Below are 115,343 nucleotides of genomic sequence, written 5' to 3' on the forward strand. Positions count from 1 at the left end.
CATAGCCATGCCCTAGAGTTCGGGACGTGCTCGAGGAGATTCGGCTGCGTGGCCTCGGGGTCATCGATGATGCCGTCCTCGACCTCGCGGCGGGCCTCACGGTCGTGACAGGTGAGACCGGCGCCGGCAAGACGATGATCGTTCAAGGCCTCGGTCTGCTGACCGGCGGCCGGGCCGACTACGGCCTGATCCGCCCCGGCTACGACCGCGCCTTCGTCGAGGGCCGGCTGGTGATCTCGCCCGACTCGCCGACCGCGGCCCGGGTCCGTGAGGCCGGCGGCGAGCTCGACGAGGGCGGCGTGCTGGTCATCGGCCGCACGCTGATCTCCGATGGCCGCTCCCGGGTCCAGGTCGGCGGCCGGGCGGTCCCCGCGAGCCTGCTCGCCCAGCTCTCCGAGGACCTCGTCGCCGTGCACGGCCAGTCCGAGGCGCAGCGGCTGCTGAAGACGTCGACCCAGCGGGCCGCCCTCGACCGGTTCGCCGGCGAGGCCGTCGCCAAGCCACTGACCCGCTACGGCGAGCGGTACACCCGGCTCGCCGCCGTGCGGGCGAAGCTCGCGGACATCACCGAGCGTTCCCGCGAGCGGGCCGCCGAGGCGGAGTCGCTGCGTTCCCGGCTCGCCGACATCGAGCGGATCGGGCCGAGCGCCGGCGAGGACGTCGCCCTCGACACCGAGCTACGTCGTCTCGAGCACGCCGAGACGTTGGTCCGGGCCGCCGAGACGGCCCACGCGGCCCTGGTCGCCGACCCGGCGGCCGGCGACGGCTCGCCCGGCGCCGTCGACATGGTCTCGGCCGCCCGCCGCGTCATCTCGGCCGAGGGCGACCTCGACCCCGAGCTCGCCGATCTCGGCACCCGGATCCGAGAGGCCGGCGTCCTGCTCGCCGACGTAGCCGCCGACCTCGCCTCCTACGCCGCCGGGATCGACGCCGACCCGGTCCGCCTCGCCGCCGCGCAGGAGCGCCGCGCCGACCTCGCCGCGCTCACCCGCGCACACGGGACCGACGTCGACGGTGTGCTCGCCTGGGCCGAGGAGGCCGGGAACCGGCTGCTGGAGCTCGACGGCGGCGCCGACTCGGCCGAGGCGCTGGTCGCCGAGCGGGACGCGTTGCTCGACGACCTGGCCGATCTCGCCGGCCAGGTCTCCTCGGCCCGGTCGCGGGCCGCGCACGAGTTCGGCGAGCGGGTCGCCGCCGAGCTCGCCGGTCTCGCCATGCCCCGGGCCCGCGTCGTCGCGGTCGTCTCCCAGCGGGACGACCCGGCCGGCCTGGCGATGTTCGGCCGGAAGGTCGCGTTCGGCCCGGGCGGCGTCGACGACGTCGAGCTGCGGCTCGTCCCGCATCCCGGCGCACCGGCCCGGCCGGTGCACAAGGGCGCGTCCGGCGGTGAGCTGTCCCGGGTCATGCTCGCGATCGAGGTCGTGCTGGCCGCGGACGACGCCGGCGTGACGATGGTGTTCGACGAGGTCGACGCCGGGGTCGGCGGCCGGGCCGCGGTCGAGATCGGCCGGCGGCTGGCGAAGCTCGCGCGGACCCACCAGGTCATCTGCATCACCCACCTGCCGCAGGTGGCGGCGTTCGCCGACCGGCACCTGGTCGTCTCGAAGGCCTCCGACGGCTCGGTCACCCGCAGCGGCGTCACCGCGCTCGACGACGCGGGCCGGGTCCGTGAGCTGTCCCGCATGCTGGCCGGCCAGGAGGACTCGACGCTCGCCCGCGGCCACGCCGAGGAGCTGCTCGCCGCGGCCGCGGCCGACAAGGCCGGCCGGTAGGTCCGTCCCCTGGCGGGGATGACTCCACCCAAGCGGGACGGAGGCCACGTCCGGGGACGCGGAGGATAGCGCGGCGACATGTTACTGTGAAGTCCCGTGGGCCAGGCGGAGGCTTGGGCACCCTAACCGGCGAACCCAGGCCGGCCCCCCAGTCCGGCACCCAGGACCGGCACCCAGGACCACGGGAGTGTGTGTGGCGCAGGCACGCAGCAGTAAGCACATCTTTGTCACCGGTGGGGTGGCGTCCAGCCTGGGCAAGGGGCTGACGGCTTCCAGCCTCGGCCGGTTGCTCAAGGCCCGGGGCCTGCGGGTGACCATGCAGAAGCTGGACCCGTACCTCAACGTTGACCCCGGCACGATGGACCCGTTCCAGCACGGCGAGGTCTACGTGACCGGCGACGGTGCCGAGACCGACCTCGACGTCGGCCACTACGAGCGCTTCCTGGACGTCGAGCTCGACGGCAGCGCGAACGTCACCACCGGCCAGGTGTACTCGGCCGTCATCGCCCGTGAGCGGCGCGGCGACTACCAGGGCCAGACGGTGCAGGTCGTCCCGCACATCACCGACGAGATCAAGGACCGGATCCGCCGGCTGGCGAGCCCCGACGTCGACGTCGTCATCACCGAGGTCGGCGGGACCGTCGGCGACATCGAGTCGCTGCCGTACCTGGAGGCGATCCGCCAGGTACGCCACGAGGTCGGCCGGGAGAACGCGCTGACCGTCCACGTCAGCCTGGTGCCCTACCTCGCCCCGTCCGGCGAGCTGAAGACCAAGCCGACCCAGCACTCCGTCGCCGCGCTGCGCAGCATCGGCCTGCAGCCCGACGCGCTGGTCTGCCGGTCAGACCGGCCGCTGTCGGAGGCGCTCAAGCGCAAGATCGCGCTGATGTGCGACGTGGACGACGAGGCCGTCGTCGGCGCGCCGGACGCCTCGTCCATCTACATGATCCCGAAGGTGCTGCACCAGGAGGGGCTGGACGCGTACGTCGTGCGCCGGCTCGGCCTGTCGTTCCGGGACGTCGACTGGACCGAGTGGGACACCCTGCTGCGCCGGGTCACCCGACCGAGGCACCGGATCACCGTCGCGATGGTCGGCAAGTACATCGACCTGCCCGACGCCTACCTCTCGGTCACGGAAGCCGTGCGGGCCGGCGGGTTCGCCGTGGACGCCGGCGTGGACGTCCGCTGGGTCGCCTCCGACGACTGCTCCTCGCCCGAGGTCACCGCCGCACTGCTCGACGGCATCGACGCGATGATCATCCCGGGCGGCTTCGGCGTCCGCGGCATCGAAGGAAAGATCAACGCGCTGCGGCACAGCCGCGAGCACGGCATCCCGACGCTGGGGATCTGCCTCGGCCTGCAGTGCATGGTGATCGAGGCCGCCCGCGGGCTCGGCGGCCTGGCCAAGGCCAACTCGACCGAGTTCGACGCGGACACCCCGCACCCGGTGATCTCCACGATGGCCGACCAGCGCGACGTCGTCGCCGGCAAGCGCGACCTGGGCGGCACGATGCGGCTCGGGCTCTACCCCTGCAAGCTCGGACCGGGCACGATAGCCCGCCGCGAGTACGGCGCGCCGGAGGTCCCCGAACGCCACCGCCACCGCTACGAGGTCAACAACGACTACCGCGACCGGCTGACCGCCGCCGGCCTGGTCTTCTCCGGCACGTCGCCGGACGGCCGGCTGGTCGAGGTCGTCGAGCTGCGCCCGGACGTGCACCCGTTCTACGTCGGCACCCAGGCGCACCCCGAGTTCCGGTCCCGGCCGACCCGGGCGCATCCGCTGTTCCGCGGCCTCGCCTCGGCCGCGGTCGCCTACGCGGACCGCCGCCGGGGCGTGCTGCCGGTGGATCTCGACGCCGCCCCGGCGACGCCGGCCGCCGGCGCGCTCGGCGACGACGCGGCGCTGGTGACCTCGTGACCCGTACGCCCCAGCAGACCTCCGCGGCCGCGACCCCGGGCTCCGCCGACCAGGCCGGGACCCCTGCCGGTGGCGGGCCCGGCTCCCGGACCAGCCACACCTACGAGGTCGCCGAGAGCACGACGCCGTACCAGGGGCGGATCATCGCGATCCGTCGTGACCTGGTCCGGATGCCGGACGGCGACGTGGCGCAGCGCGACGTCGTCGTCCACCCGGGTGCCGTCGGCGTCGTGGCCCTCGACGACGCCGAGCGGGTCGTCATGGTCTTCCAGTACCGGCACCCGGTCCGCCGGCCGCTGTGGGAGCTGCCGGCCGGCATCCTCGACGAGCCCGGCGAGCCGGCGTCCGTCGCGGCAGCCCGGGAGCTGGCCGAGGAGACCGCGCTGCGCGCCGAGCGGTGGTCGGTGCTCGCCGACGTCTGGGCGTCGCCGGGGATGACCGACGAGGCGTTCCGGGTGTTCCTCGCCCGTGGCCTGTCCGAGATCCCGGTCGGCGAACGGTACGTCCCGGTGCACGAGGAGGCGGAGATGACCGTCGCCCGGGTGCCGCTGGACGAGGCCGTCACCCGGGTGCTCGACGGTGACATCTCGAACGCGATGGCCGTCGTCGGCATCCTCGCCGCCGCGCGGGCCCGGGACATCGGCTTCGCCACCCTGCGCCCGGCCGACGCCCCCTGGGCCGCGCGACCGACCAACCAGGGCTGAGCCGCGCTAGCCGTTTCCGGTCAGGACCCCGGTCGCCTCGTCGACGACGACCGGGGCCGTCGCCACCAGCGTCACCGCGTTCAGCGCGAACGCCTGCGCGACCCCGGGGACGGTGAACGTGCCGTCCCAGACGACCGTCAGGGTGACCTGGTAGGTGCCCGGCTGCTTGTACTCGTGGTCGACGTAGGCGTCCGGGAAGTCGCGGGGTGAGATCGCCGCGTCGTACGGCCGCCCGGGGGAGTTCGGGCCGGTGGCGCCGTCGCCGAAGTCCCAGTGGTAGGTCGGTACGGCGCTGATCGTGGCGAGCACCGGCTGGTCGACGTTGAACGCGAACGCCGGCGGGATCTGGGTGTACACAATCGTCTGCAGCCCGGTGAAGCTGTGGGCGCCGGGCTGGATCGTCAGCGTCGGTTTCGGGAGCAGCTGGTTTCTCAGGTAGTCGGCCAGCTGCGCCCGGACGGTCGCCAGCGGGATGCCGTTCGTCGGGTCGGCGAGCCAGGCCTGGCAGCCGGCGACCGCCTGGTTGTAGTCGGCCAGCTCCTGCGCCGTCATGGTCGGGCTCGGGCCGACCGCCAGCAGCAGGTCACAGACCGCCGCCGGATCCGGCGGGCAGGTCGCGCCGCAGCCCGTGCCGCCGGCGACCGGGCCACTCCCGAGCGGGACCCGGATGAGCTCGCCGCCCTGGTAGCGGTACTGGTAGCCGTTGTCGGTCGCCCTGGTGTCGCAGGTGGCCCACAGGACGCTGCCGCACGGCACCGTCGCCGCGGACGCGGCGCCTGTCGGCCCGGCCGTCGCGAGCAGGGTGCCGAGCACGGCGACGAGCAGGATCTTGACCGACAGCGCTGTCCCGATCCGGCTCCCGGCCTGGCGCGGGACGCGCGGTCGCCGGGGCCGCGCGCCGGGGGCCGGCCTGCTCGACGCTGTCACGGCTGCCTCCGGGAGTAGCGGATCGTCTGGATGCGCCAGCCGGCCCCGGTGAGGGCGAGCTCCGCGGTGCCGGCGCGGACCGGGACGCCGGGCGCCGCGTCGACCCGGCGGCCGGCCGGGTCGACGAGCCCGACGGTGTTGGTCGTGGCGAGGAAGGTCACCGCGCACGCGAGGCCGGCCCGAGGCCGGGCGTCGACGGCCGTGACGGCGTAGGGGTCGGCGTCGGTGCGCAGGCCGCGCTGCGCCAGGTCGCGGGTGACGCCGATGTCGAGAGCGCACGCCTGGCAGCCGGGCAACGTCAAGGCCGCCACGTCGGCGACGCGGCCGGCCCGGCTCGCGGCGTCGATCTCGGTGAAATACGCGGTGACGATCCCCGCCGCCGCGCCCGGCGAGTCGCTGGCCCCCGCGGTGGTGCCCGCCCCCGCCGTGGTGCCGGCCCCGGGAGAGGTGCTGGGGGCGCCGGCCGGTTCGCCTGCGGTGCTCCCGGCCGGGGCGGAGCCAGCGCCCGCCGGCGCGGCAGCCCCCGCTGGATCGCCGCCCCCGCAGGCGGTCAGCGCGAGTACCAGCGCGATCCTGAGACCCGTCACCAGTGTCCCGGCCGGGGGCGCGGTGCGCCGAGGCCGGCGGGCGGCCGGTTCAGCTGGCCGGTTGACGATCATGTCGAACCGCCTCGTCGGGCGCGGCCCGCGTCGGGGCGATGCGGAGGGATCTCGAACCGGATAGACGCCGTGGTCCGCCCGCGGGTTGCCCGCGCGGACAGGACTGTCCAGGTCGCGGCGTCCGTAGCGGATCGGACGTATGCGGCGTAACGTGACGAGGCGGCTCCGTTCCGCACAAGCTGTCAGAATAGCGTCGCGATGCGGGTGGGTGGACGGCGCTTCACGAAGAACTGTCGGCGGTAGGTCCTACTATTCGGGTTGATGATGAACGCGCCGAGGCACGCGCCCAGCCACGCGTCAGGGTGCAGCGGGACCCGGCGGTCGACGTGACCGCCGCGCCCGACCCTGACCCGGCGCGGGAGCCCGCGGGCGCGGTGGACCCCGGCGAACTGGTGGCGCGGTATCTCGGCCATCTGGCGGGGGAGCGGGGCCTCGCGCACAACTCGGTCCTGGCCTACGGGCGGGACCTGCGCCGGTATCACGAGTACCTGACGGCCCGCGGGCTGACCTCGCTGGCCGACGTCGACGAGGCGACCCTGGGCGAGTTCGCCACCGCGCTGCGCGGCGGCGACGGCGAGCACCCGCCGCTGGCCGCCGCGTCGGTCGCCCGGATGCTCGTCGCCGTCCGCTCGCTGCACCGGTTCGCCCAGCGGGAGGGCTCCCTCGTCGAGGACGTCTCGCAGCCGGTCCGCCCACCGGCGCCGCCGCGGCGGCTGCCCAAGGCGCTGACCGTCGACCAGGTGCTGGCCGTCCTCGTCGCCGCCGGTGGCGCCGCCCCGGACGCCGAACGCGCCACGTCCGATGCCGACCGCGTCGCGTCGGACGCCGGACGGGCCGCGCCGGACGCCGAACGCTCCGCCGCCCAGCCGGCTGAGGAGGCCGAGCCGACCGTGGAGAGCGACGAGGCCGGTGGGCCGGAGCCGGACGCCGAGAGTCTGGCCGACCGGGCCGAGGCCGTCCGCCGGCTACGGTCCGCGGCGCTGCTGGAGCTGCTCTACGGCACCGGGGCGCGGATCTCGGAGGCGGTCGGCCTGGACCTCGACGACCTCGACCTGGACCAGGCCACCGCGTCGGTGCGGCTGCGCGGCGGCAACGGGCGTGACCGGGTGGTGCCGCTCGGCCGGTGCGCGGTGGCGGCGCTGTCGCTCTACCTCAGCCGGGGCCGGCCCGTGCTGGAGTCAGCGGGATCCGGCACGGCCGTGTTCCTGTCCCGGCGGGGCGGCCGGCTGTCCCGGCAGAGTGCCTGGTCGGCGTTGCGGGCCGCGGCCGAGGCGGCCGGGATCGAGGGGGTGTCGCCGCATGTGCTGCGCCACTCGTTCGCCCTGCACCTGCTCGATGGCGGCGCGGACGTCCGGGTGGTGCAGGAGCTGCTCGGGCACGCGTCGGTGCGCACGACCCAGATCTACACACTGGTTCCGGCGGACCAGCTCCGCGAGGTCTACGCGGCGGCCCACCCGCGGGAGCTGGAGCCGGCCGGTAACCGGGCGACGGGCCGGGCACCCGACGCCGCCCGTCCCGCGCTGCCGCCGCAGCCAGGCCCGGACCGGCTCGGAACGGGCCAACTGGTCTAGCCCCGCCTCCTGACCCGCGAGGTCAGCGGCTGTCTGTTCAGGCGGGGGAGTACGGGCCGAGGCTCGGCATGCCGTTGGCCCCCTGCGGCGCGGGCACCCCAGGGGGGCCGCTGCGCTCAGCCAGCGTCTCGCCGACCTTGCGCGCAATCGCTTCCATCAGTCGCAGCGCCTGCGGCAGCGACAGGTTGAGCACTACTTCGCTGTCGTTCGTCATCGCGAAGCGAACCGACACGTCCGCCATTGCCCGACCTCTCCCACCTGCTGCCGAAGACCAAGCTGCTGAAGATCTTGCCGCCGAAGATCCTGTGGATGCTAGTTGACCCGAACGGTACGGCCCATCCTCACCCGCGGTGTACGGGGGGTTGGGTGCGATACGCGGCACGTTACGCATCGTCACCCCTGTGCTGCCGACGGTCGTTCGCGTCGACGGATATCCGATCGTCACGGACTGTCACTCCTTTGCGCGACGGCGCCGGGCTGCCGATGGCTGCTGAACGCGCCCGAGACGCGCGGGAGACGGTTGGTCAACGGCCTGGATGGATCAGATCAGGCCTTGATCAAATTCTGAGCTTGATCAAATGAGTAGCTGTCGTGTTGATGCTCTTATGTTCCCTCATGTGACTTTGTCACAGGCAGCCGGGTCGGGGCGCGCCGCACGCCGGTGACCGGTCGGCCGCGTGGTGGCGCGGGCGTTCGACGGAGGCCCGGTCACGCAACGCACGCGCAATCGGCTACCCGCCAGCCGATGTGGCCCTCGTCGGCGGTCCGCGCGTCGACCTCGCGGTTCGGGCACGATGGGTGGGTGAGCGCTTCCGAAGACGTGTCCTCTCTGTCCATCGGCATCCTGGGCGGCTCCGGGCCGCAGGGTGGCGGGCTGGCGATCCGGTTCGCCGCGGCCGGCCACAAGGTGGTCATCGGCTCCCGGTCCGCCGAGCGTGGCGCGGAGGCGGCCGCCAAGCTGTCCGCCCCGAGCCGGACGGTCGAAGGCACCGACAACGCGGGCGCCGCCGAGCAGGCCGACATCGTGATCATCGCGGTGCCGTGGGAGGGCCACGGCGAGCTGCTCGCGAGCCTGCGCAAGGAGCTCGCCGGCAAGATCGTGATCGACTGCGTGAACCCGCTCGGCTTCGACAAGGGCGGCGCCTACCCGCTGCCCGTCGAGGAGGGCAGCGCCGCGCAGCAGGCCGCGGCCCTGCTGCCCGACAGCACGGTGACGGCCGCGTTCCACCACGTCTCGGCCGTACTGCTCGCCGACGAGTCGATCGCCGAGGTCGACACCGACATCCTCGTGCTCGGCGACGACCGGGCCGCCACCGACGTCGTCCAGGCGCTGGCCGAGCGCATCCCGGGCATGCGGGGCATCTACGCGGGCAAGCTGCGCAACGCCGGTCAGGTCGAGGCGTTCACGGCCAACCTCATCTCCATGAACCGCCGCTACAAGGCCCATGCGGGCATCCGCATCACGGACGTCCCGCACGTCGAGCCGGCCTGACACGAGCGGGTGAGCGCGTCAGACGGCCCGGCCGGCGACGGCCTGGCCGGCGACGACTCGGTCCGTGACGACCTGGGGCTCGCGGTGCGCGTGCCGCGGCGGGTCGAGCGGGTGGTCTCGCTGGTCCCCAGCCTGACCGAGTCGATCGCGGTCAGCGCGCCCGGGCTGCTCGTCGCCGCGACGGACTGGTGCACCCAGCCGGGCGACCTCGACGTCACCCGGATTCGCGGCACCAAGAACCCGGACGTCGAGACGATCGTGCGGCTCGGGCCCGACCTGGTGGTCGCCAACGCGGAGGAGAACCGGGAGCCGGACCTGGCCGCCCTGCGCGCCGCCGGCCTCGCCGTCTGGGTCACCGCGCCGACGACGGTCCCGGCGGCGCTGGAGAGCCTCGACCGGATGCTGGTGGCCGCCTGCCGGCTGCCCAGGCCCGGCTGGCTGGACGAGGCCGTCGCGGTGTGGCGGGAGCCGCCCGCGGGGCCGCGCCGCCGGGCCGTCATCCCGATCTGGCGCCGGCCGTGGATGGCCGTCGGCCGGGACACGTTCACCGGCGACGTCCTCACCCGCCTGGGCGTCGACAACGTGCTCGCCGGCCACGCCGAGCGCTACCCGCGGATCACGATCGCCGAGCTGCCGGAGCACGACCTCGTCGTGCTCCCCGACGAGCCCTACGCCTTCAGCCCGACCGACGGCCCGGAGGCGTTCACCGCCCCGTCGGTGTGCGTGCCCGGACGCCACCTCACCTGGTACGGCCCGTCGCTCGCCGAGGCCCGCTCGGTCCTGCGAAGCCGGCTCGACGCCGCGCTCTGACGGGACCGCCCGGGCCAGGGCTCCTGGGTGGGCACCTCGGACCGGCTACTGCGTCTGGGTGGCCACCGGGAGCGGAACCGGCCGGGCCCAGCAGTCGGTCGTCGCTGGCGGGTCGCCGGCCAGCACGAGGCAGGTGCTGGCGGCGTCGGCATACGGGTCCGTGTCGTTGAGGTTCGCGGTCAGGATCGCCAGCTGGCGTGAGTCGGCGACCTGGGAGGCGTGGAAGTCGACGGATCCGGTCGTCCCGGCGCGTGGGTCGACCAGACCGCCGTCGTCGGGCCGCAGGTCGAGGTTTCCCGGCTTCGTGGGCGTGGGCGCCTGCCGGATCCAGTTGACCAGCACGTTGATGTTGAACGGGCTGTCCTGCGCGGTGTGGTCGACGGCCTCCAGCACGAGCTTGGCCGCGTCGTAGGCGATCGCGGTCCGCTCGTCGGTCCAGTGCGGTCCGGACGGGACCGGCGGTTCGGTGTACTCGTACATCGCCCGCAGCCGGGCGCAGAACTGCGGCAGCTCGGGCGCGAGCAGCGTCGTCATCGCGCCGAGGTCGCCGTCCGCGCAGGAGGTGCCGGACAGGGCCGGCCCGGGGCCCTTCGAGACCACCGGGAAGACCGAGCTCTCCTGGCCGGTGTACTCGGTGACGTACTCGGTGATGGCGTCGTCGGCGAGCAGGAGCGGGCCGCCCCGGCGGGTGCCCAGGCAGCCCGCCCTCGTGAGCGAGCCGAAGTCCTCGGCACGGCCGGCGTAGAAGACGAGGTCGTCGGTGCCCACCCCGGTTCCGGTGGCGCTGCCCCCCGGTGGGCATTCGGCCCGCATCCAGTCGTCGACCGACGGCGCCCCGGGGCAGCCTTCCGGCTGCCAGCCGTGCCGCGTCGTCTGCAGGCCCGAGTGCGCCGCCTGATTGACCATGTCGCGGACCAGCGTGAAGACGTACCGGTCCGCTTCGTCGGGCATGGCCTGCTCGCCGCCGCCGCAGCCGCCCTTCGGGTAGAGGATGTCGATCTGGCGCCGATGGTTGAGCAACGCGTAGTCGGTGACCAGCAGCGCCTCCCGCAGGTTCTGTGGCTCCATCTGGAAATAGGTCCAGCTGGAGTCCGGGAGGCCGTCGCCGGACAGCGTCGTGCCGAGCGTGAGAATTCCGTGGTCGCCGAAGTCGGTGATCGCCTGGACGGTGGTGGTCAGCGAGCGGTCCAGGCCGACGATCGCGGCGACGGCCTGGTCCGGGTCCTGCGCGAACGGGATCAGCTGGTCTTCGGCCACCCGGTCGGCCTGGTCCATGTACATGCCGCCGCTGGCGATGATGACCCGCAGGATGGGGCCGTCCTGCTCCTGGTCCTGACCCAGATGAAGGGGCGAGGAGGCCGGGACGGTGGCCGGGTCGGAGGATGACGGCCGGCACGGCGAGCCGTCCGGGCTGTCCGCGACGACGTTCTCCTGGCGCTGCCAGGTCAGCAGGCCGAGCAACTCGGCGACCTGCGCCCCGGCCCACGGCAGCCGACTGGCCGTCGCCCCGGTCCTCGGCGCGCCGAGGCCGGCGAAGTACACCAGTGTCAGGAACGTCCGCGAGGGATGGCGGGCGCGCAGCACGTCGGCGCACCTGTTCTGCGCCAGGATGTCCTTCTGGACGCCGACCAGCTCGGTCCCGGACTGGTCCGCTCCGGTGACGCCGCGGCCGAACTGGAACGATCCGTCGCTGTAGCCGACGCATTCGCCGTGCACCCACGCCAGCGACGAGACGCTGTGCTTGGGCGCCGTGCAGCCGTGGTCGCCTGGAACGACGTAGACAACGACCAGGACGCTCAATACGGCGAGCACCGCCAGGATTCCGGCGGATGGCAACAATGCCGACCGCCTGACAAACGGATTCCAGCGAGGCCGGTCATCCGGCTCCGGCTCTGGATCAGGTTCCGGATCAGGTTCTGGCTCAGGTTCTGGGTCGGGTTCCGGTTCTGGCTTTGGTTCTCGGTCCGGTCCGGTCAGGTGCCGCGCCAGTTCTCGGAACACTCTGTTTCTCGGCCAGCGAGCCAGCAGCCATTCCAGCAGGCCCCGAAAGGGCTGCTCGTGCGTGCAGGCGATGCCGTGCTCCAGCTTCTCCAGGATGTCACCCCAGAGCGCGTCTGGGTCCATGTTCCCCTGCGGCAGCCGTGCCGGAGCCAGGCCAATCGAGTCCTGCAGCACCTGGGCAATCTCGCCGCGGCCCTGGTAAAGATGCGCGAGCATGGTGCGCAGTCGAGCGAGCTCGGATTTGCTGAACTCGATGTCGCCGGCGCCCACGCCGAAGGCGGGGCCGTTCGGAAACTCGGTCAAGGTCACCCCGTCGTCAGGACCGCGCCGCCCGATAGCCAATTGGTGGCGATCAGCGTAACGGGTCGGTTGGCCGGTTCCGGCCACGACGTGCCGGAACGCCCTGACGCGCCGCCGACACGGCGCCCCCGGTTCGGGCCCCAGGTTCGGGCCGCCCGTACCGGAACCAAAAGCCGCGATGTCGCTTAATAGGCGCACCTGAAGAGGGGAAAACAAAGCGGGCGCCCCGCCGGATACCGCCGGCGGGGCGCCCGTCAGTGCGCGAGCGAGGACAGGCTCAGCCGCGCGGCGGCCAGCCCTGGCCCCGGTCAGTCGTAGGAGTACTCCACGGTCGGGTAATGGCCGTCCCGGACGTCGGCGACATAGGCCCGAGCGGCGTCCCGCAGCGGCGTGCGCAGCTCGGCGAAGCGGCGGACGAACCGGGGCGCGCGACCGGAGGTCAGGCCCGCCATGTCCTGCCAGACGAGCACCTGGGCGTCGCAGTCGGAACCGGCGCCGATGCCGACGGTCGGGATCGTGAGCGCCTTGCTGATGCGGGCGGCGACGTCCGACGGGACGACCTCCAGCACCACCGCGAACGCTCCGGCGGCCTCGATCGCCTGGGCGTCGGCCAGCAGCGCGGCTCCCGCGTCGTCACGGCCCTGCACCCGGTAGCCGCCGAGGGTGTTGATGCTCTGCGGCGTCAGCCCCAGGTGGCCCATCACGGGGATGCCGGCGGACACCAGCAGGTCGACCTGCGGCGCGACCCGGGCGCCGCCCTCCAGCTTGACCGCCTGCGCGCCGCCCTCCTTGAGGAACCGGGTCGCGGTCTCCAGCGCCTGCGCCGGGCTCGCCTGGTAGGAGCCGAACGGCAGGTCGGCGACGACCATCGCGTGCGGCGCGCCGCGGACCACCCCGCGCACCAGCGGCAGCAGCTCGTCGACACTCACCGGGACGGTCGTGTCGTAGCCGTAGACGACGTTGGCGGCGGAGTCACCGACCAGCAGCACCGGGACCTCGGCCTCGTCGAAGATCGACGCGGTCGTGTAGTCGTAGGCGGTCAGCATCGCCCACTTCTCGTGCCGGTCCTTCCAGGTCGCCAGGTCGCGCACGGTGGGGCGGCGGCGTGGCTTCGAGGGCTCGGCGGGCCGGTCGGTCGCCTGCCGGTCGGTGGTCGGAGTCGACGCGCCGTAAAGCGTCGCCATCTCGTGGTCGGTCGCGGAGTTGGGGTGACCCTGAGTAACGGAGCTGCTCATGGAGACTCCTTGATGTCCGTCCGGGCGCGAGGCGCGTCCCGGCGTCGGTCACATGCTGCCACCGCGCCCGCGTCCGCCGAAAGTGGTTCCTGGCTCACACCGGAGCCCGACGGCGGTTGCCAGCTCGGCATGCCCCCTTCGCTGACCTGCGCTTATTCCCGGCTGGCCGCCGTGTCAACCAGATGCACCTCACGAGTCGGCCGCCTACGCTTCGATCTTGAAACAATGGTGGCTCGGGCGGCCGGCGCCAGCACGTCGGCCAGGGAGGAGATACCGGTGCCTGTGGGGGCGAGCCGGGGCATCGCCCGGCCACGAGCAGCAGGCGCACGCCAGTGACGACGGCCGAACTGGGGCGCCACGGCCCGCCCAACCGCCCGGACCGCCCACCGTCGGGGGTGCGCCCGCCGGGGCGGCCGCGGGACGCGCGCGCCGACGGCGCGATCATCGAGGCGACGCTGCAGACGCTCGCGACGACCGGGTTCACCGGCCTGTCGATGGAGGCCGTCGCGGCCCGGGCCAAGGTGGGGAAGGCCACGCTCTACCGGCGCTGGTCCACCAAGGACACGCTGGTCGCCGACGCGCTGGCCACGCTGGTCGAGACGGCCGAACCGGTCGACACCGGCTCGCTGCGCGACGACCTGGTCGCCTGGCTGAACACCGTCCGCCGGCACACCTTCCAGACCCTGTCGGGGCGGATCATGCCCCGGCTGCTCGCCGAGAAGGACTCCCACCCCGAGCTGTTCGAGACCTACCGCCACCAGGTGATCGAGCCGTTCCGGCAGCAGGCCCAGAAGGTGCTCCTGCGCGGCATGGCCTCCGGCGAGCTGCTCCCCGACCTGGACGTGGACCTGATCACCGACATGCTCGTCGGGCCGGTCTCCTACCGGCAGTCGATCAGCGGGCCCAACGAGGTCAGCGGCACCCGGATCAGCCAGGTGGTCGACATCGTCCTCGAGGGCATCCTCGCCCGCCCCGCCGAGCCGGCCGACGACGTGCGGCCAGCCTCCGGGGTGGCCGCCGAGGTGGTGGCCGCCGAGGTGGTGGTCGTGGCCGCCGACCTGGGGGAGAAGGCCGCTACTGGCGAGGCCCCGGAGGCGCTCGCGCTGGACGACGCGGGCTGAAACGTCCCACCGACGGCGCTGGTGTCACCCTGTGTAGCGGTGGCGTCGGCTGAGGCCACCGTGTCCGGAGTAGCATCGGCGAGCGGGGCGAAACCGCCGTGACAGGCACCCGTGACCCCACCGATGTTCGGGTGGGCACGGACGCTCGTTCCCGACCTTTCGACGTATCTCTCTCACGCCGACCCGGGCATGGCCCCGGGCGCCAGACCAGGAGAAACCGGTGTCCGACCTCCGTGTGACCGTCCAGCATGCCGAGCAGCGGGATGATCGGGTGGTCACCACGGGGACGACGGCGGCGGACCTGTTCGCGGCGGACCGGTCGGTCATCGCGGCCCGTGTCGGCGGCCAGCAGCGCGACCTCGCCCACGTGCTGGCCGACGGCGACGTCGTCGAGCCGATCACCGTGGACTCGCCGGACGGCCGGGCGATCGTCCGGCACTCGACCGCGCACGTCGTCGCCCAGGCCGTCCAGGACCTGTTCCCGAAGGCGCGGCTCGGGATCGGGCCGCCGATCCAGAACGGCTTCTACTACGACTTCGACGTCGAGAAGCCCTTCTCCGCCGAGGACCTCAAGGCCATCGAGAAGCGGGCCCGCGAGATCGTCAAGGCCGGCCAGCGGTTCTCCCGCCGGGCCGTCACCGACGACGCCGCGCGCGCGGAGCTGGCCGACGAGCCGTACAAGCTGGAGCTCATCGGCCTGAAGTCGTCGGCCGGCGAGGTGGACGCCAACGACGCGGACGCGGCGGTCGAGGTCGGCGCGGGCGAGCTGACCATCTACGACAACCTCGACGCCAAGACCGGCGAGCTGTGCTGGAAGGACCTCTGCCGCGGCCCACACGTGCCGACCACCCGGCACATCCCGGCGTTCGCGATCCAGCGCTCGGCGGCGGCCTACTGGCGCGGCAGCGAGAAGAACCCGCAGCTGCAGCGCATCTACGGCACCGCCTGGGAGTCGAAGGACGCGCTGGCCGGGCACCTGGCGATGCTGGCCGAGGCGGAGAAGCGCGACCACCGCCGGCTCGGCGCCGAGCTCGACCTGTTCTCGTTCCCGACCGAGCTCGGCCCCGGCCTCGCGGTCTTCCACCCCAAGGGCGGCGCGATCCGCACCGTGATGGAGGACTACTCGCGCCGGCGGCACATCGAGGCCGGCTACGAGTTCGTCAACACCCCGCACATCACCAAGTCGACGCTGTACGAGATCTCCGGGCACCTCGACTGGTTCGCCGACGGTATGTACCCGCCCATGTCGCTCGACGGCGGCACGGACTACTACCTCAAGCCGATGAACTGCCCGATGCACATCCTGATCTTCAAGTCGCGCGGCCGGTCCTACCGGGAGCTGCCGCTGCGGCTGTTCGAGTTCGGGACGGTCTACCGGTACGAGAAGTCCGGCGTCGTGCACGGCCTCACCCGGGTGCGTGGCCTCACCCAGGACGACGCGCATCTTTTCTGCGCCCGCGACCAGCTGCCCGAGGAGCTCGACAGCACCCTGAAGTTCGTGCTCGGCCTGCTGCGCGACTACGGCCTGACCGACTTCTACCTGGAACTGTCGACCCGCCCCGAGGGCAAGGCGATCGGCACCGACGAGGAATGGGAGCAGGCCACCAGCCTGCTGCGCGAGGCCGCCGAGAAGCAGGACCTCGAGCTCGTCATGGACCCGGGTGGCGGCGCCTTCTACGGGCCGAAGATCTCGGTGCAGGCCAAGGACGCGATCGGGCGTACCTGGCAGCTCTCCACGATCCAGGTCGACTTCCAGCTGCCGCAGCGGTTCGACATGGAATACCAGGCCGCGGACGGCACCCGCCAGCGTCCCTTCATGATTCACCGCGCACTGTTCGGCACCATCGAACGGTTCTTCGCGATTCTCCTGGAGCACTACGCCGGTGCCATGCCGCCCTGGCTCGCCCCGGTCCAGGTCGTCGGCATTCCCATCACCGACGAGCACGTCCCGTACCTGAAGGACGTGGCCGCGAAGCTGACGGCGAAGGGAATCCGGGTCGAGGTCGACGCGTCCGACAACCGGATGCAGAAGAAGATCCGCGACGCCCAGAAGCAGAAGGTGCCGTACATGCTCATCGCGGGCGCCGACGACGTCGCCAAGGACGCCGTCTCCTTCCGCTACCGCGACGGCACCCAGCGCAACGCGGTCCCGGTCGACGAGGCCGTCGCCGAGATCCTCGACGCGGTCGAGCGCCGCATCCAGGTCTGAGTTTCGGCTAGCCCCTCGACGGCCCCGGTGTCCACGGACGCCGGGGCCGTTCGTCCGTGATCGGTACGCCCGCCTGGGCTGCGTCAGCTGCGGAAATCCTGGCAACCGTGCGAGATCGGGCGTGACTCGAAACCTGGCGACCGCCCCGGGCTGGCAGTGGTACGAACGCCACCATGCTGGCCATTCGCCCGATGGGGCCTGATGATGTCGGCGCTGCCGAGGCGCTCTCGGCGATCGAGTTCGGCAAGGCGCGCTCATCGGCCCACCAACGGTCGTGGTGCACCCGCACCGAGCATCTCCTGGCCACGGACCCGGGCGGCTGCTGGGTGGCCGACGACGGTGCCGGGCTGGCCGGCTTCGCGGTGTCGTTCCGCCGGGAGTCGAACTGGCTGCTCGCCACCTTCGTCGTCCGCGGCGACCTGCAGGGCGCCGGCCTGGGCCGCCGGCTGCTGGACGCCGCGCTCGCCCACGGCGCTGGCTGCGAGCGAGGGATGCTCTCCGCGTCGGCCGACGTCAAGGCATTCCGGCGGTACCGGGCGGCCGGGTTTTCCCTGCACCCGCAACTGTCCTTCACCGGCCGGGTCGACCGCGCCGCCCTGCCCGCCGGCCTGCCCCCTGTGCGCGAGGGCACAGCCGCCGACCTGGACCTGCTCGATGACCTCGACCGGCGCCGGCGCGGCGCCGCCCACGGCCCGGACCACGCGGTGCTGGCGTCCCACTGCCGGCTGATCGTGCTCGACCGTGCCGCCGGCACCGGGTACGCCTATCTCAACGACGTGGGCGAAGTGGTGCTTCTGTGCGCCACCGATGAAGGCACGGCGACCGCGCTTCTCTGGGAAGCGGCCGCGTCGTCGGAGCCGGACGCCGACTATGAGATCGCGCATGTCACCACCGCCAACGAATGGGCGATCGACGTGGGGCTCGCGGTCCGGCTGGCCCCGGCCACCGAGGGCTACCTCGCGCTGCGCGGCCTCGCGCCGCCCGTTCCCTACCTGCACAACGGCGCGTTGCTGTAGCCAACTGGGCTAAGGGGCGGCGAGCACGCCAGGAAACGGCGAGCACGCCGGTCGCTCAACCTTGGTCGGTGATGCAGTAGGCCAGCCCGACAGGATCACGCATGGCCGTCCAACGGGACCGGTGGGCAACGACCGTGGCGCCGAGGTCGACGTGGCGGCGGGTCTCGGCGGCACGGTCGGTCGTCTCCAGGTCGAGGTGGGCGCGCACCTCACCCGTCGGCTCATCGAGCCGCTGGAGCAGCAGCCGCAGCGGAATGCCGGAAGGCCGGTCAAGGTAGCGGAACTCCGGCCGGATTCCATTGCGCTTCTCCCAGCCGGTCAGGTCGGCCCAGAACGCGCATTCCTCGTCGTACCGGTCCGCCGGGATATCAAGGCAGATCTGGTCGACGAGGGAGGTGTGCCCGCCGGGCCACACCACCGGCTCCGGCCGGATCGATTCGCCTTCGGAGACCTCGCAGAACGTGAAGCCACCCGGTGAGGTCCGTATCCGGAACTCCTGGCCGGCGCGGTGCACGTCGAGGTGTATCCGTGCTGATCCGTCGGCCAGCCGCTGCACCCGTAGAAACGCGTCGCCAGCGCCGGGAACCAGCGTCGCGAACTCCCCGTCGGCTCCGCGCGCCGGTGACAACGTCGTCGCGGTGACCGCCTGCCAGAACGCGACCCCATGCTCGAAGTCGGCGGCGGGAAAGTCGAGGAAGGCCGTCAGCCACACGGGGGTCATTCGCCTCACGATAGCCAGCGCCTGCCTACGCATCGGCCCGGATCTGACCAGTGGACGCCTAGCCGCAGCCGTCGGCGACCGGTGTGGCCTGCCAGGCCCCGCTCGTCCGCTCCAAACACGATCCCGTTCGGCCGTAACCACCTGAGCGGGCGGCGAGCCACCCGCGGGAGGGCGCTCCGGCGCCCGAGCGCGTTCCGCGGTGCGCTGTGGATCTCCGCGTTCCGGTGGCTCCGTAACGGCTTCGATACCAGACCGGCGATCATCGACGGTCGGCGGCGCGGTCACCCGTCATGATCGCCAGCCTGGTATTCAAAGTGTCACCTCACGCCCGAGATACGCCTTTTATCCATACCAGGTTCGCGATCTTGAAGGTCGTGCCCGCCGGAGGCCGCCGAAGATCCGCGACTGGGTATGGGAATCGGCCTCACCCCCGAGCTGGCGACCGGCCGGAGGTGCGGCCCGCCCCCAGCCACCCGGCCCCGTCCGGTGGAAGCTCCGGAGTTCTGCCTGACGGCGGGCAGACTCGGCGCCGAAGTGGCCAGTGGGGTCTCCGGTGACCCAGCCGGCCAGATGGGGGCTTGGCGCTGCGCGGGTCCTGCATGGTGCTGAGTCTCGTCGTGGTCGGGCGGAGGCAGGAGTGGAGTCTGATCCGGCCCGCTCCAGACCTCCGACGATCCAGAGCCAACATGCGGCGCCCAGCCCCTCGATCCCGGGTCACCAGACCGGCCATGATCGCCGCTTTGGCCCTGGGAGGCTTGTAGAAACACGCTCGACCCGACCATCCCAGGGCCGAAACCGCGATCAAGGCCACGCGTAGCCAGGCAGCAGGCTCCGCCGACGCCGAATAGGCCAGCACGACCACCCGAGGGTCGAAACGGCGATCACGGCGCCGGGCCGGCCGTCACGCCGGGCCGGCCTGATTACTGGGTGGGCTTCTCGCGCCAGCGGGAGGTGATGGGCAGGCGGCGGTCGCGGCCGAAGGCCTTGGAGGTGACCTTGGGGCCGGGCGGGTTCTGGCGGCGCTTGTACTCGGCGAGGTCGACGAGCCGGATGACCCGGTCGACGACGGCCGGGTCGTGGCCGGCGGCGACGAGCTCGGCGCGGCCCATGTCCTGGCTGACGTAGTCGTCGAGGACGGGGTCGAGGATGCCGTAGTCGGGGAGCCGGTCGGAGTCGAGCTGGCCGGGCGCCAGCTCCGCCGACGGCGGCTTGGTGATGATGATCTCGGGGATCGGCGGCGTGGCGCCGCGCCGCTCGGCCTCGGCGTTGCGCCAGCGGGACAGCGCCCAGACGTTCGTCTTCGAGACGTCCTTGATCGGGGCGTAGCCGCCGGCCGAGTCGCCGTACAGCGTCGAGAAGCCGGTGGCCAGCTCGCTCTTGTTGCCGGTCGTGAGCACCAGGTGGCCGTGCTCGTTCGACAGTGCCATCAGCAGCGTGCCGCGTACTCGTGCCTGCAGGTTCTCCGCCGCGAGGCCGTGCAGCCCTCCGGTTCCCTCCAACGCGCCGTGGAACGCGTCGACGGTCGGTTGGATCGCGATCACCTCGTGGCGGGTGCCCTGCCGGTGGGCCAGATCAGCGGCGTCCTGGACGGAGCCCGCCGACGAGTGCACCGACGGCATCGCGACCGTGTGCACGGCCTCGGCGCCGAGGGCGTCGACGGCGATCGTCGCGACCAGCGCCGAGTCGATCCCACCGGACAGCCCGAGGACGACCGAGCGGAAGCCGTTCTTGCGCACGTAGTCGCGGGTCCCGGTGACGAGTGCCTCGTACAGCTCGGCCGCCGGGTCGGGCCTGGCCGCGAGGGCCGGCGGCCGGGCCGGGAACGCGGGCAGCGGCTCGGTCGTCAGCTCGCGGCGGGTGACCGTCATCGACGTGCCGTCCAGCGCGTCGACCGGGCCGGTGACCAGCCCGTCCGGGCCCGCCTCGGCGCCCGAAGGCAGGTCGAGATCGACGACCATGAGCGTCTCGGTGAACACCTCGGCGCGAGCGATCACCTGGCCGGCCGCGTCGGCGACCAGCGAGTCTCCGTCGAAGATCAGCTCGTCCTGGCCGCCGACCAGGTTGACGTAGGCGATCGGGGCGCCGGCCTCGACGGCGCGCCGGGCACACAGCTCGTCGCGGTGGTGGGACTTGCCCTGCTCGTAGGGCGAGCCGTTGATGCACAACAGCAGGCCCACGCCCGCGGCGCGGGCGACCGCGACCGGCCCGCCGGCCTGCCAGAGGTCCTCGCAGATCGTCAGCGCTACGTCGACGCCGTGCAGCCGCAGCACCGGGAAGTCGTTGCCCGGCACGAAGTAGCGGAACTCGTCGAAGACGCCGTAGTTCGGCAGGTGGTGCTTCGCGTAGCGGGCGACGACCTCGCCGCGCCAGAGCACGGCCGCGGTGTTCTGCGGCTCCCCGGCCGGGCGCCCGACGGCCGGCGCCGGCGTGGGGGAGGCGTCCAGGTAGCCGACGACGACGGCGATCTCGCCGGCCCCCTCGTCCTCCAGCCGCCGGGCCAGTCGGTGTAGCGCGGCCCGGGAGGCGGCGACGTAGGACCGCCGCAGCACCAGGTCCTCGGGCGGGTAGCCGGTGAGCGTCAGCTCGCCGAAGGCGACGAGGTGCGCTCCTTCGGCCAGTGCCCGCTTCGTCCACGCGCTGACCAGGTCCGCGTTGCCGTCGAGGTCGCCGACGGTCGTGTCCACCTGGGCGAGCGCGATCCGCAGCTGGGGCATGAACCCAGATTACGGCCGACCCCGCCCGCGGAAATGCGCATTCCACCCAGGTGGGGCGGGCTTCACCCCGCCCGGGGAAGCCCGGGGAAGCCCGGGGGAACGACAGCCCGCGGCGGCCCGCCCGCTAACGGCGGGTTCCGGGTTGGTTGCGGCCTGGCAACGACTCGCACATCTGGGCCGTCCAGTCGTTAGTGTCTGAGAACCCCGACGGACGGGCACGCGCACTCTGGGGTCGCCGCCGAGCCGGCCGGCCCGGCGAGGGACGGGCGTGCACGTCTCATCGGCCGGACATGACCGTGGCACGGAGATCGCGACGCCGTAACCTGAGGTCGAGTCCACACCTCGACGTGGAGGGGCCCCCAAATCGGAGGGACGATGGACAAGCAGCAGGAGTTCGTGCTCAGAACGCTGGAGGAGCGGGACATTCGTTTTGTCCGGCTCTGGTTCACCGACGTGCTGGGCGTGCTGAAGTCCGTGGAGATCGCGCCCGCGGAGGTGGAGGGCGCACTGCTGGAGGGGATCGGGTTCGACGGCTCGGCGATCGAGGGGTTCGCCCGGCTGCACGAGGCCGACATGCTCGCCCGGCCCGACCCGTCCACCTTCCAGCTGCTGCCCTGGCGCGGCGAGAAGGCGATGACGGCCAGGATGTTCTGCGACGTCGTCACCCCGGACGGGCTGCCCGCGGTCGCCGACTCGCGGTGGGTGCTGCGCCGGGCGCTGGCGGCCGCCGCCGAGGCCGGGTTCACCTTCTATACCCACCCCGAGATCGAGTTCTTCCTGCTCAAGGAGCCGCCGAAGCGCGGCCAGCCGGTGCCGGGGCCGGTCGACGACTCGGGGTACTTCGACCTCACCCCGAACGACATCAGCCACGACTTCCGCCAGCAGGTCATCGGCATGCTGGAGCGGCTCGGCATCTCGGTCGAGTTCAGCCACCACGAGGTCGCGCCCGGCCAGCAGGAGATCGACCTGCGCTACGCCGACGCGCTCACCATCGCCGACAACGTCATGACGCTGCGCCAGGTCGTCAAGGAGGTGGCGCTGCGGCAGGGCATCTACGCGACCTTCATGCCGAAGCCGTTCACCGAGCACGCAGGCTCCGGGATGCACACCCACATGAGCCTGTTCGAGGGCGACCGCAACGCCTTCTACGACCCGACGGACGACTACCTGCTCTCCAAGGTCGCCAAGGCGTTCATCGCCGGGCTGCTCACGCACGCGGCCGAGATCACCGCGGTCACCAACCAGTGGGTCAACTCGTACAAGCGGCTGATCGGGGACGCCGCCGTCGGCGAGGCCGGCGAGCTGATGGAGGCCCCGGCCTACGCGCTGTGGGGGCACAACATCCGCTCGGGGCTGGTCCGGGTGCCGCTGTACAAGCGGGGCAAGGCGAACACCGCCCGGGTGGAGTTCCGGCTCCCGGACAGCGCCTGCAACCCGTACCTGACGTTCGCGCTGATGCTCGCGGCCGGCCTGCGCGGCATCCAGGGCGGCTACGAGCTGCCGCCGCCGGCCGGCGACGACATCTGGACGCTGACCGACTCGCAGCGTCGCGAGCGGGGGATCCGCCCGCTTCCCGGCTCGCTGGCCGAGGCGACCGCCGTGATGGAGTCCTCGACGCTCGTCCGGGACACCCTCGGCGACGACCTGTTCGAGTTCTTCCTGCGCAACAAGCGGGCCGAATGGGATGGCTACCGGCGTCAGGTCACCCAGTTCGAGATCAACCGGTATCTCCCGCTGCTGTGATCGCCGCGCCTGGTCCCGGCTGACTCGGCCGTAACATAATGGAAACATGATGGTGGGTGTCGAGCGGGGGCACCCGGCGTCGCCCGCTGACGCGGCGTCGGGGCGCGCCGGCCATCCGCGCGGCAGCTCGGCGCCGGCCCAGCTCGCCCGGCTCGGCTTCACCGACGTCGACCGCGTCGCCACCGCGCTGCGCCGGCTCGGCTTCCTCCCGCCGGACGGGCTGCCGCTCGCCGACAACCCCGTCGTCGCCGAGCTGGCCCACGCCGCCGATCCGGACCGGGCCCTCATCGGCCTGGACCGGCTGATCGCGGCCCTGGACTCCGCCGCGGGCCCGGCCGGCCCCGCGGGTCCCGGCCGATCGTCGGCACCGCTGCGCGAGGTGCTCGCCGGCCGGTCCGGGGCGCGCCGGCGCCTGATCGCCGTCCTCGGGGCGAGCCTGGCGCTGGCCGACCATCTCGCGTCGCACCCGGCCGACTGGCGAATCCTGGCCGACGACGAGATCACCAGCGTCGCGCCGGACGCGGCTACCCACCGGGCCCGCCTGCTGACCGCGGTCGGCGCCGATCCGGCGGCGCCGCAGCCGCGGGCGGTCGGCGACGGCCCCGAGGTGCTGGACGAGCTGCGCGTCGCCTACCGCCGGGCCCTGCTGGTACTGGCCGCCCGTGACCTGACCGGAACGGTCAGCGTGGACGACGCGACCGCCGAGCTGGCGGATCTCGCCGCCGCCGCGCTCGACGCGGGTCTCGCCGTCGCCAGGGCGGCCCTGGCACCGACGGCGCCGCCGGTGCGGCTGGCCGTCGTCGCGATGGGCAAGTGCGGCGGCCGGGAGCTGAACTACGTCAGCGACGTCGACGTGCTCTTCATCGCCGAGCCGGCCGCCGGCGGGAACGCCGCCGATCCCGGCGACGACCCCGGCGAGGCCGCGCTGCGGACCGCGACGCGGCTGGCCGAGGGGCTGATGCGTGCCTGCGGCGCGACCACCAGCGAAGGCTCGCTCTTCCAGGTCGACGTCGGGCTGCGGCCCGAAGGCCGCGACGGGGCGCTCGTCCGTACCTTCGCCAGCCACCGGGCCTACTACCGGCGCTGGGCGCGAACCTGGGAGTTCCAGGCGCTCCTGAAGGCCAGACCCATCGCGGGCGACCTCGAACTGGGCGCCGAGTTCTGCGCGATGGTCGAGCCACTGGTCTGGTCGGCCGCCTCCCGGCCCAACTTCGTCACCGACATCCGGGCGATGCGCAAGCGCGTGGAGGCGTCGGTCGCCGGTCGTGGCGGCGAGCGGAACATCAAGCTCGGCCCCGGCGGCCTGCGCGACGTCGAGTTCGCCGTCCAGCTGCTCCAGCTGGTGCACGGCCGTACCGACAAGAAGCTGCACGTCCGGGCCACGCTCGACGCGATCGACGGGCTCGCCCGCGGCGGCTACGTCGGTCGCCGCGACGCCACCAGCCTGGCGGCCGCCTACCGGTTCCTGCGCGCCGTCGAGCACCGGCTGCAGCTGCGGCGGCTGCGGCGCACCCACGTGTTGCCGCGCGACGCCGACGAGCTGCGCTGGCTCGGCCGGTCGCTCGGGATGCTCGATGCCGACGAGTTCGCCGCCGAGCACGCGCATACCGCCACCTCGGTGCGCCAGCTGCACGAGAAGCTCTTCTTCCAGCCGCTGCTGGAGGCGGTCGCCCGGCTGTCCGAGGAGGAGGTGCGGCTGACCCCGGGCGAGGCCGCCGACCGTCTCGCCGCGCTCGGCTTCGCCTACCCGTACCGGTCCCTGAAGCACATCGAGGCGCTCACCGCCGGGGTCAGCCGGACGGCGGTCATCCAGCGGCATCTGCTGCCGACGATGCTGCCGGCGTTCGCGGACGCCGCCGACCCCGATGCCGGCCTGCTCGCGTACCGGCAGGTCAGCGAGGCGCTCGGCCAGGTGCCCTGGTACCTGCGGCTGCTGCGCGACTCGGCCGGCGCCGCCGACCGGCTCGCCCGCGTGCTCGCCGCCAGCGGCTACGTCGCCGCGCTGATGCGGGCCGCGCCCGAGTCGGTGCGGCTGCTGCGCACCGAGGACGACCTGCGCCCGGTCGGCCGCGACGAGCTGGCCCGCACCCTGCTCGCCGTCGCCCGGCGCAACCAGAACCCCGCCGACGCGGTCACCCGGGCCCGGGCGATCCGCCGCGTCGAGCTGGTCCGGGTCGCCTGCGCCGATCTGCTGGGCCTGCTGGACGTCACCGCCGTCGGGACGGCGCTGACCGCGGCGGCGGCCGCGACGATCGAGGCCTCCCTGCTGGTCGCCCGCCGCACCGTCACCCGTCGGGTGGCGGCCGGCCGGCCCCCGGCGGACCGCTTCGCCGATCTCCACGAACCCCCCGGTGGGACCGGCGCCGGCGAACCAGATGATCTTCACGGGCCTCGGCGTGCGCCGTCGGCGGGCAGCCCGCTCGCCGGGGAGCCGGCGCGGATCGCGGTGATCGCCATGGGCCGGCTCGGCGGCGGCGAGATGTCCTACGGCAGCGACGCGGACGTGGTGTTCGTCCATGCTCCGGCGACGGGTGTCGACCCGGCCCAGGCGGGGGCGTACGCGACGGCGGTCATCGAGGAGCTGGTCCGGCTGCTGGCCCAGCCGGGGTCGGACCCCGCGCTTCGCCTCGATCTCGGCCTGCGGCCGGAGGGCCGCAATGGCCCGGTCACCCGCGACCTCGACGGCTACGCCGCCTACTACCGCCGCTGGGCGCTGGGCTGGGAGAAGCAGGCGCTGCTGCGCACCCGCGGGCTCGCCGGTGACCCGGAGCTGGCGGCCCGGTTCGTCGAGCTGGTGGACGAGGTCCGCTACCCGGCCGAGCTGCCGGTGGGCGCGATCGCCGAGGTGGCCCGGCTTCGTGACCGGATGGCGGTCGAACGGGTGCCCCGGGGCATCGACCGGTCCCTGCACGTCAAGTTCGGCCCCGGCGGGCTGATGGACGTCGAATGGGCCGTCCAGATCCTGCAGCTGCGGCACGCCCACGACCGCCCGGACCTCAGGGTGACCGGCACGATGGGTGCGCTGCGCGCGCTCGTCACCGCCGGTCTGCTCGACGGTGCCGAGGCCGAGGTCCTGCGCGCCGCCTGGCTGTCCGCGTCTCGGGTCCGCAACGCCGTGATGCTCGCCCGTGGCGCCCCCGGCGACCAGATCCCGCGCACGACCCCGGCTCTCGACCGCGTCGCCGGCGTCCTCGGCTATCCGTTGGACCGCGCTACCAATCTCCCGACCGACCACCGCCAGATCGCGTCGAGGGCCCGCCGCATCGTCGACGACATCTTCTCCCGCGAACAGCCCTGATCCCCGCGGACCTGCCAGCGCACGGGGTGTTCCGGCCCGGACCGTGATGCCCGCGGCCGGTCGGGCGGCTCAGCCGCGGTAACCGGGCGGGGCAGTGGTGGTGGCCGCGGCGGCCTTCAACGGGACGGGCAGGGCGCCGGCGGCGAGGATCGCGGCCAGCCGGTGGGAGTCGGCCTCGGTGAGGTCGCCGGAGACCACGGCGTCACCCTGGATGGTCTCGTTGACCGTGGGCGCGGACTGGACCACGCCGTCGACGACCATGGCCAGCTGCTGGCCGACGCTGCGGGCGGTCAGCGCGGTGAAGCGCTGCTGGCCGGAGGGGGTGAAGGCGACCTCGACGGCCCAGTCGCCGCCGTTGGCCGCGCTGGTCACCTGGCGCACGTCGCCGCGCTCGATCTCCGCCGGCTGGACCAGGTACTTGACCGTCCCGGTCCGGTCGCACGCGGCGGCCGGCAGGGTGGGAGCGACCGAGGTCGCCGCCGGGGCCGTGGAATATCGGGCGGATCTCGAGAGTGCCGGTGGCCCCCACCGCGCCGACGAGGTTCGCGGACCCGGCCGGCACCGCGAGCAGCACCGACTGGCCGTTGTCCGCTGGCTCGACCCGCGCGCCGGTGATACCGAGATCGGCGGCCCGCGCCCGCAGGATCGTCACGGTCTGGTCCAGCTCGGTGCCCGTCAGCGCTCGGTCCGGGGTCAGCACGACGTACCGCACGGTGGCGCCGGTGTCCGACCCGTCCATCTTGTGCTCTCGGTGGCCGGCCCGCCACTGTCGCGCATCACCTGGTCCAGGGCTGGCGCCAGCCGGTGGCCGGCCGCCAACGACAGCGCCGCCGGTTCCCGCGGGGAACCGGCGGCGCCGGGTGGAGCTGGTGTCCTACCTGAGGATCAGGTCAGACACTGACGGGCTGGACGGCCGCGGCCTGCTCCGGGACGAACAGGACTGGCTTCTCGCCGGCCAGCGCGCTGCAGGTGGTGTCGATCATCAGCGCGGAGACGATGTACGGGTCCATGTTCGCGTTCGGGCGCCGGTCCTCGAGCCACCCCTTGCGGGCCTTGGAGACGGCCCACGGGATACGGATCGACGCGCCGCGGTCCGAGTCGCCCCAGGAGAACTTGTTCCACGGAGCGGTCTCGTGCTTGCCGGTGAGGCGGTCCTGGATGCCGTAGCCGTAGTTGGTGACGTGCTCCATGACGCGCGTGCCGAGCGCCTCGCAGCAGGTGACGATCGCGTCCCAGCTCTCCATGGTCTGCTTCGTGGAGAAGTTGGTGTGCGCGCCCGCGCCGTTCCAGTCGCCGGGCATCGGCTTGGCGGCGAAGCTCACCGACGCGCCGAAGTCCTCGGCGATGCGGTGCAGCAGCCAGCGGCCGACCCAGATCTGGTCACCGATCGCCGGCGCCGGCAGCACGCCGATCTGGAACTCCCACTGGCCCATCATGACCTCGGCGTTGGTGCCCTCGATCGCGAGGCCGGCGTCGAGGCACGCCTGGGTGTGCTTCTCGACGATGTCCCGCCCGGGCATCTTCTCGCCGCCGACGCCGCAGTAGTACGGCCCCTGCGCCTCCGGGAAGCCGGTGGCCGGCCAGCCCAGCGGGCGGCCGTTCTGGAAGAAGGTGTACTCCTGCTCGATGCCGAAGTGCGGCGCGAAGTCCGCGTACTTCTCGGCGAGCAGACGGGCCTTGGCCCGGGTGTTGGTCGGGTGGGGGGTGAAGTCGGTCAGCTCCACCTCGCACAGGACCAGGATGTTGTCACCGCCGCGCAGCGGGTCCGGGCAGACGAACACCGGGCGCAGGACGCAGTCCGAGTTCGAACCCGGGGCCTGGTTGGTGCTGGAGCCGTCGAAGCCCCAGATCTCCGGCTCCTTGCCGTCCTTGATGATCCGGGTCTTGCTGCGCAGCAGCGGCTCCGGCTCGGTGCCGTCGATCCAGATGTACTCGGCCTGATAGCTCACACAAACTCCCCGTGATCGTCAAGGTCTAGACAGGCGACGGCGCGGTCGGCCGGGGGAGGGCCGACACTGGTCGCGAGTGGCGGGAGGATCCGTCTGGAGCCTCGCGGGGCGGGGTTTCCCCTCAGTTCCCGCCCTGTTAAATCTGGGTCTCAGGCTCGTGTGTTGACGCTGGACCGGCTCGCCCGCCTGCCATCCGGGCCGGGGAGTGGCTGAAATCACCGTGAAACACGGCTCGTGCCACATCCCGGTAGAAGAATCGGCCCCGAGGCCGGCCCGGATCGGGCCGGCCTCGGCCGGGATACCGGCGGCCGCACGGGCGCGGTAGTCGCCGCGAAACGAGCCGTCACATTTTTCCCAAAGGCCGGCCGTGACGGCGTGAAAAAGCCCGGGAAAGGCGGAGCCCCACCGCCCGGCTGGGGCGGTGGGGCTCGTCCGGATATTCCCGGCCTTTGGCTGGGCTGCCTCAGATGTCGTAGTAGAGCTCGAACTCGAACGGGTGCGGACGCAGTCGGATGGCGTCGACCTCGTTGGTGCGCTTGTAGTCGAGCCAGGTCTCGATCAGGTCCGGGGTGAACACGTCGCCCGCGGTGAGGAACTCGTTGTCCTCCTCCAGGTGCTCCAGCACCGCCTCCAGCGAGCCGGGAACCTGCGGCACGGAGGCGAGCTCGTCCGGGGGCAGCTCGTAGAGGTCCTTGTCGATCGGGTCGCGCGGCTCGATCTTGTTCTTGATCCCGTCCAGCCCGGCCATCAGCATCGCGGAGAACGCCAGGTACGGGTTGCAGCTCGGGTCGGGCACCCGGAACTCGATCCGCTTCGCCTTCGGCGAGTCGCCGCCCAGCGGGATCCGGCAGCACGCGGACCGGTTGCGGGCGGAGTAGACCAGGTTCACCGGTGCCTCGTAGCCGGGCACGAGGCGCCGGTAGGAGTTCGTCGTCGGGTTCGTGAACGCCAGCAGCGCCGGGGCGTGGTGCAGCAGGCCGCCGATGTAGTGGCGGGCGAGCTCCGACAGGCCGCCGTAGCCCTCGGGGCTGTAGAACAGCGGCCCGTCGTCCTTCCAGAGGCTCTGGTGGACGTGCATGCCCGAGCCGTTGTCCTGGAAGAGCGGCTTCGGCATGAACGTGACCGTGCGGCCCCGGTCGCGGGCGACGTTGCGGATCACGTACTTGTAGAGCATCAGGTTGTCGGCGGTCTTCAGCAGCGTGTCGAACCGGAAGTCGATCTCCGCCTGGCCCGCGGTGCCCACCTCGTGGTGCTGCATCTCGACGGTGATGCCGACCTTCATCAGCGTCTTCACCATCTCGGAGCGCAGGTCGGTGAAGTGGTCGGTCGGTGGCACCGGGAAGTAGCCGCCCTTGTAGCGCGGCTTGTAGCCCAGGTTGCCGCCGTCCTCCTTGCGCGCGCTGTTCCAGGCGGCCTCGACCGAGTCGACCCGGTGCAGCGAGCCGTACGGGGTGTACTCGTAGCGGATGTCGTCGAAGATGTAGAACTCCGCCTCCGGCCCGAAGTAGGCCGTGTCCGCGATTCCCGAGCCGCGCAGGTAGGCCTCCGCCTTGCGGGCCACGTTGCGCGGGTCGCGGGAGTACTCCTCCTTGGTGATCGGGTCGTGGATGAAGAAGGTCATCGCGAGCGTCCGGTGCTCGCGGAACGGGTCGAGAAAAGCGGTCCGGGGGTCGGGCAACAGCAGCATGTCCGACTCATGGATAGCCTGGAAACCGCGGATGGAGGACCCGTCGAACATCAGGCCGTCGGTGAAGATCGACTCCGTGAAGACCTCCGTCGGAATCGTGAAGTGCTGCATGATCCCCGGCAGGTCGCAGAAACGGACGTCGATGAACTCGACGTTCTCGTCCCTGATGTAGCGGAGTACTTCGTCGGCGTTGGCGAACATTCACCCTCCACCTGTATGGTGTCGCTTCCCGGTCCGACAGGATACCCATGTCCGGACGCGCTGCGTAACCCTGCGGTGTGATGGGCACATGGCGGTCATGTTTCGCCGGGGTAGCCTGGTGCGTGTTCGTCACGATGGGTGACCGTTTTCTGGCCGGATCCCGGGACGCATAAGCTTGCGCCGTGCGACAGGAGCTCGGACGCTGGTTGGAAGGCCCTGGATCCGTGCGCGCCGACGCGGGCGGCCCACCGGGGGAGAGGCTGGGGCTGCCAGCCGAGGGCCCCGGCTCGCTCGCGAGCCTCGGCGCGCGGTTCGGCGCCTACGTGGTCGACGGGATACTCGCCAACCTGCTGGCCGGCGTGCCCGCCCTGTTCGGCGTCGCCCTGTCGGGCTCGGCCCGCGGCCTCGTGGTCTACGGGATCTTCCTGCTCGAGGAGCTGGTGCTGCTCAGCCTGACCGGGCAGACGATCGGCATGCGCCTGTTCGGCCTCGGGGTCGTCCGCGTTCCCGGCGGTGGCCGCCAGCGGTTCCCGCTGATCCTGGTGCGCACCGTGCTGCTCGGCCTGCTGCTCCCGGTCTTCTTCGTCGACCGTGACCTGCGCGGCCTGCATGACCGCGCCGCCGGCACGGCCCCGGTCCGCGTCGGCAGGCGCGGCTGAGCGCCCCGACCTGGGGCGCTTCCTAGCGGATCTTGCCGCGCGGGACGTTGCGGGGGACCGGGCCCTTCGGGATCGGCAGCGATGGCCCGGAGCCGGCGACGGCCTTGAGCCGGCGGTCGAGCTGGTCGACCTCGCCGCGCTTCAGCGTCCGGCGCATCCGCATCAGGGTCGGCTGCAGCTTCGGCAGCGGGACCTCGCCCTCGCCGGTGCCGACGACGATGTCGGTGATCGGCACGTCCCCGGCGACCTTGCGGATCCGGCGGATCTCGGTGGCGAGCAGCTCGCGGGCGCCGCGGCCCCGCCCCTCGGCGATGATGATGATGCCGGCCCGGCCGACGACCCGGTGCACGACGTCCTGGTTCCGGTTGACCTGGACGGCCGGGGTCAGCCGCCAGTCACCGCGCATCCGCTCGACGATGCCCGCGGCGGCGCCTGGCTTGCCCTCCAGCTCGGCGTAGGCGCTGTTCTGCACCCGCCGGCTGAACAGGTTGACCGCGACCAGCAGGCCGAGCAGCACCGCGAACGGCGCCCACAGCCAGATCGGCCCGATGAGGAAGCCCAGCACGAGGAGCACGGCGAACGGGGCCAGGAAACCGCCCAGCAGGATCGGCACCAGCTTCGAGTCGCGCTCGCGCGTGACCTTGAAGACGAGCCTGATCTGCCGCATCCGGTTCTTGAAGCCGGACTCGCCGTCAGCCTGGTTCCCAGGGCCCGCGCCGTTGCTCGTGGGGCCCTTCGCGCCGCGTGTCGTGGGCGATGCCGGAGCGGGGGCGGCGCCCGCCGGCTTCTTCCTCAGTGCCATGCCCGCGAGCCTACGGCTTTTGGCCACGGGCGCGATCCGCAGGCCCGGGCGCCGGGCCGCCGGAGGTGCCGCGCGTGCCGTCAGCGGTGCGCGATGGCCGCCCGTGCCGGAGCCGGCGTCGGGATCGCCGGCACGATCGCGCGGGCGGCGCCGGCTCCTCGCGGCGTCACCGGGGCGAGCGCGCCGACGGATCCGGTGCCGCCGTCGGCCCAGCGGTAGCCGGAGGTCACATGCAGGTCGGTGGCCGCCCGCCAGGCGTTGCGGCGGGCGGTGCGCTGCCCGCCGTGCGGCAGGATCAGCAGGGTCAGTTCTTCGAGCGTGGACAGCATGGAGCGGAACACAGCGGGTTTGCCCTCCCGACGCGGTCGTCGTTCTCCCGACGCGGTCGTCGTCCCACCGGTGCGCGGAAGCTGCCGAGCGCCGGTCACTCGCGGGGGGGCCGGCAGGCCGCTGCCCGAGTGACGACGCCGCCCGAGCCGGGCCCGCGCCCGAGTACCCCCGTGTCCGAGTTGCCCCGTATCCGAGTTCGTGACGCTGTGAGACGTGCCGTGACGCTGTCCGTGAGCCTAGTCGCGTACCGGAGCGGTCACCACTCGTATCGGTGCCGGGCGTGCGTGTTCTTGGGCACAACGTGAGGTCATCGCACCCCTACAAGTGGGCAACGCCTTGGCTCGACCGGGCGGCGATGGCCTGCTGGTAAAGCCGCCCGGCGCGGTACGACGAGCGGACGAGCGGCCCCGCGAGGACGCCGGCGAAGCCGATCTGCTCGCCACGCTCGGCCCAGGCGACGAACTCCTCCGGGCGCACCCAGCGCTCGACCGGGTGGTGGCGTGGGGTCGGGCGCAGGTACTGGGTGACGGTCAGCAGGTCGCAGCCCGCGGCGTGCAGGTCGGTCATCGCGGTCTCGATCTCGGCGTCGGTCTCGCCCAGGCCGAGGATGAGGTTCGACTTCGTGACGAGGCCGGCCGCGCGGGCGGCGGTGAGCACCTGCAGGGAGCGCTCGTAGCGGAACGCGGGCCGGATCCGCTTGAAGATCCGGGGGACGGTCTCGAGGTTGTGGGCCAGCACCTCGGGCGCCGCGTCGAACACCTCGGCCAGCTGGTCCGGCTGGCCGCCGAAGTCGGGGATGAGCACCTCGACGCCGGTGCCCGGCGAGCCGGCGTGCACGGCCCGGACGGTCTCGGCGTACAGCCACGAGCCGCCGTCGGGCAGGTCGTCGCGGGCGACGCCGGTGATGGTGGCGTAGCGCAGCCCCATGGTGGCGACCGACTCGGCGACCCGGCGCGGCTCGTCGACGTCCAGCGGGGTGGGCCGGCCGGTGTCGATCTGGCAGAAGTCACACCGGCGGGTGCAGACGTCGCCGCCGATCAGGAACGTCGCCTCCCGGTCTTCCCAGCATTCGTAGATGTTGGGGCAGCCGGCCTCCTCGCACACCGTGTGCAGGCCTTCGGCGCGGACCAGGTTCTTGATGTCGGTGTACTCGGGCCCCGTGCGCAGCCGGGTCCGGATCCACGGCGGCTTGCGCTCGATCGGCGTGGCCGCGTTGCGCGCCTCCAGCCGCAGCAGCGGGCGTCCCTCCGCGGCGGCGGGTCCGGCGCTCACGCCGACACCGCCGCGGCCGTCGGCAGGATCGCGCCGTCGCCGGACGACGGGCGGCCACCGGCCAGGAAGGCCTCCAGGTGGTGGAGCATGTGCCGCTCGACGACCGGGCGGGCCTCGGCGACCGTGACGGTCCGGCCGAGCTCCCCGGTGAGGCTGCCGGCGCTCGCGTCGGTGATGCCGCAGGCGATGATCCGGCTGAAGGCGGCCAGGTCGGGCTCGCAGTTGAGCGCGAAGCCGTGGGAGGTGACGCCCTGGCGGACCCGGATGCCGATCGCGCCGAGCTTGCGGCCGTCGTCCATGGTCCAGACGCCGGACCGGCCCTCGACCCGGTGCGTCGGCACGCCGAACTCGGCGCAGACGGCGATCATGGCGTCCTCCAGCACCCGGACGTAGGCGACCACGTCCAGCGGGCGGGGCAGCGCGAGGATCGGGTAGCCGACCAGCTGGCCCGGCCCGTGCCAGGTGATCTTGCCGCCTCGGTCGACGTCGACGACCGGGGTGCCGTCGAACGGGCGCTCCGCGTCCTCCGTGCGCCGGCCGGCGGTGTAGACGTCCGGATGCTCCAGCAGGATCAGCGTGTCGGGAGCCTCGCCGGCGCCGCGTTTCGCCGCCAGGTCGCGTTGCAGCTCCCACGCCTCGAGGTATGGAACCACCGGCAGCCGGAGAACATCCACCAGGTCAGCCTACAACCAGCGCGCCGCTCCGCCTTACCACATGATCGCTACCACGGGAGCCCGAGCGGCGCCGACGGACCGCGTCGGCGCGGGTGCCCTCAGCCGCGCGGGTCCGGCACGCGCGGGTCCGGCAGGAGCCTCGGCTCGACGGCGCTCTCCACGACCGCTCCGTCGTCGCTCAGCTCGATCCGCCAGGCCTTCGCGCCCGGCCGGTCGGCGACCGCCTCGACCAGCTCGGTGCCCCGGAAGTGCAGGCCGACGCCGTCGTCGGTGGCCCAGCCGGGTGGCAGGACGCCGTCGCCGACGAGCTTCTGGTAGAGCGGCCGGCGGCCGGGCTCCGAGTCGTAGTGCGGGGTGTTGCTGAACGGCAGCAGCGCCAGCCCGGTCGTGACCGGGCGCAGCTCGGGCCCGAACGAGTCGGTGGTACCACCGACGTGCCAGCACAGCGACCCGGCGGACACCCCGGCGAGCACCACCCCGGCCCGCCAGGCGTCCGCGAGGATCTCCGGCAGGCCATGGGTGCGCCAGACGGCGAGCAGGTTCGCGACGCTGCCGCCGCCGACCCAGATGACGTCCTGGGACAGCAGGTGCGCGCGCACGTCGTCGACGTTGGGCATCGGGAACAGCGCCAGGTGGCTGGCCCGGACGTCCGGGCGATCACGGCTCATGGCCTCGTACCACCGCAGGTAGGCGACCGGGTGGTCGCCGAGCGCGGTCTCCAGCAGGCAGACGCGTGGCCGCTCCTGGGCCTCGGACAGCGCGATCGCGTGTTCGATCATCGGCCCGATCCGGGCGCCGCCCCGGCCGTCCGGGCGGTAGCCGGCGCTGGTCGCGAGGATGTTCACCGCTGGGCTCCCGTCTGCGTGGACCGCCTCGGGCTTCGGGGCGGACGTGGCCGGCTCGCCGGTCACTGCCAAGAAGTTATCCACAACCCACGGCAGAACCCCGACAAGCGGCCTCAATCGGCCTAGCGTCGCGGGTCGTGACCTCGTCGCACGGATTCGGGACAGATCCGCCCCGCCCCGACGGTCCCGGGGGCACGCCGAGCGCCGGCGCGCCGCGTCCGCCCGCCCGCCCGGACCCGGCCGGCCGGTCCGCCGGGCCGGGAGCTCCGGCCGTGGCGGGCGTGACGATCACGGGTCGGGCCCCGGACGGGGGCGCCGGAGACGTCTGGGCCGGCAGACTGGAGCCTGCCGGCGAGCCGTGCGTGGTCCGGCTGGTGCGGCTGCCCGGCGACGCGGCCCGCCGCCGCCGGGCCGTGGCCGCCGCCCGGCCGCTGATCGAGCTGCGCCATCCGCACCTGGTGCCCGTGCTGGCGGTCAGCGAGGTCGAGGACGGCCTGGCTGTGGTGATGGAGCAGGTACCGGAGGCGGTCAGCCTGCGCCGACTGATCGGCGCGCGCGGGCGGCTGGAGCCGGGCGAGGTCGTCACGATCGGTCTGCCGGTCGCGCAGGCGCTGACCGCGGCGCACGCCGCCGGGCTCGTCCACGGCTCGCTCGGCCCGGCCGACATCCTGCTGGAGCCGAACGGTCGCCCCCAGCTGGCCGGCGTCGGGGTCGGTGCGCTCGGCATCCCGCCGCCCGGGCCGCCCGAACCGGGCCTGGTCGCCCCGGTCGACGTCTACGACCTGGCCGACCTGCTGCTGGACCTGATGGCCCAGGCGACCGGGCCGGACGCGGCGGCGGTGGCGGTCGCCGTGGCCACCGCGCTCGTCCCCGACCTGGCCCGACGCCCGAGCGCCGCCGAGCTCGCCTCGAACCTCGCGCACAGCGCGCGACCCGCGCCCGTCCAGATGATCAGCCCACCCCGGCCGGCGGCTCCCGACCACGGCGGGGACGCCCAGGCGACGACCGAGCTGCACGGCCTGCGCCGAAGCCTGGGCGCGGGCGCGGGCGGCCAGGACCGCGGCGGCCCTGAGCCTGGTGGTCCTGACCGTGGTGGTCCTGAGCGTGGTGGTCCTGAGCCGCGAGAAGGACCGGAGCCGGGCCATCCCGGCGACTGGCCCGACCTGGACCTCGACGGCGACCCCGGTGGCCCGGCCGCCGACGCGGCGATCCTGGAGGGCGACGTCGTCGATCGGGACGCCGCGCTGCTCCCCGTGCTGCCGCCGGACGACGGCCCCGTCCCGCTGGGCGACCCTGACACACGGCACCGCCCCGACAGGACCCGCGGCGGCCGGCAGCGGCCCGACGGCGCCAGCCCGACCAGGTCACGGCCGGGCCGTTCGGCGCGGCCAGAGGACCGGCCGCGTTCCGGGGACCATCCAGGTCAGCGGCCGGGGTCGCGTCCAGCCGGGCGGGGGAGTGGCACGCACCCCCCACGACAGGGCAGCCGGGGGGCACAGCCCGGGCCGCGGGGCTGGCTGCTCGCCCTGACGGCCGGGGTCGGCCTGACCGCGGTCGTGGTCGCCGTGGTGCTGCTGAACAGGCCCGGCTCGTCCGGCCGGCCCGACGTGGGCACGGCGGTGTCGGCGGCGAGCGGCCCGGCCGGCGGGCGGTCCGCCACCGCGCGGCCCAGCTCGGCGAGCCCGGCGCCCGACCAGGCATGGCGGACGCTCCTCGCCGGACTGAACACGACCCGCAGCCGGGCGTTCGAGCACGATGACGAGTCCGCGCTGGCGGCGGTCTACCAGGTCGGCAGCGCCCTCTACGTCCAGGACCTGCAGACGCTGCGGGAGGTCGCCGGGCGCGGCGCGCACACCTCGGCGCTGACGACCCACATCCTCGACCTGCAGGTCCGCCAGCAGGGCACCGACCAGGCCGTCCTGCGGGTCACCGACCAGCTCGACGCGTACGACTTCCTGGACGCCGCCGGGACGGTCCTCGCGCACAAGGACGCGGAGGGGCCGAAACGGGGCGACGTGACGCTGGTCCGCACCGCTGACGGCTGGCGTATCTCCCAGCGCGTACCGGTGGCCTGACCAGCGGGCCAGCGAGCCTGGCCCGAGAGGTGCCGTGACGGTGTGGTGACGGGTAGCAGATCGTGCGACTATGGCGGGACTCTCGGGACGATCACGGGTCCGCTCGCCGGCGTGGCCGCGCCAACCCGGCCGGGGAGATGGGCAGTAATGGACGAGTCCGAGCAGCTCGGCACGGTGCCCTCGCGCCGTGCCCTCCGCGCGCCACCCGCCCTGGCCGCGCCGACGTGCGAAAGTATGCGGGTCATGCATGCCGACCCGGTTGGATCGGAAGGCGTCGAACGGGGCCGGCGGGCCACCGGCATGGCCGCGTGGGCCACACGTGGTGGGGCCGGGGCCGAGATTGTGCGGCTCGAGAACTGTGTCCGGTGGAGTAGCGTCCCGAGGACAGCGGCGCGCGGTCTGGCGAGGGGGACCTTGCCGGCAGCCGGCCGGCGTGCCCGGCCCGCTGGGCGAAACGCGGAGTCAGCCGACTGGAATGTGGCTCCCCGGCGGTCAGCGTGGACGGACCTGGGAGGCGAGCCGCGGGAAGACCATACGGCTGGTGGGAAGGCGCCCCGGAGGACGGCACACGATCTCGGTCTGGCTTGCGGGCGGCCGGGCCGCGGCCAACAGGCCGGCCCGCTCCCGCCCATCCTGGCCATCTGTGTCGTATCCTAGGGGCGAAACTGCGCCACTGTACTACAACACCGTAGTTTAGTCAACGCCGTAGTTCAGTCAATGCCGTAGTTCGGTCAATACATCGGTGATGCCCGCCACGGTGGGCGACGCGGGTCGAGCGGGAGAGCAGAGGAGGTGCGATCTTGGCTAACGCGTGCGCATCCCCCAGTCTTGGTCTCCTGAGCGATTACTGTAGGTCGGTCGATCACGCCAGATCGGTCCATCATCGTCATTCCGGCAACAGAATTCGGGAGGGGTGGCGTTGACACAGCCCGCGACACAGCCTGTCACGCAGTCCTCGGGGCAGCCGTCCGCGCAGGAGCCCGGTGCCCAGGGCGCGGGGCAGCCGACGGCGCAGGCCCCCCGGCAAGCCACGAAGGGCTCGCGCCGGACCGCGGCCGGTGGCGCGGCGGCCTCGCGCCGCAAGACGGCCGAGGCCGAGAAGCCCGCGCCGCCGCCGCCGACCGAGGGCACCCCGACGCCTCGCGCCGCGGGGGGTGACGAGGAGGACGCCGAGGACGCCGAGTTCGACGCGAACGCCGAGGCGGAGACCGAGAAGGAAGAGCGCGACGACGAGCAGCCGACGCCGGCCGCGTCGGCCGCCGACCGGATGTCGCACGACAGCGTCCGCCAGTACCTCTCCCAGATCGGCCGCGTCCGCCTGCTCACCGCGGAGGAGGAGGTCGACCTCGCCAAGCGGGTCGAGGCCGGCCTGTTCGCCGCCGAGAAGCTCGCCGCCGAAAACGGCCTGGTAGGTGACCTGCGTCGTGAGCTGGTGTGGGTCGAGCGCGACGGCGAGATCGCCAAGAGCCGTCTCGTCGAGGCGAACCTGCGGCTGGTCGTGTCGATCGCCCGCCGCTACGTCGGCCGGGGGATGCTTTTCCTGGATCTGATCCAGGAGGGGAATCTGGGTCTGATCCGGGCGGTCGAGAAGTTCGACTACACCAAGGGTTACAAGTTCTCGACGTATGCGACGTGGTGGATTCGGCAGGCGATCACGCGGGCGATCGCGGATCAGGCGCGGACGATCCGTATTCCGGTCCACATGGTCGAGACGATCAACAAGCTGATCCGGATCCAGCGGCAGCTTCTCCAGGACCTGGGCCGCGAGCCCACGCCGGAGGAGATCGCGAAGGAGATGGACCTGACCCCGGACAAGGTCCGGGAGATCCAGAAGGTCGCCCAGGAGCCGATCTCGCTGGAGACGCCGATCGGTGAGGAGGAGGACTCCCACCTGGGTGACTTCATCGAGGACTCGGACGCGGTCGTCCCGGTGGACGCGGCGAGTTTCCTGTTGTTGCAGGAGCAGTTGGACTCGGTGTTGCACACGTTGTCGGATCGGGAGAAGAAGGTCATCCAGCTGCGGTTCGGGTTGACCGATGGGCATCCTCGGACGTTGGAGGAGGTTGGTCGGGAGTTCGGGGTGACGCGGGAGCGGATTCGGCAGATCGAGTCGAAGACGTTGTCGAAGCTGCGTCATCCGTCCCGGTCGCAGAAGCTGCGGGACTACCTCGAGTAGGGCGCTCGGCCAGAGACGGCGCTGCGCGCCTCTGGCCGTTCGCCTCGGGCGCTGAGCGCCCTCTCAACCCCTGATGTCCGCGAAGGTGGATGTCGGGGGTGGGGGGCGTATCTCACTTGGCATCTTGGCTGGGTTGCGTCGTCCGGTGCTGTGGCTGGGTTGCGTCGTTTGGTCCGGGTCATCGAGCCGGGGTGAGAGAGGGCCGTCGTGAGTGGTGGTCCGGATCCGGTGGCTCGGTTGACTAGTGTTGCGCGTGATCTTGATGGTGAGCCGTGGGAACGGGACGAGTTCGCTCGCGTTCTGTCGTGGCGGCTGGAGCGGCCGATCTCGGCGCAGGCGGTGCTGCTCACCGAGGCGGAGACTATGGTCGCGTCCCGGCTGCTCGAGGAGCTCGCCGGTGTCTATCCCGATGAGCCGCTCGGTCAGCTCGCCCGCTACCTCGCGATGACCTTCTCCACGAAGGCCTGGGCGGGGGAGGACTAGCGTCGCCTCCGACAGCGTCTGACCGCTCCGAACCCGAACATGATTGCCGTTTTGGCTCTCAGACGGTTGCGAGAAGAGCAGATTCACGACCACCTGAGGGCGAAAACGGCGATCACTCTGCCCGGCCTACTCTGCGGTCACGGCACTGGCACCCACGGAACCTCCCGCGCGGATACGGGCCCGATCCGCCGCCTCGCGGGATGATTCCGATGGCGGACCGGTGGGGAGGGTGGGGGCATGCGGATCGTGGTGAGCGGGGCGTCGGGGCTGCTCGGGTCCGCGCTGGTGCCCGCGCTGCGGGCGGATGGGCATGCCGTCGTCACCCTTGTGCGCCGGGAGCCCCGCGGCCCCGACGAGGCGCGCTGGGATCCTGACGGCGGCCAGCTCGACGCCTCGGTCCTCGCCGGTGTGGACGCGGTGGTGCACCTGGCCGGCGCCGGCATCGGCGACCACCGCTGGACCGAGTCCTACCGGCAGAAGATCCTCGACAGCCGTGTCCACGGCACCCGACTGCTCGCGGGCGCGCTCGCCGCGCGCCGTACCGCGGGCGAGGCGGCCGGCGATGGCGGTCGGCCGGTCGTGCTGCTGTCGGCGAGTGGCACCGGCTGGTATGGCGTGTCCGCCGACGAGCCGGTGGACGAGTCGGCCCCCGCCGGAACCGGGTTCCTCGCCGACGTGGTGCGTGCCTGGGAGGCCGCCACGGCCCCGGCGGCCGACGCTGGCGTCCGGGTATGCCTGTTGCGCAGCGGGGTCGTGCTGGCTGGCCGGGGCGGCGTCCTCGCCCGACAGCTACCGCTGTTCCGGCTGGGCGTCGGCGGCAGGCTCGGCTCGGGCCGGCAGTGGGTGTCCTGGATCAGCCTCGACGACTGGGTGGCGGCCGCCCGCTTCCTGCTGGCTGAGGACGGCCAGGGGGCTGACGGACCGGCGGCTGACGGACCGGTTCCCGGCGGCGACCACGGGCCCACCGGTGGCGGCGCCACCGTGCGGGCGGTTACCGGAGTCGCCGTTGCCGGGCCGGTGAACCTGGTCGCGCCGGGCGCGGTCACCGGGGCGGAGTTCGCGCGCACCCTCGGGGCCGTGCTGCGCCGCCCGGCCATCCTGCCGGTGCCGCGGCTGGCGCTGCGCGCCGTGGTCGGCGGCCTGGCCGACGAGGCGGCGCTCGCCTCTCAGCGGGTCGTGCCCCGCGTCCTCACCGACGCCGGCTACCAGTTCCACCACCCCGAGCTGGCCGGAGCCCTGCGGGCCGTCCTCAGCCGCTGAGCGACGCCGGCCCGGCGTCGGCAGGCCGTCCAGCGGCGGTCGCATCTGACGACATGTCAGGAGACCGGATCCGGGGTCGGTGTCATGGTGACCTGGCGTGTGGCCGCTCCCGATTGGCCTCCTGCTCGATTCCCTGATTGACCATCAGATTCAACGTCGATACGGTTCCCGACCACCGGGGGCTCGTGAGATGGGCTCCGATGGGCCGAGGGTGTGCCATGGAGAGAAAGTCCCGATTACGTCGGCTCGGTGTGCCGGTCGTCGTGGCAGTCCTGGTCGCGGCCTGTGGCGCCGGCCATCGAGGCGCGAGTCCCGACGGGGGTGGCGGGGCTGCCGGCCAGGCGACCACCGCCGCGCCGGCCGGGCAGACCTTCGGAGACCTGCCGAGCCCGTGCGGCCCGGGCACCGCCAAGGGCGCGACGGACCAGGGCGTCACCGACACCGCGATCAACATCGCCTACGGGGACGACCGGGGGTTCACCGGCAGTCCAGGCCTCTCGCACGAGGTGGGCGACGCCGTCAAGGCGATGATCAAGTGGTGTGACGACCAGGGCGGCATCAACGGCCGCCAGGTCAACGGCACGTTCTACGACGCCAAGATCACCGAGACGAACAACGTGATGACCGAGGCCTGCGGCTCGGCCTTCATGCTGGTCGGCCAGGGCTGGGCGCTCGACTCGACCGGTGAGCAGACCCGGGTCGCCTGCGACCTGGTGTCGGTGCCGACCTTCTCGGTGAGCCCCGAGTTCGCCAACGGCCCCATGCAGTACCAGGCGGTGCCGAACCCGGCCGACGAGACCGTCGGGGCGTTCTTCGCCCAGTTCGCCAAGCTGTACCCGGACGCCGTCAAGAAGGCCGCCGAGTACACCACGACGCTGGCGACCGAGAACTACTCGACGAAGCGCGGTGTCGAGGCGTCGAAGCCGTTCGGCTGGAACTGGCTGCCCTGCACCCAGACCGTCAACTACTTCGGCGAGCCGGACTACAAGCCGTTCATGCAGAAGCTGAAGGACTGCGGGGCACAGGTCGTCTGGTTCACCCTCTCGGCCGGGCCCCAGCTCTACAACATGCTGCAGGCCGCGAACCAGGTCGGTTTCCATCCGCTCTGGCTGACGGAGACCAACAACTACGTCCAGGGCCTCGCCGACTTCAACGCCAACCACCTGGCCGACAACGTCTACGTGAGGACCGCCTACGTCCCGCTGGAGCAGGCCGCCCAGACCCCGGCGGTGCGCAAGTACATCGACGTGGTCAAGGCCGACGGCGGTGACGTCAGCCAGCTGGGCGCGCAGGCGACCTCGTCGTTCCTGCTGTGGGCGACGGCCGCGAAGGAATGCGGCTCGACGCTGACCCGCCAGTGCATGGTCAACAGGCTGTCGAAGATCACCAAATGGACCGGTGGTGGCCTGCACGCGGCCTCGGACCCCGGCGAGAACCATGGTCCGACCTGCGGCATGCTCCTGCGGCTCCAGGGCACCAAGTACGTCCAGGTGTACCCGACGAAGCTGGGCGCCTTCGACTGCTCGCCGAGCTACACGGTGAAGCTGCCGGCCGATTTCGTGACCGTGAAGCTGAACGCCGACCGGATCGCCACGAACTACCTGACCGACAAGGCCATCAGGCCCCAGGCATAGCGCGGGCGGGAGACCGATTCGAGGACGGCTGGCGCAGCGGTGGAGCAGTTTCTGCAGTACACGATCCTGGGCCTGGTGCTGGGTGGGATCTACGGGATCGCCGCCTCCGGGCTGGTCCTGACCTGCACCACGTCCGGCATCTTCAACTTCGGCCACGGCTCGATCGCGATGCTGTCGGCGTTCGTCTACTGGCAGGTCCGGTTCGGCTGGCACTGGCCGGCCCCGCTGGCTCTCGTCGCCGTGCTCGGCGTCTTCGCGCCCGCGCTGGGGGCGCTGCTGCATGTCTCGATCATGCGGGGACTTCGCGAGACCACCGAGATCACCCGGATCACGGTGACGGTCGCGTTGACCGTCGGCTCGCTGGCCCTCGCGAACTGGATCTGGGACCCGACCGTGCCCCGGCGGTTCGACTACTTCTTCGGCGGTACCCACCAGGTGCGCGTGGCCGGCAGCCGGATCACCTACCACGAGCTGATCGCCCTGGTCATGGCGGTCGTGATCGCCGTCGGGCTGCGGTTCTTCTTCTACCGGACCCGCACCGGCGTCGGCATGCGCGCGGTGGTCGACGACCCGCCGCTGCTGCGGCTGTCCGGCGGGCGCCCGGAGCGGCTGGCGACGCTGTCCTGGGCGCTCGGCTCGATGCTCGCGGCGCTCGCCGGAATCCTGATCACCCCGATCCTCGGCGGTTCCCTCGACCCGAACGCCCTGACCCTGCTCGTCATCGATGCCTTCGCCGCCGCGGTCTTCGGCCGGCTGCGCAGCGTGCCCCTGACGTTCCTCGGCGCGGTCGTGCTGGGCCTCGCGAACAACTACGTGCTCGCCTACTTCCCCAGCGAACGGTGGACGTGGACGTCGGACTTCCGGATCTCGCTGCCGATGATCCTGCTGTTCGTCGTGCTGCTGTGGCTGCCGCAGGACCGGCTGCGCGGTGCGACGATCACCAGGGCCCGCGAACGGTTCCGCGTGCCGACCCTGCGCTCGGCCGTGGCCTGGGCGGTCGTGCTGGTCGTCGTGATGTTCCTGCTCAGGGAGATCATGGCCCCGACCGTCGTCAACACGATGGTCACCGGGATGACCTTCGCGATCATCGCGCTCTCGCTGGTCCCGCTGACCGGGTACGCGGGGGAGATCAACCTGGCTCCGGTGTCCTTCGGCGCCATCGGCACGATCATCGCCTACCACTACGGCATCACCGGGCACGGCGTGGACACCCGGATGACGATCTGGGGCCTGCTGCTCGCGGCGGCGGTGTGCGCGGTCGTCGGCGCGCTCGTCGCGCTGCCCGCGCTGCGCCTGCGCGGCCTCTACCTGGCCCTGGCCACGATGGCGTTCGGGGTGTTCGTCTCGACGATGGTGGTCGCGGACACCGTGCCGAGGGTGCTGCCCCTGGTGCACACCAAGTTCTCGATCTTCCCCAACGGGACGCTCAACGTGCCGCGGCCCCGGTTCGGGCCGATCGATCTGGCCAACGGCGGCCAGTTCCTGATGGTCGTGACCGTGCTGTTCGCGGTGCTAGGCGTGCTGATGGTCGCCCTACGGCGCAGCGGTTACGGCCAGCGGCTCGTCGCACTGAAGGACAGCCCGGCGGCCTGCGCCACGCTCGGGCAGAACCCCGTCCGCCTCAAGCTGTCGGTCTTCATGCTCTCGGCGGCGATCGCCGGCGTCGGCGGCGCGCTGATGTCGGCGGCGGTGGTGTCGGTCAGCCCGGACCGGTTCACGATCTTCGTCAGCCTCGGGCTGGTCATGACTGTGGTAGTCGCGGGTATCGGGTACGTCAGCGGAGCGCTCGCCGGTGGCCTGCTCGCCGGGGTCGGCTTCGTCGCGCTTCAGGACGTCTTCGCGAAGGTCGGCACCGACCACGCGACGCTGCACGGCCTCTTCTCCTTCCTCGGCCACTTCTCGACCGTGCTGCCCGCGTTGATCGGGGTCTCCCTGTCCCGCAACCCAACCGGCTTCGTCCACGACCTCATCGAGCGGTACGAGGTGTTCCGGCGGGCCCGGGTCATGTTCGGCGCCGGCCTGGCGGTCGAAGCCGGGCTCTACCTGCTCGCCTACACCGACACGATCAGCAACTGGTGGTTCGTCGCGCTCACCGCGTTGCTCGGGGCAGCGTGGCCACGGATCACCTCGGCGGCGCTGGACCGGCTGGCCGCGCGAGTGGCCCCGGCGGTGCCGGGTGCCTCGTCGGGCGGCGACCAGGTCCCGCTGGAGCTCGTCGGCGTCGACGTGCCGTTCACGCCGGCCCACCGCGCGCTGCTCGATCGCGCGCTCGGGCTGCCTGAACCGCCCGCGGTCACCGCCAGCCGGGCCACGCCCGCGCGGTCGGCCGCCGACGCGGGTGTCAGGTCCGCCGCCCCGGTGGCCGTGCCATGACCGTGAGAGGGGAGGCGTGCCGTGGCCATGCTTGAGACCGAGGCCGTCTCGGTCCGCTTCGGCGGCAATCTGGCTCTCGACGGCGTCTCGCTGTCGGTCGAGCCAGGCCGGGTCACCGGACTGATCGGACCGAACGGGGCCGGCAAGACGACGCTGTTCAACATCGTCACCGGGCTGCTCGCGCCGACCCGGGGCCGGGTGCTCGTGGACGGCGCGGACGTCACCCGGCTGCCGCCGTACCGGCGGGCGCACCGTGGCCTCGCCCGGACCTTCCAGCGCCTGGAACCGTTCGTCTCCCTGTCCGTGCGCGACAACATCAGGGTCGCCGGCCAGATCAGCAACACCTGGCGACGCGGGGGACGGGTGGACGTCGACCAGGAGGCCGGCCGCGTCATCGACCTCGTCGGGCTCGCCGAGGTCGCCGACCGGGACGTCGCCGAGTTGCCCACCGGTCAGGCCCGCCTCGTCGAGCTCGGCCGGGCCTTGATGACCAAGCCCAGGGTGCTGCTGCTGGACGAGCCGGCATCCGGCCAGACCGAGCCGGAGACGGCGGCGTTCGGTCGCCTGCTGCACCGTCTCGCCGACCAGGACGGCCTGGCGATCTGCCTGGTGGAACACGACGTCACGCTGGTCATGGGGGTCTGCACGATGATCTACGTGCTCGACTACGGCAAGGTCATCGCCGCCGGTCCACCCGAGGTGGTCCGCGCCGATCCCGCGGTGATCGACGCATACCTGGGCTCCGCGCCGACGGACCCGACATGACCGGGCCAGGCCCTGACGCGGCCGGCCCTGACGCGACCGGGACTGACGCGGCCGGGACGATTGCGGCTGGTGCCGGGACTGTCAGCGCTGGGATCGGTGGGTCTGGGGCTGTCACGGCTGCTGCCGGGCCTGCCAGTGCTGGGACCGGTGCGACTGGGACCGCCGCGGGGCCGCCGTTGCTGGAGCTGGTCGGCGTCTGCGCCGGGTATGGCCCGATCGAGGTGCTGCACGGGGTCGACCTCGCGGTACCGGCGGGCTCCGTGGTCGCGCTGCTCGGGCCGAACGGCGCGGGCAAGACCACCACGCTGAACGTGTGCTGCGGGCTGCACCCGCCCTCTGCCGGGGACCTGCGCCTCGCCGGCCGGACGGTGACGGGAGCCTCGGCCGAGGCGTTGGCGCGCCTGGGGGTCTGCACCGTCCCGGAGCGCCGGGGCATCTTCCCGAACCTCACCGTCCGGGAGAACCTCTGGATGATGTCTCAGGCCCAGGCCGGGAGTCGAGGCCGGGGCCTCGGCCGGGGCCGGCCGCGTGGCTCGCGCGCCTCGTTCGCGGGCGTCGAGGAGGTCGCCTACGCGAGGTTCCCGATTCTCGGGGAACGTCGCGGGCAGCTGGCCGGCACGTTGTCCGGCGGCCAGCAACAGATGTTGGCGCTGACCAGGGCACTCGGCACCAGCCCGGCGGTCCTGCTGCTCGACGAGCTGTCGATGGGGCTCGCCCCGCGGGTCGTACGCGAGCTGTACGAGATCGTCGGCCGGCTCGCGGCGGACGGAATGTCGATCCTCATCGTCGAACAGTTCGCCCGCACGGTCCTGCCAATCGCCGACCGGGTGGCCGTGATGCTCCATGGCCGGATCGTCGACGCCGGCGCACCGTCAGAGGTCGAGGCGAACCTCTCCGCCGCATACCTGGGAGCGTGAAGAAACGATGGAACAAGGCCGAGTGGACCAGTTCAGGGCCGACGTGTCGAGGCTGAAGATCCGGACCGGAGACGCGCGACGGGACGGCGTCCTGCAGGTCGTGGGCATCGTCCTGATGGCCGGCGGGATCATCGCCGACTTACTGGTCTACGAGTCCTCCCGCAACCTGAGCGACCCCCGTGACATCCAGTCGCAGATCGTCCTGGCCATCGGGCTCCTCGGGGTCACCGGTGTCGGTGGGGCGGTCTTCCTGTACGCCTCGCTGGCACGTTTCCTCCGATTCTGGCTGCTGCGCCAGGTATACGAGTCACAAAGCCAGGTCGACCAGGTGGTCGCCGCATTCCAGCCACGCGTGCATGCAGCCGCATCGACGGAGCCCTCGCCGCACCTGCCGCCGCCGGAACTCGAACCGTCGTCCAACGCCGCCGCCGCTGGCTAAGCCAACCCCTCCGCGACCCCGGGCTGTCGTCGGTGGGGCTCCTCTCAGCGTGGCCTCTCACCGCGGCCTCTCAGCGTGGCATCCCCGGCGGGGCTGCTCCCGTCGCGCACGCGATCCGCGCCGCCTCATGGCGCGGGCTTCACACCGCCCTCGGTGATGGGGCGGCCAGGAGCGCGTCGACCGCAGGAGTGCGTCGACCAGCAGTGCCGTGCCTGGCCAACGTCTGCCCGTGTCCTTGACCGGCGGTTCCGCCTTCTGGTGGCTACGAAACGGGGCCACACACGGCGACCAGAGGGCCGAAACCGGAATCGTGGAGACTTCGGGCCGCGCGAAACTTCTCGGAGGCGCTAGAAGCGGCAGGGATCGTCTAGCTGAACCCGCTGGTGGGGCACCGGCTGGCGGTCGGATCGTGCCCGGATCGAGTCGGGTATGGGGGAGGCCAAGTCGCGATGGTCCTCGTTGGGGAGAAGGGCTTCCTCATCATTGTTGTGAGTGTCGATGATGTACTTCCGGCCGACTGGGCTGGTCCAATGGAAGACGCCGGGTCGGGGCTGGTCCAAGTGCCAGTCTCCGCTGTGTTTAGCGCGGTGATGGTGTCGGCACAGAAGGCCTAGATTATCCAGCGCGGTACGGCCGCCTTCGGTGTGGGCGACGGTATGGTCGATATCGGTCTGAGCCGCGGGCATGCCGCAGCCGGGGAACACGCAGCGGCTTTGTTGGTGGCGGATGAGCCGCGCCAGTTCCGGGGTCGGGACCCTGCGTCGGCCGAGGTCGAGAACGGTGCCCGTCACGGGGTCCGTCAGGACGCGTCGCCAGCGGGCGTCGGCGGCCAACGCCCGGCCGGCCTCGCCGGGAATCGGGCCGAAGCCCACGAGCTCGGCCGGGTTGTCGTCCAGGCCTGCCAGGGTGCCAACGGAGGCGATGACCTGGAGTTCCACGGTGACGTGCTCGCGGCGGTTGCCAAGGAGCAGCGCAGCGAGCACATCCGCGCGCCGGGCGTCGATCGAGCGGGTGTCGCCGTCGGTGCGGGCGTCGGTTCTGGCTATCTGGTTGATCCGGTCGTAGATCGCCCGGGCGTCCTCGGCGGTCAGTACGGCGGTCAGCGTTGCCATGCCGTCGTCGAGCGCCTGAATGCCGATCATGCGGTCGGCTCGCGCCCGTCGGCGGCGTTTCGCGGCGGCATCGGGATCGAGCCGGGCGACCAGTCGGTGGATCTTCCGGCGCCACCGCGGTGGGGAAGCGAGCCGGCCGCCGGCGAGCATCGCCGCCTCGACGGTCGCTCGTTGCTCGGCGGTGAGGCACGCGGTGAGCTGGTGCAACGCGGCGAGCCGGGTGTGGTCGAGCAGACCGGCTGTCAGGTCGGCCAGCGCGGCGGGCAACTGTTCGGCGATCTCCCAGGCGGTCGCGAGCCGGCTCGACATCGTCCGTGGTGACTGCGCCAGCTCGGCCGCGAGTTCGTCGGCAGCGAACGCCGAGTATGGGTCGCCGGTCTCGTCACCCAGACCGGGCGGACGCAGTCGCGCGAGATGCACGTGCGTGCGGATGGTCACCCCTTCCAACCTGGCGCCCAGCCGCGCCAACCGGGCTGCCAGCGACAACGTCGCCGCCGGGTCACAGACAGTCAATCCGTCGAGAATGTCGTCGAACGTCGCGTCGACCGCGTCCAGCCGCCCGAGCAGTCCGATGACGATCGCGGAATCTGGCGGAGGGATGTTGCTGGACGAAGGGTCGCTTGCCGGCGGATTGCTGCTCGGAGAGACGGCAAAGGAATCGTGGGTTGACGGGATCCCGGGGTAAATGCCGTCGGGGGACCCGCTGCGGGACGACGGCGCATGGTCGCCACGTGCTTCGAACATGGGTTCATGATATCGCCGTGGTGGAAATGTGCAAGCGCGGCGAACGTGGGCGCCTGACGAGTCGAATTAGGTCGGCGAAAACGCTTCAGGCAACATTTCCCGATGTTCTCTGTCGCATCAATACATTGCGCCGCCGTGCTGAAGAATGGAATGGGAAACGATGGCGTCACCGGTCTCTCACGAGATGGACGGCCTTCGGCCAGCGATCGTCTCCCAAGGGGCGCCGGGCCCGGCGACGACCGAGGAGCGAGGTGGCGGAAACCTGCCAGATAAGCCGGGCCAGCGCCCGGATGATGGTCGCATGACCGTGATCGCCGCCGCCCCGGGCCCTGCCACCGTCACCTACCGCCTTCAGCCGATCGATCCTGGCGAGGCCGACCGGCTACGTGCCAGCAGCCCGGACGCACCCAGGTACACAGCGGACGTCCACCCGGGCTATCCCTGCCGGCAGTGCCTTCGGGACGCGGCCGTTGGCGAGGAGGTGGTCCTCGTGTCCCACGATCCGTTCACCACCGACAGCCCGTACCGGTCAGCTAGCCCGATCTTTCTGCACCGCGGCGGATGCGAGCCCCCACAGGACCTGACCACCCTCCCTGCGCAGCTCACCGGCCGGCAGCTGTCGGTCCGCGCCTTCGACACGGGCGCGATGATGATCGACGCTGCTGTGATCGAAGGCACCAGCCTGGCCGCGACGCTCGACCGTTTCTTCGCCCTCGCGGCGTGCGACCACGTTCACGTCCACAACGCGAGCCGTGGCTGCTGGGCCACCCGGGTCGGCCGCGCTCGCTGACCACGACGTCGCCGGAACACACTCAGCAGGCGCGGACGGGTCACGGAGCGCACCGGGAACAGACGAGCCTGACCCGGGCCCGGCCTCGATCCGGATCGGCTCGAGCGGGCAGCGCGCCCGCCGTCGTCAGACGAGAGTCGTGCCCCCGAAACGCGGTCGGCCCCGCCACGTCCACCGGGGACGCGACGGGGCCGACAGGAGCCGGAGCCCTGGATCAGAGGCCGAGTTCGGCCTCGAAGGAGCCCTCTTCGAGGCGGGCCTTCACCGTGGTCAGGAAACGGGCCGCGTCGGCGCCGTCGACGATCCGGTGGTCGTAGGTCAGCGCGAGGTAGACCGTGGAACGCACCGCGATGACCTCGCCGAGGTTCGGGTCCTCGACGACGGCCGGCCGCTTCACGACGGTCCCGGTGCCCAGGATGCCGACCTGCGGCTGGTTGAGGATCGGGGTGTCGAACAGGGCGCCGCGGCTGCCGGTGTTGGTCAGGGTGAACGTGCCGCCGCTGAGCTCGTCCGGCGAGACCTGGTTCGCGCGGGTGCGCTTGGCCAGGTCGTCGATCTTGCGGGCCATGCCGGAGAGGTTCAGGTCCCCGGCGTTGTGGATGACCGGAACGGTCAGGCCACGCTCGGTGTCCACCGCGATGCCGAGGTGCTCGACGTCGTAGTAGGTGATCGTGCCGGCGGCGGTGTCGACGCTGGAGTTCAGCACCGGGTGCTCGCGCAGCGCCTCGCAGGCGGCGATCGCGAAGAACGGCAGGAACGACAGCTTCACGCCCTCACGGGCGTAGAACGCGTCCTTCGCGTGGTTACGCAGCCTGGCGATCTTGGTGACGTCGGCCTCGACGACGGTGGTCAGCTGGGCGCTGACCTGCAGCGACTCGACCATCCGCTTGGCGATGACGGTGCGCAGCCGGGAGAGCTTCTCGGTCCTGCCGCGCAGGGCCGGAACGGGCGCGACCGGAGCCTTGGCGGCGACGGGCGCCGGCGCCGCGGCAGGGGCCGGCGCGCTGGCAACCGGCGCCGGGGCCGCGGCGGGGGCGGGAGCCGGCGCGGCGGCCGGGGCGGCCTTGGACGCGTCGACGATGTCCTGCTTGCTGATCCGGCCGCCGGGGCCGGTGCCCTTGACCGTGCCCAGGTCGACACCCAGCTCGGCGGCCATCTTGCGGACCAGCGGGGTGACGTAACGGGCCTCGCCGTTGGACGCGGCGGTGGTCACCGGCGCGGGAGCCTGAGCGACCGGCACGGGAGCCGGCGCCGGCGCCGGCGCGGGCGGCGGAGTGACGGGCGCGGGCGGCGGAGCGGCCGCGACGGGCGCCGGCGGGGGAGTGGGAGCCGGCGGCGGCGTGGGAGCGGGAGCCGGGGCGGGCGCAGGCGCGGGAGCGGCCGCCGCGGCCAATGCCGGCGCGGCAGCGGGAGCCGCCGCACCGTCCTCGATCACCGCGAGCTCGACGCCGACCTCGACGGTCTCGTCCTCGGCGACCTTGATCGACGAGAGGACGCCGGACGCGGGCGCCGGGATCTCGGTGTCGACCTTGTCGGTGCTGACCTCAAGGAGCGGCTCGTCGGCTTCGACGTGCTCGCCCTCCTGCTTGAGCCACCGGGTGACCGTGCCCTCGGACACGCTCTCGCCCAGGCGGGGCATCGTGACGGATACAGACATTCCTGCGGGACTCCTGTGTCATCCGGGGCCGTGCGCGCGGTGGCGACCCGGGTCCGCCGGATCGGAGTGGCCGATCCGGCGGGATCCCCGGCCGCGTCGCCCGCCGCGTCGCGGCGTCGCCCCGCCCAACGGTCCGCCGACCGGGTGGTCGGCGGGCTGATGGGCGGCACGGCGCCGCGTCCGGGTGGGCGTCCGCCGGCCGGCTGGGCGCCGTGCGAACGCGTTGCCGGCACTCGGTGGACCGGGTGCCGGCGGGTGCCTGGCTGGTTGCGGGTGGTACCTCGACCTCCCGGACCGACGGCCTCCCCGATCGGCTACGCCGATCTGACGGGGAACCGGCGCCGCTCCGGCAGGCACCCCGGCCGGGGCGGCAGCCGGTGGCCGCCGCCCCGGACCGGCTAGTCGTGCGTGTGCAGCGGCTTGCCCGCGAGGGCGAGATGCGCCTCGCCGAGTGCCTCCGACATCGTCGGGTGCGGGTGGATCAGCTGGGCGACGTCCGACGGGTACGCCTCCCAGTTCGTGATCAGCTGCGCCTCGGCGATCAGCTCACCGACCCGGTCGCCGACCATGTGCACGCCGACCACCGGCCCGTCCTTGACCGCGATGACGGTGACCGCGCCGGCGGTCTTCAGGATCTGGGACTTCCCGTTCCCGGCGAGGTTGTAGGTCACCTTGGTGACCGCGTCCGCGCCGAAGCGCTCCTTGGCGACCACCTCGGTGAGCCCGACCGAGGCCACCTCGGGCGAGGAGTAGGTGACCTTCGGAACGTTGTCGTAGTCGACCGGGGTCGGGTTCAGCCCGGCGATCTGCTCGGCGACGAAGATGCCCTCGGCGAAGCCGACGTGCGCCAGCTGCAGGCCAGGACGGATGTCGCCGATCGCGAAGACGTTCGGGATGTTGGTGCGCAGGGAGCGGTCGACGAGCACGAAGCCGCGCTCCATCGCGACGCCGACCTCGTCGTAGCCGATGCCGTCGGTGACCGGGCCGCGGCCGACCGCGACGAGCAGCAGCTCGGCGTCGACCGTCGAGCCGTCCTCCAGCGAGACGGTGACCCCGTGGTCGGTGGTCTTCACCCCGGCGAACCGGGTCTTCAGCTTGAACTTGATGCCACGCTTGCGGAAGCCGCGCTCCAGCAGCTTGGAGCTGGACTCGTCCTCGAGCGGCGCCAGGTGCGGAAGAGCCTCGATGATCGTGACGTCGGCGCCGTAGGAACGCCACACCGACGCGAACTCGCAGCCGATCACACCGCCGCCGAGCACCACGACCGAGCTCGGCACCCGGTCGAGGGTCAGCGCGTCCTCGCTGGTGATGATCTTCTCGTGGTCGAGCTCCAGGCCGGGCAGGGTCCGCGAGTACGACCCCGTCGCCAGGATGATGTTCCGGCCCTCGATGACCCGCCCGTCGACCGTCACGGTGGTCGGGGAGGTCAGCTTGCCGGTGCCCGCGACGACCTCGATGCCGCGCGACTTGACCAGACCGGTCAGGCCCTTGAAAAGGCCGCCCACGACCGAGTCCTTGTACTCGTTCACCTTGGCCATGTCGATCCCGTTCAGGGTCGACAGGATGCCGAAGGTAGCGCTCTCGTGGATGTTGTCCACGATCTCCGCCGAGTGCAGCAGCGCCTTCGTCGGGATGCACCCGCGGTGCAGGCACGTGCCACCGAGCTTGTCCTTCTCGACGAGGACGACGCTCAGTCCGAGCTCCGCGGCACGCAGCGCGGCGGCATATCCGCCGCTTCCACCACCGAGGATGACAAGGTCGACGGGACCGGCCGCAGATTCTGCCACGCCAATGGCCCCTTCTCATTACTCGTAGTCGGCAGGGCGCTCGGACGCGGACAGTGGTGGGCGCGCCCGGCCGCCCGTGCGGAACCGTTGTCGGTCCCACCGACCTAGTCTTTCACGCGCTGGGGCCGTGGCTCGAAGGGCGCTGGCCCGCTCGCTTGTCGCGTGCCTGGCCAGGCCCCGGTCCGCCCGCCCCAATGTGGGACGGGGAACACCGGCAGGGGTCCGGTCCAGGGACGAACCGTGGCTGGGCACCGTTCGGAGCCCGTCGGAGACCGGAACCTCCCGAAATACGGCAATCGGCGGCGGCCAAACGGCGTGACCAAAATCGCACGGTCACGGGCGGGCCGATGCCCGCGCGGCACGGCGCCTATTTGGGCGAAGAAGGCACGAACGGGGGACGCACGACGGTCATCAGCGAGCGGCGGCCGCGGACGTCGACGCCCACCTCGTCGCCCTCGGCGACCGAGCGGTCGAGCAACGCCAGGCCGATCCCGACCCGCAGCGACGGCGAGAACGTCCCGCTGGTGACCTCGCCGACGTCGGCGCCGGCCGCGTCGAGCACCCGCATGTGCGGCCGCGGGATGCCCCGGTCGAGCGCCTTGAGGCCCCACAGCAACCGGGCGGCCCCAGCCGCCCGCTCGGCCAGCAGGGCGTCCCGGCCCCAGAACCGCTCCTTGGACCAGCCGACGGCCCAGCCGGAGCGGGCCTGGACCGGGCTGATCGAGAGCGACAGGTCCTGGCCGTGCAGCGGGTAGCCCATCTCGGTGCGCAGCGTGTCGCGGGCGCCCAGGCCGCAGGCCCGCCCGCCGACGCCGGCCGCGGCAGCCAGCAGCGCGTCCCAGACCTCGACCGTGTGCTCCCAGCGGGGCAGCAGCTCGAAGCCGCGCTCGCCGGTGTAGCCGGAGCGGCAGACGATCACCGGCCGGCCCTTCCAGTCGGCGTCGCGGAAGCTCATGTACTCGCCCTCGGTCGGCAGGCCCAGCGCGGCGAGCACGTCGGCCGCCCGCGGGCCCTGGACCGCCAGCACCCCGTAGGACTCGTGCAGGCTGGTCACCTCGAGCCCAGGGGAGGCGGTCGCCGCCAGCCTGCGCACGACCTCGGCGGTGTTCGACGCGTTCGGTACCAGGAACACGTCGTCGTCGCCGTACAGGTAGGCGATCAGGTCGTCGACGACGCCGCCCGACTCGTCGCAGCACAGCGTGTACTGGGCCTGGCCCGGGCGGATCCGACCGAGGTCGTTGGTCAGCGTGGCGTTGACGAACGCCGCGGCGCCGGGACCCGCGACGCGTGCCTTGCCGAGGTGGCTGACGTCGAACACACCGACGGCCTCGCGGACGGTCTTGTGCTCGGCGAGCACCCCCGCGCCGGCGTACTCGATCGGCATCTCCCAGCCGCCGAACGAGGCCAGCTTCGCGCCCGCGTCGAGGTGACGGTCGAACAACGGGGTGCGCAGCAGGGCTGGGGTGCCAGGAACGTCGGCGCCAGAAACGTCGGCCATGAGCCGCAGCGTAGCCGGGCCGGGCCGCCCGGCACCGGTCAGCGCCGCCACCGGGCGGCCGGCCGGGCCGGAAACGTCAGCCCGGTCGCGTCAGGCCGATCACGTTGGCCGGATCGGTGGGGGTGGCCTGCGACAGGCGCAATGCTGATTAGGCTTTGGACATGACCTCCGCCTCCGCCGCCGTAGCAGCGCTGAAGACCCTGGACGTGGACGCCGTGGTGATCGGTACCGCGGCCGGCGACGACGGTCCGGTGCCCCTCGGCGGCACGGCCGAGCTGGACGCGGCGCTCGGCGGCCGGCTGGCCAAGGTGCTCGCCGACGTCGGCGCCACCGGGCGGGCCGGCGACGTCGTCCGGTTCGCCACCCTCGGCGCGCTCCAGGCCGGCAGCGTGGTCGCGGTCGGCGTGGGTCCGGCGACGAATGGCGATCTCGACCTCGAGGCGCTGCGGCGCGCGGCCGGGACGGCCTCACGCGCGCTCGCCGGGACCACCAGGGTGGCGACGACGCTGGCGCTCGCCGGCGGCGCGGCCACGCCCGAGTCCGTGCGCGCGGTGGCCGAAGGCACGCTGCTGGGTGCCTACAGCTTCGACAGCTTCCGGACGACGTCGGCGAAGGGCCGCCTGGCGCCGGTCGAGGAGATCGTCGTCCTGGTCGACGACGCGGGCCTCGACGCGGCCACCGCCGCGGTCGAGCACGCCGCCACCGTCGCCGACGCGGTCCGGCTGGTGCGCGACCTGGTGAACACCCCGCCCGGCCACCTGCCGCCCGCCCGGCTGGCCGAGATCGCCGAGCAGGAGGCGACCGCCGCCGGGCTGGTCGTCGAGGTCCTCGACGAGAAGGAGCTCGCGGACGGCGGCTACGGCGGCCTGCTCGGTGTCGGGCAGGGCTCGACGAACCCGTCCCGGCTGGTCCGGCTTGAGTGGCCCGGCACCGGAGGCGCCGACGCCCCGGTGACGCTCGCCCTCGTCGGCAAGGGGATCACGTTCGACTCGGGCGGCCTGTCGCTCAAGCCGCCGGCGTCGATGGAGTGGATGAAGACCGACATGGCCGGCGCGGCCTCGGTGCTCGCCGCCATGGTCGCCGTGGCGCGGCTGAGGGTGCCGGCGCGGATCGTGGGCTGGATGGCCTGCGCGGAGAACATGCCGTCCGGAACGGCGATCCGGCCGGGTGACGTGATCACCCTGCGCGGGGGCACCCGGGTCGAGGTGCTGAACACCGACGCCGAGGGCCGGCTCGTGCTCGGCGACGCGCTGGTGCGGGCGACCGAGGAGGAGCCGGCCATGGTCATCGACATCGCGACCCTGACCGGCGCGCAGATCGTCGCCCTCGGCCAGCGGACCACCGGCCTGCTCGGCCGGGACGCCGCCGTCGAGGCCGTGGCCGCCGCCGCGAAGGCCACCGGGGAGGCCGTCTGGCCGATGCCGATGCCGCCGGAGCTGCGCAAGGGCCTCGACTCGACGGTCGCCGACCTCGCGAACGTCCCGACGAACGGCAGCCGGGACGGTGGGATGCTCGTCGCCGCCCACTTCCTGGCGGCGTTCGTCCCCGACGGCATCCCGTGGGCGCACCTCGACATCGCTGGCCCGTCCTGGAACGGCGGGGAGCCCTACGGCCACACCCCCAAGGCCGGCACCGGCGCCCTCGTGCGCACCCTCGTCCAGCTCGCGGAGGACCGGGCCAGCGCCTGACGCTCAACCGCCTGACGGACCCCCCGCCCGGTGCCGGCCGGGGGTCCGTCAGGTGATGTCCGGGATGCTGAGCTCGTCGTCGGCGTGGCGGACGGTCGCGGCGGCGGCGTCCAGGTCGACGGCGGTCTCCACCGCGTCGATCACCAGCGCCGCGGCCGCGAGCGCGCCGGTGCCGTCGTCGGCGCGGGTGCTCAGGTCGACCAGCGGCCGCAGGCCGAGCGTGCCGACGACATGCTTCGCCGCCGGGTCGCCGGACTCGGCGCCGACCAGCCACCACGCCCGCGCCCCGGGCGCGATCCGCTCGGCGGCCAGCGCCGCCGCACAGCCCGGCGCGCCGTCGATGATCACCGGAGTGCGTCGCGACGCGGCCTGGACCAGCAGGCCGGCGAGCGCCGCCAGGTCCGCGCCGCCGGCGACCCGCAGCACCGAGCGCGGGTCGGAGGCGAACGGCCGGGCCCGGCGCAGCGCGTCCCGGATGGCCGCCGTGCGCAGCATCCATCGCTCGTCGTCCGACCCGTCGCCCCGGTCGACGACGTCGATCGGCTCCAGGTCGCGCAGCGCGGCGACGACGACCGCGGCGGCGGTGTCCGCGCCGACGCCGAGCGCGCCCGCGACCAGCAGGTCGGCGCCACCGTCGATCTCCTCGTCGGCCAGCCGCCGGCCGGTCTCGAACGCCAGGTCGAGCTCGGGGACGGTCAGCGCGTCCTCCTGGTCGATCCGCCCGTTGCCGCCGCGCACCCGGTAGCCGTCGGTGGGAGCGGCCGCGGCGGGAGCGGGGGCGCCGGCCGGCTCGGCGATGGCGACGTCGACGACCCGCAGGCCGACGTCGGCGCGGCGGGCGAGGACGGCCAGCGGGGAGCCGCCCGTGGCCACGGCGGCGGCCCGCCGCGCGGTGGCGCCGGCCGGCCACGGGTACAGGCCTGCCGTCGCGACGCCGTGGTCGGCGGCGAGCAGCAGGGCCCTGGCGCGGGTGATCGGCCGAGGCGGCGAAACGCCCTGCGCGGCGGCGATCCAGACGGACACCTCGGCCAGCCGGCCGAGCCCGTCCGCCGGCAGGTCCAGCGCCCGCGCCCGGGCGCGCGCGGCGGCCTGCTCGGCGGCGGCGACGGCGGCATCCGGCTCGGGCACCGGGTCGATCGGAGCCGGCCCGCTCGCGGCAGGAGCCGCGGGCGCCGGGTCGGTCTCGCTGGCCGGGGCCGCGTCGACCTCGATGGGGACAGCCGCGGTGAGGCCGGCCGCGTTGGGGTTGTTCTCGGTGTCCGCGGCTGCGCCGGCCGGGGCTGCCGGGGCCCCCGGGGACTCGGAGCCTGGGGTCGCGGTCCCGGCGCGGGCGCTCTGCGGGTTCTCCACAGCGTTCTTACTACCCGATGGCTTCGAGCGCCGGCCCGGCCGCCCTGGCAAAGACCCGGAAAGCCAGCTGGGCACCTAACGGCCTCGCGGCGCCGTAGCGCAGTTGACATGCGCCGGAAGCGGTAGCTTTCGGGTGTGTTGCCGGATCGGTGGGGATCGTCCCCGGAACGATGGCGGGTCGGCGAGCGCCGTCGGGTCTTTCTCAGCCACACGGGTGAGCTGCGCCAGTACCCGAGGGACCTGTCGTTCGTCGCCGCCGCCGAGCGCGCGGTGGCCCGGGCCGGTGACGTCGCCGTCGACATGGCCTACTTCGGCGCCCACGACGAGCCGCCGGCCGACTTCTGCGTCGCGCAGGTGCGGGCGAGCGACGTCTACGTCGGCCTGATCGGTTTCCGCTACGGCTCGCCGACCCGGGAGCAGCCCGACCTCTCCTACACCGAGCTGGAGTTCGAGGCCGCGACCGAGGCCGGGATCCCGCGGCTGGTCTTCCTGCTCGCCGACGACGCCGTCGTCCCGATCCAGGAGTTCTCCGACCTCGCGTACGGCGACCGGCAGCGCGGGTTCCGCGACGAGCTGCGGGACGCCGGCATCATCACGACGACCTTCCGCTCGCCGGCGGACCTGGAGACCGCGGTGCTGGACGCCCTGGTCAAGCTGCGCGACCGCCAGCGCGAGCAGGCGGAGACCGCCGTCGGGCCGGTCGACAGCCTCCTTCGGCCCGGCGGCGCGACCGTGCTGGTCGTCGGGGTCGGCGGGCCGGACCAGGCGCCAGGGCCCGCGGCGGCGGGGACCGGCGCTCGCCGCCCGTGGATGGTGCCGTCCCGGCACGGCAAGGTGGTCGCCCGCCCGGAGCTCACCGAGCAGGTGCTCTCCCGGCTGCTGGAGCCGCGCGGCCCGGGCGGGGCGCGGCCGGCCGTCGTGCTGCGCGGCGTCGGCGGGTTCGGGAAGACGACGCTCGCGGCGGAGGTGTGCCGGCGGCCGGAGATCGCCGACGCGTTCCCCGGCGGCGTGCTGTGGGTGACGCTGGGCGAGTCGGTCGGCGGCGCCACCCTGGCCGACAAGATCAACGATCTGAGTGAGGCCCTGTCCGGCGTCCGGCCGGCGCTGGCCGACCCGGAGCAGGCCGGCTTCCGGCTCGGCGAGCTGCTCGGCTCGCCGCCGCGGCTGCTCGTCGTCGACGACGTGTGGGTCCGTGGCCAGCTCGCCCCGTTCCTGCAGGGTGGGCCGGGCTGCGTCCGGCTGGTCACCACCCGGATGCGTGACCTGCCGTCGGACGCCGCCCTGTCCGACCGGATCGAGGTCGCGGCGATGGCCGAGGCCGAGGCCGAGCGGATGCTCACCCTCGACCTCGCCGCTCCCGGCTCGGCGCTGGCCGTGCGCGCAGACCGCGCCGGGGCGTTGAGCCCGCCGGCCGCGCGGACCGAGCCGGCCGACGCCGGGTCGGTGTCGGCCGACACGCCGGCCACCGTCGCCGGGCTGCTGCCGCTGGACCGGACGCGCCAGCTGCTCGACGCGACCGGCCGCTGGCCGGTGCTGCTGCGGCTGGTCAACCGGGCACTGGTGCGGATGGTGCGCGACGGCGTGCCGCCAGCCCGCGCCGCCGACCGGGTGCTGCGCCGGCTGGACCGACGCGGCCCGACGGCCTTCGACGTCACCCGGCTGGAGGACCGTAACCAGGCGGTCGAGGCGACCCTGTCGGCCAGCGTCGGCCTGCTCACCGGCGACGAGCTCGACCGGTACCTGGAGCTGGCGATCTTCCCGGAGGACGTCGACATCCCGCGCTACGTGCTGGAGGCCTACTGGGGCGCCACGGGCGACCTGAGCCCCGACGAGGTCGACGACCTGTGTCAGGAGCTCGCGGACCTGTCGCTGGTGCTCGCCTACCGCCGGCATCCGCCGGCTCTGCTGCTCCAGGACGTGCTGCGCTCCTACCTGCGGGTCCGCGTCGGCGAGGAGCGGCTGCGCGAGCTGCACGGGGTGCTCTGCGACGCGCTGCGCACCCGGCTGCTCGGCGCGGCCGGCGCCGGCGGCCAGCGCCTGGACGGCGAGGACCTCGACGACGGCCTCGGCCCGGTACCCCCGGACTCGGCCGCCGCCGCCTCGCCGGTCGAGCCCGGCGGGGCGGCGGCGTGGTGGCGGCTGCCGGACGGGGCTGGCTACGTCTGGACGCACCTGACCGCGCATCTGGCCGGGGCCGGCCGGGCCGACGAGGCGCTCGCGCTGGTCCGGGACCTGCGGTGGACGGCGGCCAAGCTGGGCCGGCCCGGCCTCGGACTGGTCGCCCTGGACGCGGACCTCGCGCTGGCCCGGGAGCTCGCGCCGGCCGACCGGGCCCCACGGGCGCTGCGCCGGATGCTGCGCCAGACCGCGCACCTGTTCGGCCCTACCGAGCCGCCGGACGCGCTGGACGCGGTGCTGCTCAGCCGGCTTGACGGCCTGCCCGCGCTGGCCGAGCCGCTGGCCCGGTTCGCCGCCACCGTGACGGGGCCGCGGCTGGCCAACCGGTGGAGCCTGCCGGACCAGCCCCATCCGGGCCTGGTCCGGGTGCTGCCCGGTCACTACCACTCCTGGGTCGACGCCTGCGCGATCGCCCCGGCCGGCGACTGGCTGGCCTCGGCCAGCTCCGACGGCACGGTCCGGCTCTGGGAGGCCGACACCGGGGCCGCCCGCGCGACGCTGGCCGGGCATGGCGCCGCCGTGCGCGCCTGCGCGATCGCGCCGAACGGCCGCTGGCTGGTCTCCGGCAGCGAGGACGGGACGGCGCGGATCTGGGCGGCGACCGGCGGGCCGGCCCGGCTGGAACTGCGCGGGCACGTGGGCAGCGTGCGCGGCGTGGCTGTCGCTCCGACCGGGGACTGGCTGGCCACCTGCGGCGACGACGGCACCGTCCGGCACTGGGACGCGGCCACGGGCGACCCAGGGCCCATGATCACGTTGGCGCAGGTCGTGCGGGACGTCGCGATCGCCCCCGACGGCCAGCTGCTGGCGGCGGCCTGCGAGGACGGGCAGATCCGGCTGTTCACCGCCGACGGCGTCGCGGCCGGCCGGCTGAGCGGCCACCGTGGCCCGGTGCGCCGGCTCGCGACCTGCGCCGGGCCGCACTGGCTCGCGTCGGTCGGCCAGGACGGCACCGCGCGCCGCTGGGATCCGGCGGCCGGGCTGGCCGTCGCCTCCTACGACCTGGGCGCCACGGGCCCGGCCAGCGGCTGCGCGCTGTCCGCGGACGGTGCCTGGCTGGCCGCGACGGCGTCCGACGGGATGGTGCGGCTGTGGGAGACGGCGACGGGCGCCCGCCACCAGCTCGTCGGGCCGAGCGGCACGGCTGCCGTCTGCGCGTTGGCCGCCGACGGGACCTGGCTGGTCTCGGCCGGCCGGCACGGCGTGCTGCGGATCTGGGACGTGCGGGCCGCGGACGCCGACGTCGCCCCCGGTGGCAGGGACGAGGGGATGCGCGCCTGCGTCGCCAGCCACGACGGGAGCTGGATCGTCTCGGTGTCCGAGGACTCGACCGCGGTCCAGTGGGACGTGGCGACCGGCGAGCCAGGCGCGGCGCTGGTGGGGGAGCGGCTGAGCCCGAACCGTGGCAGCGCGGTCGCGCCCGACGACAGCTGGGTCGCCGTACCCGACCGCGACGGCGGGGTGCGGCTGTGGGAGCCGGCGACCGGGACCATCCGGGCGGTGCTGAGCGCGCCGAGCGAGGTGCGTGGCTACGCCGTGGGACCGGACGGCTCCTGGCTGGTGGGCGCCTGCCGGGACGGCGTCGCGCGGATGTGGGACACCCAGAGCGGCGAGTGGCTCGCCTCGTTCGTCGCCCGTGACCGGAGCGGCCCGGCCACGGCGAGCGGGCTGGAACACGGCGAGCCGCCGGCGCCGGGCCAGCATGGCGTGGATTCCCACCGGGGGTGTGTGGTAGCGCCGGACGGCTCCTGGGTGGCCGTCGGCGGGGGTCAGCGCGACATCCTGGTCTGGGACGTCGCGACCCTCGAGCCGCTGGCCGAGCTGTCCGGGCACACGAACGAGGTGCTGGGCCTCGCCGCCGCGCCCGACGGCCGGTTCATGATCTCCGCCGGCTCCGACCACACGGTGCGGGTGTGGTGGACGGACGGCTGGCGGGCCGGGCCGGTTCTCGACGGGCACAGCCACACGGTCCGCGCCGCGGCGGTCAGCGCCGACGGGGCGTTCGTCGCGAGCGCGGGCGGCGACGGCTCCGTCCGGGTCTGGGAGACCACGGGCTGGCGGTGCGTCGCGCTGATGCGCTTCGACGGGGCGGCCCGCGACTGCGCCTGGCTGCCCGACGCCCGCGGCCTGGTCGTCGCGGCGTCCGGCGGGCTCTACCTGTACGACCTCGTCCTGGACTGATCGCCACCGCGGCCCGGGCTCGTGGTGAGCCGAGGCCCGCCGGCCTGGGCCCCGGCCGGCCGGGGCGGGAGGCTCAGCCCGAGCATGGCGACGCCGGCCGCCACCGCGACCACGAGCCAGGCCGTCCGGGCCGGGTCGGGCCCGAAGTCCGGCGGCGCGAACGCCGCCCCGGCGCCGGCCAGGACCGTGGTCCCGAGGGCCAGCGCGGAGGCGGCGTCCAGGTGGCCCGCCAACCGCCTCGGACGGGCCCAGCTGCCCCAGGGCCGCCCGGTGACGACGACGAGCAGCGCGACAGCGGCGACCGCGGCGGCCAGCCGGGGGGAGACGCCGTCGGCCGGAACCCAGCCGAGCCCGAGGTCGAGTCCCGCCAGTACCGCGAGCAGCCGTGCCCCCATCTGCGCCCAGGCCCGGCCACTGTGACCAATCCGACACCTCATGGGTCCTGATGTACCCGGCTTCCGGGTGAGCCGTACCGAGCCGGCAGGGTGAGGCCCATAGGACCCGCCCCAGGGGGTTCAGGCGCGCGGGGGTTCAGGCGCGCGGCTGGCCGGGCTCAGCCGTGCGGGTGGCGCTTGCGCTCGGCCAGCGTCATCGCGGTGAGCACGATGCCGAGCACGATGATCGAGCCGAAGGTGAGGATCGCCACGACCCAGGGGGCGAACCCGTCGCTGTGCGAGGCCGCCGACTCGGCGAGCAGTGTGACCACGTGGATCTTCCTCCGGGGTGTTGGGGCCGGCGACGAACCTACGGTAGCCAATCGGTCGGTTCGGTGGCCTTCCAGCACCGATCTGCCGGTGACCGGGCAGATCACGACAGTTCCCCTGGCCATCGGCCGGGGCTCGTGGGCCGGTGACCTGCCGGCCGGCGGCGTTCCTCGCGTGCCGATGGTCGATGTGGGTTGGATGGAGCAGGCGGCGGGTGGCCGCCGGTGGAGCGGAGGAGGCGCGCGGTGAGCTGGACCTGGCGGTACGAGGGTGACGACGGCGCTGTGGTCACGGTGGCGGGGGCGTCCGGTTCGGAGTCGTTCCCCAGCCAGGGGGACGCGGAGACCTGGATCGGTGAGGCCTGGTCGGAGCTGCTGGAGGGTGGCGTCACCCAGGTGACCCTGTGCGACGCGGGCAAGAAGATCTACGGCCCGATGAGCCTCCGCCCGACGACCTGACGACCTGACGACCTGACGACCTGACGACCTGACGACCTGACGACCTGACGACCTGACGGCTGGCGCGCGGGAGCCGGGGTGCTCCGGCGGCCTCGGCTAACAAAGTTAGCCAGACCCCTTGACGAAGCTAACGGCGTTAGCCCACAGTATGGCTAACGCTGTTAGCAACCACCGAGGGAGCCCACCATGAGCGACACCGCCGCCACCTCGCCCACGCCCGAGCCGGCCGAGGCGCCGCACTACCGGAAGCCGGGCGTCTTCACCCGGAAGGTCTTCAACCAGCTGGTGGCCCTCGCCACCCGCGCCGGCATCAGCGTCCTCGGCAGCCGGGTGCTGGAGGTGCGCGGCCGGGTCAGCGGGGAGCCCCGGCGCACCCCGGTCAACCTGCTGACGCTGGACGGCCGCGAGTACCTGGTCTCGCCGCGCGGCCACTCCCAGTGGGTGCGCAACGCGCGGGCCGCCGGCGGCGAGCTGGACCTGCTGCTCGGCCGCTCGCGCTCGCACTACCGGGCCACCGAGCTGGCCGACGACGTGAAGGTCCCGGTGCTGCGGGCCTACCTGCGGCGCTGGAAGGCGGAGGTAGGCGTGTTCTTCGACGGCGTAGGCCCGGACTCGACGGACGAGGAGCTCGCCGCGATCGCCCCGCGTCACCCGGCCTTCGTCCTCGAGAAGATCGGGTGACCGGGCCGCAGCCGGCGTCCCTGCCGCTGCCGCGGCTCGCGGCGCGGCCGGCGCCGCCCGCCCAGTCCGCGCGGGTCCGGGAGATCCTGGCCGCCGGGCGGGCTCTGCTCGCGGCCGAGGGCGCGGAGGCGCTCACGATGCGCCGCGTCGGCGACCAGGTGGGCATCCGGGCGGCGTCGCTGTACAAGCACCTGCCCGGGAAGCCGGCGCTGGAGGCCGCGCTCGTCGACGCGGCGCTGTTCGAGACCGGCGACGCGCTGCACGCCGTCGTCGACGCGGCCGCGGCGGGCACCGTCGTGGGCGCGCTGCTGGCCGAGTACCGGCGGGTCGCGCTGGGCGACGCCAACCTCTACCGGCTGGCGACGTCGGGCCGGATCGACCGCGGCCTGCTCACGGCAGGACTCGACGAGTGGTCCGGCGAGCCGTTCTACCGCGCCACCGGCGAGCCGCACGTCGCCCAGGCGCTGTTCGCCGCGTCCCACGGCGCGGTGATCCTGGAGATGGACCGGGCCTACTCGGACACGTCCGACCTCGACGCCACCTGGCAGGCCCTGGCGGCGGCGTTTACCCGGTGACCCCACGCGGCGCGGGGGCACCGGGTGAACGCCCGGGCCGGTGCGCCTACCGCTCGACGACGGCGCCGAGGGCGTCGTCGACGCGGGCCAGGATCTCGGGGGAGAGGGTGACGCCGGCCGCCTCGACGTTCTCGCGGACCTGCTCGGGCCGCGTCGCCCCGATGATCGCGGACGCGACGTTGTCGTTCTGCAGCACCCAGGCGACCGCCAGCTGGGCCAGCGAGAGGCCCGCGTCGGCGGCGATCGGCTTCAGGTTCTGGACGCCGGTCAGCACGTCGTCGCGCAGCCACCGCCCGATGAACGTCGCGCCGGTCGCGCCGGTGGCCCTGCTGCCTGGCGGCGGCGGCTGGCCCGGCAGGTACTTGCCGGTCAGCACCCCCTGCAGGATCGGCGACCAGACGATCTGCGAGATGCCCGACTTCGCCGAGGTCGGCACGACGTCCGCCTCGATCGTGCGAACCAGCATGTTGTACTGCGGCTGGTTGGAGATGATCCGGTCCAGGCCCAGCTCGCCGGCCAGCCGCACCGCGTCGGCGATCTGGTCGGCGGACCATTCGGAGACGCCGACGTAGAGCGTCTTCCCGGCCCGGACCAGGTCGTCGAACGCCCGCAGCGTCTCCTCCAGCGGCACCGTCGGGTCGTAGCGGTGCGCCTGGTAGAGGTCGACGTAGTCGGTCCGCAGCCGCTTCAGCGACGCGTTCATCGACTCGATGATGTGCTTGCGACCGAGTCCCTTGTCGTTCTGGCCAGGGCCGGTCGGCCAGAAGACCTTGGTCGCGAGCTCGTAGGACTCGCGCCGGACGCCGGCGAGCGCCTCGCCGAGCACGCTCTCCGCCCGCCCGCCGGCGTACACGTCGGCGGTGTCGAAGGTGGTGATTCCCGCGTCGAACGCGGCCCGTACACAGGCGGTCGCCTGCTCGGCCTCGATCTGGTCACCATGGGTGATCCAGTTCCCGTACGAGATCTGGCTGACAGTCAGGCCGCTCTGCCCAAGGCGTCGATATTCCACAGTCCAACCCTATGGCCCGGTTGCCACGCTTCAACCGAGCAGCGCGGCCGGGTCCTACGCCGTGGCCGTGGCTTCCGCCCGTCCGGCAGCCATGACGTAGGACCCGAGAGCGGTCAGCCGGAGCGGGGCGAGACCCGGGCCTTGGGCATGCGGAACCGGCGCGGGGCGATCGCCCGGCGCACGGCGTACATCTTCACCTTGACCTGCGAGCCCGGGTACGCCTCGGCGACGGCCCGGGCGACCTTCTGCGACAGGTAGAAGCTGTCGGCGATCATCGCGAAAAGGCCGAGCAGCATCACGTAGAGCACGACCTTGTGCGCCGCCGCGCTCGGGAAGAAGCTCCCGAGGTAGAAGACGACGATCACGACGAGGAACACCGGGCCGACGTTGTAGCGGCTGTCGACGATGTCGCGGGCGAGTACCCGCTCCGGCACCCGCTCACCGGGCGGCATCTTCGACAGGTCGCCCGCGCGCATCGCCGCGCGCTGCTCCTGGACGAGAGTGCGGCGCGCCGAGCGGTCGCGGGCGCGGGCCTCCTTGGTCGTCGCCGGCGCCCCGAAGGTGCCGGTCGAACGGGTGGCCCGGGCCTGCGAGCGCTTCGGCGTCGGCCGGCCCTTCTTGGCTGTCGTGCGACCGTCGGCGCCGACGGGCTCGTCGACAACGTCGGGCTCGGTCGGTTCCGGCTCGACGTCGCGCGACCGCTTCTTGAGGTTGATCGAGGGCATTAGGGGAGCGCCAACATCTGGTCGAGAGCCTTTCGGGCGTAGTGAGCCACGTCCGGCGCGACCGTGATCCGGTTGACCGGCTCGCCGCGGACGAGGGACTCCAGCGCCCACACGAGGTGTGGCATGTCGATGCGGTTCATAGTGGAGCAGAAGCACACCGTCCGGTCCAGGAAGACGATGTTCTTGTCCGGATGACGGTTCGCGAGCCGCTGCACGAGGTTGAGCTCGGTGCCGATCGCGAACGCCGAGCCGGCCGGGGCCGCGTCCACCACCTTGATGATGTACTCCGTCGACCCGACCAGGTCGGCGGCGGTGACCACCTCCCGCTTGCACTCGGGGTGCACCAGGACAGTTACCCCGGGTACGCGGCCCCGCACCTCGTCGACGCACTCCCGGCTGAACCGGCCGTGCACCGAGCAGTGCCCCTTCCAGAGGATCATCTTCGCGTCGCGCAGCTGGTCGACCGTGAGGCCGCCGTTCCTGCGACGCGGGTCGTAGACGACGCAGTCGGCCTCGGTCATGCCCAGCTCGCCGATCGCGGTGTTGCGGCCCAGGTGCTGGTCGGGCAGGAACAGCACCCGCTCGCCGCGGCGCTCCGGCCCGAACGCCCAGTTCAGGGCCTGCTGGGCGTTGGACGACGTGCAGACCGTGCCGTCGTGGCGGCCGGTGAACGCCTTGATCGCGGCCGAGGAGTTCATGTAGGTGACCGGCACCGTGCCCTCGGCGACCCCGGCCTCCAGCAGGTCGTCCCAGGCCTGCTCGACCTGCTCGGCGCTGGCCATGTCGGCCATCGAGCAGCCGGCCGCCAGGTCCGGCAGCACCACGTGCTGGGTCGCCGTGGTGAGGATGTCGGCGCTCTCGGCCATGAAGTGCACGCCGCAGAAGACGATGTGCTCGGCCTGGGGGCGGGCGGCTGCCTGCTGGGCGAGCTTGAACGAGTCGCCGGTCACATCCGCGAACGCGATCACGTCGTCGCGCTGGTAGTGGTGACCGAGGATGAAGACCTTGTCACCCAGAGCCGCCTTCGCCGCCGCGGCCCGCCCGGCGAGCTCGGGATCGGCGGCGGCAGGAAGCGCGCCGGGGCAGTCGACGCCACGCTCGCTGTCCGCGTCGGTGCCCTGGCCGAGCAGCAACAGCGCCAGCGGCGACGGCGTCACGCCGATCCGCTCCAGCGTGGGGTTGGTTGTCATGGAAGCCCCCTCGGTCGACCGGCGCGAACCAGGCGTCGGCTCACATATGGTCGTCGAGACTTTAACTCACGAATGGTCGGCGAGACACTAACTACCGCTTCGCGGTCCATGCGTGGTTCGTCTCACAGTCACGGTGGCGACACATGGCGGACGTCTCGGGGCGCGCCGGGGCCTCGCGCGGCGCGCCCCGCCGGGATGGTTCAGGGGCCTGCCGAGGTGCTTCAGGGGCCTACCGGGATGGTCATGTAGGCCTTGTGGGCCGGCAGGTAGTTCGCATCGCCGCTGTAGTCCACGACGAAGTCGTACCTGCCGGGCGGCACGTGGACGTTGACGCCGTACTCGACGTCGTTCTGCAGGCTGACGACCTGCGTCCCGTAGGACACGCCACCGGCGACGACGGTCATCGTGCCGGTCGGGTGGGGCTCGCCGGGCAGCTGCCCGACGTGGTCCGTCGCGGTCTCGATGATGAACCAGACGGGTGGGGTCGGGTCCAGGCTGGGCTCCGCGTAGAAGTTGAGGGTCACCGGCTTGCGGACCGGCGTCGGCGTGACGGTGTGGCTCGGGGATGCGGTGGGATGCGGGCCGCCGCCGACGCCTGGCAGGTAGGGCGAATGGCAGCTCGTGAGCAGGAACCCGCAGGCCGCGAGCATGGTCATCACGAGTGAAGCGGGCACGGCGGAGCTCAGGTGCCTGCGCATGGCGGATATCCCATCTGGCTCGAACGTGGGTGAACTGGCCGCCGCGTCGCGCACACTGCAAATTGCATATCCGCGACGAGGTTCCGGGATAGTGGCAGATCCTGGACGCTGTGTCACCTTTTGGCGCAGTGTGCGCGATTCGGGCCAACTGGGTGATGGATCGCCTGCCGGGACGTCGCGCCTGTGCCTGCGTGCGTCCGCGCCAGTGGGAAGGGAACCGGTGCGGCTCCGGGGCCCCGGGTACGGCGCCGGCATGCGGCCGTGACCCGGGTGGACCGGAGAGGGAGCGGCTACGATGGGAAGCGGAACCGGGCCGGCGTTGTTGTCGCTGCTGGTGGCACCAGCCGCCAGACGTGCGTCACCTCCCGGCAGGACACGCCCGGCATCGCCGCCGCGCGTGGGCCGTCCGGGCCGCGTGGAGGGCGCCGACGCGGCTCGGGTCGCGCGGAACCCGTGCGGCGCACCCCGTAGGTACCTTTCCGAAAGGGCAGGAGCAGCCCCTATGACCGTCCAGGACACGACGACGGAAACCCAGACCGGCCCCGGCCAGGTCGTCCTCACCGACCTGGCCGCTAGCAAGGTGAAGTCCCTGCTCGAGCAGGAGGGCCGCGACGATCTGGCCCTGCGCATCGCCGTCCAGCCCGGTGGCTGCTCCGGCATGCGCTACCAGCTGTTCTTCGACGAGCGTCAGCTCGACGGCGACACCGTGCTGGACTTCTCCGGCGTCAAGGTCGCCGTCGACCGGATGAGCTCCCCGTACCTGGGTGGGGCCACCATCGACTTCGTCGACACGATCGAGAAGCAGGGCTTCACGATCGACAACCCCAACGCGCAGGGCTCCTGCGCCTGCGGCGACAGCTTCCACTGATCCTGCTCGGCTCACCCTGTTCGCTGCCCTTCGGGCAGCTTCCCGGGTGAGCCGCCTCAGATATCTGCTCCGGGGGCGACCCCGGACCCTGGTGTCGCGCTTCGCGCGACGTACTGGGCGGCCACCGAAACCTGGTGTCCGGTAGAGCGATCGTTGTGCCTGCGAGGGCTCGGTGTGACGGGAATCATTCCCGTGGCGCCGGGCCCTCGTCGCGTGTCTGGCAGTCGGGACGGTGTCGGTTCGGCGATCGGTCGATTGGTGGGGCGCTGGTGCTGATGATCAGTGCGGCGGTTAGGCTTGGGCATCGTGCGTATTGCCGTCACCGGGTCCATCGCGACCGATCACCTCATGCGCTTCCCCGGGCGGTTCGCCGATCAGCTGATCGCCGAACAGCTCGAGCGGGTCTCGCTGTCCTTCCTCGTTGACGAGCTGGTCATCCGGCGCGGCGGCGTCGCGGCCAACATCAGCTACGGTCTCGGCCGGCTCGGGCTGCACCCGGTCCTGGTCGGGGCCGTCGGCGAGGACTTCGCCGACTACCGCTCCTGGCTCGACCGGCACGGCGTCGACACCGCTTCGGTGCGGGTCAGCGACCTGGCGCACACCGCCCGGTTCGTCTGCACCACCGACGACGACCTGTGCCAGATCGCCTCGTTCTACCCGGGCGCGATGTCCGAGGCCCGCCACATCGAGCTCGCCCCGGTCGCGGACCGGTTCGGCGGCCTGGACCTCGTGATCATCAGCCCGAACGACCCCGAGGCGATGGCCCGGCACACCGACGAGTGCCGCCAGCGCGACTACCCCTTCGCCGCCGACCCGTCCCAGCAGCTCGCCCGGCTCGACGGCGACGCCGCTCGCCAGCTCGTCGACGGCGCCGCCTACCTGCTGTGCAACGAGTACGAGAAGGCGCTGCTGGAGCAGAAGACCGGCTGGTCGGACGCCGAGGTGCTCGCCCACGTCGGCATCCGGATCACGACCCATGGCGCCGACGGCGTTCGGATCGAGTCGGCGAAGGACGGCACGTCGATCCAGATCCCGGTCGTCCCGGCCCGGGACACCCCGGACCCGACCGGCGTCGGCGACGCGTTCCGCGCCGGGTTCTTCGCCGGCCGGTCGTGGGACCTCACGCTGGAGCGGTCGGCCCAGCTCGGCTGCCTGCTGGCGACGCTGGTGCTGGAGACGGTCGGCCCGCAGGAGTACGAGGCCGACCAGGCCGAGCTGCTCAAGCGCTTCACCGAGGCCTACGGCGCCGACGCCGCCGCCGAGATCAAGGACTACCTCCCCGGCGTGTAGCCGGCTGTGGTCGTCGTTTTGGCCCTGACGGGGTCGTGACCTGGGCGTTTCCACGACCGCCCGAGGGCCAAAACGGCGATCACGGGCACCAAGGTGCCGTCGGCGGCCGGCTCCGGCTAGTGCGTTCGGCGGATCAGGAACGCCTGGCCGGTGCCGGTGGGCAGGTCGCGGGCGCCCAGGAGCTGCTGCTTGCGTAGGCGGCACCAGGCGGCCACGTCGGCCGGCGCGGCCGGGTCGTCGGCCAGCAGCTCCACCGTCCCGCCGACCGGCGCGTCAGCGAACCGCTTCGCCAGGTCGATGATCGGCAGCGGGCAGTGCCGCCCCAGCGCGTCCACGACCAGATCCGGCTCGTCGCTCACAGGCCCACCGCTCCGGCCCGCTCGCGGATGCCGGCGACGGCGCCGGGCAGCACGTCGAGCAGTGCGGCCAGGTCGGCGGCCGACGAGTCCCGGCCGAACGAGACCCGGACGTTGCCGTGCGTCAGCGCGCCCATCGCCACCAGCACGTGGCTGGGCGTCAGCGCGTCCGACGTGCAGCTCGAGCCGCTGCTCACCGCGATCCCGGCCCGGTCGAGCTCGCCGAGCAGGGCCTCGCCCGCCACGTACAGGCAGGAGAACGCGACCAGGTGCGGCAGCCGGCCGGCCGGGTCCGGGTCGCCGAGCAGCTCCACGTCGTCGACCACCGCGGGGAGCCGGGCGCGCAGCTCGGCGGTCAGCGCGCCCAGCCGGACCCGCTCGGCGGCCAGCTCGCCGGAGCGGGCGTGCAGCGCGGTCGCCGCCGCGACGACCGCCGGCAGATTCGGGAAGCCGGCCGCGCGGCCGAGCTCGCGCTCGTCGGCGGGCATCGGGTTCGCCCAGCGGGTGCCCGCGCGCACCACGAGGATCCCGACGCCGGCCGGGCCGCCGAACTTGTGCGCGCTCGCGGTCAGCAGGTCGGCCCCGAGCGCGCCGACGTCGACCGGGATACGCCCGACGGTCATCGCGGCGTCCGTGTGCAGCGGCACCCCGGCCGCGTGTGTGATCTCGGCCACCGCGGCCACCGGCTGCACCGTGCCGACCTCGTGGTTGGCGTGCTGCACCGAGACCAGGGCGGTGCCCGGCGGGGGAGCGCAGCCGGCCGGGTCCACCCGGCCCAGGGCGTCGACCGGGAGCTGCCGGACCCGGCCGCCGGACCGCTCATGGCGGTCGGCCGCGTGCAGCACGCTGGAGTGCTCGACCGCGCTGACCAGCACCAGGTCACCGGCCCGGCGACGTCCCGCGGCGGTGCCCAGCACGGCCTGGTGGGCGGCTACAGTTCCGCTGGCGCAGAAGGAGACCTCGTCGGCCCTGGCGCCGAGCACTCCGGCGACGGTCTCCCGGGCCGCGTCCAGCAGCATCCGGGCGCGGCGGCCCTCCCGGTAGAGCCGGGCCGGGTCGGCCCAGCCGTCGTCGAGCGCGGCGAGCAGCGCGGCCCGCGCGGCCGGGTGTAGCGGGGTCGTCGACGCGTGGTCGAGATAGGCCGACACGCCGACGACGCTACGCCGGCACGACGACACGCCGCGCCCGTCTCGGCGGACCCACCCGGAACGCGGGCGGCCGGTTGAACGCCCCGATTTCGCGACAGATCGTCATAGTCGGTAACGCTGTGCTTTCGGCTGCGGGATCGAAGGGTGTGAACCCTGGCGCTGGAGGGCCTCTGGCGAGAACCGTGACGTCCGCTGGGATACGCTCCCGTCGCAGCAACTACAGCGTGTCGAAGACCGTGCGTTCGCCCAGGTGACCCAGTCGTGTGTCCCGGGTTGGGCGTAGTCGTGGGAGGCAGGACCTGGTGAGGAGTTCCTTCGGTCGGACCCGGCCGGCGGGTGGCGCGCATGGTCGTACCGTGCACGGCGGTCGTACCGTGCGCGGCGGTCGTACCCGGCGCGGCATCCGGCTGGGTGTCGGGCTGAGTGTGCTGGCATTGGCCGCGTCCGCCTGTCAGGAGCCGAGATTCGGCTTCCCCGGCGGCGCGACCGTGCAGAGCCACCGCATTCTGAACCTGTGGCAGGGCTCGGCGATCGCGGCGCTCACCGTCGGCGTGATCGTCTGGGGCCTGATCTTCTACGCGATCATCGCGTTCCGGAAGCGGTCCGAGGCGCTGCCGCGGCAGGTCCGGTACAACCTCCCCGTCGAGGTCCTGTACACGATCGTGCCGTTCGTGGTCGCCGTCGGGCTGTTCTACTACACCGCCCGGGACGAGACCAAGATCGACCATCTGTCGAAGAACCCGGACGTCACCGTCAACGTGGTGGGCTTCCGGTGGAACTGGCAGTTCCGCTACATGGACACCGGCAAGAACGGCGGCAACCTCGTCGAGGTGACCGGCCAGCCCGGCGTCCCCGCGGTGCTGGAGATCCCCGAGGGCCGGACCGTGCGGTTCGTGCTCACGTCGCCGGACGTCATCCACTCGTTCTGGGTGCCCGAGTTCCTGTTCAAGCGGGACGTCATCCCGGGCCGCATCAACCAGTTCGAGGTGACGCCGGACAAGACCGGCACCTTCATCGGACGGTGCGCCGAGCTGTGCGGCCAGGGCCACGACCAGATGGACTTCTACGTGAAGGTCGTCCCGGCCGCCGAGTACGACAAGTTCATCAGCGAGCGTGAGACGGCCACCGCCACGGCCGCCGGTGCGCCCGCGCTCACCGCCGGCACCACCACCGGGAGCGGACAGTGACACTTGTCCACGAGCCGCCGGTCGGGCACGCGGAGCCCCCGGCGCACCACGAGCCGCCCAAGGCGATGAACACGCTCCTGGGCTACCTGCGGACGACGTCCCACAAGGACATCGCCGTCATGTACTTCCTGACGTCGTTCGCGTTCTTCGCCTTCGCCGGCATCCTCGCCCTGATGATGCGGGCCGAGCTCGCCCGGCCGGGCCTGCAGTTCTTCTCGAACGAGCAGTACGACCAGCTGTTCACGATCCACGGCACGCTGATGCTGCTGATGTTCGCGACGCCGCTGGCCTTCGCCTTCGCGAACTACCTGATCCCGCTGCAGATCGGCTCGCCGGACGTCGCGTTCCCGCGGCTGAACGCGCTGTCGTACTGGCTGTTCCTGTTCGGCAGCCTGACGGTCGTCGCGGGCTTCCTGACGCCGGACGGCGCGGCGGCCTTCGGCTGGTTCGCGTACGCGCCGCTGTCGAACGCCACCTACTCGCCAGGCGTCGGCGGCGACCTGTGGGTGCTGGGCCTGGCCACCTCGGGAATGGGCACCATCCTCGGTGGTGTCAACATGATCACCACGATCCTGTGCCTGCGGGCCCCGGGTATGACGATGTTCCGGCTGCCGATCTTCTGCTGGAACTTCCTGGTGACGTCGATCCTCGTGCTGGTGGCCTTCCCGCCGCTGGCCGCCGCGCTGTTCGCGCTGGAGGCCGACCGCCGGTTCGGCGCGCACATCTTCGACCCGGCCAACGGCGGCGCGATCCTCTGGCAGCACCTGTTCTGGTTCTTCGGCCATCCAGAGGTCTACATCATCGCCCTGCCGTTCTTCGGGATCATCACCGAGGTGCTGCCGGTCTTCTCCCGTAAACCGCTGTTCGGCTACAAGGGCCTGGTGTTCGCCACCATCGGCATCGGCGCCCTGTCGATCTCGGTCTGGGCGCACCACATGTTCGTCACCGGCGCTGTCCTGCTGCCGTTCTTCGCGTTCCTGTCGTTCCTCATCGCGGTGCCGACGGGTGTGAAGTTCTTCAACTGGATCGGCACGCTGTGGCGGGGCTCGCTCACCTTCGAGACGCCGATGCTGTTCAGCCTCGGCTTCCTGGTGACGTTCCTGTTCGGCGGCCTGACCGGCGTCCTGCTGGCCAGCCCCCCGATCGACTTCCACGTCTCCGACAGCTACTTCGTCGTCGCCCACTTCCACTACGTGGTGTTCGGGTCGGTCGTGTTCGCCGCCTATGCCGGCGTCTACTTCTGGTTCCCGAAGGTCACCGGGCGGCTGATGGACGAGCGGATCGGCAAGATCCACTTCTGGACGCTGTTCTTCGGGTTCCATCTGACGTTCCTGGTGCAGCACTGGCTGGGCATCAAGGGCATGCCGCGCCGGTACGCCGACTACAGCCCGAGCGACGGGTTCACCACCCTGAACACGGTCTCGACGGCCGGTGCCTTCTTCCTGGCGCTCTCCACGCTGCCGTTCATGTGGAACCTGTGGCACTCGTACAAGCACGGCAAGATCGTCCAGGTCGACGACCCGTGGGGCTTCGGCAACTCGCTCGAATGGGCGACGTCCTGCCCGCCGCCGCGGCACAACTTCCTCTCACTGCCGCGTATCCGCTCCGAGCGCCCGGCGTTCGACCTGCACTACCCGGCGATCGCGGCGGAGGCCCTCGAACGGCAGCGCGCCGCTGGAGAGCTCGTCAGCGCCAAGGGGGCCGCGACATGAGAGTCGAGGGGTACGTCTTCAGCATCATCGGCGTCTTCGCCGTGATCGTCGACGTCATCTACTGGATCTACTCGAAGGACCCGACGGGCACGGCCGCGCTGGCCCTGACCGCCGGCATGGGCTTCCTGGTGGGCTTCTACCTGCTGTTCACCGGGAAGCGGATCGGGATGCGCCCGTCGGACCTCTCGAACGCCGAGGTCGCGGACGGCGCGGGCGAGCTCGGGCACTTCACCCCGGGCAGCTACTACCCGTTCTTCATCGCGGCCAGCGCCACGGTCCTGGTCTCGGGGTTCATCTTCGGCATCTGGCTGTGCTTCATCGGCGGCCTGATGACCGTGTTCTTCGCGACCTGCCTGGTCTTCGAGAACTTCATTCACCCGCCGGTCCCGGAGGACTAGGACGGGCCCCGCACGACGAAGGCGTGGCCGGGTGGTACGGGAATCCCGTACCACCCGGCCACGCCTTTTCTGCCGGGCTGTCTCAGTTCTCCAAGCGGGGCTCAGTCCTGGAAGCCCTCAGTCCTGGAAGCGCAGTGCCGCCTCGACGACCTGCTCGAACACCGCGGGCCGCAGCGCGGAGCCCTCGCGGCGCACCCGGTCCGGGTCGAGGACGAGCAGCCGGTCGAGCCGGACCTCGCTCGGCCGTCCCTCCCGGTCCCAGCCGCCGGTGCCGACGTCCATCCAGTGCCGGCCGTGGCGCGCCTCCTGCTCGGCGTCCCGGTCGTGGTCCTTGCTGGTCAGCATCAGGCCGAGCAGCCGGTCGCCCCGGACGCCGATCAGCAGGACCGGCCGGTCCTTGCCCTGGCTCGCGTCCTCCTCGAACGGCACCCACGCCCACACCACCTCGCCCGGGTCGGGCTTCCCGTCCCGCTCGGGCTCGTACACGATCTCGTCCCGCAAGTCCCCGATCATGGCATCGAGCGTAGCGGTGACGGGCCGGGGCGGGGGCGCCGCGGGTGCGCTCAGCGCAGGGTGAGGTCGGCGATGAGCGACCGGCGGGTGGCACCCTCGATGGGGGTCGAGTCGCTGTAGGCCTCGTGGTCGACGGCCAGCTCGACGGTGACCGCGGGGTCACGGAACCTGTCCCGCTGCTCGTCGTTCAGCGGGAACCGGAACATGTGTACCGAGACGGTCTCGCTCGGGACACTCAGGTCCTCGTCAGGGCCGCGGATCTCCTCGGCGGCGACGGTCTCACCGTCGATCTCCAGCGAGAGCGCGTTCTGCAGGCCGGCCAGGTGCCGCAGTTCCTCGCGGACCGAGTCGGTGCCCTTGAGCTCGACGAACATCGTGGCGGTCAGCGAGTGGCTGGTCGGCATCAGCCGGCCGTAGACCTCGATCTCGTGCTCGACGTCGGACGGGTCGGACAGCCGCTCGGTGTAGACCATCTCCTGCACCTGGTACTGCAGCGTCGCCTGGTTCTCGAACTCGAAGACGAGGATGTCGCCGACCCGGACGCGCCGCTCGGCCCGGACCGGGATCATGCGCTTGCGTGTCTCGGCGCGCCCGGCCGCGTACGCCTGGTGGTCGGTCGTGATGTCCTGGACGGTCAGCGTCATCGATAACCCCCTGGTTCAGGTGATTCGGTCCAGCGTCCCAGGCGGAAGGCCTCTCGCCCAGGCCTGTTCCTGCCCAGCCGCCGCGGCCGTCTAGCCGCGGTGCCGGGAAAGGCGCGGGCCGGGGCTCCGGACGCCGGCGACCGAACGAGGTCGCCGGGTCCGAGATGCCCCGGCCCGAGTGGGTTGCTGTGCCGACCGGCTGGTGCGCCGGTGTCGGCTGGTGGTGCCGTCAGCCGAGGAGACCGACTCAGGCGTCGGCGTCGGCGAGGACGGCGTCCAGGGCCTTCTGGAACCGGCCGGCGTGGGTCTTCTCGGCCCGGGCCAGCGTCGCGAACCAGTCGGCGATCTCCTCGAAGCCCTCCTCGCGGGCGTCCTTGGCGAAGCCCGGGTACATCGCGGTGAACTCGTAGGTCTCACCGGCGACGGCGGAGGCCAGGTTCTTGGCGGTGCTGCCGACCGGCTGGTCGGTCGCCGGGTCGCCGACCTCGGCCAGGAAGTCCATGTGGCCGAAGGCGTGGCCGGTCTCGCCCTCCGCGGTGTCACGGAACAGCGAGGAGGCGTCGGTCAGGCCCTCGATGTCGGCGCGGCGCGCGAAGTACAGGTAGCGGCGGTTGGCCTGGCTCTCGCCGGCGAAGGCCTCCTTGAGGTTCGTGTGGGTCTTGGTGCCTTCGAGCTTGGGCATGCATGCTCCTTGGTCGAGTTGGGCGTTGCGCCCGGTGGGGCCCACGGAGGTTGTCAGGCGCCGCCGGGTGAACCGGGGTGAGAGCCACCGGCCAGGTCCGCCGCGCAGTCCGGGCACAGGCCGCGGAACTGCAGGTCGTAGCCGGTTATGGAGAAGCCCGAGTTCCGGGCGATCTCCGCCACCATCCCGCTGGGGATGGGGTGGTCGATGTCGACCGCGCGCCCGCAGCGGTCACAGACCGCGTGGTCATGGCGGTCGGTGTTCGCGTCATAGCGGGCAGCGGCCCCGGCGCCCAGGTTGAGTTCCAGGGCGTGGCCGGTGGAGACCAGCAGCGCGAGCGAGCGGTAGACGGTGGCACTGCCGATGCCGGGCGCGACCGCGCGGACCCGCTCGTAGACCTCCGCCGCGGTCGGATGGTCGTGCGCCGACCGGAGTACCGCCAGCACGGCGGCGCGCTGCCGGGTCAGCCGCAGTTCCTGCTGTTCTGGCACGCGTCACCCCCTCCGCGGCTGGAAGCGGGCCTGCGGCCCCGCGTCGGGGCGGCCCGTGAGACGTTCTGAGAACGAGTCTCAGTATCGATCCGGGAACGGAGCGATGGCAAATTCCGGGCGGTGTGACCTGGGTCGCGAGGCGCGCCGAGGGCGGCGGATCCGCAGGTGGCCAGACCGTACCGCGCTCGGTCCGATACCCTCGCAGCGGACTCCCGTCGTCGTGGCGTGCGCCACGTGACCAGCCGTGGACACCGTGCCCCGGACACCGTAGAACCGCCGACGGCGGAGCGCCGCCCGCCGCCCACCGCGGCGGTACCTAGAAGCGAAAGGCCGCGAGGACATGAGCACCGTCCTGGTGTACGCCGACCGTGCTGACGTGCGCGCCCGCGTCAAGGCTGCCATCGGCACCTTCCCCGACCCGCGGCTCGGCGAGATCGAGTTCGTGGACGTGGCCGACGGCCGCGTTCTGCTGTCCGCCGTCGACCACGGCGAGGCCGACCTCTGCGTCCTCGACGCCGAGGCGACCCCGGAGGGCGGGATGGGGCTGTCCCGGCAGCTCAAGAACGAGATCACCGACTGCCCGCCCACCCTGCTGCTGGTCGCCCGCCCGGACGACCGCTGGCTGGCGACCTGGTCGCTCGCCGACGCGGTGGTGACCCACCCGGTCGACCCGGACGAGCTGACGGCCGCGGTCGTCGAGCTGCTGCTGGCCCGCGCGGCCGGCGACCCGGTCCGCCGGCCCGTCACCTACGCCTCGCACGCCGCGATCACGCCGTGACCGGCTCGGCGGCCACGGACGCCGAGCCGCTCGTCCAGACCGCGGGGCACACCTGGCCCGACCTGCTCCAGCCGCTGATCGACGGCAAGGACCTGGCCGCCGACCAGACCGCCTGGGCGATGAACCAGATCATGTCCGGTGTCGCGACGAACGCCCAGATCGCCGCACTGGTCACCGGGCTGCGCGCCAAGGGCGAGACGGCGGCCGAGATCGGCGGGCTGGTCGCCTCGATGCTGGAGTTCGCGCTGCCCGTGCGGGCCGACGCGGCGCTGCTGAGCGCCGCTGTCGACACCTGCGGGACGGGTGGCGACCGGTCGCACACCGTGAACCTGTCGACGATGGCCGCGGTCGTCGTCGCGGCCCTCGGCGTGCCGGTCGTCAAGCACGGCAACCGGGCGTCCTCGTCGTCCTGCGGGTCGGCCGACCTGCTGGAGGAGCTCGGCGTCGTCATCGACCTGGCGCCGGACGGCGTCGCCCGGACGCTGACCGAGGTCGGGATCACCTTCTGCTTCGCCAGGGCCTTCCACCCGGCGATGCGCTTCGTCGCGGCCGTCCGCTCGGAGCTGGCGGTGCCGACGGCCTTCAACATCCTCGGCCCGCTCACCAACCCGGCCCGCCCGGGCGCGCAGTCCATCGGGGTCGGCCACGCGCCGCTGGCGCCGGTCGTGGCGCAGGTGCTCGCCGACCGGGGCACCAGGGCGCTGGTGTTCCGGGGTGACGACGGCCTGGACGAGCTCAGCCCGTGCGCGCCGTCGACGATCTGGGCGGCGAACGGCGGCGAGCTGCGCACGGAGCGCTTCGACCCGCGCGACGTCGGCATCGACGTGCCGGACCGCGACGCGCTGCGCGGCGCGGACGCGCGGTTCAACGCCGGCGTCGCCCGCGCGGTGTTCGCCGGCAAGCAGGGGCCGGTGCGGGACGCGGTGCTGCTGGCCGCGGCCGCGGCCCTCGTCGCGGCGGCCGGACCGACCGAGGCGCCGATCACCGAGCAGCTGCGCGGACAGCTGGACCGGGCCGCCTCGGCGCTGGACTCCGGCGCGGCCGCCGCGTTGCTGGAGCGCTGGGTGACCGTCAGCCGCGCCGCTGTCCCGGTCTCCTAGGAGCGTGCGTCCCCGGCCCGGCTGGGCCCACTACGGACCTGTCAGGCCCGAACGACAGCCTCCCCGCCACGCGCGGGGAGGCTGTTTTCGTCGGCCGGGTCGCCGGTCTCCCGCGGCATCCGGGGAGTGAGTCCCGGCACATCTCGCGGCGGTCGGGCACCCGGGGCGGCCGGCCGGTCGTTGCGACCGGCCGCGCGCGGGCGTCCAACGCGCGGAAGAGCCTGCGGTTAGCGGGTTCTGAGGATTTTTCCCACGTCGTGCCGCCGCAGGGCGAGCGGCGGTGGGCGGCGGGCGGGTGGGGTTTCGACGGGTGTCCGGCGGGCGTCCGGAGGTCTTCTACGGGCCGTAGGAGGTGGCTCGACGGCTCCTCGACGGGCCGTAGTCCTACCGATTGTCGAACCTTCGGTGGCGCCTGCGTCGGGGCGTGCCAGAATGACCAGCGTGGCCACGGCACCCGTCCTTGAGAAGGCTCCGCCGCCACATCCCATGTCCAACCGTCCGTCGATGGTCTCGGTTGGCACCGTGGTGTGGCTGTCGTCGGAGCTGATGTTCTTCGCGGCTTTGTTCGCGATGTTCTACACGATCCGTTCGGTCAACAGCGGCAACTGGCCGCCTGTGACCGGCGACCCGAAGGGCTCGGGCATCGGCCCGGTGCACCTGCACGTCGTCTACGCGCTGATCTTCACGATCATCCTGGTTCTCTCCAGTGTGACGTGCCAGCTGGGCGTCTTCGCCGCCGAACGTGGCGACGTGTACGGGCTGCGCCGCTGGTACACGATCTCGTTCCTGATGGGCCTGACCTTCGTCATCGGCCAGGCGAACGAGTTCTTCCGGGAGAACGAGTTCGGGCTGAACTCACACGCGTACGGCTCGGTGTACTACCTGACCAGCGGCTTCCACGGTCTGCACGTGATCGGTGGTCTGATCGCGTTCATCATGGTCCTGGCCAGGTCGACCTTCGGCCGCTACACGCCGGAGAAGGCCACTACCGCGATCGTCGTGTCGTACTACTGGCACTTCGTCGACGTGGTCTGGATCGGCCTGTTCGCGACCATCTACCTCCTCCAGTGAGCGACATGACTGCATCTCACGAGATGACCCCGCCCGCGGACGCCACCGCGGCGGCGGACCAAGGCGTCGTCCCCGAGCTGGCGGACACCCTCGTCCCCGAGCTGGCGGACGAGGCCGACGAGCTGGACGTGGACGACGAGGGCGACCTGGTCGCCGAGCGTCCGGTCCGCGTGCCCGGTCGGCTGGCCCCGCGTGCCCGGCGGTCTCGGCCGGTCAGCGTCAAGCGCCGTCGGCGCTCCTCGGCGCTCGTCCTGTCGCTCGCCCTGCTGGCCACCGGGGTCCTGTGGTCGTTGCTCGCCCCGACCGGCAACGCGGCGGACCCGACCGAGAGCGAGGCCGTTCGCAACGGCCAGGCCCTTTACCTGCAGGGCTGCTCGACCTGTCACGGGCTCAACGCCGGCGGGACCCAGTCCGGCCCGAGCCTGATCGGCGTGGGTTCGGCCGCGGTCGACTTCCAGATGTCGACCGGCCGGATGCCGCTCGCCGGCGCCGCCGCGCAGGCCAAGCGCAAGGACCCGAGCTACTCGCAGACCCAGATCGACCAGATCGCGGCCTACATCCAGACGATGGGCGGCGGTCAGGAGAAGCCGACCATCACGCAGAAGGAGCTCGCGGACGCCGACATGGCCTTCGGCGGCGAGCTCTACCGGTCGAACTGCGCGCAGTGCCACCAGGTCGCCGGGCAGGGCGCACCGCTGACGTACGGCAAGTACGCGCCGGCGCTGACCAACGCGACGCCTGAGCAGATCATCGAGGCCATGCGGGTCGGCCCCGAGTCGATGCCCGTGTTCGGGCAGGGCCAGCTCGACGACAACAGCGCCAAGGCGATCGCCGCGTACATCGTGGCCAGCCGTGACGCCACGAGCCCCGGCGGTGACAAGCTGGGCGCCTACGGCCCGGTCCCCGAGGGCCTGTTGGCGGTCCTCGTCGGCATCGGTGGCCTGCTCGGCGTGTGCCTGTGGATCGGAGCGAGGCAGAAGGTATGAGCGAGCACGAGACTCCCGCCGATGGCGGCGGGAGCGTCTTCGACCGGGTGAAGCGCCCGGCCGGTGGCGGCTCGGCGGGCGGTGACCGGCCGGAGGTGCTCGCCACCCCGCCGGCGCCGACCGACTCCACCCAGCTGGTGGAGCACACGTCCTGGCGGCAGGGGGACGTCGCGCACCGGCCGCCACGCGCCGAGGACGTCGACCGCCGGGCCCAGCGCCGCTCCGAGCGGCTGATCGCCCTCTGGTTCACCCTCTCGGTGGTCGGCACCCTCGGCTTCATCGTCACGAACTTCGTCGGCGACAAGCACAAGGGCTACTACACCCCGTGCCTGGGCATGGCGCTCGCGCTGGCGCTCGGTGGCCTGGGTGTCGGCATGATCCTCTGGGCGAAGCGGCTCATGCCGCACGTGCATGCCGTCCAGGACCGGCACGGTTTCAAGAGCACCGAAGAAGAGACCGCCGTCCTCGAAGAGGAGATGGCGCTCGGCTGGGTCGACATGGGCCTCGGCCAGCACAAGCTGCTGCGCCGCAGCCTGCTCGGCGCCGGCACGGTCCTCGGCGGCCTGCTCGTCGTCCCGCTGCTGAACCTCACGAACTCCAAGCCGGGCAAGAAGCTCGACCACACCCACTGGGTGAAGGGCGCGCGGATGGTCACCAGCGAGGGCCGGTTCGTGAAGCTGGGCGACATCTCCATCGGCGGCATCGAGACCGTGTTCCCCGCGCTTCCGGTCACCGACGCGAGCGGCAAGAAGAGCTTCGCGCCGCAGCTGGACCTGGCGACCAAGGGCGACAGCACCACGATCCTGGTCCGCCTGGAGCCCGGGCTGAACAAGCCGCGGGCCGGCCGGGAGAACTGGGACATCAACGGCCTGGTCGCCTACTCCAAGATCTGCACGCACGCTGGCTGCCCGGTCAGCCTCTACGAGCAGCAGACCCATCACCTGCTGTGCCCGTGCCACCAGTCGGTGTTCGACGTTCCGGACGGCTGCCGCGCCATCTTCGGCCCGGCCAGCCGGTCGCTGCCGCAGCTCGCGCTCGGCGTCGACGGTGAGGGCTACCTCATCGCCAGGGACGGCGACTACGACCAGCCGGTCGGGCCCGCGTTCTGGGAGCGCTCATGACGACGACGGACGGGCGGATCGGGCCCTCGGCGCCCGCCCCCAAGTTCGAGAAGCGGCCGAGCCCCGTTCGCAAGGCCAACCGGGCGGTGGACGAGCGTTTCCACACCCAGCGGGCGCTGCGGGAGAACCTGAACAAGGTCTTCCCCGACCACTGGTCGTTCATGATCGGTGAGATCGCGCTCTACAGCTTCATCATCCTGCTGCTGACCGGGATCTACCTGACGCTGTTCTTCGACCCCAGCAACACCGAGGTCATCTACCACGGCTCGTACGTCCCGCTCAAGGGCGTGGAGATGAGCCGGGCGTACGCCTCGACGCTGGACATCAGCTTCGACACCCGGGCCGGGCTGATCTTCCGGCAGATCCACCACTGGGCGGCGCTGCTGTTCGTGGCGTCGATCATCGTGCACTGCTTCCGGGTGTTCTTCACCGGCGCCTACCGCAAGCCGCGTGAGATCAACTGGCTGATCGGTGTCGGACTGCTGGTGCTGGGCACGCTGGAGGGCTTCGCCGGCTACTCGCTGCCGGACGACCTGCTCTCCGGCACCGGCCTGCGGATCGCGGCGTCGATCGCCCAGTCGATCCCGGTGATCGGCACCTGGGCGTCGTTCCTGGTGTTCAACGGGGAGTGGCCGGGCACCGACCTGCTGCCCCGGCTCTACGTCGTGCACATCCTGCTGGTGCCAGGGCTGCTGCTCGCCCTGATCGGCGCGCACCTCGGCATCCTCTGGTTCCAGAAGCACACCGACTTCCCGGGCCCCGGCAAGACCGAGGACAACGTGGTCGGCCACCGGGTCTTCCCGGTGTTCGCGGTGAAGTCCGGCGCGTTCTTCATGATGGTCTTCGCGATGCTGGCCCTGCTGGGTGGCCTCGCCCAGATCAACCCGATCTGGATCTTCGGGCCGTACGACCCCTCGAAGGTGTCCTCCGCCTCGCAGCCCGACTTCTACATCGGCTTCCTCGACGGCTCGACCCGTCTGATGCCGCCGTGGGAGTTCCGCGGGCTCGGGCACACCATTCCCGCGGTGTTCTGGCCGACGGTGATCCTGCCGGGCATCCTGTTCACGCTGCTGGCGCTGTGGCCGTGGCTCGAGTCGATGTTCACCGGCGACCGAGAATCCCACAACCTGCTGCAGCGGCCGCGGGACGCTCCGACCCGCACCGGCATCGGCATGATGTCGATCAGCTTCTACCTGGTGCTGCTGATCTCGGGTGGTAACGACGTCATCGCGAAGACGTTCAGCATCTCGCTGAACGCGATGACGTGGGCTGGCCGTATCGGGCTCATCATCGTGCCGCCGATCACGTACGTGGCGACGAAGAAGCTGTGCATCGGGCTGCAGAAGCGTGATCACGACATCGCGCACCACGGCATCGAGACCGGCATCATCCGGCAGCTGCCGACCGGTGAGTTCGTTGAGGACCACCGGCCGAAGCTGCCGCCCGTCTCGGACTACCCGCAGGTCCCGACGCACCGGTACGAGCTGTCGGCGCCCGGCGACCACTCCGACGGCAACGGCAACGGCAAGGGTGGCGGCCTGGCCACCCGGGCCCGCAAGGCCGTCACCGGCTTCTTCGTCGAGGAGACACCCGGCGAGGAGTCAGCCGACGACGCCCCGGTGGGCGGATCGCACCACTAGCCCGGTCAGCACCAGACGGTCCGCGCGGCGGAACCGGCCCGGCTCGGGCCCGGTCCGGGGACGGGACGTAGCCACCTGAGGGAGGTAGGCCCACGAGGGCCTACCTCCCTCAGCCGTTACGCCGTACCTCAGCCGTTACGCCGTCCCTCGGCTTTGCGCCGTCTCTCTGCCTTTGCTCCGTCCTACGACCCGAGCCGGCGAAGGTCGCTGCGTCGGCGAGGGCCCGTGCGTCGGCCTCGGTCTGCGGGCCAGCCAGGGTCCGTGCGTCGTCCTAGGGCTCGCGCGCCCGCCAGTGGGCCGTTGCTCGCTTCGCCGGCCGGCGGCACGCGGCGGGCGCGCTCGGTGATCGCCGTTTTGGCCCTCCCGTGGTCGTAACCAGAGCCGGATCGCAACCATCCGAGTGCGTAAACGGCGATCAATGACCGGCCTCCCGCGAGGCTGGCCCCGCGTCGGCTCGCGGGTTGGCCGATCCTCGCTGTGGCCTGTGGCCTGTGGCCTGTGGCCTGTGGCCTGTGGCCTGTGGGGCCCGCTACGAGTGGCCTGAGCGGCGCAGGACGCCCGGCTGGTGGAGGGTGCGCTCGGCGGGCTCCCGGCGCTCGACCGGCGGTGGTTGCGGTAGTTCGGCGGCGGCGCGGTGGGCGCTCGCGGCGGGCCAGGCCCAGGTGCCGGTCAGTTGGACCAGCCGGGCGCCCGAGCTGCCCAGCCAGCGCTCGATGCGCTCCATCTCCTCGACCGTCGCCGCCGGGGTCGGCCCGGGCCCTGGCCGCACCGTCTCGGCGGTGGCGACGACCGCGTCGACCCAGGGACGGGGGTCGATCCCGCGGGCGACCGTCGCGGCCGCGGCGAGCCGGCCATACCTGATGACCGAGAGATCCCAGCCTCGCTCGGCTGTCGGGACGGCACCGACCAGTTCGGGGACGGCGCCGAGCGCGGTCAGCCGCTGCTGGCGCGCGGCGGCGCGGACGAACGCCACCATCCGGTCGCGCACCAGCGCGGCCTCCTCGAACCTGGTCTGCTCGGCCAACCCGGCGATCCGCGCCCGGGCCGCCGCGACGACCAGCGCCGGGTCGCCCGTCATCGCCTCGCGGGCGGCGGCGACGACGTCTCCGTACGACTCCACCGACTGCCGGCCGTCGCAGGGAGCGCCACACTTGCCCAGGTCCGCCAGCGCGCACGCGGGGCTCGTCACCCGGGGCGAGAGCCGCCCGCCACAGCGGCGCAACGCCACCGCGTCCAGCAGGCCGTCACCGGCCAGCTCCGCGCCACCCACGCCGCCGAAGGGGCCGAGGTAGGTACCCGCGTCCGCGCGGACCTGCCGGACCTTCGACAGCCGGGGGAACGGCTCGTCGGTCAGCCGCAGGAAGACGACGCGTTCCGGAAACCGGGAGCGGCGGTTGTACGGCGGCTTGTGCTCGGCGATGAGGCGCAGTTCCCGGACCTCGGCCTCCAGCGCGTGCGCGCACGCGATCGCGTCGACCCGTTCGGCGGCGGCCACCATCTCCGCCATCCGGCTGCGCGTCTCGCTGGCCGTGAAATAGGTGCGCACCCTGGCGCGGACGGACGCCGACTTGCCGACGTAGAGGACCCGCCCGGTGGCGTCCCGGAAGATGTAGACCCCGGGACCGGTGGGCAGGTCGTCGGCCAGGACCCGTTTCCTGCGCTGGGCGGGGGAGACCCGGGCGCTGTAGGCATGGACGTCCTCGAGGGTGGTCACTCCGAGGTTGCCGAGCCGTTCGAACAGGCCGTGCAGCACGTCCACCGTCGCCCGTGCGTCGGCCAAGGCCCGGTGGCACGGCTCGGTACGGGCCCGGAACAGCCGCGCGAGGGACGAGAGCTTGTTGTTGGGACTCTCGTCCCGGGTGACGATCCGGCGCGCCAGCCGGGCGGTGTCCAGGTGCTCCCAGGTCGGCACCGGGTATCCGACGCGTTCGCAGGCGGCCTTGAGGAAGCTCAGGTCGAAGCCCGCGTTGTGCGCGACCAGCACCGTGCCCTGGATGAACTCCAGGAAAGCCGGCAGCACCTCGGCGAGTGGCGGGGCCGTCGCCAGCATCGCGTCGGTGATCCCGGTCAGCACCGTGATGAGCGGCGGTATCCCGGTCGAGGCGCGGACCAGCGTCGCGAACTCGGCCACCACCTCCCCGCCGCGCACCTTCACCGCGCCGAACTCGGTGATCTCGGCGGTGGTCGGCCCCGTGCCGGTCGTCTCCAGGTCGAACACGACGAACGTGACGTCCCGGAGCAGCCGGCCCAGCTCGTCGAAGCTGCCCTGCCGCCCAGCGGGCACGGCATCGGGGGGCGGGAGCGCGGGTCGCGGCGCGGCCTGATCGAGAGACACACCGCGACCGTAGTGACCAGGTCCGACAGTCCGGGCATCCACGCGACGCTCCGCGTCATGCGCCCCACGTCAGCGCGTCGCGCGGCCCGAATCGCCGTCCCGCTGGCGACCCTTCCCGCGACCTTCTAAGCCGATACCTCGTTCACTGCGGGACCCCGGCCGGTGTCCCGACCTGACCAGGGTGCGCGCCTGCCGGCCGGCCCGCCCCGGCAGCTCCGAGGCGCCGACTGCCTGCGCAGACGCCGATCATCCGGTGGGCTGGGCAAGCTCATTTCCCTTGATCGAGAACTGCGCAGGGAACAAGGGGACAAATCGGGGCACCGGACACCGTTTTGCCCGCGCAACGAGTGATCAAGGCGCTTCCATGGGGTGGGAGACCGCGTTGATCACTGGCTGCGCAGGGGAAACTGGTGGGCCGGTGGGGGTGGGCGGGATACGTCGCCTGGGGGTCTCTTGGGACGAGGCCAGAGCTGAGGCTGGCAGCGGTCACAGTGCTGGGGGCTGGCCGCGGTCGGTGTTTGGGGGCTGGCCGCGGTGCTGGCTGGCTACCCGAAGGGGCGGGTGAAGCCGGCGGGGCCGGCGGTGATGACGCGGAACTCGTTGCCCTCCGGGTCGGCGAGGAGGTAGCCGGCCTCGCCGGCGGCCTCCAGTCGGCGCACCCGTCTGGCGCCCAGGGTGGCCAGCCATCCGGCGACCCGCTCGGCGTCCACGGCGTACAGGTCGAGCTGGAGCCGGTTACGCGCGGGGCCCAGCTTGCGGACCTGCCGCAGCAGCAGCTTCGGGCCGGCGCTCGCCGGGTGGCGTAGCTCGGCGCTGTCCCCGGCCCGGCGGGCGACCTCGTACCCGAGCGCCCGCGACCAGAACCGGATCATTCGGTCGACATCCACGCAGTCGACCCCGACGCGCGCCACCCTAAGCCCGTGAGTCTCAAACCCGGCCACTCGCGCATGATGCCGCATTGCGGGTGTCTTGGCTCACCGGTGGTCGACGTGTTGTGAATCCGTCACGGAAACGAACGCTGCGCGACCGGCCCCGGGCCATGCGCGCCGGGAGATCGGCGAGACCGCCGGCTCGATAGTGTCCACGCCATGCCGACTATCTTCACCCGGATCATCAACAGGGAGCTGCCGGGTCGGTTCGTCTTCGAGGACGAGCACACGGTCGCGTTCCTGACCATCGCGCCGATTCGCCCTGGGCACACTCTCGTCGTGCCGCGACTGGAGATCGACCACTGGATCGACCTGCCTGACGAGGCGCAGCGTGACCTGTGGAGCGTGGCCGCGAAGGTCGGCCGGGCGATTCAGGAGTCGTTCCAGCCGCGCCGGGTGGCCGCGATCATCGCGGGGCTGGAGGTGCCGCACACGCACGTCCACCTGATCCCGATCGAGAGCGAGAAGCAGCTCGATTTCAGCCTGGCCGACCCGAACGCCTCGAGCGATCAGCTCGACGAGGTCGCCGAGCGGATCAGGACCGCCCTCGCCTGACCAGACCACGCCGGCCCCGGAGCGTCTGCTGACCCGGACGTCCGCGGGCTCGACGCGGCTGCGGGCCCGGAGCCGCCCCGGGCCCGCAGCGGCTGTGGGCCCGGGCGGCGGTAGGCCCGACGCGGCGGTGGGGCCCTAACGGCCGCGGGCCCGAATGGCGCCTGGCCCCAATGGCCGCGGGCCGGCGGGCGACGTGGAGGCGTCGCGCGCCGGCCCGGTGGCCGAGGGGGCAGGACCGGGTGTCGGTCCTGCCCCGGGGCCGTCGTCAGTACCGGTAGTTCGCCCGCGAGGTGGCGAACAGCGGCTCCCAGTACACGAGGTGGTTGTCCGACGGCACGTCGAAGACGATGTTGCCGGTGACCTTCTGGCCCGCGGCCAGGTCGTCCGCGTTCAGCTGCGAGCCGACCGTGTCGTAGGTGGCGTCGTAGCGGGTGCCGTCCGGCGTCTGGCCGAAGAAGCTCAGCGGGTAGACGTTCGCCTTGCCGACGATCATCTCGACCGTGAAGTTCGCGACCAGGAACAGCCCGTTCTTGGGCGGGTCACCGTAGCTCTCCACCGGGGCAGTGGTGGAACACAGGCTGTTCAACGTGATTCGTGCCGTGTAGGTGCTGATGTCGGTGTCGCCGTCGCCCTTCACGGTCGCCGTCTGACCGATGTCGTAGACGCCGGCGTCGGCGCCGCCGGCCGGTGGGCGCAGCGGCGTGCAGCCGGCCGGCGCGGTGGTGTGCGCGACGAGCGGCGGGGTGGCGGGCTGCTGCCCGGCCGGCGTCGTGAGGCCGCCACCCGGGCTCACGATCACCGACGATCCCGCCGCGACCGGCGTGTTCTTGTGCCCGCCGCCGCCATGCACCGCGAGCGCGATGACGATGCCGAGCACGATCGCGGCCACCGCGGCCAGCGCTGAGATGAGAATGACGGCGTTGCGGTTGGACTTCGGCGGCTGCTGGCCCGGGACCTGCTGCCCCGGCCAGCTCGGTCCGCCGCCGGGCGGTGGGTACCCCGCCTGGTCGTATCCGGGCTGCTGGTAGCCCTGCTGGGGGTAACCGGTCTGTCCGTACCCCGGCTGCTGGTAGGCGGGCTGAGGCTGGGAGTAGCCGCCCGGGTACGGGGTGGTCTGGGGCGGCGGGGTGCCCGGCGACTGCTGGGGGTAACCACCCGGCTGGGGGTAGCCGCCCGGCGGGGGAGTGCCCTGCTGGGGGTAGCCGGGCTGGCCGTAACCGCCGGTGGCGGGCCACTGGCCTGGGGCGGGCGAGGGGGTCTGGCCCTGCGGCATCGGCGGGGGAGTCTGTCCGGGCGGGGTAGGCCAGCCGGGGGACTCGGCCTTGGTGGTGGGCATCGCCTGCCAGTCCGGCGCCGGGGTGGCCTGCGGCCATCCACCGCCGGCCGGGGGGCTACCGCCTCCGCCGTCCGGGGAGTATGGGGGGTTCTGGTCGCTCACGGCGTTCCTCTCGTAGCACACCCCGCTGCCAGATAACGGAGCAATCGAGGATGGATAACGCGAGATTACAGAAGTCGACGATGCATCACAGAAATGGCCGGCAAGAGCGCTATTCCGATGACATAACCCGCCAATGTGGTGTTCTGTGGGGCGTTCATTGTGTGTAGATGGCCCGCCCGTTCATCGACTGGCCTGGTGGAGGGCTGTGTGCGGTGGTCGTCGTGGAGCCGCGGTGGCCCCGCTCCGACCGTGTGATCGACCGCCTTGTGCGGGATGGTGACCGTTCATGACCGGCGGTGACGGTTGCGAGGTCGGGCTAGGCTGGAGTGCTGCCACCCGTTCCCGCGCAGGGGAGAATCCGCACAGTGCCCGTCGACCCGCTCACCGCCCGCCGAGCCGCTCCGCCGGACGCCGGGTGAGTGAGCCGCTGCCGGCGGAGGTGCGTTCCCAGGTCGTCGCCTTCGCCGCCGACACACTGGCCGGCCTCGAGGATGCCGAGGTGCCGGCCAGCCTGGTCGCGGTGCGTCGGTTCACCCCCGCGCGGCGGCCCCGCCAGGGAGCGGTTCCGCTCGCGGCGGCGGTCGAGCACGACGCCCTCTTCCGTGGCCGGGTCGCCGACTGGGTCCGACGGACCCAGCCGGGCCTGGCCGAGGCGATCACCTCGGCCGACGGCCCGCCGGCCGCCGCGCCACCCGCCGCGGTGGCCGCCGTCGCCTTCGTGCTGCGCCCGCCCGGCTGGGAGGCCCTCGTCGCCGCGGCCGCCGACTCGTCCGCGCAGGCCGCCATGTCGGCCCGGGCCGACGAGGCGTCCCGCGAGGTCGGCCGGCTGACCGAGGCGTTGGCCGCCGTCCAGGAGAACGGCCGGGCCGAGCATGAGCAGCTGCGCGAGCAGCTGGCCGCCAGCCGGGCCGAGATCGACGACCTGCGCCGGCGAATGCGCGGCTCGTCCGAGCGTGTCCGGCGGGCGGAACAGTCCGCCCAGGACGAGATCGCTGCCGCGGTCGCCGACCGGGACGCGGCGCGCGTCGCGGTGCGGACCGCCGAGGCCGAGTCCCGCCGGCTGCGGGCCAGGGTCGGTGAGCTGGAGACGGCGCTCGCCGCGGCGCGCCGGGAGGGGCGCGACGCCCGCAGCCTCGACGACGCCCGCCTGCGGGTTCTGCTCGACACGCTGATGGGGGCCGCCAACGGCGTTCGGCGAGAGCTCGGCCTGTCGAGCACGGTGCTGCGTCCGGCCGACCTGTGCGCTCCCGCCGACGGCCAGCCGCGCGACGCACTGGCCGTCGTCGGCGCCAGTGGCCGCCCGGAGGACGACCCGACGATCATCGACGCGGTGCTGAGCGTGCCGGGCGTTCACCTGATCATCGACGGCTACAACGTGACCAAGCGCGGCTACGGGACGCTCACTCTCCAGGCCCAGCGGGTACGGCTGCTCGCCGGTCTCGGCCCGCTCGCCGGGCGCGCGTCGGAGGCCGAGATCACGGTGGTCTTCGACGCGACGGCGGTCGCCAGCCGGCCGGTCGGGGTGACCGCCCCCCGCGGCGTTCGGGTCCTGTTCAGCCGGCTCGGGGAGCTCGCCGACGAGGAGATCGTCCGCCTGGTACGGGCCGAGCCGCCCGGTCGGCCGGTCGCCGTGGTGACCTCCGACCGGGAGGTCGCCGAGACCTGCGCCGCCGCCGGCGCCCGAGCCGTTCCGTCGGCGGCCCTGCTTGCCCGCCTCGAGCGCTGACGCTCGCCGGCCCTAAAACTGTCGGACCATCCGTCTAGTCTCCGCGACAGTGCGCTACGGACGACGGAGGGTGAGCGCGATGCTGATCGACTGTGACACCTGCTCGGCTCGCGGGGACGCGTGCTCGGACTGTGTGCTGTCCGTGCTGCTCGCTCCGCCTCCGGTCGTCGAGTGGGACGAGGACGAGCGGCGCGCGCTCGCGTTGCTCGCCGACGCGGGCCTGCTGCCCAGGCTGCGACTGGTGACGCCGCTGGACGTCGTCCCCACCGACGGGGCGGCGGAGCAGGTCGTGCCCCCGGAGCCGGTGACCCCGTCCCAACAGGCGATTCCGCTGGGGGAGCCGTTCGCGCCCGGCCCACGCCAGCGGACCCGGCCGGCCCACCGCCCCGACGCGGCCGGCCCCGGCCGGCGCGGTCGCCGCGCCGGTTGATCAGGCGGGCCGGCGTGGTCGGCGCGCTGGTGGCGCTCGCGGCCACCCTCGCGCTGAGCGCCGGCTGTGCCGGACGGCCGCCGGGGCCCCCGTCGCCGACGGTAGCCGGCGGCGTGGCGAGCGTTCAGGCGGACGCCGACGTCCCGGCGGACTGGGTCGCGCGGGTCCGCGCCGACGTGGCCGCGGCGGTCGGCGACGTCGCCGGAGCGCTGCCCGGCGGCTGGGCACGCCGGGTGGACGTCCGGCTGGTGGCCTCGGACGACCGGCTGCGGGCCGCGGCCGGCTGGGCGGGCGGCGGCCCGACGGGGACAGTGGCCGCGGTCGCGGTCCTGCCGGTGCCCGGCCCGGGCCTGGCGTCCTCGTCCCCGCCGGGTGCGGGCGGTGGGCGGCTGGTCGTGGATCTCGACGTCTACCGACGGCTCACCGCAGTCGGCCGGCGGATCGTGCTGCGTCACGAGCTGACCCACCTCGCGACGGCGGCCGAGACGCCGGCCGGGATGCCGGTCTGGCTGGTGGAGGGCTTCGCCGAGGAGATCGGTCACGAGGGCGTGACCGGGCTTACGGTCGACCGCGCGGCCGCCGAGCTCGCCGCCGAGGTGCGGGCCGGGCGAGTCCCCACGACACTGCCGAGCGACGCGGCGTTCGACGGCTCCGACGGGAGGCTGGCCCAGACCTACCAGGAGGCCTGGCTGGCGTGCCGGCTGCTCGCCGGCCGACTCGGCCTCGCTGGGCTCGCCCGCTTCTACCAGGACGTCGGCACTCGGCTCGCCGGGCCGCGACGGACGACGGCCGCCGGGAGCGGCGCGGGCGATCCCGCCGCGGCCGTGGCGGCGGCGTTGCGAGCCGACGCGGGAACGGGCTGGTCAGCGTTCGTCGCCGACTGGCGTGCCTACCTGTCGGCCGTGCTGGGCGCGCCGCCGGGCCGCGCCCGGGGAGACTGAGCGGACCCGCCGTCGCGGCCGGGCGGAAGGTCATTGGACCCGAGGCAAACGGGGCGGGCGATCGGCGCAGTCTGCCGGTGCGGGAGCATAGGCCCATGCGGGTGCTCGTGGTGACCAACGACTTTCCGCCTCGGCCGGGGGGCATCCAGGCGTTCGTGCACAACTTCGCGAGCCGGCTGCCCGCCGAGGACGTCGTCGTCTACGCACCCGCGTGGAAGGGGGCCGAGGCTTTCGACGCGGCGCAGAACTTCCAGGTCGTCCGGCATGGGACATCGTTGATGCTGCCGACGGTCGGTGTGCTGAACCGGGCCCGGGAGATCGCCAGGGCCGAGCGGTGCGACGCCCTCTGGTTCGGCGCGGCGGCCCCGCTCGGCCTGCTCGGCGGCCGGCTGCGCGCGTCGACCGACATCGAGCGGGTCGTCGCCAGCACCCACGGCCACGAGGTCGGCTGGGCCGCGCTCCCGGGAGCCCGCCAGACGCTGCGCCAGATCGGCGCGACCACGGACGTCGTCACCTACCTGGGCGACTACACCCGCGGCCGGATCGGCCCGGCGTTCGGCCCGCGCCCGCGGCTGGAGCGGCTGCCCAGCGGGGTCGACGCGGAGCTGTTCCGCCCCGGGGTCGGCCGGGACGAGATCCGGGCCCGCCACGGCCTGACCGGGCGCCGCGTCGTCGTCTGCGTCAGCCGCCTGGTGCCGCGCAAGGGCCAGGACATGCTGATCCGGGCGCTGCCCCGCTGGCGGCGGCGCTACCCGGACACGGCCCTGCTGCTCGTCGGCGGCGGGCCGTACCGGTCCGACCTCGGCCGGCTCGCCCGCGAGCACGACGTCGCCGACCACGTGGTGTTCACCGGCTCGGTGCCCTGGGAGGAACTGCCGGCGCACTACGCCGCGGGCGACATCTTCGCGATGCCCTGCCGGTCGCGGCTGGCCGGCCTGGAGGTCGAGGGGCTCGGGATCGTCTACCTGGAGGCGTCGGCCACCGGGCTGCCCGTCGTCGCCGGCGACAGCGGTGGCGCGCCCGACGCCGTCCTCGACGGCCGCACCGGTCTCGTCGTCGACGGCCGGCAGCTCGACGACATCGCCGACGCCGTCGCCGGGCTGCTCGACGACCCGGCCCGGTGCCGGTCGATGGGCGCGGCCGGCCGAGCCTGGGTCGAGCTGACCTGGCGCTGGGACCTGCTGACCAAGGGCCTGGTCGAGTTACTCACCCCGACCCCCGAGGCCGGCTGACGGCCGTCGGCCCGGCCCGGCCCGGCCCGGCCCGGCGGGATCTTGGTCAGGCGCGGCCGACGGTGCCCGCGCGGGCCAGGTCGGCGGCGCCCACGAAACCGGCGTCGGGGCCCAGCTCGGCCAGGACGATCTCGGCCTCGGGGCGGTGGCCCCGGCCGGCGAGGGCGCAGCGGAACTGGGCCCGGGCCGGGCCGAGCAGCAGCTCGCCGGCGTCCGAGACACCGCCGCCGATGACGAACCGGGCCGGGTCCAGGACGGAGGCGAGGCTGGCCAGGCCCTGGCCGAGCCAGTGGCCGACCTCCTCGAAGCACTTCACCGCGGCCGGGTCGCCCTCCCGAGCCGCCGCCGTCACGTCCGGGCCGGTCAGGCGGGCCAGGTCACCGCCGGCCAGCGCGAGCAGGCTGCGCCCGGCCTCCGGCGAGCTCCCGGTGATCTCGCGGGCGTGGCGGACCAGCGCCCGCCCGCTGGCGTACTGCTCCCAGCAGCCCTGGCTGCCGCAGCCGCACGGCAGGCCGGCCGGCACCACCTGCATGTGGCCGTACTCGGCGCCGACGCCGAACGCGCCGTGGCGCACCTTCCCGTCGAGCACGAGCCCACTGCCGATCCCGGTGCCGACGGTGACGCAGCACAGCTCGGTGCAGCCGCGGCCGGCCCCGAACCGGTACTCGGCCCACGCCATCGTGTTCGCGTCGTTGTCGACGACCACGGGCCGGCCGAGGCGGGCGGAGATGATGTCGCGCAGCGGCTCGTCCCGCCAGCCCGCGAGGTTCGGCGCGAACATCACCCGCGCCCCGTCCCGGTCGAGCCAGCCGGCGGCGCCGATGCCGATCGGCGTGGCCGGCCCGGTGGCGTGGCGGACCTGCAGCTCGCCGACGACCTCGGCGATCGTGTCCGCGACCAGCCGGGGCTCGTGGCCCGGCGTCGGCCGGCGCACCGAGCCGAGGATGTGACCTCGCTCGTCGACGACGCCGGCGGCGACCTTCGTCCCCCCGACGTCCACCCCGATCGCGAGTCGTGTCGGCGGGGCGGTCGAAGCGGCGGAGCGGGTGGGGCCGGAGTCGGTGGAACTACTCACTGATGTCGATCCTCTGTACCCGGTCGCGGTCGGACCGGGCTCGATGCGTGGGCTGTCGTGGCGGGTCCGGCGACGCTGCCGGGCCTGGGGGTGCGCCGTCCGCCGGCGGCCAGGCCGCGCGCGCGGCGGCCGCCAGCGAGGCGGCGGCGCTGAGCAGGTGGCTCATGACCTCGCCCCGGCTGCCGGCGACGGTGGCGAGCAGCCGGCACAGCGGGCAGCCGGTGCACAGCGTCGCGCCCGGCGGCACCGTCCAGGGCGGCCCGTGGAAGCCGCCGGCGGGGGGAGCCTCGGCGGCCGTCTCGTCGGCGGCCTCGCCGGTGGTGAACGGGTCCCAGCCGGTGGGCGCGGCCGGGGCGTCCGGCCCGCCGTGGGCGCCGAGCCACTCCCGGACGGCCGCCGCCAGCAGCGCCGCCTCCTGCGCGAGCGAGCCCGGCTCCGGGGCCACGTGTTCGTCCGTCATGCGCGGACCCACTGGTCCGGGTCGGGCACGAACGACACGACCAGGCGGTCGTCACGCAGCCAGGCGGCGCTCACGTCGCAGCGCCGCAGCGCCGCGGGCAGCGCCAGCAGCCGCCGGTGTGGGCCGACCGTGACGACCAGCTCATCGCCCATCCGGGCCAGGTCCACGTCGCCGCGGGTGGCGAACGGGACCCCGAACGACAGGGCGTAGCCGTCCTCGGTCCGCTCCACCCGGGGGGTCTCGCCGTCCACACCGGCGCGGGCGCCGAGCACCCCGGCCGGGTCGAGCGAGCCGTAGGCGGCGGCCCCGAACGCGGCCAGTTCCTCCAGCCCGACCGGCTCGCCGCCGCGGTAGGCCGCGCGCAGCACGGGAAGCGGCGCGAACGCGGCCTCGATCTGCTCGAGCTGCTCGCGGTGCGACGCGGCCCAGCCGGCCCGCCAGACGTCGCCGCCGCCCGGCCCGATCACCCGGTTGGCGATCACCGCGTCCACCGGTAGGCCGTGCAGGGACAGGGCGGTGAACATCTGCCGGGTGACCGCGAGCGAGGCCGTCTCCGGGGTGAGGACGAGGCGCACGCTGGTCCGCGCCGGGTCGGTGAGGATCTCGCGCAGGTCGGCCGCGGTGGCCCGCAGCCGGGTCAGCACGTCGTAGACCGGCTCGGCCAGGTGGCCGAACCGGGTCGCCAGCCGCGCGGACCGGGCCAGCGACGGCCGGATCCAGCGGACGAACCGGCCGTCCGGCGGCAGCAGCCGCCGGCAGTACCACGAGAGGGTCTCGGGGAACGCCAGCAGCCGCAGCGCGTCGGCGGCCGGGCCGGCGTCCACGACGACCAGGTCGTAGCGGTCGGAGGCGAGCTGGTCGCGGAGCTCCAGCAGGGCGAGCGTCTCGCCGACGCCGGCCAGCCCCGCCAGCTCCTCGGCCTCGATCGGGTCGATGTCGGCGTGCGCCCAGGCGACGTCCAGCAGCGGGCGCAGCCCATCCCACCGCCGCTCGAACGAGCCCTGCAGGTCGACCTGCTGGCCGAACAGGCCCGGCTCCAGCTCGACCGGCTCGCCGGCCACCGGATGGTCGAGCGTGGCGGTGAGCCCGCCGAGCGGGTTGAACGAGACCAGCAACGTCCGGTGGCCGCGCTGGGCGGCGAGCGTGGCGGTCGCGGCCGCCACCGTCGTGGTCCCGCCGCCGCCCTTGCCGGTGAACAGCACGGCCCGGCCGGAGCGGCCGGCCGACAGGCCGTCGTCGGTCAGGCGTGCGGGCCGTTCGGAGGCCCGGCCGGAGCGGCTGGCAGGCTGGCCGTCGTCGGCCGGCCGTGCAGGCCGTTCAGAGGCATCGTGCACACCGGCCTCAGCTCTCGACGTGCTTTTTGAGATCCTTGAGCGCGGCGTCGATGATCCCGCCCTGGATCTTGCGCCGCAGCATCCCCGGGATCTTGACCTTCAGCTCGACGGTGAGGTCGTAGGTGACCTCGGTCTGCCCGTCGCCGACGTCGCGCAGCGTGTAGCTGCCGTCCTGGGCCGACATCATCTCGCCCTCGACGAGTGACCAGGAGACCCGGTCGTCGCCGTGCCAGGTGTAGTCCGTGACGAACTCGTCCTTCGCGATCACGGCGTTCACCCGGAAGCGGGCTCTGGTCGGCCGGCCGTCGGGCCCGACCTCCAGGATCTCGGTCTGCTCGATCTGACCGACCCACGTCGGGTAGTTCGCGATGTCGGCGATCGTCGCCATCACCGTCGTGGGCTTGGCGTTGATGACGATCGAGGCGCTGGCGTGGTCGGCCATCGCAGTCGGTACCTCCAGATCGGCCCGGGGCTGATCCGGCCCCCCGGCAACGACATCCCCAACGCTCGGCCAGGGCCGCCTCAGGTGCGGTCAGACAGATGATCGCACCTGTTGGGCGGCACTCGTGGACGGCCCCGAACGCACGACAGTTCCCACGATCGCACGCCCCTCGGTTCGGCCCCTGGAGGGCTCCGGAGACGGCGACGGCCCGCGCCTTGTCCCGGCCGACCGAGTCTCGGTCGACCGAGGCGGACATCATCGCACCTCGCGGTGCCTACCACTCCAACACGAAGGGCGTGCCATGGGCGTTGAAATGCCCTACGTTCACGCAGCGCGTCGCGCCAATATACAAAGAGTCGACAAGCGGTTGGTGGACGTGGCCGAACAGCGCGTACTTCGGCTGCGTCTCCTGGATCGCTTCCAGGATGGCCTCGCTGCCGCGCTCGAACCGGCCGGCCTCGACGTCGTACACCAGTTCGGGCACGTGCGGCGGGATGTGGCAGCACAGCACGTCGACCGCGCCGACCGCCGCCACCTTCGTGGCGAACTCGTCGTCGTCGATCTCGTACGGCGTCCGCATCGGGGTGCGCAGCCCGCCGCCGACGAAGCCGAACCGCAGCCCGCCGATCTCGACGGTCTGCCCGTCGAGCAGGGTCAGCCCGTCGCGCAGGTACTCCGGGTAGAGGTGCGGCAGGTCGACGTTGCCGTAGGTCAGATAGGTCGGGGTGGGGAACGCGGCGAACATCGCCGCGTACTGGCGGCGGATGGCCGCCTCCATGATCGTGGCACGGTCGCCCTCGACCCCGGCCCACAGCGTGCGCGACCAGTCCCTGGCGTCGTCGAACCGCTGCGCGGTCCGCAGCTCGATCATGTGCCGGACCGCCTCCGCCCCGAAGAGGTCGCTCATGATCCCGCGGCTGTGGTCGTGGTAGTCCAGGAACAGCACCAGGTCGCCCAGGCAGATGAACGCGTCGGCACCCTCGGCCGCGGCCGGCAGCGCGTCGGCCCTTCCGTGGACGTCGCTCACCACGTGGACCCGCATGTCGGAAGCTTAGGACATCGAACCCGCGGGTAGCGGTGCGTCAGAGCGGCCCTGCCGGAGCCCCGTCCCGGCGCCGCGCCCCGGCGTTTCCTCGGGGTTTCGAGTGGCGTCGCCACAGAAGGTCGAGGGGCGTAAGGTTCGCCGTTCCGGCGCGTCCGGACTAACGTCTGAGTGGGACCTGTCGCCCCGGGTGACCCGCTAGCAGTGTGGCCTCGGAAGCCGATGTGACCGCGTCGGTTGTCCGCAATCCCAAGGAGTCTCCGGTGCGTGAGTTCACCTCACCAGCCCTGGTCACAGTGGCCGACGACGCGACGCTCACCGACCGGGTGCTCGGCTTCGCCGCCAGCCAGCCCGACGCGCCGCTGATCCGGCACAAGGTGGACGGCACGTTCGCCGACCTGACCGCCGGCCAGTTCGTCGAGCTGGTGCAAGCCGTGGCGGGCGGCCTCGTCACGCACGGAGTGACCCCCGGCAGCCGGGTCGGGATCATGAGCAGGACCCGGTACGAGTGGACCGTGCTGGACTACGCGATCTGGACCGCCGGCGCGGTGACGGTCCCGATCTACGAGACGTCCAGCGCCGAGCAGATCGCCTGGATCCTCACCGACGCCGAGGTCGGCCTCGTCGTCGCCGAGACGCCGAAGCTCGCGGCGCTGGTGGCCCAGGTGCGCGACGAGGCTCCGGCGCTGCGCGAGGTGCTCGTCCTCGACCCGGCGGCCGGCGAGACCGGTGCGCTGGAGACGCTGCGCGCCGACGGAGCGGCCGTCCCGCCCGCCGCGCTCGCCGAGGCGCGCGCCGGCGTGCGGGCCGACAGCCTCGCGACCCTCATCTACACCTCCGGCACGACCGGGCGGCCCAAGGGCTGCGAGCTTTCCCACCGGGCGCTGCTGTTCGACGCACTGTCCTCAATCGCGATGGCCCCCGACGTGTTCACCGCCGGGGCCTCCACGCTGCTGTTCCTGCCGCTCGCGCACGTCTTCGCGCGGCTGGTGCAGAACATCGCCATCCAGAGCTGCCTGCCGATCGCCTACACGTCCGACACGAAGACGCTGCTCGCCGACCTGGCCCAGGCGAAGCCGAGCTATGTGCTGGCGGTGCCGCGGGTCTTCGAGAAGGTGCACGCCGGCGCCCGGCAGAAGGCCCACAACGAGGGCAAGGGCAAGATCTTCGACGCCGCCGAGGCGACCGCCGTCGCCTACAGCGAGGCGCTCGCCACGCCGGGCGGGCCGGGGCTCGTGCTGCGGGCCCGCCACGCGGTGTTCGACCGGCTGGTCTACGCGAAGCTGCGCGCCGCGCTCGGCGGCCAGGTCCGCAACGCGGTGAGCGGCGGCGCCCCGCTCGGTGAGCGGCTGGCCCACTTCTTCCGCGGCATCGGCGTGACGATCCTCGAGGGCTACGGCCTGACCGAGACGTCGGCCGCCGTCACGGTCAACCGGCCGGGCAACGTCCGGGTCGGCACCGTCGGCCAGCCGCTGCCAGGGGTGACCGTCCGCGTCGCCGACGACGGCGAGGTGCTCGTGCGCGGCCCGCTCGTGTTCACCGCCTACCACGCGAACGAGACCGCCACCAAGGAGGCTCTCGACGCCGACGGCTACTTCCACACCGGCGACATGGGCAGCCTCGACGTCGACGGCTTCCTGCGGATCACCGGGCGCAAGAAGGAGATCCTGGTGACCGCCGGCGGCAAGAACGTCGCGCCGGCGCCCCTGGAGCACCGGCTGCAGACGCATCCGCTGATCAGCCAGGCGATGGTGATCGGCGACCGGCGCCCGTTCATCGCCGCGCTGCTCACCGTCGACGAGGAGGCGCTGCCGCACTGGCTGGCCGCGCACGGGCGGCCGCGGGACACCCCGGCGAGCGCGCTGGTCCACGACCCCGAGCTCCTGGCGGACCTGCAGATGGCGGTCGACTCCGCGAACGCGTCCGTCTCACACGCCGAGGGGATCAAGAAGTTCAGCGTGCTGCCGGCGGACTTCACCGTCGAGACCGGCGAGCTGACCCCGAGCCTGAAGGTGCGCCGCTCCCTCGTCATGGACAGGTACGCCTCGGCCGTCACCGAGATCTACGGGACCGCCGAGGCCTAGGCTGACCCGCGCCGGGCCGGTCGGCGGTGGCGGGCCGGGCGCTCGGCAGCCGCCTGGGCTGGCGGCCCGTCTGGCGAGCTCGAGCCTGGCGCTGCGCCGGCTCGCTCGTCCGGCGCCGGCGTGTCGTCGGGGTCCGTGAACGGCGACCGGGAGCCGGTGCGGCCGGTGCCGACGCGCAGCCCGCGCAGCAGCCGGAACGGCACGACCAGCAGCAGCGCCATGACGGCCGCGCCCAGCAGCGGCAGCGCCCACAGCAACGGGCCCGAGTAGTCGTCCTTCTTCGTCGCGGTGTCGGTCCGCGCGGCCGCGTTGGTGGCCGGCGCGCTCGGCGCCGCGGCCACCGTCGGGTCCGCGCACGCCTGGGCACCGGCGTAGGGCACCGGGGTCGGCGCCGAGCCCGCCGTGGCCCGGGTGACGGTCAGGGAGACCTCGGTGGCGCCGGGCTGTGCCGCCACGCACAGCAGCGCGGAGCCGGGCCGTGACACCAGCCGGGCGCCGGTCAGCGTGAGCGTGTACCCGGTCGGGTAGGCGGCGGCGGGCAGGCTGACGGCGCTGACCCAGCCGGCCGGCGTCGGCTTCCCGCTCGGCAGCGTGCCGGGGGCGTACCGCAGGGTGAACGTGCCGGCGGTGTCGGTGCCGAACGAGGCCGGGGTGCCGGCGATCGCCAGTGGGTACGCCCGGGCGAGCGCCGGCGGGAGCGGCCCGGCCGCCGGGGCGGGGTAGAGCCAGCCGATCGTGTTGCCGTCGGCCGCGGCGGTGAACGCGGCCAGCGCCGCGTCGCCGCCGGGCCACGACGTCAGGTAGCCGGTCGGGTCGTTGACGGCGACGGTCGCCGCGGGCTGGAACGAGGCTGGCTGCTCCCGCCACAGGAGGTGGAACGGGTCGACCGCCGCGATGGCCGCGCTGCCCGCCAGGACGGCCGCCGCGTCCTTGGTCTGCGCGTGGGGGAGCTCGTAGCCGGTCAGGCCGCCCGTGTCGCGGAAGGCCGCGGCGAGCCGGCGCAGGGCGGCCTGAAGCGCCGTCGGTGCCACCGTGGCGCCGCCTACCGGCACGACCCGCAGCGCCACGACGAAGCCCCGGTTGGTCAGGGCCCTGACCACGTTCCCCGCGGCGACGAGGCCCGGGTCGTTCACGGTCGCGCCCGTCGTCGGGTCGGGGAAGCGCCCCGCCGCGGACAGCGGGACCGTCACCCCGGCCGCGTCGAAACCCGCCTGGACCCAGGCGTCGAGCTCGGCCGCCGTCGGGGTCACCCCGGCCGGCACCATCAGCCCGTGCGGGACGAACATCCTGCCGTTGCCGTCGACCAGGTAGCTGCCGGCGCGGGTCACCGTCCCGATCGGCGCCTGCGCGGTACCGGCGGACGAGGCGCCTGTCGGGCTCCCGGCCGCGAGTGCCGCCGACGCGGAACCGCTCCAGGCGAGGCCGAGCACGGCGGCCAGCGTGACGCCGGTGGCCAGCCGGGTGGCGCGCCGCCCGTGTCGCCCGTTGTGCGCCGAATATGCCCCCACGGCCTCCATACTGCCGTGCCGGCCGGACCGCGCGTCAGCGGCCCGTTGCCGGCCTGGCCGACGGAGCCGGCGCCCGTCGGACGGCGGCCCACCAGGTCTCGGAGCCGGGCCAGGGCGGATCAGTCGGACTCACGGGTGGCGCTGGCCCGGGCGGGGTCGGCCTGCCTGGGGGCGCCGGTCCGCTTCGGCTTCCCCGGTTCGCCCGGACGTCCGGGCACCGCGGCCGAGCCGGGCGCCGCGGCGGTGCCGGACAGTTCGGCGACGGCCGCCGCGGCGGCGGCACGGGACGCGGCGAGCTCGTCCTTGGCCTGCTGGGCGTACATGTCGACGTACTCCTGGCCGGACAGCTGCATCAGCTCGTACATGATCTCGTCGGTGATCGAGCGCAGCACGAAGCGGTCGTCGGCCATGTCCTGGTAGCGGCTGAAGTCCAGCGGCCGGCCGATCCGCATGCCGACCCGGCGAATCCGCGGGATCGTGCGGCCCTGCGGCTGGACCTCGAACGTCCCGAACATGGCCACCGGGACGACCAGCACCTTGGCCTCCAGCGCCATCCGGGCGACGCCGACCTTGCCCCGGTAGAGCCGCCCGTCCGGCGAGCGGGTGCCCTCGGGGTAGATCCCGAGCAGCTTCCCGCCGGAGAGCACGCGCACGCCGGAGCGCAGCGCCGCGTCGCTGGCCTTACCGCCGCTGCGGTCGATCGGCAGCTGGCCCACGCCGCTGAAGAACATCCGCTTCGCCCGGCCCTTGAGGCCGCCCTGGGTGAAGTAGTCCATCTTCGCGAGGAAGGTGACCCGCCGCGGCAGCATCAGCGGCAGGAAGATCGAGTCCAGGAAGGACAGGTGGTTGCTGGCAAGGATCGCCGGCCCTTCCGCCGGCACGTGCTCCAGTCCCTCGATCCAGGGGCGCCAGAACGTGCGCAGAAACGGTGAAAGGACCACCTTGACGACCCAGTAGAACACGGCAGCTCCCTGCTCGGCCGCGCCGCGGCCGCCCCGGCCTCCGACGCTCCGGGCGTGGGCACCCAGGTATCACCGGACTTCCCGGTGGCGCGTCCGATGGTCGAATCGACCCTAGCCTTCCCCAGGCCCGGCGGGGAGCAATCCCCCCACGGTTGCGTCGATGTGCGGCCCATGGTCACACCCGGCACACGCGCGGGCCACCGCGGGCCGGCCGTCGGCCTCGGCCGCGCCGGGGTGTCGCGTCGCGGTACCCGGCCCGACGCGATATGCCCGACGCGATATGGCGGTGCGGCGGCGGGCACGCTCGACAACCACATCCCACCGGGTCCCCGACCGGTGACGAAGCCCGTGGTCTCCGTGCGGCCCGCATGGCAGCATTGGACTGGGCCCCTGGCCGAATTCTGGTGGAACGTTCGGGAAGGCGGGTCACAGATGGCTGCTGCCGACCGGGGCCGTGGCGCGGGAGCGCCGGCGGGTGCCCCCCTGTTGCCCGGTGCCGCGCCCTTCGAGCTGGGAGCCGGCGGCCCCGTCGGGGTGCTGCTGGTGCACGGCTTCACCGGAACGCCCCAGAGCCTGCGGCAGTGGGGCGACTTCCTCGCGGCCGCCGGGCTCACGGTGCGCTGCCCGCTGCTGCCCGGCCACGGCACCCGCTGGCAGGACATGGCCCAGACCGGCTGGCGCGACTGGTACGGCGCGGTCGACGAGGCGTTCGGCGACCTGCGCGCCCGCTGCGACCAGGTGTTCGTGATGGGCCTGTCGATGGGCGGCACGCTGACGCTGCGGCTGGCCGAGGAGCGTGGCGCGGAGGTGGCCGGCGCCGTCACCGTGAACCCCAGCCTCGGCACCGACCGGCGGGTCGCGCGGCTCGCCCCGCTGATCGCCCGGGTGCGCCCGTCGATCCCCGGCATCGCCAGCGACATCAAGGCGACCGGTGCCCGCGAGGTCGGCTATGACCGGGTGCCGGTCCGGGCGTTCGTGTCGCTCATGGAGCTGTGGAAGGTCACCCTGCCGGACCTGCCCCGGATCGTCAGCCCGGTGCTGACCTTCCGCAGCGTCATCGACCACGTCGTCGAGCCCAGCTCCGGGCGTCTGCTGCTCGCCGGGATGACCGCGGCGCCCGTCACCGAACGGCTGCTGCCGGACAGCTACCACGTCGCCACCCTCGACAACGACCGGCAGGCGATCTTCGAGGGCAGCCTGGAGTTCCTCCGCGCCCACGCCGCCGCGCCGGCTCCTGGCGCCGCGGCCGCGCCCGGGGTCGCTGACGTCGATGTCTGATCCCTCGGATCCCCGCCCGGCCGACGGCTCCGCCGACCAGCCGGCCGACGACGACGTCTTCGCCGAGCTGGTCGCGCACTTCCACGACGAGCCCGCCGCGAGCGTCTGGCCGGACGCCGAGAACGTGGGCCGCGCCGCCGAGCCGCCCGACGGGCCAACCGGGGACGCCGACGAAGCCGGGGACGACGGTGACGCCGGGGACGCGAGCGGGGACGGCGGGCCGCGGGCCGGCACCGACCGGGACCGCCTCGACGAGGCCATCGGGCGCACCCTGTTCGTGGTCGGCCCCCCGCCGGCGGCGGGCACCTCCGGCGGCGGCGCGGTCAGCGAGGAGGACGACCACTACGTCCCGCCTCCGCCGCCGCGGGCGCCGTGGCCGCGGCCGCTCACCTGGGTCGCGGTCGCCGCGATCGTGCTCGGGGTCGTCGTGCTCGCCGTGCCCGCGCTGGTCGCCCAGGCGACCAGCAGCACCACCCAGGAGGTTCTGGGCGTCCTGCTCATCCTGGGCGGCGTCGGTGGCCTGGTCGCGCGGATGGGGGAGCGGCCACCGACCGACGACGACAACTGGCCGGACGACGGCGCGGTCCTCTGAGCCGGTCAGGTGCGCGTGGGCCGGCCGGGTGCGCAGGCCCGTGGCCGGCCGCTGAGTGGCGCGTCACCTGTGGTGTGCGTGCGCGACCCATGGCGTCCGGACCGCGGGTGCGTCACCCTGAGTGGATACTGCCGCGCCGTGGGCGGGCGTGGGCAAGGCGGGGCTGGGGCGGGGGCGGGTGGGCGGTTGTGGTCAGGACCGCCCAGGACAGGACAGGAAGGGACAGCGGCGTGCGCTTCCACGAGAAGGTCGAGGTCCACGGGCACCTGATGGACACGGGCGTGCTGGCCCGGGTGCTCGACGACGTGCTCGACTACGGCGGCGACTACGGGGTCGACCACATCGACCTGGGCCGGACGCACGATGACGAGTCGCATGCGGTGATCACCGTCGGCGCCGGGTCCGAGGAGCTCCTGATGCGCATCCTCATGCGCATCCAGGTCCACGGGGTGAACCTGGTCGACCCCGGCGAGGCGGTGCTGCGCCCGGCCGACCGGGACGGGGTGTTCCCCGCGGACTTCTACGCGACCACGAACCTGGAGACCGTCGTCCACCTGGACGGCCAGTGGGTGCCGGTGGAGCAGCCCGAGATGGACTGCGGACTGGTGGTCCACGGGGGCCGGGTACGCACCGTGCCGGTCGCCGAGGTGCGCGCCGGCGACCAGATCGTCTGCGGCTCGTCCGGGGTCAAGGTCGTCCTCCCGATGACCGACCACTCCACCCACTCGAACCGCGCCTACGGCACCTACGGCGCGATGTCGCTGCCGCCCGCGGGCTCCACGCAGCCGCAGGCGATGCTGGTCCGCGCGATCGCCAGGCAGATCCGCGAGGTCAAGGCGGAGGGCCAGCAGGTGCTGTGGGTCGCCGGCCCGACCGCGATCAGCAGCGGCGCGTCCGGCGCGCTCGTCGCCCTCGTCGAGGCCGGCTACGTCGACGTGCTGTTCGCCGGCAACGCGCTGGCCACCCTCGACGTCGAGCAGGCGCTCTACGGCCACCCGATCGGCCTCGGGCCGCTGCGGGCCAAGCGGGTGCAGCGCGGCAACGAGCAGCACATCCGGGCGATCAACACGATCCGCCGGGCCGGCTCGCTGCGGGCCGCCGTGGAGCAGGGCGTGCTGACCGAGGGCGTGCTGCACGCGATGGTCAAGGCCAACAAGACGTTCGTGCTGGTCGGCTCGGTGCGCGACGACGGGCCGCTGCCGGACGTGCACACCGACGTGCTCGCCGGCCAGCGCGCGATGCGCAAGGCGCTGCGCCGCGTCGGGTTCACCATGATGATCGCCACCGCGCTGCACTCGGTCGCGACGGGCAACATCCTCCCGGCGTCGGTGCCGCTCGCCGCCGTCGACATGAACCCCTCGACGGTCGCCGCGCTGACCGACCGCGCCGCCACCCAGGCACTCGGTGTCGTCGCCGACACCGGCCTGTTCCTGGAGCACCTGGCCAAGGAGCTCGTTCCCGACTACCAGCCGCCGGACCCGCCGAGCACCTTCCACGACGCCCGCTGAGCGCGCGCCCGCGCGCCCACGGCCGCCTCGCTGATCAGACGTCCTCGGGGGGCGGGCACACTGGGGGCGTGCGTGGCGTCCGGTACTTCTACGACACCGAGTTCATCGAGCGGATGGACGGCGGGCATCACTGGCTCGACCTGGTGAGCATCGGGGTGGTGAGCGAGGACGGAGACCGCGAGTACTACGCGGTCTCCACCGAGTTCGACCCGTCCCGGGCCGGCCAGTGGGTGCGCCGCAACGTGCTCGACCAGCTGCCGGCGCCGTCCGCCCCGGTGTGGCGCTCGCGTGCCCAGATCAAGGACGAGCTTGTCGCGTTCCTCACCGCGGACGGCGACCCGGAGCTGTGGGCCTGGTACGGCGCCTACGACCACGTGGTGCTCTGCCAGCTGTTCGGGATGATGCCGGCGCTGCCGCCCGAGTTCCCCCGGTTCACCCGGGACCTGCGCCAGCTGTGGGAGGAGACCGGCCGGCCCAAACTGCCCTCCCCACCGGCCGGCGCGCACGACGCCCTGGTCGACGCCCGGCACAACCTGGCCCGCTGGCAGGTCCTCGCCCCGCTGCGCGCCCGCCGGGTGCCGTAGGGGCAGACACCGGCTCGCGGGCGAGTGAACCTTGTGATGGGGGTTACTCGGACCTACGCTCCGTCATCGTCTGGCTTCGCGACGGTGGGAGGCGTAGGGCCGTGAAGATCGGTGTGCTGACGGGGGGCGGCGACTGCCCCGGGCTCAACGCGGTGATCCGCGCCGTCGTCCGCAAGGGCGTCGGCGTGTACGGGCACAGCTTCGTCGGGTTCCGGGACGGCTGGCGCGGTCCGCTGGAGGGCGACACGGTCACCCTCGACATTCCGGCCGTGCGGGGCATCCTGCCGCGTGGCGGCACCATCCTCGGCTCCAGCCGGACGAATCCCTACAAGATCGCGGACGGTCCGGACCGGCTGAGGGCGACCCTGGCCGCGCAGGGCGTGGACGCCATCATCGCGATCGGCGGCGAGGACACCCTCGGGGTGGCGAGCCGGCTGGCGGATGAGGGAGTCCCGGTCGTCGGCGTCCCGAAGACCATCGACAACGACCTCGCCGCCACGGACTACACGTTCGGCTTCGACACCGCGGTGAACATCGCGACCGAGGCCATCGACCGGCTGCACACCACCGCCGAGAGCCACCACCGCGTGCTCATCGTCGAGGTGATGGGACGCCACGCCGGCTGGATCGCGCTGCACAGTGGGATGGCCGGCGGAGCCAACGTCATCCTGATCCCCGAGCGGCCGTTCGACATCGACAAGGTCTGCGCCCACGTCGAGAGCCGGTTCGCCACCCGCTACGCGCCGATCATCGTGGTCGCCGAGGGTGCCACGCCGCTGGCCGGGACGATGTCGGTCAAGGAGGGGGAACGGGACGCCTTCGGTCACGTCCGGCTGCAGGGCATCTCCGGGCTTCTTGAGGCCGAGATCCGGGCCAGGACCGGCCGCGAGTCCCGAGCGACCGTCCTCGGCCACGTCCAGCGCGGTGGCACCCCGACCGCGTTCGACCGCTGGCTCGCGACGAGGTTCGGCCTGCACGCCATCGACGCGATCCACGACGGCGACTTCGGCACGATGACCGCGCTGCACGGCACCCGCATCGACCTCGTCCCGCTGCGCGACGCGGTGGCCGAGTTGAAGACCGTCCCGGAGGACCTCTACGCCGAGGCCGAGGTCTTCTTCGGCTGACCCGGCACTGACGGGAATGTCGTGCGGATCGTCCGCGCCTGGCCCTGCCTCACCCCCAAGGCGCAGCAGCTTGCCCGGCCAGCTGGATGATCGGCGTCTGCGCAGGCAAGTCGGTGCCTCGGATCGGCCTGGCCGGCCAGCGTGGCCTGGTGGCGGTGGTCTCGTGGCGGCCGGCGGAAACCGACGTGAAACGTTCGCGGCCGGCCCGTACCCTGGACGGGTGAGTGAGCTCGGACTAGACAGCGCACCGGTGGCCACCGGCCAGGCCCTTACCGACCAGGCCCACCCGGAGCTGGACCTCTGGCGGACCCTGCCGGCGAAGCAGCAGCCGAACTGGCCGGACCAGGCGGCCCTGCGTGGTGCCTATGCCGAGCTCTCGGCGCTGCCGCCGCTGGTCATCGCCCCCGAGGTGCGGTCGCTCACCGAGCGGCTCGCCGACGTGGCCCGGGGTGAGGCGTTCCTGCTGCAGGGCGGCGACTGCGCCGAGACCTTCGCCGCGAACACCGCCAACAACATCCGCGACAAGGTGAAGACGCTGCTGCAGATGGCGGTCGTGCTCACCTACGGCGCGTCCACCCCGGTGGTGAAGGTCGCCCGGATCGCCGGCCAGTACGCCAAGCCCCGCTCCGCCGACATCGAGACGTCGACCGGCCTGCCGTCCTACCGGGGCGACGCCGTCAACGGCCTGGAGGCGACGCTGGCGGCCCGGCTGCCGGACCCGTACCGGATGGTCTCGGCCTACCACCACAGCGCGGCGGCGCTGAACCTGATCCGGGCCTTCGCGACCGGCGGTTTCTCCAGCCTGAGCCAGGTGCACGAGTGGAACAAGGCGTTCGTGCGCGACTCGGCGGCCGGCCGGCGCTACGAGCTGATGGCGACCGACATCGAGCGGGCACTCGCGTTCATGGCCGCCTGTGGCATCGATCTCGACCGCACCTCGGAGCTCGGCGGCGTCGAGCTCTACACCAGCCACGAGGGCCTGCTGCTGGACTACGAGCGGGCGCTGACGCGGGTCGAGGAGTCGACCGGCCAGGTCTGCGACCTGTCCGCCCACATGATCTGGATCGGTGAGCGCACCCGGGACCTCGACGGCGCGCACATGGAGTTCCTGTCCCGCGTCACGAACCCGATCGGCTGCAAGATCGGCCCGAAGGCGAGCCCCGACGAGGTGCTCGCGATCGCTGAGCGGATCAACCCGGAGCACATCCCCGGCCGGCTCACGCTGATCTCCCGGATGGGCACCGGCCGGGTCAGGGACGCGCTGCCGGCGGTCGTCGAGAAGGTCAACGCGGCCGGCCACCCGGTCGTGTGGGCCTGCGACCCGATGCACGGCAACACCCGCGACGTGGGCGGCGTGAAGACCAGGCACTTCGACGACGTGCTCGACGAGGTGCTCGGCTTCTTCGAGGTGCACAAGGACCTCGGCACCCACCCGGGCGGCCTGCACATCGAGCTGACCGGCGAGGACGTCACCGAGTGCCTCGGCGGCGGCCAGGAGATCGGCGAGGCCGACCTCGGTGGCCGCTACGAGACGGCCTGTGACCCGCGGCTGAACACCAGCCAGGCGCTGGAGCTCGCGTTCCTGGTCGCCGAGATGCTCCAGGCCACCCGGTCCCGCCGGGCCCAGGCCCACACCGAGTAGCCAAGGCCCCGTCCTCGTCCCCGGGCTCGGGGACGAGGACGGGGACCGGTCAGCCGCCGCCCAGGCGGACGTAGACGGTCGAGCCGGATGCGACCGTCTTGCCGGCGTTGGGCGAGGTGGCCGTCACGTTGCCGCCCGAGAAGTTCGACCAGAAGTCCTTCTGCGGGTTGAGCCCGGCGTCGCGCAGGATCTTCTGGGCCTGCGACCAGGACTTGCCCCTGACGTCCGGCACCTGCACCGGCGTGCCGGACTGGTCCACGGTCGACACGCTGAGGGTGACGGTGTCGCCGGCGTTCACCGTCGAGCCGACAGCGGGCGAGACGGCCGCGACGGTGCCCTTGTCCGCGGTGCCGCTCGTGTCGTCGGGTCCTCGCTGAACCTGGAGGTTCATCGCCGCCAGCTCGGCCTTGGCGTCGGCGAAGGACTTCCCGATGACGTCGGCCGGGATGGTCATGCTGGTCTTGCCGCTGCTCACCACGAGGGTGATCTGGCTGGACGGGTCGACCTTCGTGCCGGCGGCGGGATCGGAACTGACGACCATGCCCTCGGCGATGGTGTCGTTGGGCTCGGTCTGCACGCCGCCGGCGCTCAGGCCCGCCTTCTGCAGTTTGACCTGCGCGTCCGCCTGCGACAGCCCGTGCAGGTCCGGCACCGTGACCTGCTGCGGCCCGAGCGACAGGATGATCGTGACCGTGTCCCCGGACTTCACCTGGGCGGTGCCCGACGGGGACTGGCTCACGACGTGGTCCACGGGGATCGCGGTGCTGTACACGGCGGTGCCGAATGCCGCCTTCAGCCCGGCCTGTTTGAGCTCCGAGACCGCGTCCGCCTTCGCCTCGCCGGTGAGCAGCGGTACCTGGTTGCCGCCGCCACCGCCCAGGATCGCCTTGGCACCGACGATCAGCAGGATCAGCACGACCGCGGCAGCGGCCAGACCGAAGACCCATCCCGGTGGGCGTCGCCAGCCGGGCGTGCCGGCGGCGGAGTGGCGCCTGGACTGAGCACCGTAGCCCGGTCCGCCGGGCTCGGCGTCGTAGCCGGTCTCGTCGTAGCCGTCCGTGTCGAAGAAGGGGTCCGGTCCGCCGGCCGCGGGGCGGTCGACCCGGGTCGGCGCGTAGCCGGGCGTCGGCGCCGCGGCCGCGTAGGCGCCCGGGTAGACCGTCGTACCGGCCGGCTCGCTGGGCTCGGCCACGAACGGCGCCACCCGGCGGACCTCGTCGAGCAGCGCGGGGCCGTCCTGCGGCCGCTGGTCGGGCCGGCGGGCCGTCGCCCGCAGGGTCAGGCTGTCCAGCTCCGGCGGGATGCCCGGGACGATCTGGGATGGGGCCGGGATCTCGCTGTGGACCGACTGGTAGGCGACCGACATCGGGGTGGCGCCCGTGTGCGGCAGCTGGCCGGTGAGCATCTCGAACAGCACGACTCCGGCGGCGTAGACGTCGCTGCGGTAGTCGGCGATGCCGTGCGTGACCTGTTCGGGCGCGAGATAGCCGACGGTCCCCATGACGACGCCCTGGGTCAGGGCCTCGGTCGGCTGGGCGAGCGGGCGGGCCAGGCCGAAGTCGGCGACCTTCACCTGGCCGTCGTCGCCGAGCAGGATGTTCTCCGGCTTGATGTCCCGGTGGATGATGCCGGCCAGGTGCGCCGCGGTCAGCGCCTCGGCGACCGCGTCGATGATGTCCAGCGCCTCGAAGGGCATCAGCCGGCCCCGGCTGGCCAGGTACTGGCGCAGCGACCGGCCGCGGACCAGCTCCATGACCAGGTAGTTCAGGATGCCCGCCGGGGTCTGCGCCGAGCCCTGGTCGAGGACCGACACGACCCGCGGGCTGTTGAGCGCGGCGACCGCCCGGGCCTCCCGGTGGAACCGGGCGACGAAGTCGGGCTCGTGCATGAGGTTGGGATGCATCACCTTGAGGGCGACCATCCGGTCGAGACGATTGTCGTGCGCGATGTAGACCGTCGCCATACCGCCGACGGCTAGACGCTCCTGGGCGGTGTATCGGCCGTCCAGGAGGCGACCGATGACGGGGTCGGCAACCGTGGCATCCACCCGGCCAGTGTACGATTACGCCCTCTTACGTGAACTTCGCCTGCCGTGCGGTGACCTTGGCGACGTAGACCGCGGTGTCGGGAAAGAACCCGGACCGTCGCACTGAGTCAAGACCTTGGTAATAGGCGCCGATGGCGATCGGAAGATTCGATGACGTCGCGGCCAGCAGGTATCGCAGGAAAGCCACGCCACCGGTGATGTTCTCGGCCGGGTCGGTCCGGTCGATCGGCTGGCCTAGCTGGGCCGCGAGCCAGCGCGCCGTGCGCGGCATCAGCTGCATGACGCCGACCGCCCCGGTCCGGCTCACCGCCCCCGGGTTGAAGCTGGACTCGACGGAGGCGACGGCGAGCGCCAGCGCCGGGTCGAGGCCCTGCCGGGCCGCCTCGGCCCGGACCAGCGCCTGGATCGCCGCCACCCGCGCGCTCACACCCGAGACCGCGTCCCCGGTGCTGGCCGCGCTCGCGCCACCGGCCGGCGGCCCGCTCGGCGCCGCCGCGCCCGTTCCCGCGCCTGCCGTCTGATCTCCGGCCGACCCGCCCGTGGCCGCGGTGCCGGGGGACAGGAGCAGGACCTGCCCGATCCGCAGGCCGTCACCCGGGTCCAGGCCGTTCTGGGCCGCGAGGTCGTCGACGCTCTGCCCGGTCCGCGCGGCCAGCAGCGAGAGCGACTCGCCTGCCTGGACGACGTGCCCGCCGGGCGGCTGCGTCGGCGGCGGCGCCCCGGCTGCGCTCGGCCCGGCGGCGTCGGAACCGGCGTCAGCACCGGAGCCGGGCAGGTAGAGCAGGTCGCCGATGCCCAGGCCGTCGTCCGTCAGGCCGTTCATGGCCCGGATCCGGTCGACCGTCGTGCCGTGCCGTGCCGCGAGCGCCCACAGCGAGTCTCCGGCGCCGACCCGGTACGGACCCCAGCCGCCGCCGGCGGACGCACCACTGACCGCGGCGACGAGCAGGACGCCGGCCACCAGCCCGGCGCCCCGAGCCGTGGCTCGGCCCGGTCGGCGGGCCGAGCATCCCGGCGTCTCGGGCCGCGCAAGGAGACTTCGTGGTCGCATGCGTTTCCTTCCGGCTTCGGTCCGTAACGACCGACAGTGACGGACGGAATACACAACGACAAGATCATTAAACCTGCCTGGCGTGATCCGCCCGTTCCTCCGGCAGCCGGGCGATGCCGGGCTTCGCTTCGCTCGCCCCGTTGGACCTACAATCCGGATCCGACCCGGGGAGCCCGTGGATGACGGGCTGAGAGGCTGACCAGGAACCGCCAGCGACCCGTAGCACCCGATCGCGGTCATGCGCGCGTGGGGAGGGGATTGCGATCACTAGTACCTCGTCTGTCCTGGCCGGGCTGCCCGGCGGCGACGATCCGCTTCGGATCGCCGGGCAGGACTTCGGCAGCCGGCTGCTGGTCGGGACCGGGAAGTTCGGCAGCCACCAGGTGATGCGCGACGCCCTCGTCGCGAGCGGGGCCGAGATCGTCACGGTCGCGCTGCGCCGGGTGGACCTCGACCGGGCCGGCGAGGGCGACGTCCTGGACTTCGTGCCGCCGGACATGACGCTGCTGCCGAACACCTCGGGCGCCGTCAACGCCGAGGAGGCACACCGGCTGGCCCGCCTCGGCCGGGCCGCGGTCGGCACCGGCCTGGTCAAGCTGGAGGTCACCCCCGACCCCCGCACCCTGGCGCCCGACCCGGTGGAGACGCTGCGGGCCGCCGAGCTGCTCGTCGCCGACGGCTTCACCGTGCTGCCCTACTGCCCGGCCGACCCCGTGCTGGCCCGGCGGCTGGAGGAGGCCGGCTGCGCGACGGTCATGCCACTGGGCAGCTGGATCGGCTCGAACCGCGGCCTGCGGACCCGGGATGCCCTGGAAGTGATCATCGAGGCGGCCGGGGTCCCGGTCGTCGTCGACGCGGGGATCGGTGTGCCCTCGGACGCGGCCGAGGCGATGGAGATCGGGGCCGCCGCCGTCCTGGTCAACACCGCGATCGCGGTCGCCGCGGACCCGGTGGCGATGGCCCGGGCGTTCGCGCTCGCCACCCTCGCCGGCCGGCTCGGCTACCGGGCCGGTCGCGGCACGGTCGGCACCGCGACCAGGGCCGAGGCGTCCTCCCCGCTCACCGGTTTCCTTGGTGCCGCGACCGCAGGGGCTGCCGCGACGGCCGGGCTGGTCGCGCCGTGAGCGCGGCGCCCGGCGAGTTCGCGGCGGTCCTCGCCGGTCTCGACCTGCCCGGGCTGGCCGCGCGCGGGCTGCGCGCCGACGACGCCGCCGTGAGTGCCACGCTCGCGAGCGCCCGCGCGGGCGACCGGCTCACGCTGTCCGACCTCGCCGTGCTGCTCTCGCCGGCCGCGACCGCCCGGCTGGAGGAGCTCGCCCAGCTGGCCAGGGAGACGACGCTGCGCCGGTTCGGCCGCGCGGTCCGGCTGTTCGCCCCGCTCTACGTCTCCAACGAGTGCCTGTCGTCGTGCACCTACTGCGGCTTCTCCAAGGGCCTGCCGGTGGTGCGCCGGACACTGTCCCCGGACGAGACCGAGGCCGAGGCGCGGCTGCTCGCCGAGCGCGGTTTCCGCCACCTGCTGCTCGTCTCCGGCGAGCACCGGATCGAGGTCTCGGCCGACTACCTCGTGTCCGTCGTCGAGCGGCTGTCCCCGCTGTTCCCGGCGATCTCGATCGAGACGCAGACCTGGTCGGACGACACCTACTCCCGGCTGGTCGCCGCCGGCCTCGTCGGCGCCGTCCACTACCAGGAGACCTACGACCGGGACCGCTACCGCGAGGTGCACGTCGCCGGCTGGAAGCGTGACTTCGACCGGCGGCTGTCCTCGTTCGAGCGGGCCGGTGCCGCGGGCGTGCGCCGGCTCGGGCTCGGCGTGCTGCTCGGCCTCGCCGTCGACTGGCGCGCCGACGTGCTCGCCCTGGCCGCGCACGCGACGTTTCTCGGCCGCCGGTTCTGGCGGACCGAGGTGATGGCCGCCCTGCCGCGGATCCGCCCGAACGCGGCCGGCTTCCCCCCGGTGGTCGTCGTCGACGACGCCGAGTTCGTCCAGGCCCACGCCGCCCTGCGCCTCTACGAGCCGGACCTGGACCTCTCCCTGTCCACCAGGGAGCCCGCGCCCATGCGCGACGGCCTGGCCCGGATCGCCGTGACCACCATGAGCGCCGGCTCGTCGACCGAGCCCGGTGGCTACGGCACCCCCGGCGAGGCCGGCGAACAGTTCTCGATCAGCGACGAACGCCCGCCCGCCGAGGTAGCCGCCGTCCTCGTCGCCGCCGGCTACGACCCCGTCTGGAAGGACGCCTTCCCGCTGGTGGGCACGTAGCAACTCGTGGCGACAGCTCGGTCGCGGGGTGCTCGCCGGTCGGTCACGGTGCGGCGCCGGTGATCTCGATGCGCGCCAGTGTGACGGGCGAAGCTAAGCCAGGCTTGATAAGGGGACGCTCCGATAGCCTGCGGCCTATGGAACGCGTTGTGGTGGTGGGAGCCGGACTGGCCGGTGGGCGGACCGTCGTCGAGCTCCGCGAGCAGGGGTATGCCGGCCAGATCACCCTGGTCGGGGCCGAGGAGCACCTCCCGTACGACCGGCCGCCCCTGTCCAAGGCCGTGCTGACCGGGCGGACCGACAACACCCAGCTTCCGTACGGCCTGGACGAGCTGGACGGCGTCGAGCTGCTGCTCGGCCAGCCCGCGACCGGGCTCGAGCCCGGCACGGTGCACACCACCGCGGGCCCGGTCAACTACGACGGACTGGTCATCGCCAGCGGCTCGGCGCCGATCCGGCTGCCCGGCAGCGACAACCAGCGCCTGCTGCGCACCATCGACGAGGCGCGCGCACTGCGGGAGACGCTGCGCCCGGGGCTGCGCCTGGTCATCGTCGGCGCGGGCTGGATCGGCGCGGAGGTCGCGACCGTCGCCGCCAAGCTCGGCGCCGAGGTGACCGTCGTCGAGGGAGCGAGCCACCCGCTGCTCCCGCTCGGGCCGGCGGTCGGCGGTCACGCCGTCTCCTGGTACGCCGAGGCCGGCGTCACCCTGCGGCTCGACGCGATGGTCGACAAGATCGGCGAGGACGGTCTGCTGCTGCGCGGCGGCGAGTTCCTGCCAGCCGACGAGATCGTCGTCGGCGTGGGCGTGCGCCCGGACGTCGGCTGGCTCGGCGGGACGCTGCTCGTCGAGGGCGGCGTCGTCGCCGACGAGCACCTGTTGGCCAGCTGGGCGGGCGACGTCGCCGGCGCCGCTGGCTCCCCGCCGGTGGTCGCCGTGGGCGACTGCTCGGCCTGGTGGTCGGCCCGCTACGACCAGCGGATGCACGTCGAGC

At 72.9% G+C, this 115,343-nt stretch carries 97 protein-coding genes and 1 riboswitch (1 of these 98 only partly in view); of the genes, 53 read left to right on the forward strand and 44 right to left on the reverse strand.

Annotation, left to right across the window (positions count from 1 at the left end; all coding sequences use genetic code 11):
- Positions 1-26 precede the first annotated feature (26 nt).
- The 3 genes from recN (at position 27) to FRAEUI1C_RS08605 (ending at position 4,397) form a co-directional block, all read left to right on the forward strand.
- Positions 27-1,772, forward strand: coding sequence for a DNA repair protein RecN (gene recN, locus FRAEUI1C_RS08595; RefSeq protein ID WP_013422906.1), 1,746 nt, complete (start codon positions 27-29; stop codon positions 1,770-1,772).
- A 193-nt stretch (positions 1,773-1,965) separates the two neighbouring features.
- On the forward strand, positions 1,966-3,693 hold the full coding sequence (gene pyrG, locus FRAEUI1C_RS08600; protein ID WP_013422907.1) for a CTP synthase: 1,728 nt from the start codon (positions 1,966-1,968) through the stop codon (positions 3,691-3,693).
- Positions 3,690-4,397, forward strand: coding sequence for an NUDIX domain-containing protein (locus FRAEUI1C_RS08605; protein WP_013422908.1), 708 nt, complete (start codon positions 3,690-3,692; stop codon positions 4,395-4,397). Before pyrG ends, FRAEUI1C_RS08605 begins: the two co-directional genes overlap by 4 nt.
- 6 nt (positions 4,398-4,403) lie before the next feature.
- Here FRAEUI1C_RS08605 and FRAEUI1C_RS08610 read toward each other — a convergent pair whose 3' ends face one another.
- Together FRAEUI1C_RS08610 and FRAEUI1C_RS08615 are read right to left on the reverse strand one after the other, a co-directional pair.
- Complete coding sequence (locus FRAEUI1C_RS08610; protein WP_013422909.1) at positions 4,404-5,324, reverse strand: PKD domain-containing protein; 921 nt, start codon at positions 5,322-5,324, stop codon at positions 4,404-4,406.
- Positions 5,321-5,911, reverse strand: a complete 591-nt coding sequence (locus FRAEUI1C_RS08615; protein WP_232425345.1) for a hypothetical protein — start codon at positions 5,909-5,911, stop codon at positions 5,321-5,323. The genes FRAEUI1C_RS08610 and FRAEUI1C_RS08615 overlap by 4 nt, the downstream gene beginning before the upstream one ends.
- Before the next feature lie 374 nt (positions 5,912-6,285).
- Here FRAEUI1C_RS08615 and FRAEUI1C_RS08620 point away from each other — a divergent pair, with 374 nt between their 5' ends.
- The gene (locus FRAEUI1C_RS08620; RefSeq protein WP_013422911.1) at positions 6,286-7,554 is read left to right on the forward strand and encodes a tyrosine-type recombinase/integrase; all 1,269 of its coding nucleotides are present in this window, start codon (positions 6,286-6,288) and stop codon (positions 7,552-7,554) included.
- Positions 7,555-7,591: 37 nt separating this feature from the next.
- On the opposite strand, the gene FRAEUI1C_RS08625 is transcribed toward FRAEUI1C_RS08620, so the two are convergent.
- Positions 7,592-7,795, reverse strand: a complete 204-nt coding sequence (locus tag FRAEUI1C_RS08625; RefSeq protein WP_013422912.1) for a hypothetical protein — start codon at positions 7,793-7,795, stop codon at positions 7,592-7,594.
- Between the two features lie 504 nt (positions 7,796-8,299).
- Here FRAEUI1C_RS08625 and npdG point away from each other — a divergent pair.
- On the forward strand, positions 8,300-9,046 hold the full coding sequence (gene npdG / locus FRAEUI1C_RS08630; protein WP_013422913.1) for an NADPH-dependent F420 reductase: 747 nt from the start codon (positions 8,300-8,302) through the stop codon (positions 9,044-9,046).
- A 9-nt stretch (positions 9,047-9,055) separates the two neighbouring features.
- On the forward strand, positions 9,056-9,856 hold the full coding sequence (locus FRAEUI1C_RS08635; protein WP_013422914.1) for a helical backbone metal receptor: 801 nt from the start codon (positions 9,056-9,058) through the stop codon (positions 9,854-9,856).
- 45 nt (positions 9,857-9,901) lie between these two features.
- Here the strand turns inward: FRAEUI1C_RS08635 and FRAEUI1C_RS40145 are convergent, their stop codons facing one another.
- Together FRAEUI1C_RS40145 and panB are read right to left on the reverse strand one after the other, a co-directional pair.
- On the reverse strand, positions 9,902-12,160 hold the full coding sequence (locus FRAEUI1C_RS40145) for an effector-associated domain EAD1-containing protein (RefSeq protein WP_198318730.1): 2,259 nt from the start codon (positions 12,158-12,160) through the stop codon (positions 9,902-9,904).
- 305 nt (positions 12,161-12,465) lie between these two features.
- Positions 12,466-13,392: a 3-methyl-2-oxobutanoate hydroxymethyltransferase gene (gene panB, locus FRAEUI1C_RS08645; protein WP_013422916.1), complete on the reverse strand. Its 927-nt coding sequence runs from the start codon at positions 13,390-13,392 to the stop codon at positions 12,466-12,468.
- Positions 13,393-13,724: 332 nt separating this feature from the next.
- On the opposite strand from panB, the gene FRAEUI1C_RS08650 reads away from it, so the two are divergent.
- The 3 genes from FRAEUI1C_RS08650 to FRAEUI1C_RS08660 all read left to right on the forward strand — a co-directional run bounded on the left by FRAEUI1C_RS08650 (position 13,725) and on the right by FRAEUI1C_RS08660 (position 17,738).
- Positions 13,725-14,513: a TetR/AcrR family transcriptional regulator gene (locus tag FRAEUI1C_RS08650; protein ID WP_013422917.1), complete on the forward strand. Its 789-nt coding sequence runs from the start codon at positions 13,725-13,727 to the stop codon at positions 14,511-14,513.
- A 220-nt stretch (positions 14,514-14,733) separates the two neighbouring features.
- Complete coding sequence (gene thrS / locus FRAEUI1C_RS08655; RefSeq protein ID WP_013422918.1) at positions 14,734-16,722, forward strand: threonine--tRNA ligase; 1,989 nt, start codon at positions 14,734-14,736, stop codon at positions 16,720-16,722.
- Positions 16,723-16,913: 191 nt separating this feature from the next.
- Positions 16,914-17,738 carry a GNAT family N-acetyltransferase gene (locus tag FRAEUI1C_RS08660; RefSeq protein WP_157734868.1) on the forward strand — a complete coding sequence of 275 codons (825 nt, stop codon included), beginning with the start codon at positions 16,914-16,916 and terminating at the stop codon, positions 17,736-17,738.
- 55 nt (positions 17,739-17,793) lie between these two features.
- On the opposite strand, the gene FRAEUI1C_RS08665 is transcribed toward FRAEUI1C_RS08660, so the two are convergent.
- The gene (locus FRAEUI1C_RS08665) at positions 17,794-18,459 is read right to left on the reverse strand and encodes a VOC family protein (protein ID WP_041259076.1); all 666 of its coding nucleotides are present in this window, start codon (positions 18,457-18,459) and stop codon (positions 17,794-17,796) included.
- 920 nt (positions 18,460-19,379) lie between these two features.
- Complete coding sequence (locus FRAEUI1C_RS08670; RefSeq protein WP_013422921.1) at positions 19,380-21,173, reverse strand: NAD+ synthase; 1,794 nt, start codon at positions 21,171-21,173, stop codon at positions 19,380-19,382.
- A gap of 375 nt (positions 21,174-21,548) precedes the next feature.
- Between FRAEUI1C_RS08670 and FRAEUI1C_RS08675 the strand changes: the two genes are divergently transcribed.
- Both FRAEUI1C_RS08675 and FRAEUI1C_RS08680 read left to right on the forward strand, forming a co-directional pair.
- Positions 21,549-22,916: a glutamine synthetase family protein gene (locus tag FRAEUI1C_RS08675; protein WP_013422922.1), complete on the forward strand. Its 1,368-nt coding sequence runs from the start codon at positions 21,549-21,551 to the stop codon at positions 22,914-22,916.
- Between the two features lie 49 nt (positions 22,917-22,965).
- The gene (locus FRAEUI1C_RS08680; RefSeq protein ID WP_013422923.1) at positions 22,966-26,214 is read left to right on the forward strand and encodes a bifunctional [glutamine synthetase] adenylyltransferase/[glutamine synthetase]-adenylyl-L-tyrosine phosphorylase; all 3,249 of its coding nucleotides are present in this window, start codon (positions 22,966-22,968) and stop codon (positions 26,212-26,214) included.
- 69 nt (positions 26,215-26,283) lie between these two features.
- On the opposite strand, the gene FRAEUI1C_RS42140 is transcribed toward FRAEUI1C_RS08680, so the two are convergent.
- The 3 genes from FRAEUI1C_RS42140 to glnA all read right to left on the reverse strand — a co-directional run bounded on the left by FRAEUI1C_RS42140 (position 26,284) and on the right by glnA (position 30,051).
- Positions 26,284-26,838, reverse strand: a complete 555-nt coding sequence (locus FRAEUI1C_RS42140; protein WP_438270026.1) for a SecDF P1 head subdomain-containing protein — start codon at positions 26,836-26,838, stop codon at positions 26,284-26,286.
- A 266-nt stretch (positions 26,839-27,104) separates the two neighbouring features.
- Positions 27,105-28,163: a glutamine synthetase GlnII gene (gene glnII / locus FRAEUI1C_RS08695; RefSeq protein WP_013422924.1), complete on the reverse strand. Its 1,059-nt coding sequence runs from the start codon at positions 28,161-28,163 to the stop codon at positions 27,105-27,107.
- 463 nt (positions 28,164-28,626) lie between these two features.
- The gene (gene glnA / locus FRAEUI1C_RS08700) at positions 28,627-30,051 is read right to left on the reverse strand and encodes a type I glutamate--ammonia ligase (protein WP_013422925.1); all 1,425 of its coding nucleotides are present in this window, start codon (positions 30,049-30,051) and stop codon (positions 28,627-28,629) included.
- Positions 30,052-30,233: 182 nt separating this feature from the next.
- Between glnA and FRAEUI1C_RS08705 the strand changes: the two genes are divergently transcribed.
- A complete protein-coding gene (locus FRAEUI1C_RS08705) occupies positions 30,234-30,710 on the forward strand; it encodes an RDD family protein (RefSeq protein ID WP_157734871.1) in 477 nt (158 codons plus the stop codon).
- Between the two features lie 22 nt (positions 30,711-30,732).
- On the opposite strand, the gene FRAEUI1C_RS08710 is transcribed toward FRAEUI1C_RS08705, so the two are convergent.
- From FRAEUI1C_RS08710 to FRAEUI1C_RS08730, 5 genes are all read right to left on the reverse strand, one after another.
- Complete coding sequence (locus tag FRAEUI1C_RS08710; protein WP_013422927.1) at positions 30,733-31,512, reverse strand: DUF4191 domain-containing protein; 780 nt, start codon at positions 31,510-31,512, stop codon at positions 30,733-30,735.
- 80 nt (positions 31,513-31,592) lie between these two features.
- On the reverse strand, positions 31,593-31,841 hold the full coding sequence (locus FRAEUI1C_RS08715; RefSeq protein ID WP_232425346.1) for a hypothetical protein: 249 nt from the start codon (positions 31,839-31,841) through the stop codon (positions 31,593-31,595).
- A 319-nt stretch (positions 31,842-32,160) separates the two neighbouring features.
- Positions 32,161-33,114, reverse strand: coding sequence for a lipoyl synthase (gene lipA / locus FRAEUI1C_RS08720; protein ID WP_013422929.1), 954 nt, complete (start codon positions 33,112-33,114; stop codon positions 32,161-32,163).
- The gene (gene lipB / locus FRAEUI1C_RS08725) at positions 33,111-33,788 is read right to left on the reverse strand and encodes a lipoyl(octanoyl) transferase LipB (protein ID WP_013422930.1); all 678 of its coding nucleotides are present in this window, start codon (positions 33,786-33,788) and stop codon (positions 33,111-33,113) included. Before lipB ends, lipA begins: the two co-directional genes overlap by 4 nt.
- 98 nt (positions 33,789-33,886) lie before the next feature.
- A complete protein-coding gene (locus tag FRAEUI1C_RS08730) occupies positions 33,887-34,633 on the reverse strand; it encodes a Type 1 glutamine amidotransferase-like domain-containing protein (protein ID WP_013422931.1) in 747 nt (248 codons plus the stop codon).
- A 281-nt stretch (positions 34,634-34,914) separates the two neighbouring features.
- On the opposite strand from FRAEUI1C_RS08730, the gene FRAEUI1C_RS08735 reads away from it, so the two are divergent.
- The 9 genes from FRAEUI1C_RS08735 (at position 34,915) to FRAEUI1C_RS08775 (ending at position 46,755) form a co-directional block, all read left to right on the forward strand.
- Complete coding sequence (locus tag FRAEUI1C_RS08735) at positions 34,915-36,708, forward strand: protein kinase (protein ID WP_232425347.1); 1,794 nt, start codon at positions 34,915-34,917, stop codon at positions 36,706-36,708.
- Positions 36,709-37,621: 913 nt separating this feature from the next.
- Positions 37,622-38,884 (forward strand): RNA polymerase sigma factor, encoded by a 1,263-nt coding sequence (locus FRAEUI1C_RS08740; RefSeq protein ID WP_157734872.1) that lies wholly within the window; start codon positions 37,622-37,624, stop codon positions 38,882-38,884.
- Positions 38,885-39,121: 237 nt separating this feature from the next.
- Positions 39,122-39,367 (forward strand): hypothetical protein, encoded by a 246-nt coding sequence (locus tag FRAEUI1C_RS08745; RefSeq protein ID WP_157734873.1) that lies wholly within the window; start codon positions 39,122-39,124, stop codon positions 39,365-39,367.
- A 237-nt stretch (positions 39,368-39,604) separates the two neighbouring features.
- Complete coding sequence (locus FRAEUI1C_RS08750; protein ID WP_013422935.1) at positions 39,605-40,627, forward strand: epimerase; 1,023 nt, start codon at positions 39,605-39,607, stop codon at positions 40,625-40,627.
- Between the two features lie 218 nt (positions 40,628-40,845).
- On the forward strand, positions 40,846-42,261 hold the full coding sequence (locus FRAEUI1C_RS08755; protein WP_013422936.1) for an ABC transporter substrate-binding protein: 1,416 nt from the start codon (positions 40,846-40,848) through the stop codon (positions 42,259-42,261).
- Between the two features lie 39 nt (positions 42,262-42,300).
- Complete coding sequence (locus tag FRAEUI1C_RS08760; protein WP_013422937.1) at positions 42,301-44,634, forward strand: branched-chain amino acid ABC transporter permease; 2,334 nt, start codon at positions 42,301-42,303, stop codon at positions 44,632-44,634.
- A 21-nt stretch (positions 44,635-44,655) separates the two neighbouring features.
- A complete protein-coding gene (locus tag FRAEUI1C_RS08765) occupies positions 44,656-45,399 on the forward strand; it encodes an ABC transporter ATP-binding protein (protein ID WP_013422938.1) in 744 nt (247 codons plus the stop codon).
- Positions 45,400-45,575: 176 nt separating this feature from the next.
- Positions 45,576-46,316 carry an ABC transporter ATP-binding protein gene (locus tag FRAEUI1C_RS08770; RefSeq protein WP_041259085.1) on the forward strand — a complete coding sequence of 247 codons (741 nt, stop codon included), beginning with the start codon at positions 45,576-45,578 and terminating at the stop codon, positions 46,314-46,316.
- Positions 46,317-46,338: 22 nt separating this feature from the next.
- On the forward strand, positions 46,339-46,755 hold the full coding sequence (locus FRAEUI1C_RS08775; RefSeq protein ID WP_198318731.1) for a hypothetical protein: 417 nt from the start codon (positions 46,339-46,341) through the stop codon (positions 46,753-46,755).
- Between the two features lie 347 nt (positions 46,756-47,102).
- On the opposite strand, the gene FRAEUI1C_RS08780 is transcribed toward FRAEUI1C_RS08775, so the two are convergent.
- Positions 47,103-48,611: an HNH endonuclease signature motif containing protein gene (locus FRAEUI1C_RS08780; RefSeq protein WP_013422941.1), complete on the reverse strand. Its 1,509-nt coding sequence runs from the start codon at positions 48,609-48,611 to the stop codon at positions 47,103-47,105.
- A 301-nt stretch (positions 48,612-48,912) separates the two neighbouring features.
- Between FRAEUI1C_RS08780 and FRAEUI1C_RS08785 the strand changes: the two genes are divergently transcribed.
- On the forward strand, positions 48,913-49,401 hold the full coding sequence (locus tag FRAEUI1C_RS08785; RefSeq protein WP_013422942.1) for a DUF1203 domain-containing protein: 489 nt from the start codon (positions 48,913-48,915) through the stop codon (positions 49,399-49,401).
- Positions 49,402-49,615: 214 nt separating this feature from the next.
- On the opposite strand, the gene sucB is transcribed toward FRAEUI1C_RS08785, so the two are convergent.
- The 3 genes from sucB to gcvT all read right to left on the reverse strand — a co-directional run bounded on the left by sucB (position 49,616) and on the right by gcvT (position 54,343).
- Positions 49,616-51,058 (reverse strand): 2-oxoglutarate dehydrogenase, E2 component, dihydrolipoamide succinyltransferase, encoded by a 1,443-nt coding sequence (sucB, locus tag FRAEUI1C_RS08790; protein WP_013422943.1) that lies wholly within the window; start codon positions 51,056-51,058, stop codon positions 49,616-49,618.
- A gap of 398 nt (positions 51,059-51,456) precedes the next feature.
- Complete coding sequence (gene lpdA / locus FRAEUI1C_RS08795; protein WP_013422944.1) at positions 51,457-52,845, reverse strand: dihydrolipoyl dehydrogenase; 1,389 nt, start codon at positions 52,843-52,845, stop codon at positions 51,457-51,459.
- 367 nt (positions 52,846-53,212) lie between these two features.
- Positions 53,213-54,343, reverse strand: coding sequence for a glycine cleavage system aminomethyltransferase GcvT (gene gcvT, locus FRAEUI1C_RS08800; RefSeq protein WP_049807138.1), 1,131 nt, complete (start codon positions 54,341-54,343; stop codon positions 53,213-53,215).
- Between the two features lie 161 nt (positions 54,344-54,504).
- Between gcvT and FRAEUI1C_RS08805 the strand changes: the two genes are divergently transcribed.
- On the forward strand, positions 54,505-56,031 hold the full coding sequence (locus FRAEUI1C_RS08805; RefSeq protein ID WP_013422946.1) for a leucyl aminopeptidase: 1,527 nt from the start codon (positions 54,505-54,507) through the stop codon (positions 56,029-56,031).
- Between the two features lie 48 nt (positions 56,032-56,079).
- On the opposite strand, the gene FRAEUI1C_RS08810 is transcribed toward FRAEUI1C_RS08805, so the two are convergent.
- Entirely contained in the window at positions 56,080-57,381 is a 1,302-nt protein-coding gene (locus tag FRAEUI1C_RS08810; RefSeq protein ID WP_232425348.1) for a nicotinate-nucleotide--dimethylbenzimidazole phosphoribosyltransferase, read from the reverse strand.
- Positions 57,382-57,516: 135 nt separating this feature from the next.
- On the opposite strand from FRAEUI1C_RS08810, the gene FRAEUI1C_RS08815 reads away from it, so the two are divergent.
- Complete coding sequence (locus FRAEUI1C_RS08815) at positions 57,517-61,740, forward strand: DUF4062 domain-containing protein (protein ID WP_013422948.1); 4,224 nt, start codon at positions 57,517-57,519, stop codon at positions 61,738-61,740.
- Here FRAEUI1C_RS08815 and FRAEUI1C_RS08820 read toward each other — a convergent pair.
- Positions 61,713-62,135, reverse strand: a complete 423-nt coding sequence (locus tag FRAEUI1C_RS08820) for a hypothetical protein (RefSeq protein WP_013422949.1) — start codon at positions 62,133-62,135, stop codon at positions 61,713-61,715. The genes FRAEUI1C_RS08815 and FRAEUI1C_RS08820 overlap by 28 nt on opposite strands.
- A 158-nt stretch (positions 62,136-62,293) precedes the next feature.
- Positions 62,294-62,446: a hypothetical protein gene (locus FRAEUI1C_RS40150; RefSeq protein WP_013422950.1), complete on the reverse strand. Its 153-nt coding sequence runs from the start codon at positions 62,444-62,446 to the stop codon at positions 62,294-62,296.
- Positions 62,447-62,689: 243 nt separating this feature from the next.
- Between FRAEUI1C_RS40150 and FRAEUI1C_RS08830 the strand changes: the two genes are divergently transcribed.
- The 3 genes from FRAEUI1C_RS08830 to FRAEUI1C_RS08840 all read left to right on the forward strand — a co-directional run bounded on the left by FRAEUI1C_RS08830 (position 62,690) and on the right by FRAEUI1C_RS08840 (position 64,158).
- Positions 62,690-62,902: a hypothetical protein gene (locus FRAEUI1C_RS08830; RefSeq protein WP_013422951.1), complete on the forward strand. Its 213-nt coding sequence runs from the start codon at positions 62,690-62,692 to the stop codon at positions 62,900-62,902.
- A gap of 186 nt (positions 62,903-63,088) precedes the next feature.
- Positions 63,089-63,583, forward strand: coding sequence for a nitroreductase/quinone reductase family protein (locus FRAEUI1C_RS08835; protein WP_013422952.1), 495 nt, complete (start codon positions 63,089-63,091; stop codon positions 63,581-63,583).
- Positions 63,580-64,158 (forward strand): TetR family transcriptional regulator, encoded by a 579-nt coding sequence (locus FRAEUI1C_RS08840; protein ID WP_013422953.1) that lies wholly within the window; start codon positions 63,580-63,582, stop codon positions 64,156-64,158. Before FRAEUI1C_RS08835 ends, FRAEUI1C_RS08840 begins: the two co-directional genes overlap by 4 nt.
- 46 nt (positions 64,159-64,204) lie before the next feature.
- Here the strand turns inward: FRAEUI1C_RS08840 and FRAEUI1C_RS08845 are convergent, their stop codons facing one another.
- The 4 genes from FRAEUI1C_RS08845 to FRAEUI1C_RS08860 all read right to left on the reverse strand — a co-directional run bounded on the left by FRAEUI1C_RS08845 (position 64,205) and on the right by FRAEUI1C_RS08860 (position 67,780).
- Positions 64,205-65,167 (reverse strand): aldo/keto reductase family protein, encoded by a 963-nt coding sequence (locus tag FRAEUI1C_RS08845; RefSeq protein ID WP_013422954.1) that lies wholly within the window; start codon positions 65,165-65,167, stop codon positions 64,205-64,207.
- A gap of 113 nt (positions 65,168-65,280) precedes the next feature.
- A complete protein-coding gene (locus FRAEUI1C_RS08850) occupies positions 65,281-65,892 on the reverse strand; it encodes a DUF3043 domain-containing protein (protein WP_013422955.1) in 612 nt (203 codons plus the stop codon).
- Positions 65,892-67,082, reverse strand: coding sequence for a quinolinate synthase NadA (gene nadA / locus FRAEUI1C_RS08855; RefSeq protein ID WP_013422956.1), 1,191 nt, complete (start codon positions 67,080-67,082; stop codon positions 65,892-65,894). The genes FRAEUI1C_RS08850 and nadA overlap by 1 nt, the downstream gene beginning before the upstream one ends.
- Positions 67,083-67,303: 221 nt before the next feature.
- A complete protein-coding gene (locus FRAEUI1C_RS08860; protein WP_013422957.1) occupies positions 67,304-67,780 on the reverse strand; it encodes an Ig-like domain repeat protein in 477 nt (158 codons plus the stop codon).
- 502 nt (positions 67,781-68,282) lie between these two features.
- On the opposite strand from FRAEUI1C_RS08860, the gene erpA reads away from it, so the two are divergent.
- Positions 68,283-68,648 (forward strand): iron-sulfur cluster insertion protein ErpA, encoded by a 366-nt coding sequence (erpA, locus tag FRAEUI1C_RS08865; RefSeq protein WP_013422958.1) that lies wholly within the window; start codon positions 68,283-68,285, stop codon positions 68,646-68,648.
- A gap of 306 nt (positions 68,649-68,954) precedes the next feature.
- On the forward strand, positions 68,955-69,938 hold the full coding sequence (locus FRAEUI1C_RS08870) for a carbohydrate kinase family protein (RefSeq protein ID WP_013422959.1): 984 nt from the start codon (positions 68,955-68,957) through the stop codon (positions 69,936-69,938).
- Between the two features lie 116 nt (positions 69,939-70,054).
- Here FRAEUI1C_RS08870 and FRAEUI1C_RS08875 read toward each other — a convergent pair whose 3' ends face one another.
- Complete coding sequence (locus FRAEUI1C_RS08875; protein WP_013422960.1) at positions 70,055-70,297, reverse strand: sulfurtransferase TusA family protein; 243 nt, start codon at positions 70,295-70,297, stop codon at positions 70,055-70,057.
- Positions 70,294-71,442: a cysteine desulfurase family protein gene (locus tag FRAEUI1C_RS08880; protein ID WP_013422961.1), complete on the reverse strand. Its 1,149-nt coding sequence runs from the start codon at positions 71,440-71,442 to the stop codon at positions 70,294-70,296. The genes FRAEUI1C_RS08875 and FRAEUI1C_RS08880 overlap by 4 nt, the downstream gene beginning before the upstream one ends.
- 356 nt (positions 71,443-71,798) lie before the next feature.
- Here FRAEUI1C_RS08880 and ctaC point away from each other — a divergent pair, with 356 nt between their 5' ends.
- From ctaC to FRAEUI1C_RS08895, 3 genes are read left to right on the forward strand one after another with little or no spacing between them, the layout of a single operon-like run.
- Positions 71,799-72,629: an aa3-type cytochrome oxidase subunit II gene (gene ctaC / locus FRAEUI1C_RS08885; RefSeq protein ID WP_049806855.1), complete on the forward strand. Its 831-nt coding sequence runs from the start codon at positions 71,799-71,801 to the stop codon at positions 72,627-72,629.
- Positions 72,626-74,341: an aa3-type cytochrome oxidase subunit I gene (gene ctaD / locus FRAEUI1C_RS08890; protein WP_013422963.1), complete on the forward strand. Its 1,716-nt coding sequence runs from the start codon at positions 72,626-72,628 to the stop codon at positions 74,339-74,341. Before ctaC ends, ctaD begins: the two co-directional genes overlap by 4 nt.
- Positions 74,338-74,739, forward strand: coding sequence for a cytochrome c oxidase subunit 4 (locus tag FRAEUI1C_RS08895; protein WP_013422964.1), 402 nt, complete (start codon positions 74,338-74,340; stop codon positions 74,737-74,739). The genes ctaD and FRAEUI1C_RS08895 overlap by 4 nt, the downstream gene beginning before the upstream one ends.
- 117 nt (positions 74,740-74,856) lie before the next feature.
- Here FRAEUI1C_RS08895 and FRAEUI1C_RS08900 read toward each other — a convergent pair whose 3' ends face one another.
- The 4 genes from FRAEUI1C_RS08900 to FRAEUI1C_RS08915 all read right to left on the reverse strand — a co-directional run bounded on the left by FRAEUI1C_RS08900 (position 74,857) and on the right by FRAEUI1C_RS08915 (position 77,069).
- Positions 74,857-75,252: a type II toxin-antitoxin system PemK/MazF family toxin gene (locus FRAEUI1C_RS08900; RefSeq protein ID WP_013422965.1), complete on the reverse strand. Its 396-nt coding sequence runs from the start codon at positions 75,250-75,252 to the stop codon at positions 74,857-74,859.
- Positions 75,253-75,302: 50 nt separating this feature from the next.
- Positions 75,303-75,896, reverse strand: a complete 594-nt coding sequence (locus FRAEUI1C_RS08905) for a DUF3501 family protein (RefSeq protein ID WP_013422966.1) — start codon at positions 75,894-75,896, stop codon at positions 75,303-75,305.
- A 247-nt stretch (positions 75,897-76,143) separates the two neighbouring features.
- Positions 76,144-76,578, reverse strand: a complete 435-nt coding sequence (locus tag FRAEUI1C_RS08910) for a rubrerythrin family protein (protein WP_013422967.1) — start codon at positions 76,576-76,578, stop codon at positions 76,144-76,146.
- A 53-nt stretch (positions 76,579-76,631) separates the two neighbouring features.
- Positions 76,632-77,069 (reverse strand): Fur family transcriptional regulator, encoded by a 438-nt coding sequence (locus FRAEUI1C_RS08915; protein WP_013422968.1) that lies wholly within the window; start codon positions 77,067-77,069, stop codon positions 76,632-76,634.
- A gap of 340 nt (positions 77,070-77,409) precedes the next feature.
- Here FRAEUI1C_RS08915 and FRAEUI1C_RS08920 point away from each other — a divergent pair, with 340 nt between their 5' ends.
- The 6 genes from FRAEUI1C_RS08920 to qcrB all read left to right on the forward strand — a co-directional run bounded on the left by FRAEUI1C_RS08920 (position 77,410) and on the right by qcrB (position 83,765).
- Positions 77,410-77,847 (forward strand): response regulator, encoded by a 438-nt coding sequence (locus tag FRAEUI1C_RS08920; protein ID WP_013422969.1) that lies wholly within the window; start codon positions 77,410-77,412, stop codon positions 77,845-77,847.
- Positions 77,844-78,947, forward strand: coding sequence for an anthranilate phosphoribosyltransferase (gene trpD, locus FRAEUI1C_RS08925; protein ID WP_013422970.1), 1,104 nt, complete (start codon positions 77,844-77,846; stop codon positions 78,945-78,947). Before FRAEUI1C_RS08920 ends, trpD begins: the two co-directional genes overlap by 4 nt.
- Positions 78,948-79,433: 486 nt before the next feature.
- Positions 79,434-80,018, forward strand: coding sequence for an aa3-type cytochrome oxidase subunit III (gene ctaE, locus FRAEUI1C_RS08930; RefSeq protein ID WP_497006519.1), 585 nt, complete (start codon positions 79,434-79,436; stop codon positions 80,016-80,018).
- A gap of 5 nt (positions 80,019-80,023) precedes the next feature.
- On the forward strand, positions 80,024-81,004 hold the full coding sequence (gene qcrC / locus FRAEUI1C_RS08935; protein WP_232425349.1) for a cytochrome bc1 complex diheme cytochrome c subunit: 981 nt from the start codon (positions 80,024-80,026) through the stop codon (positions 81,002-81,004).
- Positions 81,001-82,125 carry a cytochrome bc1 complex Rieske iron-sulfur subunit gene (gene qcrA / locus FRAEUI1C_RS08940; RefSeq protein WP_013422973.1) on the forward strand — a complete coding sequence of 375 codons (1,125 nt, stop codon included), beginning with the start codon at positions 81,001-81,003 and terminating at the stop codon, positions 82,123-82,125. Before qcrC ends, qcrA begins: the two co-directional genes overlap by 4 nt.
- Positions 82,122-83,765, forward strand: coding sequence for a cytochrome bc1 complex cytochrome b subunit (gene qcrB / locus FRAEUI1C_RS08945; protein ID WP_013422974.1), 1,644 nt, complete (start codon positions 82,122-82,124; stop codon positions 83,763-83,765). Before qcrA ends, qcrB begins: the two co-directional genes overlap by 4 nt.
- 529 nt (positions 83,766-84,294) lie before the next feature.
- Here the strand turns inward: qcrB and FRAEUI1C_RS08950 are convergent.
- Positions 84,295-86,100: a DEDD exonuclease domain-containing protein gene (locus FRAEUI1C_RS08950; RefSeq protein ID WP_049806856.1), complete on the reverse strand. Its 1,806-nt coding sequence runs from the start codon at positions 86,098-86,100 to the stop codon at positions 84,295-84,297.
- A 545-nt stretch (positions 86,101-86,645) separates the two neighbouring features.
- Entirely contained in the window at positions 86,646-87,059 is a 414-nt protein-coding gene (locus FRAEUI1C_RS08955; protein ID WP_041259096.1) for a VOC family protein, read from the reverse strand.
- Between the two features lie 129 nt (positions 87,060-87,188).
- On the opposite strand from FRAEUI1C_RS08955, the gene FRAEUI1C_RS08960 reads away from it, so the two are divergent.
- Positions 87,189-87,584 (forward strand): HIT family protein, encoded by a 396-nt coding sequence (locus FRAEUI1C_RS08960; protein WP_013422977.1) that lies wholly within the window; start codon positions 87,189-87,191, stop codon positions 87,582-87,584.
- Between the two features lie 265 nt (positions 87,585-87,849).
- On the opposite strand, the gene FRAEUI1C_RS08965 is transcribed toward FRAEUI1C_RS08960, so the two are convergent.
- On the reverse strand, positions 87,850-89,022 hold the full coding sequence (locus tag FRAEUI1C_RS08965; protein ID WP_013422978.1) for a DUF4352 domain-containing protein: 1,173 nt from the start codon (positions 89,020-89,022) through the stop codon (positions 87,850-87,852).
- A gap of 415 nt (positions 89,023-89,437) precedes the next feature.
- On the opposite strand from FRAEUI1C_RS08965, the gene FRAEUI1C_RS08970 reads away from it, so the two are divergent.
- The 4 genes from FRAEUI1C_RS08970 to FRAEUI1C_RS08985 all read left to right on the forward strand — a co-directional run bounded on the left by FRAEUI1C_RS08970 (position 89,438) and on the right by FRAEUI1C_RS08985 (position 93,351).
- A complete protein-coding gene (locus tag FRAEUI1C_RS08970) occupies positions 89,438-90,748 on the forward strand; it encodes an NYN domain-containing protein (RefSeq protein ID WP_013422979.1) in 1,311 nt (436 codons plus the stop codon).
- A 79-nt stretch (positions 90,749-90,827) separates the two neighbouring features.
- Complete coding sequence (locus FRAEUI1C_RS36035; RefSeq protein WP_013422980.1) at positions 90,828-91,178, forward strand: hypothetical protein; 351 nt, start codon at positions 90,828-90,830, stop codon at positions 91,176-91,178.
- A gap of 14 nt (positions 91,179-91,192) precedes the next feature.
- A complete protein-coding gene (locus FRAEUI1C_RS36040) occupies positions 91,193-92,119 on the forward strand; it encodes a putative metallopeptidase (protein WP_013422981.1) in 927 nt (308 codons plus the stop codon).
- Positions 92,120-92,214: 95 nt separating this feature from the next.
- Positions 92,215-93,351 carry a glycosyltransferase family 4 protein gene (locus FRAEUI1C_RS08985; RefSeq protein ID WP_013422982.1) on the forward strand — a complete coding sequence of 379 codons (1,137 nt, stop codon included), beginning with the start codon at positions 92,215-92,217 and terminating at the stop codon, positions 93,349-93,351.
- A gap of 46 nt (positions 93,352-93,397) precedes the next feature.
- Here the strand turns inward: FRAEUI1C_RS08985 and FRAEUI1C_RS08990 are convergent, their stop codons facing one another.
- From FRAEUI1C_RS08990 to FRAEUI1C_RS09010, 5 genes are all read right to left on the reverse strand, one after another.
- Entirely contained in the window at positions 93,398-94,426 is a 1,029-nt protein-coding gene (locus tag FRAEUI1C_RS08990) for an ROK family glucokinase (RefSeq protein WP_013422983.1), read from the reverse strand.
- On the reverse strand, positions 94,419-94,886 hold the full coding sequence (locus FRAEUI1C_RS08995; RefSeq protein ID WP_013422984.1) for a hypothetical protein: 468 nt from the start codon (positions 94,884-94,886) through the stop codon (positions 94,419-94,421). Before FRAEUI1C_RS08995 ends, FRAEUI1C_RS08990 begins: the two co-directional genes overlap by 8 nt.
- Positions 94,883-96,220, reverse strand: a complete 1,338-nt coding sequence (locus tag FRAEUI1C_RS09000) for an ArsA family ATPase (RefSeq protein ID WP_013422985.1) — start codon at positions 96,218-96,220, stop codon at positions 94,883-94,885. The genes FRAEUI1C_RS08995 and FRAEUI1C_RS09000 overlap by 4 nt, the downstream gene beginning before the upstream one ends.
- Positions 96,221-96,227: 7 nt before the next feature.
- Entirely contained in the window at positions 96,228-96,662 is a 435-nt protein-coding gene (locus tag FRAEUI1C_RS09005) for an SRPBCC family protein (protein ID WP_013422986.1), read from the reverse strand.
- Positions 96,663-96,936: 274 nt separating this feature from the next.
- A complete protein-coding gene (locus tag FRAEUI1C_RS09010) occupies positions 96,937-97,704 on the reverse strand; it encodes a metallophosphoesterase family protein (protein WP_013422987.1) in 768 nt (255 codons plus the stop codon).
- 263 nt (positions 97,705-97,967) lie between these two features.
- Here FRAEUI1C_RS09010 and FRAEUI1C_RS09015 point away from each other — a divergent pair, with 263 nt between their 5' ends.
- On the forward strand, positions 97,968-99,788 hold the full coding sequence (locus FRAEUI1C_RS09015) for an AMP-dependent synthetase/ligase (RefSeq protein ID WP_013422988.1): 1,821 nt from the start codon (positions 97,968-97,970) through the stop codon (positions 99,786-99,788).
- On the opposite strand, the gene FRAEUI1C_RS09020 is transcribed toward FRAEUI1C_RS09015, so the two are convergent.
- Entirely contained in the window at positions 99,785-101,296 is a 1,512-nt protein-coding gene (locus FRAEUI1C_RS09020; protein ID WP_157734875.1) for a hypothetical protein, read from the reverse strand. The genes FRAEUI1C_RS09015 and FRAEUI1C_RS09020 overlap by 4 nt on opposite strands.
- A 119-nt stretch (positions 101,297-101,415) precedes the next feature.
- Positions 101,416-102,258, reverse strand: coding sequence for a lysophospholipid acyltransferase family protein (locus FRAEUI1C_RS09025; protein WP_013422990.1), 843 nt, complete (start codon positions 102,256-102,258; stop codon positions 101,416-101,418).
- A 432-nt stretch (positions 102,259-102,690) separates the two neighbouring features.
- Here FRAEUI1C_RS09025 and FRAEUI1C_RS09030 point away from each other — a divergent pair, with 432 nt between their 5' ends.
- The 6 genes from FRAEUI1C_RS09030 (at position 102,691) to FRAEUI1C_RS09055 (ending at position 108,989) form a co-directional block, all read left to right on the forward strand.
- Entirely contained in the window at positions 102,691-103,536 is an 846-nt protein-coding gene (locus tag FRAEUI1C_RS09030) for an alpha/beta hydrolase (RefSeq protein ID WP_013422991.1), read from the forward strand.
- Positions 103,529-104,128 carry a DUF308 domain-containing protein gene (locus FRAEUI1C_RS36045; RefSeq protein WP_013422992.1) on the forward strand — a complete coding sequence of 200 codons (600 nt, stop codon included), beginning with the start codon at positions 103,529-103,531 and terminating at the stop codon, positions 104,126-104,128. Before FRAEUI1C_RS09030 ends, FRAEUI1C_RS36045 begins: the two co-directional genes overlap by 8 nt.
- 230 nt (positions 104,129-104,358) lie before the next feature.
- Positions 104,359-105,636, forward strand: a complete 1,278-nt coding sequence (locus tag FRAEUI1C_RS09040) for an ornithine cyclodeaminase family domain (protein ID WP_013422993.1) — start codon at positions 104,359-104,361, stop codon at positions 105,634-105,636.
- A 68-nt stretch (positions 105,637-105,704) separates the two neighbouring features.
- Positions 105,705-106,220 carry a polyadenylate-specific 3'-exoribonuclease AS gene (locus FRAEUI1C_RS09045; RefSeq protein WP_013422994.1) on the forward strand — a complete coding sequence of 172 codons (516 nt, stop codon included), beginning with the start codon at positions 105,705-105,707 and terminating at the stop codon, positions 106,218-106,220.
- 101 nt (positions 106,221-106,321) lie between these two features.
- Positions 106,322-107,347: a 6-phosphofructokinase gene (locus FRAEUI1C_RS09050; protein ID WP_013422995.1), complete on the forward strand. Its 1,026-nt coding sequence runs from the start codon at positions 106,322-106,324 to the stop codon at positions 107,345-107,347.
- Between the two features lie 250 nt (positions 107,348-107,597).
- A complete protein-coding gene (locus tag FRAEUI1C_RS09055) occupies positions 107,598-108,989 on the forward strand; it encodes a class II 3-deoxy-7-phosphoheptulonate synthase (protein ID WP_049806857.1) in 1,392 nt (463 codons plus the stop codon).
- Between the two features lie 49 nt (positions 108,990-109,038).
- Here FRAEUI1C_RS09055 and pknB read toward each other — a convergent pair whose 3' ends face one another.
- Together pknB and FRAEUI1C_RS09065 are read right to left on the reverse strand one after the other, a co-directional pair.
- On the reverse strand, positions 109,039-111,036 hold the full coding sequence (gene pknB / locus FRAEUI1C_RS09060) for a Stk1 family PASTA domain-containing Ser/Thr kinase (RefSeq protein ID WP_013422997.1): 1,998 nt from the start codon (positions 111,034-111,036) through the stop codon (positions 109,039-109,041).
- 25 nt (positions 111,037-111,061) lie between these two features.
- Positions 111,062-112,087: a transglycosylase SLT domain-containing protein gene (locus FRAEUI1C_RS09065; RefSeq protein ID WP_013422998.1), complete on the reverse strand. Its 1,026-nt coding sequence runs from the start codon at positions 112,085-112,087 to the stop codon at positions 111,062-111,064.
- Between the two features lie 155 nt (positions 112,088-112,242).
- A riboswitch (TPP riboswitch) is annotated at positions 112,243-112,357 on the forward strand.
- Between the two features lie 23 nt (positions 112,358-112,380).
- Between FRAEUI1C_RS09065 and FRAEUI1C_RS09070 the strand changes: the two genes are divergently transcribed.
- The 3 genes from FRAEUI1C_RS09070 to FRAEUI1C_RS09080 form a co-directional block, all read left to right on the forward strand.
- The gene (locus tag FRAEUI1C_RS09070; RefSeq protein ID WP_013422999.1) at positions 112,381-113,211 is read left to right on the forward strand and encodes a thiazole synthase; all 831 of its coding nucleotides are present in this window, start codon (positions 112,381-112,383) and stop codon (positions 113,209-113,211) included.
- Entirely contained in the window at positions 113,208-114,350 is a 1,143-nt protein-coding gene (gene thiH, locus FRAEUI1C_RS09075) for a 2-iminoacetate synthase ThiH (protein WP_013423000.1), read from the forward strand. Before FRAEUI1C_RS09070 ends, thiH begins: the two co-directional genes overlap by 4 nt.
- Positions 114,351-114,487: 137 nt before the next feature.
- Positions 114,488-115,343, forward strand: partial view of an NAD(P)/FAD-dependent oxidoreductase gene (locus FRAEUI1C_RS09080; RefSeq protein ID WP_041259100.1) — the 5' portion only. It continues 398 nt past the right edge of the window; the window shows 856 of its 1,254 coding nt (coding positions 1-856); its start codon is at positions 114,488-114,490; its stop codon lies off the right edge, out of view.

This window comes from Pseudofrankia inefficax, from assembly GCF_000166135.1.
GTDB lineage: Bacteria > Actinomycetota > Actinomycetes > Frankiales > Frankiaceae > Pseudofrankia > Pseudofrankia inefficax.

Bases quoted from the DNA above. Each gene is read 5' to 3' on its own strand.
- FRAEUI1C_RS08625 (WP_013422912.1), bottom strand. From the start codon at position 7,795: ATGGCGGACGTGTCGGTTCGCTTCGCGATGACGAACGACAGCGAAGTA.
- npdG (WP_013422913.1), top strand. From the start codon at position 8,300: ATGTGGCCCTCGTCGGCGGTCCGCGCGTCGACCTCGCGGTTCGGGCAC.
- panB (WP_013422916.1), bottom strand. From the start codon at position 13,392: ATGAGCAGCTCCGTTACTCAGGGTCACCCCAACTCCGCGACCGACCAC.
- FRAEUI1C_RS08660 (WP_157734868.1), top strand. From the start codon at position 16,914: ATGGGGCCTGATGATGTCGGCGCTGCCGAGGCGCTCTCGGCGATCGAG.
- FRAEUI1C_RS08665 (WP_041259076.1), bottom strand. From the start codon at position 18,459: ATGACCCCCGTGTGGCTGACGGCCTTCCTCGACTTTCCCGCCGCCGAC.
- FRAEUI1C_RS08670 (WP_013422921.1), bottom strand. From the start codon at position 21,173: ATGCCCCAGCTGCGGATCGCGCTCGCCCAGGTGGACACGACCGTCGGC.
- FRAEUI1C_RS08675 (WP_013422922.1), top strand. From the start codon at position 21,549: ATGGACAAGCAGCAGGAGTTCGTGCTCAGAACGCTGGAGGAGCGGGAC.
- FRAEUI1C_RS08680 (WP_013422923.1), top strand. From the start codon at position 22,966: ATGGTGGGTGTCGAGCGGGGGCACCCGGCGTCGCCCGCTGACGCGGCG.
- glnA (WP_013422925.1), bottom strand. From the start codon at position 30,051: ATGTTCGCCAACGCCGACGAAGTACTCCGCTACATCAGGGACGAGAAC.
- FRAEUI1C_RS08710 (WP_013422927.1), bottom strand. From the start codon at position 31,512: ATGGCACTGAGGAAGAAGCCGGCGGGCGCCGCCCCCGCTCCGGCATCG.
- FRAEUI1C_RS08715 (WP_232425346.1), bottom strand. From the start codon at position 31,841: ATGCTGTCCACGCTCGAAGAACTGACCCTGCTGATCCTGCCGCACGGC.
- FRAEUI1C_RS08750 (WP_013422935.1), top strand. From the start codon at position 39,605: ATGCGGATCGTGGTGAGCGGGGCGTCGGGGCTGCTCGGGTCCGCGCTG.
- FRAEUI1C_RS08755 (WP_013422936.1), top strand. From the start codon at position 40,846: ATGGAGAGAAAGTCCCGATTACGTCGGCTCGGTGTGCCGGTCGTCGTG.
- FRAEUI1C_RS08780 (WP_013422941.1), bottom strand. From the start codon at position 48,611: ATGTTCGAAGCACGTGGCGACCATGCGCCGTCGTCCCGCAGCGGGTCC.
- FRAEUI1C_RS08785 (WP_013422942.1), top strand. From the start codon at position 48,913: ATGACCGTGATCGCCGCCGCCCCGGGCCCTGCCACCGTCACCTACCGC.
- sucB (WP_013422943.1), bottom strand. From the start codon at position 51,058: ATGTCTGTATCCGTCACGATGCCCCGCCTGGGCGAGAGCGTGTCCGAG.
- gcvT (WP_049807138.1), bottom strand. From the start codon at position 54,343: ATGGCCGACGTTTCTGGCGCCGACGTTCCTGGCACCCCAGCCCTGCTG.
- FRAEUI1C_RS08805 (WP_013422946.1), top strand. From the start codon at position 54,505: ATGACCTCCGCCTCCGCCGCCGTAGCAGCGCTGAAGACCCTGGACGTG.
- FRAEUI1C_RS08820 (WP_013422949.1), bottom strand. From the start codon at position 62,135: ATGGGGGCACGGCTGCTCGCGGTACTGGCGGGACTCGACCTCGGGCTC.
- FRAEUI1C_RS08835 (WP_013422952.1), top strand. From the start codon at position 63,089: ATGAGCGACACCGCCGCCACCTCGCCCACGCCCGAGCCGGCCGAGGCG.
- FRAEUI1C_RS08850 (WP_013422955.1), bottom strand. From the start codon at position 65,892: ATGCCCTCGATCAACCTCAAGAAGCGGTCGCGCGACGTCGAGCCGGAA.
- nadA (WP_013422956.1), bottom strand. From the start codon at position 67,082: ATGACAACCAACCCCACGCTGGAGCGGATCGGCGTGACGCCGTCGCCG.
- FRAEUI1C_RS08860 (WP_013422957.1), bottom strand. From the start codon at position 67,780: ATGCGCAGGCACCTGAGCTCCGCCGTGCCCGCTTCACTCGTGATGACC.
- erpA (WP_013422958.1), top strand. From the start codon at position 68,283: ATGACCGTCCAGGACACGACGACGGAAACCCAGACCGGCCCCGGCCAG.
- FRAEUI1C_RS08895 (WP_013422964.1), top strand. From the start codon at position 74,338: ATGAGAGTCGAGGGGTACGTCTTCAGCATCATCGGCGTCTTCGCCGTG.
- FRAEUI1C_RS08900 (WP_013422965.1), bottom strand. From the start codon at position 75,252: ATGATCGGGGACTTGCGGGACGAGATCGTGTACGAGCCCGAGCGGGAC.
- FRAEUI1C_RS08905 (WP_013422966.1), bottom strand. From the start codon at position 75,896: ATGACGCTGACCGTCCAGGACATCACGACCGACCACCAGGCGTACGCG.
- FRAEUI1C_RS08910 (WP_013422967.1), bottom strand. From the start codon at position 76,578: ATGCCCAAGCTCGAAGGCACCAAGACCCACACGAACCTCAAGGAGGCC.
- FRAEUI1C_RS08920 (WP_013422969.1), top strand. From the start codon at position 77,410: ATGAGCACCGTCCTGGTGTACGCCGACCGTGCTGACGTGCGCGCCCGC.
- ctaE (WP_497006519.1), top strand. From the start codon at position 79,434: ATGTCCAACCGTCCGTCGATGGTCTCGGTTGGCACCGTGGTGTGGCTG.
- qcrC (WP_232425349.1), top strand. From the start codon at position 80,024: ATGACTGCATCTCACGAGATGACCCCGCCCGCGGACGCCACCGCGGCG.
- qcrA (WP_013422973.1), top strand. From the start codon at position 81,001: ATGAGCGAGCACGAGACTCCCGCCGATGGCGGCGGGAGCGTCTTCGAC.
- qcrB (WP_013422974.1), top strand. From the start codon at position 82,122: ATGACGACGACGGACGGGCGGATCGGGCCCTCGGCGCCCGCCCCCAAG.
- FRAEUI1C_RS08955 (WP_041259096.1), bottom strand. From the start codon at position 87,059: ATGCGGCATCATGCGCGAGTGGCCGGGTTTGAGACTCACGGGCTTAGG.
- FRAEUI1C_RS08960 (WP_013422977.1), top strand. From the start codon at position 87,189: ATGCCGACTATCTTCACCCGGATCATCAACAGGGAGCTGCCGGGTCGG.
- FRAEUI1C_RS36035 (WP_013422980.1), top strand. From the start codon at position 90,828: ATGCTGATCGACTGTGACACCTGCTCGGCTCGCGGGGACGCGTGCTCG.
- FRAEUI1C_RS08985 (WP_013422982.1), top strand. From the start codon at position 92,215: ATGCGGGTGCTCGTGGTGACCAACGACTTTCCGCCTCGGCCGGGGGGC.
- FRAEUI1C_RS08995 (WP_013422984.1), bottom strand. From the start codon at position 94,886: ATGACGGACGAACACGTGGCCCCGGAGCCGGGCTCGCTCGCGCAGGAG.
- FRAEUI1C_RS09005 (WP_013422986.1), bottom strand. From the start codon at position 96,662: ATGGCCGACCACGCCAGCGCCTCGATCGTCATCAACGCCAAGCCCACG.
- FRAEUI1C_RS09010 (WP_013422987.1), bottom strand. From the start codon at position 97,704: ATGCGGGTCCACGTGGTGAGCGACGTCCACGGAAGGGCCGACGCGCTG.
- FRAEUI1C_RS09030 (WP_013422991.1), top strand. From the start codon at position 102,691: ATGGCTGCTGCCGACCGGGGCCGTGGCGCGGGAGCGCCGGCGGGTGCC.
- FRAEUI1C_RS36045 (WP_013422992.1), top strand. From the start codon at position 103,529: ATGTCTGATCCCTCGGATCCCCGCCCGGCCGACGGCTCCGCCGACCAG.
- FRAEUI1C_RS09065 (WP_013422998.1), bottom strand. From the start codon at position 112,087: ATGCGACCACGAAGTCTCCTTGCGCGGCCCGAGACGCCGGGATGCTCG.